Source organism: Streptomyces sp. NPDC055099, assembly GCF_053607685.1.
This window is the reverse complement of record NZ_JBSGUA010000002.1, coordinates 1-113007: the sequence shown is the minus strand read 5'-3', so window position 1 is coordinate 113007 and position 113007 is coordinate 1. Positions and strand designations below refer to the sequence as shown.

The following is a 113007-nucleotide window of genomic DNA, read 5'->3' as shown; positions in this document are numbered from 1 at the left end:
GCGTTCGCCGCTGGGCAGCGGAACGTCGCCGTCGAGCAGGCGTAGCTGGTCGGTCTTCTGGAGTGGGGCGATCACGTGGGACCGCAGTTGCGGGTTGATCTCGTCGAGCGCGTCGAGTTCGGCCTGCTGCAAGAGGTACTGGGCGTTGGGGAAGAACGGCTGCTGGCCGCCGAGGACGGCCCAGCCGACGTGGTCGGTGTGCAGGTGGGTGAGCACCACGGTGTCGACGTCGGACGGTTCGATGCCCGCGGCGGCCAGCGAAGCCGGGAGCGCCCCGGGCACGGGCGCCCAGGAAGCCGCCGGGCTGTCGGCCGGGCCGATCCCCGCATCGACCACTGTCACACCCTGGTCGCCGCGGATCGCGAACGCGCGGAACTGCAGCCGCCAGCGCCCCTCGGCATCCACTGCGCCGGGATCGAACTGGTCGGCCGCCGCCCACTGCTGGGCGGTGGCGGCGGGGAACGCCTGCGACCTGGGAGAGAAGAAGGGGCCCGCGCCGTCGGCAAGCTCGATGACGGTGTAGGGGCCGACCTGCAGGGAAGGGGGCATTTCACAGATGGTGCCACTGGCGGGGACATCAAGGCCAGGCGTATTTCCCGGGGTGAGCCGGGCAAGGGCCGAGGGATAGGGAAGAGGGCCGGGCAGGCCCCGGGGAGGGGGCCTGCCCGGCCCGGTGTGCGCGGAGTTGCCGCCGGCGGGGCGTTACTCGAGCAGCTCCGCGTACGAACCCATGGCGAGCGCGATGTCCGCCTGGGCCCAGAACCGGTGGTACGTGAACGTCGGCGCCGCCCCGCCCGCCAAGTAGGCCTCGACCTTGGACCAGTTGGGGTCGTCCTTGTAGAAGGAGCGCAGCGAGGTGAAGGTCGACGAGGAGTCGATCTTGTCGCCGTTGGGCATCGTGCCCGTCCAGCCGTTCGGCACGTAGACCGGGTCGTCGAAGCGGCTGTAGTCGGCCCGGGTCTCGGGCACGGCGATGCCGAGCGCGTCCTGGTTGTGCTCCCACATGCCGTCGAGCAGCGCCTTCGCCGTCGTCTTCGCCCGGGTGTCGCCGGACTTGGCGGCGTAGTACGTCAGGGTCTTCGCGTACGCCGCCGCGACACCGACGTCGTTGGTGTAGTCGGTGACGGTGACGTGAAGTCCCGCGTTGGCGCCAGGACTTGACGCGTTCCAGGTGTCGGGCTTGCCCGACCACTGGAGGGTGGAGGGGATGCGGAACGTGCCGTCGGGGTTGATGGTCGTCTTGGACAGGGCCCAGTCGACCCACTTGTCCAGGACCGCCTTGGCATCGGCGTCGCCCGACTCCTTGTAGTACTCGGCGACGCGCTCCATCGACCACGCCTGGAAGCCGAACCACTGGTTCGACGGCGGGTCGTGGTAGACCGGCGCCTCGTCGTAGTACATGCCGTAGAACGTCGGCGTGCCCGACGGTGGGGTGCTGTAGCTGCCGCCCCAGCTGTTCGTCGCGCCGCCGGCGATGGCACCCTCGTCTGACTGGAGCCAGCGGTAGAACTCGAGCTGCCGGTCCAGCGACTTGGCCCAGTCCGCCTGTCCCGTGGCCGACTTGGGCTTCAGGTCGGCGGACGAGGAGAGCGCGTAGGCGGCGAGCGGGTTCTGGTAGCCGCCGTGCGTGTGGCTGGAGCCGATGCGCCAGGACCAGCCCGCCGAGGTGTCGGTCGCGCCGCCCCAGGCGTAGTACCAGGACATCAGGTAGTGCGAGGCGGCCTTGCCGGTACCGGCCGGGCAGGTCGTCGGCCCGGTGCAGTTCCCGACCTTCTTGAAGTACTTGTCGTACATCGAGTACCGCAGATAGTCGCCCATCTTGGCGGCCTTGCCGACGGTCGCCGAGACATCGGAACCCTTGCCCTGCTGCTTGGCCCACAGATTGGCCCAATAGGCGGCCTGCACCGCCCGGGCGTCGGCGTCAGGGGCGTTGGTGAACTTCCACTGCTTGGCGTAGGACGCGTCGCCGGTGAACAGGTCCAAGTACCCGTTCTTGCCGCCGTACTTGAAGGCATCGCAGGTGGGCTGCGGCACTGTCTCCCACACCGATTCCTGCGCGCCGCGCTGGAAGGTGTTGATGTAGGAGGGTCCGGTGGCGCTTGGGCCCGCCTCGCACTTGCCGGGCTCGTTGCCGTAGCCGTAGACGTTGTCGACGTCCTGCAGCCAGTGCATGCCGTAGATGTCGTCCGTGCCGTAGGCGCTCTTGAGCTCTCCCGCGATCGGGTCGCTGCCGACGGAGACCGACGGGTCGAGCTTCGCCGGGTACTGGGACGGCAGATCGTGTTCCGGTGCGTACGTCGCGGGCTTCGAGGCGTTGTAGGAGGAGTTCGTCGGCTGGTCCGCGTGGGTGGGGATCATGTACTTCTCCATGAGGCCCCACGCCCCGTTGAACTTCGACCAGTCGCCGCTGACCTTGCCGTACATCGCCTGGAGCCACAGCAGGTAGCTGTAGGCCTCCGATGTCGTCTCGTGGCCGTGGTCCGGCGCCTCGACGATCAGCGTCTCGACCGAGTGGTAGGGGACGCCCTCCGGCGAGAAGTAGCCGTTCGCCGGGTTGGTGATCTTCCCGTAGAGATCGAGGAAGCGGGCATCGTACGTCTTGGACGCGGCGAGCTGCGTGACGGTGACCGTGGCCTTGGTGTGGCCCGGGGCCGTCACGCCGAAGGTGGCCGCGCCCGTGCCGGAGGCGTCGGCCGCGATGGTCACCTTCTGCGCCGTGTTCCAGTTCGACGGCGTGAAGGTCAGGCTCGTGCCCGAGGAGACGGACAGGCCGGAGTTGCCTCCCGTGCGGGCCGTCGTGACCGTGACGTCCGATGTCGGCTGCGTCGACAGCTTCACGTCGAAGGTGCCCGACTTGCCCTGCTGGACGCCGAGTTGGGACGGGGTGGCGACCAGGGCGGGGCCCGTCGCGACGGTGATGCCGACCGGTGTCGATTCGCCGGAGGCGCCCTGACTGTCGTACGCCTTCGCGTACAGGGAGTGCGTGCCGGCCGTCAGGGTGTCCGTGCTGAGCTCGTACGGCGCGGTGGTGTCCGTGCCGAGCAGGGTCGTGTCGTCGTAGAACTCGACTTTGTCTACGCTCGCCCCGTCGGCTGCCGCGGCGGTGGCGGCGAGCGGGACGTCGTCGCCGGCCGAGTAGACGGCGCCGGCCTTCGGGCTGGTGAGTACCGTGATCGGCGGTTGATGGGCGCCCGCGCACGTGGTGCCGTTGACCGCGAAATCGGTGGGCGCTGCATTCGCGCCGCTGTAGGTGAATTGCGCGCCCGCCGTGGCGGCGGCGCCGGGCGCGATCTTCGCGTTGTACGAAAGGCTTTTCGCGGTGATCGCTTTACCGGACTGCGACCAGGTCGCATTCCAGCCGTTGGCGAGTTTCTGGTTGCCGCTGTGGGTGTAGGTGAGGGTCCAGCCGTCGATCGCCGTGGTGCCGCGATTGGTGATCGTCAGATCGGCGGTGAAGCCGGAGCCCCAGTCGTTCGTCTTGTAGTCGACGCTGCATGCGACCGCGGCCGCGTCGGCGGTGGTGGGAAGTGCGGTGAGTGTGGCGAGCGGTAGTGCCAGGGTGGCCGCGACAGCGGTCCACAGCCGCCGGGCCCGTCTTTGTGGCATGCCCTGGTGCCTCCTTGCGGTTCGCGGAGCGAGGGGTGGCGTTGTGATGTGGGTGTCACAACCTGTGAACCAGTGGGAGCGCTCCCAAGGATGGGGAAGGAGGAAATTGGGGTCAAGGGGCTTGAAGAGTCGAATAAATTCGACAGCAGAGAATTCCCAACTCCTCTGTTGCTTGACGGGAGTTCATTCTCTACAGTCCACCAGCAACCAGTGGGAGCGGTTCCATCAGTCGACGCACCGGCCATGTGCCGGTCGCGCCCGAGCTGCAAGGAGTCGCTCATGCGCCACCCCCCGCGTCATGCGTTACGCGCCATCCTGCTCGCGTGCGCCGTCTCGGCGGCCACGCTCGTCCCCATGACCGACGTCGCGTCCGCGGCTGCCCCCGCATGCTCGGTGGAGTACTCCGTCACCGGCCAGTGGGACGGCGGCTTCCAGGCCGCCGTGAAGGTCACCAACCATGGCGCGGCCAAGGACGGGTGGAATCTGTCCTTCGCCTTCGCCGACGGACAGAAGGTCACCCAGGGCTGGGCCGCGAAGTGGTCCCAGACCGGGACGGCCGTGACCGCCACCAACGAGTCCTGGAACGGCGCGCTTCCCGCCGGCGGCAGCGTCTCGGCCGGGTTCATCGGATCGCGGTCGGGCGCCAACACCGCACCGACGGCCTTCAAGCTGAACGGCACGACCTGCAACACCGACGTCACCGACCCGACCGACCCGACTGATCCCACCGACCCGACCGATCCGGGCGGCGAGGGCGAGGCTCCGGCCCTCAAGGTGTCCGGGAACAAACTCGTCGACGCCTCCGGTGCGACCCGCCGGATCCTCGGCGTGAACCGCTCCGGCGCCGAGTTCATGTGCGTACAGGGCCACGGAATCTTCGACGGTCCGGTCGACGACGCATCCGTCGCGGCCATCGCCGACTGGAAGGCCAACGCTGTCCGGATTCCGCTCAACGAGGAGTGCTGGCTCGGCCTGGACAACATCAAACCCGAATACGCGGGCGCCAACTACCAGTCCGCCATCAAGGAGTTGGTCACCAAGATCAAGGCCCACGGCATGACGCCGATCCTGGAGATGCACTGGTCCTATGGCCAGTACACCGGGAACTCGGCCGGCTGCACCGACGTCCACGCCACCTGCCAGAAGCCGATGCCGGACGCCCGCTACGCCCCCGGCTTCTGGTCGTCGGTGGCGAACACCTTCAAGGATGATCCGACGGTCGTCTTCGACCTCTTCAACGAGCCCTATCCGGACCGCGCCACCTCCAACACCGCTGATGCGTGGGCCTGTTGGAAGGACGGCGGCACCTGCCCCGGCATCGGCTACGAAGTCGCCGGCATGCAGGACCTCGTCGACTCCGTCCGCGCCACGGGCGCCAAGAACGTGATCCTCGCGGGCGGCCTCGCCTACTCCAACGACCTCAGCCAGTGGCTCGCCCACCGGCCGTCCGACCCGGCCGGCAATCTCGCCGCGGCCTGGCACGTGTACAACTTCAACACCTGCTCCACCGAGAGCTGCTGGGACACCACGCTGGGGCCCGTCGCCGACCAAGTGCCCCTGGTGGCAGGGGAGATCGGCGAGAACACCTGCTCCCACGGGTTCATCGACCGCGTCATGAAGTGGTTCGACGAGCGCAAACAGTCCTACCTCGGCTGGACCTGGAACACCTGGGACTGCTCCTCCGGCCCCTCCCTGATCAGCTCCTACGACGGCACACCGACCGCGTTCGGGACCGGCCTGCGCGATCACCTGCGCACCGTGAACGGATGACGGCCCCGCACCGACGACGACCATCCCGCACAACGCGACCATCCCGCACAGCGCTACCACCCTGCGCAGCGCGACCATTCCGCACCGCACGACCCTCCTCGTCTCAGAAGGGACACCGCACACCATGAGCCGTATCAGATCGAGAGCCGGCACCGCCGTGCTCACCACCCTCGCCCTCACCGGCGCCGCCTGCGCGGGCACCGCCGTCGCGCAGCCCGACGTCGGGGCAGCGGCCCCGGCCTGCACCGTCGACTACAAGGTGCAGAACCAGTGGGACAGCGGGTTCACCACCGCCGTCACCGTCACCAACAACGGCGCCGCGGTCAACGGCTGGAACCTCACCTGGTCCTACGCGGGCAACCAGAAGGTCACCAACAGCTGGAACGCCGACATCGCCCAGGCCGGCGCCGCCGTCACCGCCAAGAACGCCTCCTACAACGGCAACCTGTCCACCGGCGCCTCCGCCTCCTTCGGCTTCAACGCCACCTACAGCGGCAGCAACACCCTGCCCACCACCTTCAAGCTGAACGGCGTCACCTGCAACGCGGACACCGATCCCACGGACCCGACCGACCCCACCGACCCGACCGAGCCCGGGGACCGCGTCGACAACCCGTACGCCGGAGCCAAGGTGTACGTGAACCCGGAGTGGTCCGCGAAGGCCAAGGCCGAACCGGGCGGCGAGCGCATCGCGAACCAGCCCACCGGTGTCTGGCTCGACCGCATCGCCGCCGTCAACGGCGTAGGCGACGGCATGGGCCTGCGCGACCACCTCGACGCGGCGCTCGCCCAGAAGGGCAGCGGCGAACAAGTCGTCCAGCTCGTCGTGTACGACCTGCCGGGCCGCGACTGCGCCGCTCTGGCCTCCAACGGCGAACTCGGCCCGACAGAGATCGACAAGTACAAGACCGACTTCATCGACCCCATCGCCGCGATCCTCGCCGACCCCAAGTACAAGGATCTGCGCATCGTCACCACGATCGAGATCGACTCCCTGCCCAACCTCGTCACCAACGTCTCCGGCCGGCCCACGGCCACGCCCAACTGCGACGTGATGAAGGCCAACGGCAACTACCAGAAGGGCGTCGGCTACGCCCTCGACAAGCTCGGTGACATCAAGAACGTCTACAACTACATCGACGCGGGCCACCACGGCTGGCTCGGCTGGGACGACAACTTCGGCCCCTCCGCCGAGCTGTTCAAGTCGACCGCCTCCAGCAACGGCGCGAAGCTGTCCGACGTCCACGGCTTCATCGTGAACACGGCCAACTACAGCGCCCTCAAGGAGGACAACTTCGCCATCGGCGACTCCGTCGCGGGCAAGTCGGTGCGCGAGTCCAAGTGGGTCGACTGGAACCGCTACACCGACGAGCTGTCGTACGCCCAGGCCATGCGCACCAAGCTGGTCTCGCTCGGCTTCGACCAGAACCTCGGCATGCTGATCGACACGTCCCGCAACGGCTGGGGCGGCACCGCCCGGCCCACCGGACCCGGGGCCACCACCGACGTCGACACGTACGTGAACGGCGGACGCTACGACCGCCGCATCCACCTCGGCAACTGGTGCAACCAGTCCGGAGCGGGCCTCGGCGAGCGGCCGCAGGCCAACCCGGCCACCGGGATCGACGCCTACGTGTGGATGAAGCCGCCGGGGGAGTCCGACGGTTCGAGCAAGGCCATCGACAACGACGAGGGCAAGGGCTTCGACCGCATGTGCGACCCCACGTACACCGGTAACCCGCGCAACAACAACAACATGTCCGGGGCGCTGCCCAACGCACCGGTCTCCGGCCACTGGTTCTCCGCCCAGTTCCAGGAGCTCATGAAGAACGCCTACCCGGCCCTGTAGGCACACCGCACTCCGCCGGGGTCCGGGAGCGTACGGCCCCGGGCCCCGGCGGACACGGTTGACCGTTAGTGCCTGCTTGCTCTGCCGACCGGATCAGTCCGGGATCAGTCCACGGACGTAAGCCCGTGGGCTGATGCGGTCGGCGTGCAGGTGATCGACGGGCCGATGCCGCGGGGGAGGGGCACGTGACAGCGTCGTCCTGTGTCCGCGGGTCGGCCGCGGGTCGCCGTTGACGCTTCGTCACCAGGGGAGGGCCCATGACCACCACGCCGTTCATCAGCCGGAAGGGTTTTACGCGCCGGCACGCTATGGGTGCTGCTCTGGCCGCCGGGGCGGCCGTGCCGCTCGCCGGCGTCGCCGGCTCCGCGTGGGCCGCCCCGGTCGCGCGGCGGCTGGTGCTGCCGGGGCCGACGGGGCCGTACCCGGTGGGCACGATCCAACTGCACCTCGTCGACCGGTCGCGTCCGGACGTCATCGCGGGTCCCGGCCACTTCCGTGAGCTGATGGCCACGGTCTGGTATCCGGCGCGGGACGCCATGCGCCATCCGGTGGCGCCCTGGATGCCTGCCGGTGCGTTTCGGGCGTTCCTCACCGACGCCGGGTTCGGCGATCTGGCTTCGCTGGGGCCGCTGACGGTTGGGCGGGTGTGTGCTCCGGTGCGCCGCACAGGCGGTCGGCTGCCCGTCGTCGTGTTCTCACACGGCGCGCACAGCCACCAGGGCGACCACACCGTCATGGTCCAGGAGCTCGCCAGCCACGGGTACGCGGTGGTGACGGTGGCCCATCAGTACGACACCTACACCCAGTTCCCCGACGGCCGCGTCGCCGTCCCGCTCGACGACAGGCAGGCGCCGACGCTGCCCGGGGATTTCGCCGCTGACCTGCGCTTCGTCCTGGACTGCGTCGAGCAACTCGCCGCCGGGGGCAACCCTGACGCCGACCGACGAAAGCTGCCGGCCGGGCTGCGAGGCTCCCTCGACGTGCGGCGCATGGGCGCGCTCGGCTGGTCCAAGGGCGGGACGGCCACCGCCTGCGCCATGCTCGCGGACGAGCGGATCCGGGCCGGGCTGAGCCTGGACGGCCCGATGCAGATGAAGCCGCCGCTGGCCGGCGATCTGCACCGGCCGTTCATGATGATGTCGGCCGAGTTCACCCGGGCCACGGTCCCCGAAGCCGCGGCGTTCTGGTCGCACCTGCGGGGCTGGCGCCTGGACATTCAGGCGCGGGGCGCCGCCCATATCTCGTACGGCGACAACGAGGCGCTCTTCCCGCAGGTGGCGAAGCTGTACGGATGGAGCAGGCAGCAGCTCGAGGACGTGATCGGCACCCTCGATCCCGGGCAGGCGATCAAGATCCAGCAGGCGTATCCGCTCGCCTTCTTCGACGAGCACCTGCGTCAGCGCCGGGGGCACCTGCTCGACGGGCCGTCTCCGGCCTTCCCGGCAGTGGCGTTCCTCCCGTGAGGCGAGATCGGTTCTTGCGAGGTTCGTCGTATCCGGGTGCGGTCGTGGCCGGAGTCAGGCGTCCAAGCGTTCCTCCAGGCGGATGATCACGGTGTCGCCTTCTTCCTTGCCGATGGCCTTGCGCACGTCCGCCTTCACGGGCAGTTTGTGCGTGCCGTTGCCCAGAGCCATGAAAGAGCTCTGGAACGGGTGACCGTCGATCGTGCCCCGGACCTTCACCAGGCCGCCGGTGCCGAAGTACTCGACCGACTGGGGCCACACGACGTAGGTCCAGCCGCCCTTGTTCGGGCTCTTCTGCAGGGTCGCGGTGAATTGCTTGTCCATCTCGATACCACCTGTCCAGGAGTTTTCGATCAGAGAGCGGCTGGTGCCCCGAGACGGACGCCAAGCCGATGCTGCCCGTAGCGTGCCTCTGTTTCCTTGGCGCTCACCAGGTAGGACGGAGGCAGGCGGGGAAACTCATCGCTGGCCCGCGAGAACGTCGGAGAACATCGCCCGGAGGGCCCTGGGCGTACTCACTTCACTGGACGCGCCGGGTGGAGCAAGAGCAGCGGCCGGCCCGTCACCCGCCGGGCCGGTGGGTGGAGCGGGCGCGCTGCTTCTCCTTCCGGCCCCCGTCCCCGGTCATGTCGCCGATCAGCTCGGGCAGTCCCGGACGCTGGGAGGGGCCACCTTCCAGGTCGAGCCGGTTGCAGGCTTCGGCGAACCGCAGGTAGGTGTCGACGCTGGCGATGACGATCCGCACGTCGATCTTGATGAGCTCGATGCCGATGACCGAGATGCGGATCTCCGCGTCGATGACGAGGCCTCGCTCGAGGATGAGCTCCAGGACGTCGTACAGTCCGCTGGTTCCCCGTGAGGAGCCACCCTGCTGTGCCGGGAACATCGCAGCTACCTCCGTATGCCGTCCGAACCGGGTGGTTCGGGTCCTCGCGCGTGGTTCCGGGCCTTCCCTCCCAGCGTCTGTGACCGAGCCTCGCCAGGCCGGGGCCGGAGGGTGCCTCTGCCGGTTGCCCTGCGGGTGGAGCGGGAAACACATCCGGCCCACCCCATCCGTGCAGGTCGACGGCGTACCGGCCACTGCCGGTGTACCGCTTGTACCGCCTGGCCCTCAAGGACGGCGCCGTCGACGTCGATCCCCGATCCCCCACGGGCTGCCCCGGCTGGCATCCGGAGGATCGTGAGGTCGGCAGGGGCTCGCGGTGGGTCGTCCGCGGTCAGAGGCTCTTCTTGAAGACCAGTACTTCAGTGGAGGCGACGCCCATGGGGGCCAGGAATCCGGCCTCCAGGCTGCAGCCGAGGGTCGCGAAGAGGTCCACGCACGTCTGGCGGGGCATGGCGGCGGGGTACGAGCCGTGCCCCGCACCGCCCTTGGCCGCCCAGGTGCGCATCGTGGCCGGGTCCAGGCAGTTCTCCGTCATCACATCGAAGATGATCCGGCCGCCGGGGCGCGTGACGCGTGCCATCTCGAAGTAGTAGCGGGAGGCGCAGAGGAAGGTCACGGTGTTGAAGACCTTGTGGGCCTGTACGAGATCGATGCTGCCGTCGGGTGTCGGGGCGAGACTGCTTCCTTCGGTGGGCCGGGCGACCACTTTGTATGTGTCCACGAGGTAGTCGGCCCAGGGGGCGGCGGTCTCGTAGATCTCGTACCGGTCGGGTGAGCACTCCTTCAGCGTCTTCTCCAGGTATCGCCCGGAGCCGGGGCCGATCTCCAGCACCGTGGCGGGGTCGGCAGCGAAGACGCCGAGGGCGCGTAGTTCATCGATGGTGGACTGGGTGGCACCGGGCGTTCCGTTCATGACCTCGTCGACGTAGTCGCCGACCGACAGCCCGGCCGCTCGTGCGGCCCGCATCGTGGCCTCGAACGGAATGAAGTCGTCCACCCCGCCGCGGCTGTTGGTGCTCCGAACGATGTCGAAGCCGGCACGTCCCAGGAGTCGCTTGACCCCTGTCTTTAACACGGACTTTGCAGACCCTGCTGTGCTCATCGAGCATGACCCCCCAGGTCGTAAGAGCGCGAACGCAGACGCGCGGTTGTGACGCCGACATTCACCACGCGCTGCTGTGACGCCGACATCCACCACGCGCGGCTGTGACGCCGAAACACACCACGCGCGGCTACCTACCCGCGCAATCCACGCCCGTACACCTGCGGGCACCTCCGCCGCATCCCGCCTGGTGCTCCCGTGCGGGGGGTCTCGTGCTACGCCACAGTTGCACCGGGGTACGGAGGGGGCGAGACGCGGTCTGCCGGGCAGTCGTACGGGGTAATTCCGGTGACGTCGACGAGCATCTCGGGATACTGGGCGCCATGGATGAGGTCAACGTCGTCGTCGCCCATCACGAACGCGCGACGCTGCGAGTCGGCGACGTGTTCTTGAAGGTCGACGCCGATCAGGGGCGCACCGACGTCGAGGTCGAGGCGATGGCGCTGGTGCCGGTCCCGACCCCGGAGGTGCTGTGGCGGAAACCGCCCGTGCTCGCGATCGCCGCGCTCCCGGGGGTGCCGCTCGGCCGCCTGGGCGAGCCGTCGACCGCGTCCCCGGCGGCGTGGGCGGCTTCGGGCGCCGCCATCCGGAAGCTGCACGATGCGCCGCTGCCTCCCCGGCCCGGCCGCGCCGGCCGTAACCTCGACGAGCTGGCGGCGGAACTCGACTCCGAGTGTGAGTGGCTCATGGCAAACGATGTCCTGCCCACCGATCTGATCGTGCGCAACCGCCAGGTTGCCGAGGCCGCGCTCCGTCCGTGGACTGCGGCGTTCACGCACGGCGACCTGCAGATCGCTCACGTCTTCGTCGACGGCGACGAGGTCACGGGCATCATCGACTGGTCCGAGGCAGGTCAGGGTGATGCCCTGTACGACATCGCCACCTTGACGCTGGGACACGAAGAGCACCTCGACGACCTCATGGCCGGCTACGGCACCGACGTCGACCTCGATGTGGTCCGCGCATGGGGTTCGTTGCGCAGTCTGCTGGGGGTCCGCTGGCTGGTAGAGCACGGCTTCGACCCGTCCGCGCCCGGCTGTGAGGTCGACGTAATGAAGTCCCGTATGTAAGCAGGGGGGAGCGGCGGTGACGTGCACGTGGTCACCGCCTCCCCTCGTGCAGGTGAGTGGCCGGTCAGGCGGCGCTTCCGTCGCCCACCACGCGGGTGAAGCCGAGTTTGTCGACGGCCTGGTAGTACGTCCAGGCCGTCCCGTCGCAGGTGCTCTTCGTTGCGCCGCTGTACCTGGCGCACACTCTCTTCAGGTCCTCGTAGAAGGCGCTGTCGACGCGGGCCTTGTTGGCGTTGAAGGTGCCCGCTTCCTTGTAGTTGCGGTATCCGAAGTCGTGGCGCGCGCAGGCCGTTTTGAAGGGGAAGCCGAGGGGGTTGTCGGGGGAGCTGGAGCAGTAGTCGGTGGACCAGTTGAACTGGTACGCGCTCCAGGCTCCTTGGTTGGCGTTGGCCGACGCCCAGGCGTTGTAACTGCCCGCGTCGGTCTGGGTCCACTGGCTGAGGACCTGCGCCTTGTCGGCGGGCACGGCCGACGCGGGGGAGGCGGCTACGCCGATGGCCAGGGTGAGGGAAGCGGTGCTTACGGCGAGCGCGGTGAGTCGACGGCGCATGGGGCCTCCTGTGGGGGGTGACACTTCCGTCTCAACAAGCCTTTTCATTCCCACAGTTGGTACTTCAACAAACAAGGCGCTCGCGTGAACTCCGGTGGACGGGCAGGCAGTTGGAGCGTCTCCCGTAACTGCGCATGCACCGGGGCATCGGCGGAGAGAGTCCGCCCCCGCTCACCCCCGGGGGCCGCAATGGGCGGCATACGAGGGCACTTGGGCAAGAAAAGCGCAACTTCGACAAGGCCCGCTCAGGTAGTTACCTTCACCTGGTCTTCGGCGATCGCCCCCGGTCGCAGGGTGCTGTTTCGGGCTGAGTCATGCGCGAGCAGATGAGTCGGTCACGGTCACGCCCTGCGCATCCGTGCCTCCTCGCGTAAGCCGGCGAAACATGTCCCCACCAGGTCCTCATCCAGAAAGAGACGCATGCCTCATCTTGCGCTGTACACATTCGGCGTCCTGAAGTCACCACTCGCCGACCCCGCTGCTCTCATGCGTGATTTCCTCGACAGAGCTGGGGCCATCTACCAGGAGATCAGCCGGAGCCCCGGATACCTCGCTCATGCCGAGGCGGCCGACGGCGCCCGGGGCGCACACTTCGACCTGGACTGGGGTGCATGGGGAGAATTCGCCGTGCCGGCCTGGTACGGCAAGGGGCGTACGGCCGACACCATCGCCCTGGCCGCGTCCCTCTCGCTCTGGACCGGCCTGCGCCCCGCCTTCGACGCCGTCTACACCGGTCTGCATCGTGCGGCGCTGAACAGGCGTCACGACTGGTTCGAGAGGTCGGAACACCCCAATCACGTGTTCTGGTGGGTCGGTGACGGTGAGACGCCCACCGGGGAGGGCGAGACACCCACCGGGGAGGGCGAGACACCCACCGGGCACGGTGAGACGCCCACCTGGCAGGACGGGGTCTCCAGGCTGGAGCACCTCCGCGACCACGGCCCCACGCCGCATGCCTTCACCTTCCACCACGCGTTCTCCCCTCAGGGGTCCGTGACCAGGATCAAAGGCGGCGGGCTGAGGGGGCAGTGAGGTAGCTGTGGAGCAGTTGTTCGGCCGGAACACGACCCGCCGTACCCCGGAGGGGGAGGCCGTGGAAGGGGGCTGGCAGTGGTGGCGGCGACAATCCCCGCATGACTTCACCCGAACATCTTGATGAGCTCCTCGACGGCTTGGGTCTTCAGGAGGCAGCCACGTTCACGGTCGTGCGCGGCGGTGACGAGGACGCCGTGATCCAGGCGTTCGGCGGGGACCCCGCGCACGCTCGCCCGATGTGTCTGGAGGATCTGCGCGAGCACGACGACGGAGACTTCATCCTCGTCTCCCGCTCGGGACCGGCCGTCGTCGTCGTGGAGAACAACAACTATCAGGGGTCCCGCGAGGAGGTCCTGCGTCCCCTCTCCCGTCTGGGACGCACGGCCAGCGCCTTCTGGAACGTCAACGCGGTGTCCCGGCTGAGCCTTGCCGAAGACGGACTCGTCTCCTGCGCCCTCGACATGGTCGTCCCCGACGACCCGTACGGGGCCGCCCCCGACGCCTGGGAACCCCTGCTGGAGGGCCTGCCCGCAAGGACAAGCGGCAGCTGGGGCTGGGGACTGGCGGCTGTCGAGCGCGCGACGGGCTCCCGGTTCGACGACGCTTGGGTACGAGGCCCACACCACGCCGTTCAGATCACGCCCGTACCGCAGTACGTACTGGGGCAGGGGCTCATCGACTCACCGCTGCTGCAACGGGAACCGTTCGTGAGTTACCTGACGGACCTGGGCCCGGCACTGCTCGGGCGGTTGCGCCGCCACGCCATGGAACTGGCCGTTGAACACGCTGACTTGAGCGCGCACCCCTTGGTCGTGGCTGCTCTCGCGGCGGAGGAGGCCCCTCGTGCCGTACGGGACCGGCTCCAGGGGGAACTCGGCGCCGCGGGTGATCTCGCTCGCCTGCGGGCCCAATCGCTGCGCTCCGGCGAAGCCGATGAGTTCGTCCCCGAGTGGGAACGCCCCTCCGAGGCCTTCTTCCGGCAGGCCATCGTCTTCGATGTCCTTGCTCGGTGTGTCGCGGCACATCGGCCCGACACGAGCGCAGGCCTGCCGGGCATGTTGAGTTCCCTGGTCACGGCCATGACGGGTGATGGCGAACGAGTTCAGGAGTTCTGGATGGTCCACCATCTGCACGGCGCGGCACAACGAGCCTCCTGACCGGCGCGTCCCTCTCACCCCTCTCCTCGGTCGTGGGACGCGACCTCACAGGTCGGCCGAGAGCACCGTGCGTGGAGTGGCGTGTCCCTCCGGTGGCGTCACGGTCACCGCCATGCCCGTGGCCTCGCGCGTCACCTGGTAGGCGGCGGCAGGGCGGCCGGTGTGGTCGGGGACGGTGACCGTCACCTGGTGGGCGTCGGGGGTGACGAGCAAGCAAAGGGCGTCGAGCCAGTCCCCGTCGGGTCGCTGGGTGTCGGAGCCGAGCGGGAGGACCGCTCCTGGGCGGACGTACAGGGGCAGGCTGTCGAAGCCGTGCCTTTCGCGGCGCCAGGCCGGGCCCTGGACGTGTTCGCCGGTCAGGAGGTGGGTCCAGGTGCCTTCGGGCAGGTAGTACTCGACGACGCCGTCGGCCGAGAAGACGGGCGCGACCAGGAGGTCGGGGCCGAGCATGTACTGCCGGTCCAGGCCTCGGGCGGTGGGGTCGTCCGGGAACTCCAGGAGCATGGGCCGCATCAGCGGCACGCCGGTGTGGTGTGCCTCGGCGGCGGCGCCGTACAGATAGGGCATCAGGCGGTGCTTGAGCCGCGTGAACTGCCGGGTCACGTCGACGGCTTCGTCACCGAACTCCCACGGCACCCGGTAGGAGCTGGAACCGTGGAGGCGGCTGTGGGAGGAGAGCAGGCCGAAGGCGAGCCAGCGCTTGAAGACCGCGGGGTCCGGGGTGCCCTCGAAGCCGCCGATGTCGTGGGACCAGAAGCCGAAGCCCGACAACGACAGTGACAGCCCGCCGCGCAGCGACTCCGCCATCGCGCCGAACGACGACCAGCAGTCGCCGCCCCAGTGCACCGGGTACTGCTGGCCGCCCGCCGTCGCCGAGCGCGCGAACAGGATGGCCTCACCCGTGCCGCGCTCCTTTTCCAGGAGTTCGAAGACGGCGCGGTTGTACAGGTGCGTGTAGTAGTTGTGCATGCGCTCCGGGTCGGAGCCGTCGTGCCAGACCACGTCGGTGGGGATGCGCTCGCCGAAGTCGGTCTTGAAGCAGTCGACGCCCTGGTCGAGCAGCACCTTCAGCTTCGCCTGGTACCACGCGCAGGCCTCGGGGTTCGTGAAGTCGACGAGCGCCATGCCCGCCTGCCACAGGTCCCACTGCCAGATGTCGCCGTTCGCCCGCTTCACCAGATACCCCGCGGCGGCGGCCTCGTCGAACAGGGCGGACTTCTGCGCGATGTACGGGTTGATCCACACGGAGATCTTCAGTCCCCGCCCCTTGAGCCGGGCCAGCATGCCCTCGGGGTCGGGGAAGACATCCGGGTCCCACTCGAAGTCCGACCACTGGTACTCGCGCATCCAGAAGCAGTCGAAGTGGAAGACGCTCAGCGGGATGTCCCGCTCGGCCATGCCGTCGACGAACGACGTCACCGTCTGCTCGTCGTACTGCGTGGTGAAAGACGTGGTGAGCCACAGTCCGAACGACCACGCCGGCGGCAGCGCGGGGCGGCCGGTGAGCGCGGTGTAGCGGCGCAGCACGTCCTTCGGTGTCGGGCCCGCGACGACGTAGTACTCCAGCGTCTGGTCCTCGACGCTGAACTGCATCTGGCCGACCGACTCCGAGCCGATCTCGTAGCTCACCTTGCCGGGATGGTTGACGAAGACGCCGTAGGCACCGGTGGGGGAGACGTGCAGGCTGAACGGGACGTTCTTGTACGCCTGTTCGCTGCTCGTGCCGCCGTCGGCCTGCCACATGTCCACGACCTGGCCGTTCTTGATGAACGGGGTGAAGCGTTCGCCGAGGCCGTAGACCTGTTCGCCGACGCCGAGCGCAAGCCGCCCGGCCATGTGGTGCGCGCCGTCGCCGGTGGTGAAGAAGGCCGTGCCCTTGCGGCCCGCCGATGTCACCTCCCGGCCGTCCGCGTCACGAAACGACAGCGCCCAGGGTTCGGCCTGGTCCAGTCGTGCGGTGAGAGGGCCGCTGGTGAGCTCGATGGTGTCGCCGTCATGGCGCACCTGGCCGACCCCGGTGTCGGCGCCCGGCAGGCCGAAGTCCGGGCCGGGGTGGCGCTTGCCCGCCAGGTGGGTGGTGCGGACGCCGATGACGCCTTCGGCGGGGGAGAAGCAATCGACGGTCAGCAAAGGGGAGTTGAGGGTGTCGCCGCGGCGCTCGACGCGCTTGGTCGCGGCGTGGGCGGTGAAGCGGTCGGCGTCGGCGCGGACACTGCGGACCTCGGTCGCGTACGAGGCCTCGACCCCGTGGCGCATGAGCCAGAAGCCGTCGGTGAACTTCATGATCTTCCTCAGGGTGGTGCGGGGGTGGTGCGTGGGCGGCGGTTCGGGTCGCGGGAGCCGTCGGACGTAACCCTGCCGATGGCGACGCCGGGCCGGTGGCGCGGAGTCCCTCAACTGGCTTGCGATCTTGAAGAGGAGCGAGCTGCGCCTGCCATTTGACCGTACAGAAAACAAAACGGCAAGGGCCGTTTTCCGGGGTGCTCGCGGAAGCGCTTCGATTCTTGATCGCGCCAGGTAGCAGAGCTTTCGCAGCGCGTGAAGTTGGCGTCAGGGTCTGGCGTCGAAGCGCTTGGTGGCGTATTAGTCATGTCAGAAAACAAACTCGCAGCAAAGGGCCGCCCCATGTCCGACCGCTTCACCCCCACCCCCGAAGACACCTTCACGTTCGGTCTGTGGACCGTCGGTTGGCGGGGCAACGACCCCTTCGGCGACGCCACCCGCCCGGCACTGGACCCCGTCGACTCCGTACACCGGCTCGCCGAAATCGGCGCGTACGGCGTGACGTTCCACGACGACGACCTGATCCCCTTCGGCTCCTCCGACGCCGAGCGCGAGGCCATCGTCAAACGGTTCCGCGCCGCCCTGGAGGAGACCGGGCTCGCGGTGCCGATGGCCACCACGAACCTGTTCACGCACCCCGTCTTCAAGGACGGCGGCTTCACCGCCAACGACCGCGACGTACGCCGCTTCGCGCTGCGCAAGACCATCCGCAACATCGACCTCGCGGTGGAGCTGGGCGCCACGACGTACGTCGCCTGGGGAGGCCGTGAGGGGGCGGAGTCCGGCGGCGCCAAGGATGTGCGTGCCGCGCTCGACCGGATGAAGGAAGCCTTCGATCTGCTCGGCGCATACGTCGTCGAGCAGGGCTACGACCTCAGGTTCGCCATCGAGCCCAAGCCGAACGAGCCGCGCGGCGACATCCTCCTGCCGACCATCGGTCACGCCCTGGCGTTCATCGAGCGCCTGGAGCGCCCCGAACTCGCGGGCGTCAATCCGGAGGTCGGCCACGAGCAGATGGCGGGCCTGAACTTCCCGCACGGCATCGCCCAGGCCCTGTGGGCGGGCAAGCTCTTCCACATCGACCTCAACGGCCAGACCGGCATCAAGTACGACCAGGACCTGCGCTTCGGCGCCGGTGACGTGCGCCAGGCATTCTGGCTCGTCGACCTCCTGGAGAGCGCCGGCTACCAAGGCCCGCGCCACTTCGACTTCAAGCCGGCGCGCACCGACGGTGTCGACGGCGTGTGGGAGTCCGCGAAGAACTGCATGCGCAACTACCTGATCCTCAAGGAGCGTGCGGCCGCGTTCCGATCCGACCCTCAGGTGCGCCAAGCGCTGCGTGACTCCCGCCTCGACCAGCTCGCCCGGCCCACCGCCGCCGAGGGCCTGGCCGAGCTCCTGGCCGACAAGAGCGCGTACGAGGACTACGACGCGAACGCCGCCGCCGAGCGCTCCATGGCCTTCGAGCACCTCGACCAGCTCGCCATGGAGCACCTGCTCGGCGTGCGCTGAACCCCGCACCCCGCGATCGAGCCCGTACGGCCGCGGCCGGAGCCGTACCGGGATCTGTGCACACCCCCGGCGGGACACGGGCGTCCCGCCGGGCCGGCCACCCCTCCCAGGCAAGGGCAACCACCGTGACAGCAGCACACATACCGGAGCGCGCGCGTGTCAGGCACCGCCGCGCCGGTCGGCGGGCGAAGGTCCCGCTCACCGTTGTCTCCGCACTCGTGGCCACCACGGCACTCGTCGGCTGCGGCCAGCAACGCGACGACGACGTCTACACCGTCCTCAACTCGTCGACCGACGACTCGTATCACGGCTGGGACGCGGCCACGCTGTCCCGCTGCAGCAAGCGGCTCGGCATCACCATCGAGCAGCAGAGCGTGCCGGCCGCCCAGGTCATGACGAAGTCCCTGCGCATGGCGTCGTCGAAGTCCCTGCCGGACGTCATCCAGTTCGACGCCTCCGAGATGCCGACGTTCGCCGAGGCGGGCGGCCTGATCGACCTGCGCTCCCTTGGCCTGTCCACCCAGGACATACCGCGGGGCATCGTCGACTTCGGCTCCTACAAGGGCACGTACTACGGGGCCGCGCGCACGGTGAACACCCTCGCCCTGTTCTACAACAAGGACACCTTGCAGAAGGCCGGTCTCCAAGTGCCCACCACCTGGGACGAGATGCGGCAGACCGCCAAGAAGCTCACCAAGGGAAAGCAGTACGGCATCGCCCTGAGCGCGGGCGGCGCGGAGGACGGCGTCTTCCAGTTCACGCCCTTCATGTGGTCCAACGGCGGTGACGAGTCGCACCTCGCGAGCAAGCAGGTCGCCCAGGCACTCGACTACTGGAAGGGCCTCATCAAGGACGGCTCGCTGTCCAAGTCGACCGTCAACTGGACCCAGGCAGACGTCAACGACCAGTTCATGGCAGGCAACGCCGCCATGATGATCAACGGTCCGTGGCAGGTCGAGACCCTCAACACGAAGAAGAACCTGGACTGGGGCATCGCCCAGATCCCCGTGCCGAAGGCGGGGGCGGACTCCTCCGTGGGCCCGCTCGGCGGCGCCGTGCTGACCGTGCCCAAGACCGGTGACACCGCGCGCGAGAAGACCGCCGCGAAGATCATCGACTGCATGGCGGGCGAGAAGGAACAGATCACCTACGCGCGCAACAGCTGGATGGTCCCGGCCAACGTGAAGGCCGCCGCCGTCTGGCGCAAGGAAGTGCCCGAACTCGACGCACTCGCCGACCAGGTGGCCACCGCGCGCTCGCGCACGGCCAAGGTCGGCGCGCGCTGGTCATCGGTGTCGCTCGCCCTGCAGAGCGCCTTCCAGTCCGCCCTCACCGGGCAGTCCAGCGAGGCCGCGCTCCAGCGCGCCCAGCAGCGCGCCACGAGCGGGAAGTGACGTGACGAACATGGCCACCACCACAACCACCGCGGCCACGCCCGCCCACGACCAGCCGACGACGACCGTCAAGAAGCCCGACCCGGCACGCGCCCGGCGCCGCCGCAGGCTCTCCCAGTGGGGCTTCATCGCACCGGCGGTCATCTTCATGGTGCTCTTCTTCGGCTACCCGCTCGTACGCAACGTCCTGATGAGCTTCCAGGACTACTCGCCCTCCACCTTCTTCGACGGCAAGGCCCCGTTCAACGGCACCGACAACTGGAGCAACGTCTTCCAGGACGATCTGTTCGGCAAGGCGCTGTGGCACACCGTCGTCTTCACCATCGGGTCCCTGATCGGCCAGTTCGGCATCGGCCTCGCGCTCGCCGTCTTCTTCACCAAGAGATTCCCGCTGAACGGCGTGCTGCGCTCGCTGATCCTGCTGCCCTGGCTCGTCCCGATGGTCGTCTCCGGCATCGTGTGGCGCCGCATCCTGGACCAGGACACCGGCGTGCTCAACTCCTTCCTCGACACCCTCGGCCTGGGCGGCGCCACACCCTGGCTGACCAGCCCCGGCATGGCCTTGTTCTCCGTCATCCTGGTGAACATCTGGATCGGCATCCCCTTCAACATGGTGATCCTGTACGGAGGCCTTCAAGAGGTCCCCAAGGAGCTGTACGAGGCCGCGTCCCTGGACGGAGCGTCCGCCTGGCGCACGTTCCGCTCGATCACACTGCCGCTGCTCAAGCCGGTCATCACCGTGGTGCTGGTCCTCGGCTTCATGTCGACGGTCAAGATCCTCGACCTGATCCTCGCCCTGACCGACGGCGGCCCCGCCGACTCCACCCAGACCCTGGGCACCCTCACGTACCAGAACTCCTTCGTGCAGCTGGACTTCGGCGCGGGCGCCGTCGTCGGCAACGTCCTGATCCTGATCTCCGCCGTCTTCGCGGTGTTCTACCTGCGGGCCAACCGCTCCGAGGGGAAGTGACCACCATGGCCACCACCACCGTCACCGCGACACCCGCCACCCAGGGGCCCGCCACCAGGGCGAAGCGCCGGTGGGGCGCCACCGTCGTCGGCGTACTCATCCTGGGCGTGATGCTCTTCCCGCTCTACTGGATGCTCAACACAGCCCTGCAGCCCACATCCGGACTCCTGGAGGTCTCGCCCTTCCCGCACGGGGTGGACCTGTCCGGGTTCACCTCCGCGATCCGCGAGCAGGGCGGCCACCTGCTGACCTCGCTCGTCGTCGCCTTCGGCGCCGTCACGATCTGCCTCGCGATCGCCGCTCCCGCCGCCTACGGGCTCGCCCAGTTCCGCCTCCGCGGCACCCGCACCATCGTCTTCGGCACGCTCATCACCCAGATGGTGCCGGGCATCGTCATCGCCAACGCGCTCTACAGCGCGTACGTCGATCTCGGCCTGGTCAACTCCTACTTCGGACTCATGCTCGCCGACGCCTCGCTCGGCATCCCCTTCGCCATCGTCCTGATGCGCTCCTTCATGGTGGCCATCCCCAAGGAGGTCATCGAGGCCGCCGAGGTCGACGGCGCGGGCCGGCTGCGCACCTTCGTACAGGTCGTGCTCCCGATGAGCCGCAACTCCCTGATCACCGCAGGACTGTTCTCCTTCCTGTACGCGTGGAGCGACTTCATGTTCGCGCTCACGCTCAACACCACCGACGACGTCAAGCCGGTCACCCTCGGCATCTACCAGTACATCGGCGCGCACGTCGGCGACTGGGGCTCCGTCATGGCCGCGTCCGTCCTGTCCGCGATCCCGGCCGCGGTGCTGCTCGTCCTCGCCCAGAAGTACATCGCCGCCGGCATCACCGGCGGATCCGTCAAGTGAGCCACGTACGCCAAGTAAGGCCATCCATGAGTGACTTGCCCGTCTTCCCCTCCGGCTTCGTCTTCGGCGCCGCCACCGCCTCGTACCAGATCGAGGGCGCCGCGGACGAAGACGGCCGCGGCCCCTCCATCTGGGACACCTACTGCCACACCCCCGGCCGCGTCGACGGCGGCGACACCGGCGACGTGGCCTGCGACCACTACCACCGCTACACCGAGGACGTGGCCCTGCTGCGCGACCTGGGGGTCGACTCCTACCGCTTCTCCATCGCCTGGCCCCGCATTCAGCCCACCGGCTCCGGCCCTGCCAACGCCAAGGGCCTGGACTTCTACTCGCGGCTCGTCGACGAACTCCTCGAAGCCGGCATCCAACCGGCCGCCACCCTCTACCACTGGGACTTGCCGCAGGCCTTGGAGGACCGGGGCGGCTGGCGCGTGCGCGAGACCGCCGAACGCTTCGGCGAGTACGCGCGCATCGTCGCCGAGCACCTCGCCGACCGCGTCCCCCGCTGGATCACCCTCAACGAACCCTGGTGCAGCGCGTTCCTCGGCTACTCCGTCGGCCGCCACGCCCCCGGCGCCCAGGAGGGCACCGGAGCCCTGGCCGCCGCCCACCATCTGCTCGTCGGGCACGGCCTGGCGATGAGGTCGCTGCGCGCGGCCGGCGTCCGGGAGGCCGGCATCACCCTCAACCTCGACCGCAACGTGCCCGCCGCCGACACGCCCGCCGACCGCGCGGCCGTCCTACGTGCCGACACCCAGCACAACCTGGTGTGGACGGAGCCCCTCCTGGCGGGCCGCTACCCGGCGACCGAGCAGGACACCTGGGGCGAGCTGATCGCCCGCCAGGACTTCCGCCGCGCCGGGGACCTCGATCTGATCGCCCAGCCACTGGACTTCCTCGGCATCAACTACTACCGGCCGATCGTGGTCGCCGACGCCCCCCAGCGCGAGCCCGACCCCGCCCATCGTGTCGCCACCGACAACCGATACCAGGAGGTGGCCTACCCGGACGTGCGGCGCACGGCCATGAACTGGCCCGTGGTGCCCGAGTCCTTCACCGACCTGCTGACCGCGCTGAAGGACACCTACGGCGAGGCCCTGCCGCCGATCCACATCACCGAGAACGGCTCGGCCGAGCACGACGTGGTGGATCAGGACGGCGGCGTCCACGACACCGACCGCGTCGCCTATCTGCACAGCCACCTGACGGCCCTGCGCGCCGCCATGGACGCGGGCGTGGACGTACGCGGCTACTACGTCTGGTCGCTGCTCGACAACTTCGAGTGGGCGCTGGGCTATGCCAAGCGGTTCGGGATCGTACGCGTCGACTACGACACGCAGCGGCGCACCCCGAAGGACAGCTACCACTGGTACCGGCAGCTGATCGCGGCACACCGGAGCTGACACCGTGCCGGAGCGCGTGGCGGTCAGTCCGCCACGCGCTCCACGTACGCCGCCGGGTCCGCCAGGACCTCGCGCACCACGCGCGCGGCCGCTCCGCGTGCCGCGTCACCGGACGAGGAGGAGGCCCGCAGCCGCTTGCTGCCCGGCGTCCACAGGCCCGACACCACACGAGCGGTCAGTTCCTCGTCGGCAGCGGGGGCGAGCCACGGCATGAGGTCGCGGAACACACCGCCCAGAATCACCGCGTCCGGGTCGATCAGATTCACCGCACCCGAGAGCACCCGGCCCAGACGGCGCCCGGCCTCCTCGATCGCGTGCCGGGCCCGCGGCTCGCCCTCGCGCGCCCGGCGCTCCAGCTCCGCGAGTCCGGTCAGGCCCGCGCTCTCCTCCAGGCCCGCCGCCCTCAGCAACGCAGCCTGTCCCGCGTACTGCTCCAGACAGCCCCGTGCCCCGCAGCGGCACTCGGGGCCGTCCGGCTCCACCACCACATGCCCGATCTCACCGGCGAACCCGTGGGCGCCCCGCAAAAGCCGGCCGTTCAGCACCAGGGCGCCGCCGATACCGATCTCGCCGGTCAGGTAGATGAAACTGGTCACGCGGTCGTCGCTGTCGCCGAACCACAGCTCGGCCATGGCCGCCAGGTTGGCCTCGTTGTCGGCACTGACCGGCAGCGCGCGGTGCGTCGGATGCAGCGTCGTCAACGCCTGCGCGAACAGACCCTCCACGGCCACCCGGTTCCAGCCCAGGTTCGGCGCCTGCCGCACCGACCCACCGGAGACCAGCGCGGGCAGGGCAAGTTCGGCACCGACGGGGCGAAGCTTCTGCTCCGCGGCGGACCCGATGGCCCGCGACGCGAGCCGCGCCGCCTGGGCCAGGACCGTGGCGGGCGGGGCTCCCCGGTTGTCGGTGCGCTCCACCAGACGTACGCGGTCGGTGCCGGCGAGGTCGATGACGCACACCGTCACGTAGTCGATGTTGATCTCGACCCCGAGCCCGGCGGGCCCGGTCCGCGCCACCTGCAGCGCCGTGCCCGGCCGACCGGCCTGTCCGCTGAACGTCTTGCCCCACTCGGTGAGGAACCCCTCGGTGAGAAGCTGATCCACGAGCGAGGACACCGCGGCCCGGGTCAGCCCCACCCGCGCGGCGACCCCGGCACGCGTCGTCTCACCGGCGTCATGAACCGTGCGCAGCACCAGGCTCAGGTTGTGCCGCCGTACGGTCGCCTTGTCGGCCTTGGACGGCGCGGCGGACGGATCATTGCTGTTCATCGTGGGTCCGACCCTATGCGAAGGGCCGCGATGACCTGCACTGCTGTGGCTGTGGCTGTGGCTCGGGTCGGGGCGCCGTCCCACGGCGACCGGGATCCGTACGTGGCTCGGCCACGAAAGAGGCCGGGCCCCGGGGAGTGTCCCCGTGACCCGGCCTCATCATGTGGCCGCTGGGCCCGTGACGGGCGTAGGGCGTCTCGTCAGGGGGCGAGCCGGTACGCGTTCGTGATCGTCTCGGTCATGGTGTTGCCGCTCGTGTCCTTCAGGTACACGCGGTACGACACGGCCTTGGCCGTCGCCGGGTGCTTGACGCTCGCCGTGCGTGCACCGTTGGCGTCGGTCGTGACGGGGGCCGCCTTCCATGTGCTGCCGCCGTCGTAGGAGACCTTGACGGTCAGCGTGGCGATCTTGCCGGTGCCGGCCGCCGCGCCGGCCACCTTCAGCGGCACCGTGAGCGTGCTGCCTGCCGGGGCCGTGCCGTTCAGCGCCAGCTTCGGCGCGAGGCGGACGGTGGACAGGGGCAGTGCGGTGGGCGGGTCGTCGGGCGTCTTCGCCGACTTGAACGTCCAGGCCGCCGTGACCTTGGTGCTGGTCGTGGCGACCTTGGCCGCGCGGGTGGCCTCCATGATCAGGCGATAGGAGGCGGAGGCGGCCGGGAGTTCGGCGTTCACCGCGCCGGGTCCGCCCTCGGCGAGGGTACGGCCGCCCGACTCCAGCCGGGTGAAGCCGCCGGTCGTCGTCGAGCTGCCCGCGTGCCCCGCGCCGTCGCTGAAGAGCTGGACGTACGCGTCCATGGCGTTGCCCGCGCGGCGCGCGCCCTGCCCGTCATCGGCGTTGAGGTCGGGGCCGACGACACCGGTGTTGAAGTTCAGCGTGTAGCGCTTGCCCGCCTTGTAGGCGACCGTGTCGGTGCCGTAGTCGATGGTAGAAATCCCCGCGTCGTCGAGCTGCGCCATCGACCAGGTCCAGCGCAGGCCCTTGGTGTTGACGTAACTCGTCCCGGAGGCCGGGAGCTTCAGTTCCGTCAGCGGCTGCAGAGGCGGGCTGTAGTCGTTCGTGCCGATCGGCGTGGCGGACAGTGTGCCCTTGCGCCGGGCGGCGGAGGAGCCGACGCCGTACTTCACCTCGGCGAGTTCGGCCTTGGTGGCGGCGTGCTTCAGGCCCGAGAACCAACTGCCGCTGCGGCTGAAGCCCAGCCGGTAGTCGACCTTCGCCGCCGCCGTGCCCGAGGCCTTCCAGACGCCGTTGTACTGGGCGTTCAGGGTGGGCGATTCGGCGCCGAGGCCGAGGGTGCGGATGACGGTGCCCGCGCCGAGGCTCCAGCTGCTCGCGATGCCGACGGCCGTGTCGTCGTAGCTGATGTGCGAGGCCGTGAGGCGCGCGCCTGCGTCGGGGGTGGTGACGGCGACCGGCTTGGCCTTGCGGGAGTCCAGCGTGAGCGTCGCCTTCGCGCCGACCTTCAGCTTCGGCTGGACGAAGACCGCGAAGCTCTTGGTCGGGCCGTAGACGGAGCTCTCCAGCGCGTACGTGCCCTTCGGCACCCGCAGGGTGACCGGCCCCTCCTGGTAGGGGACCTCGATCTTCCGCTGCGCGCTGTCGGTCAGCGTGGTGGTGTAGCTGGACGCTTCCTTGCCGTTGACGTCGAGGTGCTTCAGCGTCAGGTCGTACGACTCGACCTCACGGTCGACGACGAGACCGGTGCGGACCTGCTGGCCGTCCCCGGCGGCCAGCAGCGTCCCGCCGTAGACACCGTCGGCGGTGCCGATCCTGGTGTCGGCGGTGACGGAGGTCTTCGCGGTGCCGCCCGCCGGGACGGTGAGCTTGGCGTCCTTGACGGTGAACATGCCCGCGGGGCCCGGGCGGCCCTTGGGGTCCAGGGCGTCGGCGGAGAGGTTGAGGGTGACCGGCTTGGTGCCGAGGTTGCGGTAGGTGACGGTCTTGACGACCGGCTTGTCGTCGGTGTGCGGCCAGGCCTGCGTGCCGAAGGCGACCGTGCCGGGCTCGGGGACGACGGACGCGGTGACGGCGCGCGTCAGGTCGACGCGGCCCGATCCCTGCTGATGGGCGTTGAGCGTGGGGTGGGGCTTGGCCGAGCCGGTGAGTGCGGCTTTCAGTTGCGGGCCGGTCCACTTCGGGTGCTGCTGGAGGAGCAGGGCGGCGGAACCGGCCACGTGCGGGGTCGCCATCGAGGTGCCCGACAGGGCGACATAGGGGTCGCTGTCGGAGTTGTCGGGGATCTGCGTGGAGCGTGCGGCCGTGATGTCGTCGCCGGGCGCGGTCAGGTCGGGCTTGGTGACGCCGTCGGCCTGCGGGCCCCGGCTGGAGGTCTCCGCGATGTTGTCCTGCTTGTCGACGGAGCCGACGGTCAGGGCGTCGGGGGCGCTGCCGGGCGAGTTCAACGTGCCGGGCTCAGGGCCGTCGTTGCCCGCCGCGATGACGAAGAGGGCCTTGCCGGAGAGCCGGGCGACGGCTTCCTCCAGCGGGTCGGTCCCCGGCGAGTCGAGGCTGCCGAGGCTCAGGTTGACGATCTTCGCGTCGCCGTCGACCGCCCACTGCATGCCGGCGGCGATGGCGGACTCGGTGCCCGTGCCCTCCACTTCGGAGATGACCTTGCCGTCCATGAGCTGTACGTCGGGCGCCACGCCCTTGTACTTGCCGCCCGACTTGGCCCCGGAGCCCGCGAGGGTCGAGGCGACGTGCGTGCCGTGGCCCATGCGGTCCTTGGCGTCGGGGGCGGACTCGGTGAAGTTCTTCTCGGTGACCTCGACGTTCTTGAGGTCCGGGTGTGTCTGGTCGACTCCGGTGTCCAGGACGGCGACCTTGACGCCCTTGCCGGTGTATCCGGCCTGCCACATGGTGGGGGCGCCGATCTGCGGCACGCTCTTGTCGAGGGCGGGGCGGACCTTGGCGTCCAGCCAGACGTGCGCGATGGACGGGGCCACGGCGGTACGCGCGTTCGTACGGCCGCCCGTCCCGCCGGTGAGCTTCGCCCAGACGTCCTCCGCGCCGGACTTCGGAGCGTCGAACGCCTCGCCGCCGATCGAGGGCAGCGTACGGCGGTCGCGGGCCAGGCCCCTGAAGGTGTCGTCCGAGCGGCTGTTGTCGCGTCCCGGCCGGTACTTGACGATCAGCGGAAGCGATGTGCGGTGGGCGTCGTCGTACTTGTCCCTGACGAGCCGTGTGACGTCCAAGAGCCGCCGGTCCAGCTTGCCCGCGCTGATCAGTGACTGGGCGTCCTGCGGCACGACGTACGTGTGCCCGGCCTCGCGCCGAACCGCGATCGCGACCTCCTCGCGCCCCTGGCCGCGGATCAGCCGGACGACCTGCTTGCCCCCCGCCCGGACGACCACCCGGTCGCCGGTCACCAACGTGACGGTCTGCGTCTTCCCGCCCTGAACTCCCCGGCCGGTCTTGGTCTTCTCACCGGTACCTGCGCTCACGCTACGGTCCGTCCCTGGCCCGGAGTCGGCCACGGCCACCCCCGCGACCAGTGCGCCGGACACCACGGCGGCCAAGGCCGCCGTCCCCACCCTCGATATGACTGCCACCCGATTTGCCTGTCTTTTGTATGTGCTTGATGTGGTCGCCCGTACCACGTGATCTTTGGGGCGTTTGGTTCTGGGGAGCCGGAAGTTGGCCCTGAGAAATTCTTCGGTATGGCGGTCCACGTCACGCCAGAGTCGCCAAAGTCCGCTCAAATGCGGGCATTTGGCGTCGCTCCACCAGGGGTGAGGGGCGCATCGCCCACGGCGCCGAATTCCCCACCTCGGGCGGGCCGCCGGAGTGAGCGCGGCCGTGATTGCTCCCGCGGACTCGGAGCGATCTCTACTTGGATTTTCCAAGTGGCGTGGTTAGCCTGACTCTTCATGATCACTAGCAGAGGGACTGACGGATACGAGCTCTCCACAGATCCGCATCGCCTGGACGTGGGGCTGGTGCACCGATGGCTGTCGACAGACGCGTTCTGGGCCCTTGGGCGCACGCGGGAAACGGTGGAGGAGTCGGTGCGCGGCTCGCTGAACTTCACCATCTACGACGCCATCGATGGCCAGGTGGCTTATGCGCGCGTGGTCACCGACCGTGCCACCTTCGCCTGGCTGTGCGATGTCTACGTCGCCCCTGCCCATCGTGGCAAGGGACTCGGGACCTGGCTTGCGACAGCGGTTCGCGACCACCTTGCCCCCTACCGCATCAAGCGTGTCCTCCTCTCGACCCTCGATGCGCACCAGGTGTATGCGAAGGCAGGATTCATCCCGGTCCCGAACCCCGAGAACTTCATGATTCTGAACTCTGCGAGTTGAGGGGACCCGGCAGTCAGTGCCGGGCATCGCGGTCGTGCGCCGCAGCGGTCGCTCAGACGTGGGCGTCCAGGAACTTCCGTACCTCGGCGGTGGTCATGGATCCCGTGCTGTGCGCCACCGCCTCACCCGCCTTCAGCAGGACGTAGGACGGGGCTCCGGTGACCCCGTATCGCTTGGTTGCGGCCGGACAACGCGTGATGTCGGTGCGGACGGCTGTCAGGCGGCCCGTGTATTCGTCGGCGATGCCACCCACGACGAGGTCCATCACCCGGCAGGGCTCGATTGCCTTGGGCCATGTCCCGGTGAAGTACGCGAGGACGGGAACTTCACTCATCCCGAGGATGAAATCGAACTCCGCGTCCTCACGGGGTTGGTGAATCCGCTTCGCCATCGAAGCTCCTGACCTCGCGTTCCGTCATTCCATCCCCATCATCCCTCGCGCCGTCCGCCAGGCCAGACCCGCCCGGCCGGCCGGTCGGCTGACCTGTCGCAGGGGAGGTGGAAGTACGCGTCAGCTGTCCCGGAGTCCGACCGCCAGCGTCAGTTCAAGGACTCGGTTCGGCGATGCGAGATCCGGGAACAGCTCCCGCAGTTGCGCCATCCGGTACCGGACGGTCTGGGGATGGACGAACAACGCCGTCGCCACCTCCTCCCGCCTGCCCTGGTGCAGCAGCCACGCCCGCAACGTCTCCTCCAGCCGCCGCGCGGTCGCGGCAGGCAAGTCCCGCAGCGGTGCGAGGGCTCGGGCGCGCAGGTCTGCGAACGCCTCCGCGTCGGCGCTCAGCACCAACTCGGGCAGGTGGTCCTCGGTGTCGCGAATGTCGGAGGAGAGGGAGCGCGCGCGTAGGGCTCGCGTGTAGGAGGCGGACGCACGGGTCCATGGCCGGGCCGGGCCGACCACGGCGGTGCGGTCGGTCAGCTGCCGCAAGAGATGTGACCGGTCGGCATCGGGGACGAGCAGCACACCGGTGGCATCCGGCAGATCGTCCAGGACGAGGGTGCTCGGGTCGAGCACGCGGAAGGCAGGCCGGGCCTGGGCGGCGGGCAGCAGGACCGCGGTCAGCGAATCCGGAGGCTGCCACCCGGCCCGTTGCGCGGAGGCCAGCAGCACGTCCGGGCTTGCGCCGGCGAGGAGGTCGCGGGCCAGGTGCTCGAGGTGAAGCTCGTGGGCCCGGCCCCGGGCGGCCAGCTCGTCGGCATGGCCCGCGGCGCTCGCGGCGGAGAGCTCGTCGATGTAGGCGAAGGTCAGCTCGGCGAACTTGGCGACCTCGGCGGCGGGCAGACCCGCGGGTACGGCACCCGCTGCCAGGCATCGCCAGGCCACGCGGGCGCCGACGCGGTAGGCGCTGAGCAGAGCGTCCATCGAACGGCCGTCGCGCACCTCGCCGCGGCCCAACTCGTAGGCGGCGTCACCGGCGTCGCCTCCCGTGGCCTTCCCGCTCGCGAGGTCCAGGTAGTGCCCCAGGGCGGTGCGGACGGCTCGGCGGATGGTGGCGCCCATGCTGCCCGACAGGGCGTTGGCGTAGGGAGGGACCTCGTCGATGATCGCCTGGACGACCTCGTCGGCCGTGGTCTTCAGCGCGGCCCGAAGTGCGGTGACCGTCGTCTCATTCAGGGCCAGTTCGCTGGCCCTCCTGATTGCATGGCTCACTTTTTGTTCCCTGCGAACAATTCGACCGACCAGATTTACGTCCTGCGGTCAGGACTTTACGCCTTGAGGCGCAGCAAGCTGGAGCCATGACGAGTACAGCCCTCCGCAGCAGGGCGTGGAAACTACTGGAGATGGTCACGACGCCGCTGCTGCCGTCGGACTACCTCGACCTGGTCAGCCCGCTGCGTGCGGGCGCTGACCTGCGTGGGCGCATCGAGGCCGTGCAGCCCGAGACGGGTGACGCCGCGACGATCGTGATCAGGCCGGGACGGGGCTGGCGCGGCCACACCGCCGGTCAGTACGTGCGGATCGGGGTCGACGTCGACGGGGTGCGCCTGTGGCGTGCCTACTCCATCACCTCGCCGACGAACCGCCAAGACGGCCGCGTCACGATCACCGTGAAGGCGATCCCGGACGGCAAGGTCAGCAACCACCTGGTCCGCAGGGTGCAACCGGGCACGCTGATCCACCTTGACCAGTCGACCGGTGACTTCGTGCTGCCGCAGGCCAAGCCCGCCAAAGTGCTCTACCTGACGGCCGGCAGTGGCATCACGCCCGTGATGGGCATGCTGCGCGACACCGAGTTCGACGACGCCGTCATGATCCACTGCGCGCCGCGGCCGCAGGACGTGATCTTCCGCGACGAGCTGCACGACCTGGCCGCGGACAAGAAGCTGCGGCTCACCGAGGTGCACACCGACACGGACGGCATGCTCGACATCACGCGGCTCGACGAGCTCGTGCCCGACTGGGCTGAGCGCGAGACCTGGGCCTGCGGGCCCGCGGGCCTGCTCGACGCCGCCGAGAAGCACTGGTCCGAGCACGGCGTACCGGACCGCCTGCACACCGAACGCTTCCGCCCGAGCGTCGTCGTCACCGGCGACGGCGGCGAGGTCACGTTCAGCGCCACCGGCAAGACCGTCGACGCGGACGGCGCCACGCCGTTGCTGGACGTCGGCGAGGAGGCCGGCGTGCTCATGCCCTCCGGGTGCCGCATGGGCATCTGCTTCGGCTGCGTCACGCCGCTGAAGACCGGCGCCGTCCGCGACCTGCGCACCGGCGAGATCACGGAGGCCGAGCCGGGCGTCCTCATCCAGACCTGCGTGTCCGCCGCCGCGGGCCCCTGTGACATCGAACGGTAGGAGCACCTTGACCGCCATCGACCCCACCGCCCACCTGACCGCGGAGCAGATCGAGGAGCTGGGCCGCGAGCTGGACGCGATCCGCGACGAGGTGATCGCCGACCGCGGCGAGAAAGACGCCGCCTACATCCGTAAGGTCATCTCGGCGCAGCGCAAGCTCGAGCTGGCCAGCAGGGGCGTACTGCTGTTCTCGATCTTCCCGCCCGCGTGGCTGCTCGGCACCGCCGGGCTGTCCGTGGCGAAGATCATGGACAACATGGAGATCGGCCACAACATCCTGCACGGCCAGTGGGACTGGATGCGGGACCCGAAGATCCACTCCACCACCTGGGAGTGGGACCACGTCTCGCCGGCCGAGCAGTGGAAGCACTCGCACAACGAGCTGCACCACACGTACACCAATGTCATCGGCAAGGACAACGACCTCGGCTACGGCATCATGCGCGTCGACGAGGACCAGAAGTGGCACCCGTTCCACCTCGGCCAGCCCCTGTGGAACTTCATCAACGCCTGCTTCTTCGAGTACGGCATCGCGGCGTACGACCTGGAGCTCGGCAAGAACCTGCCCAAGCACCGCCGCAAGGCCCCGGAGTTCCGCGCGCGGGCCAAGGCCGTGGGCCGCAAGATCCGCAAGCAGGTGCTCAAGGACTACGTGATCCACCCGCTGCTTTCGGGCCCGTCGTTCCTCCCCACGCTCGGCGCCACGTTCACCGCGAACCTGGTCCGCAACCTCTGGACCCACTCGGTGATCATGTGCGGGCACTTCCCCGAGGGCGTGCGGGTCTTCGAGCGCCGGTCGATCAAGGGTGAGACGCGCGGCCAGTGGTACCTGCGCCAGATGATGGGCTCGGCGAACATCAGCGGCAGCAAGGCCATGCACTTCATGACCGGCAACCTGTCGCACCAGATCGAGCACCACCTGTTCCCGGACCTGCCGAGCAACCGGTACGCCGAGGTCGCGGTGAAGGTGCGCGCGCTGTTCGAGAAGTACGAGCTGGAGTACGTCACCGGCCCGCTGCCCAAGCAGGTGTACTCCGCGTGGCGCAAGGTCTTCCGCCTCTCGCTGCCGAACAAGACGCCCAAGGTCAAGACGCCGGAGCGTGAGCGGGAGCTCGTCGCGGCCTGATTCCCGGTACTGGTGTCAGGCGTCGATGTCCCTGGCGCCTGGCCCCAGGCCAGCGGTGTGCCTTCGGTGCGCTGGGCGGCCACTACGTGCCCGCGCCGGCGATCCCACACCCGTACGGTGGCGTCCTCGCCCGCCGTCGCGACCCGGTGGCCGTCCGGGGAAGCAGCCACCGCCAGCAAGGCTTGGCCACTGCCGGTGCTCAGGCCCCGGTAGTCGCCGGTCTGCGGGTTCCCTATGCGCAAGGTGCCGTCGGCGCCCGCAGGCTCACCCCGCCGCGGTTCAAGTGCCCGATACCACCCGAAGCCGTCGGACGCCGGCGAGGTGGCACCGTCCTGCGTCCCGTAGAGCCGCACGCCGGTCCCGAACAGCCGCAGCTACGTGCACCCGTCCGGCGTGTACCTCCGTCAGCGGGGCACAGTCGACGATACGGTCATCCGCCGACTGCCCAGACTCTGGTGGCCCTCCTCGTTCCAGCGGCAGGCCGCGTCACGCAGATCTGCGGGAGCGGCGGGCCCTGCGCTCGGGCGCCCTCCGGTGCCTGTCCTCAGCCGTCGGTGCCTGCGTCCGTGCCTACGACGCGCCGCGCGAGTTCGTCGATCAACTCGTCGACGGAGTGCGGGGCGAGCAGGTCCGGCACGGTCAGGTCGTCCACGATCAGGCCGACCATGGCGAGATACATCAGGATGACGCCGGTCCGGTCGCCCGGCAGGCCGCCGTCCAGGTGGAAGCTGATGTTGGCGTCGAGCTGGGCGGTGAAGAACCGGGTGAGCTCGGTGTGCAGTTCGGGGCGGCGCGTGGCTTCCAGGCGCAGTTCCATCAGGGCGAGCCAACTGCTGCGGTCCGCGCGCATGCGCCCGAGGAGCTGCTTGAGGAGGGTGGCGACCAGCTCGACGGAGGGCTTGTCGTTCATGGTGTCGGCGAGTTGGGACTCCTCGGGCGTCAGACGCTCCTGAATGCGCGTCATGACCTGGGCCAGCAACTCGGCGCGGTTGGCGAAGTAGTTGGTGGTGGTGCCCTTGGGGACCTCGGCCTGGGTGTCGACCGCGCGCAGGGTGAGACCACGCGAGCCCTCGCGGGCCAGGACCTCGATCGCGCCATCGAGGAGGGCGGCCCGTCGTGCGGGGTTCTGACGCATGGCAATTTCCTTCCGGAAGTCTGTTGACACCACTGCACGTGCAGTACTAAGTTCTAACCACTTCACTCAGAGTACAGCACTTGACGTGCCGACCACGCTTCCAGAGGAGCAAGATGCGAAACCCGCAGAAGCCCCGGCAGAGCGCCTGGTTCCCGGTGCCGGCCAAGCCTCGCTCGCTGCCCCGCCCCCGCCCGCTGCCCAAGCCGGGCTCCCGCCGCTGAAAGGCCAAATGACAGACTCCACCGCGCACTTCACCGAAGAGCACCACGTCGCAGCCGACCGCGGCACCGGATCCGACCACGAGGAGACCCCCATGCGAAAGCTCATCTACTTCATCGCTGTCAGCCTCGACGGATACATCTCGGGCCCCGACGGCTCCGACCCCACCTCGGGACCGGACGCCTTCTGGCCGATCGGGCAGGACTACGTCGAGCACCTCGTCGCCGAGTACCCCGAGACGCTGCCGGGCCCGGCGCGCGACGCCATGGGGATCAGCGGCGACGGCACGCACTTCGACACCGTCATCGAGGGTCGCAGGACGTATCAGAACGGCGTGGACGCCGGAATCACCAACGCCTGGCCCCACTTGAGGCATTTCGTGTTCTCCCGCTCCCTCACCGAGTCCCCTGACCCGGGCGTCGAGCTCGTCGCCGGCGACCCGGTGGCCAAGGTGCGTGAACTCAAGCAGGAGGAGGGCAAGGGCATCTGGCTGTGCGGGGGCGGCGAGCTGGCCGGGGTGCTCTTCTCGGAGATCGACCAGTTGGTCGTCAAGCTGGCGCCGATGGCGATCGGCTCGGGTACGCCACTGTTCGGGCAGAAGCAGCCGTTCGACCCGACGTTCTTCACCCTGGCCGACAGCAAGGTCATGGACAGCGGCACCATCTTCCTCACGTACGAGAAGAAGTGAGGGCTCGCGACGTGGGAAGGAAGTAAGGCGCCCGGGGGAGGGCGTAATCCGGTTCGCTGACCAACGGTGACCCGGGGTCCGGTGCATTGGCCACGGGGGCCGGCGGCGGGAGACTGGGGCGGGCAGTTCCGGCCGCACATGCTCCCCTGCGGCCGGTCCCGCCTCGACCGTAGCGGCCAGGTGGCGGGACACACGGGCGCGCTACGGGAGTTGAGGGCCGCTGGCATCGTCGTAGCGCTCGGCGGGACTTCGATGCCTTCGGCTACCGAAATGCTTTCCCCGGGCGCATGCGCCGATGCACGGCGCCGGCATCTTGCAAAGGCCCCTCCGGTTCGGTCATATGACCGGGGAGCGTGAGCCCAGAAGCCTGCGGTCCCCAGCGGCGGACCCTGACTCAGCGCAGGAGGAGAAGGACGGCCAGGGCGAGGAGCAGTGAGTCGATTCGGTCGAGCAGGCCACCGGAGCCGGCCAGCCAGTGAGCGGAGTCCTTCGCCTGCGCTCCTCGCTTGACCATGGATTCGATGAGGTCACCCGCCGGGGCGCCGACCGCCACCGCGACTGCCGTCGGCAGGCTCAGCGCGGACAGCACGGCGAGTACACCGAGTGCGGCCACCGCACCCGAGAGGGTGCCGCTCCATCGCTTGGCGGGGGAGAGCGGTGACAGCCGTGGCCCTCCCAGCCGTTGACCGGCGAAGTACGCGACGATGTCGCCCACCGAGACAGCGACGAACAGGGCGAGCGCGGTCGCGCCGAGCGGCGCGAGGGCGGCGAGCACGCTCAGCCAGACCAGCCCGAGCAGACCGGCCCCGAGCCGGCGCAGGCCGTGGGCGGCGTCACCGGCCAGCAGCGGGACCGCGGCGATGGCCAGTGCGCCGAACGCCGCCGCCCGCACTTCGTGTCCCGGGGCAAGCCAAGAGGTCAGCACCACCCCGGAGACCGCCGCGGCCAGTACCGCCCTGTCCAACCGGGGCAGATCCAGCAACCCGCCGAACTCCATGGCCGCGACCACCCCGACCGCGAGCGCGAGGGCCGTCACCCCCGGGCTGCCCCACCAGAACGCTCCGGCGATCAGGGGCACTCCGACCGCCCAGCAGCACCAACGGATCAGCAGTTCGCGGCGCCCGGAGAGTGCCGCGGCGACCCCGCCAAGTGCCAGGGCCCCGCCGAGGAAAGGTGCGATGGAGGCGACGCTGGTCATCGGGCGTGACCGGCGGTGACCTCGGCCGGAGTCCTGGTGGACTGCCGCGCGAGCGCGCCGGGGCGCAGCGTCTCCAGGGCGGCTGCGTACGCCGCCAGGATGCGTGCGTTCTCCGCCGCGTCCCTGACCGCGACACGTACGGTGCGCCCTTCGTACTGGGGCGAGAGGGGTGACAGGTCGCGCAGGTAGACATCGTGCCGGCGGCACTCCCGCACCAGACGGGCAGCGCTCGGTCCGTCGTAGGGCAGGGTGATGTTGAGGAAGTTCGCTACGCCCTCCTCGATCACGGCGGTGTCGTCCAACCGGGCCAGGTCGGCGGCCAGTTGACGGCGCAGGGTGTGGGTGCGCAGCCAGCAGGAGCGGTAGTGCTCGGGGTCGCGCAGGGCGGCCACGGCGGCGAGCTGTGCGGGAAGACTCACCGCCCAGGGCGGCGTCCACCGGCGCAGCATTGCTGCGGTGGCGGGTTCGGCCACCAGGAAGGCGGCACGCACGCCGGACAGCGCGTACATCTTGGACAGCGAACTGCAGACCACGACCCGCGGGTCCACCGCGGCCAGCGGGGCGAGCGACTCCGCCAGGTCCACGTATCCGAGGTAGGCCTCGTCGATCCACCAGCGGGTCCCGGCCGGTGCGCCCGCGATCAGGGCGCGCAGGTCGGCGGCGGGTGCGTGGCGTCCGGTCGGGTTGTTCGGGTTGACCACGACCACCAAGTCGTAACGCCCCGTCCCGACGACAGAGGCAAGCTCGGCGAAGTCGATCCGCCACCCGTCCCTCCGGTGCAACCGGAAGCGGTCCACCCGGCACCCGATCACGCGCTCGGTGACATGGGCGTATTCGCCGTACCCCGGGTCCAGCAGCAGCACCCTGCTCTTTGGGGTCAGCCACCGGCCGAACGCCCGGAAGATCAGGTCCGACGACCCGGCCCCGGCCACGAGCGTCTCCACCGGGAGCGCCCGGGACTTCGCGAGTTCTGACAGCAGGCCCTCGGCGCCGGTGGGAGGCGAGGTGCGGGCGGACCAGGCCGGGTCTTCCGTGAGCGCCGCGCCTGCCCCGGGAGCGGGCGGGAACCAGGCGTCCAGCACGTCGGCGGCGACGACCTCGTGGCGCCGGTGCAAGGTGCGAAAGTCCGTGCCGATCGCGGTGAAGGAGGCGCCGCCGTGTTCACAGCCGTCCGGTCCGGGCGCCCAGTCCATGTCCAACTGCCAGTCCACCATGGAGCCGAGCCGCTCCAGGACGGAGCGATACCGGGTGGCCGCCACCTGCGTCAGACCGGCCACCTCGCCCGTCAGTACTTCGAAGGTCGCCGCACCGCTGCGGACGGTGTGCCCGACAGGCCGCAGGCCGACCGCCAGGTACATGTCGAGCAGTTCGGTACGGCCCATCGCCACCACCGTGCGGCCACCCCGGGAGGAGATCCAGCGCAGGGCCGCGTACATCAGAAGGGGGGCCACCAAGGTGCTGCGCCAGCGCGGCTCCACGGTGAGGATGCGTATCTCGAACAGTCCCCCATCGGACAACAACGGCAGTGCGTCGCGGGTGAGGTATTTGTCCAGGCCGTAGCGGCCCAGCCACGGTGGGGTCAGGCTGACGAAGCCGATGCGGACCGGCCCCCGGGCCGCGACGAGGTAGACGTTGTCGCCGTCCAGCGCGTCGTACAACCGTCGCTCCGGTCGTGGCGTGTGCTGACCGAGTTCCTGAGCGTACACGCGGTGCCGCAGCTCATGGATCCAGTCCAGGTCCTCAGGAGTGGCAGCTCGTATCTGCAGGTCGCGACTCATGCATGTCTCTTTCGGCAAAGGGGACTCCCCTTGGGGGTACGAAGGCCAACTGACCCGGGCGCTCTGCCCCGTAGGGCGGCTTGGGTGTTCGCCGACTCCGCACCGCGGGTTCGCGCCATAAGCACATCATTGGGGGCGCCCTGCGGCCGCACATGAGTACGCGTACCTGAGTACGGGAGTAGGTGCCGCGGTGATGTGGCAACGGACGGGGACTTGGCTTCCGTCGCTCTACGGCGCCTCGCTCCCCGACGACCTCGTGCGCCGTCGCGCCGACCACAGCCATCACTGCCGCCGCGCAGACCAGTGCCGCCCGCCCGCACCCCGCCCGACGCCCACCCATCCTTACGGCATCCGGTCTGCGCGCCGCCCACACGCACCGGAGCCGGAGCGTCCCCGTGCCCCACGGCATAGAGGTCGCCCTGGCCGCCGGGGCCGGCCTCGGCATGGTGGGCGCCTCGGACTCCGGCGAGACGACCCTGCTGCGCACCGTGGACGGCCTGCATCGTCTCACCGCCGGCACGGTCACCCTGGAAGGGGAACGCCTCGCTTCGGCCGCGTACCGCCGGTCCCGCGAACAACGCCGTCGCCACCCGCTCGTCCCGCAGAAGCAGCCCGGCACCCTCAACCCCAGTCGCACGGTCCACGCAACCCTGCGGCGACCTCCCCTGCTGCACCGCCGGACCGGCCGAGCCGAGGCACCCGCCTGCGTCGTGGAACTCGCGACGAGGTGACCTCTTCGCTCGACGCGGACACCGCCGTGGCCGTCATGGACCTGCTGGCAGAGCTCCGCGACCGACGGGGACTGTCCTTGGTCCTCGTCAGTCACGACCTGCGCCTCGTCGCCGACCGGACGGACTCGCTGATCGTGATGTGCGAGGGGCACGTGGTCGAGTCAGGCCCCACCGCCCGGCTGTTCAGCTCGCCGGCGCATCCGGTGACAGCGGCGCTGACGACAGGGGTTCACTGGGCGGCTGACGAACCCCACTGAACCCCACGGCGCAGAGGAAGGGCCGTCTCGGCTGTGCCGACGGGCGCCGACGGTGTCCGCGGGCGCGGTGGATAGCGTGCGGCCATGATGATGACGAAGAAGCGGCGGGTCCTGTACCGGCAGGGCAGCGGGTTCTGGCGGATGACAGCGAAGTGGGTTCTGGTCTTCGGGGCCCTGTACCTGCTGGATGGCGGGCTGCTCCGGTCATGGGGCGACGCACTGGTCTGGCCGATGATCGGCATCTTGCTGTGGGTGCCGTTCGGGATCGGTGTCGTCTGGTACCCGAAGAAGGACCAGCGGGTCGAGTTGACGGCGCGTGAACTACGGGTGCGGCGCGAGCGGTTGCCGATGGAGGAGGTGAACCTGCTGCACGTGGCGCGGTGGTGGCTGCAGGGGCGGTCGACCGCGGACGAGCAGCCGGTGCGGGAGTGGACACGGTTCGACCGGGTGGTCTGGGTGCCGCTGCGGGACGGCCGGGCATTCGGCGTCGAGTTCCGCGACCCGGCCGCATTCGCCAGGACGTTCGGCGACTTCGCGGTCGCGGCGTGCGGCGGGCCGGACATCGTCCGCGCGAGGGCCGCGGCGGAGACGTACCCGGACCCAGTGCCGATGCGGCGCCGCCCGGCCGCCGATGGCTCCTGGCCGGACGTCTTGGACGTATTTGACTGAGGGCATGCCAGCCCGCGCCTGTGCCGGGCGGCTCGCGCTGCTCGCCTCGCCCAGATTCCGTCGCCCCGCCCCCGGTTGCGACGTCGCGCGCTCGCCCCTACCGCTGTTCACCCTCGTCGGCGAAGTGCTCGCGGAGCTCGTCGCTGCAGTCCTCGGCGCCGACCTGGATGCGCGAGAAGGTCAGCACCCCGTCTTCCTCGCCCTCCTGCTTGGCCTTGGCCAGCTGCCTCTCGATGTTCGCGATGTACTGGCCGCACTCGGCGCTGACGGGCTTCGTGGGCTCCGGATCCCGTGGCGAGGAGGGGTTCAGCGCGGCCGTGGCAGCGAGGCCGCCCGCGCACAGCACAGCCCACACGGCAATCCACCTGCGGCGGCTCATCGGCTTCGGCTGGGGCATCCCGGAATTCTATGAGCGTCGGGTCGGGCTGTCGCTCGAAGCACGGATCCGGCCGTCACGGCAGGAGTCCGTTGGCCTGGAGCAAGACCAGTGCGGCTGCTTTGAGCTCGTCTCCGGACATGGGCAGCAAGAGGGTCTCGATGGGCACGGTGGCACGGGCGACGGCCTCCTGCGGGGGAAGCGACGTGCCGACGAAGATCCGGACGGTCCTGAACTCGGCTGGCACGGCGCTCAGTTGATGGGGGATCCCATCCAGTTCGATGAGCCCTCCGCCCTCGCGGCGAATGTCCGTGACGATTTGGTCCACCACACCCGCGGCGGACCAGTCACCGGACTTGACCTGCGTGGCCAGGACGACCATCGCGTCACCATGTGGCCTGCCGGGCACGACTCGGCGCACGATGATCGTGTCGTCGTAGAACGGTGCCAGCCTGGCCGAGTCAGCCGACGCGGGTGCGCGCACGTGGGTGCGACAACGCATCACCTTCCATCCGCTTTCCGGGGGGATGGGCCCGGCATCGGCCAGGACGGCGTTCAACCGTGCCGCGAGTGCCTCCGCGTCCGTCAACGCGGCCGCGTACCGGTCACGGTAGGCAGGAGTGGACAGGGCCACCATCTCACCGGTCATGCCTTTGATCCGCCACAGCAGGGCGTCGGCTTCTTCGGGGGTGGTCGCCCGTTTCATGCCGGCCACCGTGTCGGCGATCGCGCGCCAGCGATCGCCGTTGTCGCGGATGGAGGGGGCGAGCTTGAGCAAGGCTGCTCGCGCGGGGTCGCTCGGATCGAGCTGGTCGACGAAGTCCTCCAGGGCGGCGAGAGCCTTGGCGCCGTCGCCGGGTCGGCTTCCGGCCGACAGGCGTCGCACGACACCGTTGATGCGGTCGGCGAACGCCTTGGCCTTGCTCATCGACACCCTCTTCGAGACCGCCGTGAGGAGGTGCTGCGCGGCGGCCGTGATGGTGTCGGTGTCTCCGGTGACACAGGCGTCCTGGAAGGCCTCCAGCGCGGTACGGACGGCCGGATCACTGCGCGACAGCTCGAAGAGGCGATCCCACCAGTTCGGATTGATCTGGGCGCTGGCCAGCCGTCCGCTACGGGAACGGACTCCGCGCGTGATGTGGTCGACCTCCCGCAGTGCGCGCTGAGCGTCCTGGGCGAGGTCCGGCGCCTCTGCCGGGGCCGCACGCAACTCGGCGCGCAGCTCCTTGGCGGCCTTGCGGAACGCGATCCGCGCCGCGTCGTCGCCGCTGGCGACCAGCGACCAGTGGGCCTCCGTGAACACCGTATGCGCGGCTGCCACCCGGCCGACACGTGCGGCGATGGCATTCGTCGCGTCGCTCGCCGCGCCGAAGAGCAGACGCACGAGGGGCACCTGGCCCAGTGCCATCCGCGCGATGGCATTCTTGATGGCCGCCAAGGCGGCGCCGGCCGGCTTGGCGGACTTGCCCACCTTGATGGTCACAGCCGGGTCTCCGCAGCCGGGGGCGTCCATGAGGTGACGGCGATGGGCAGGGCGTTCATGAGCAGACCGGCCGTGCCTTCCAACGGCGCGATCAGCAGCCCGAGTACAGCGGCGGCCACCTCTTGGCCCGACGGTCGCGGGACGAGTGATTGGCCCTGGTCGAGGACGGCCCGGTGCTCCAGAGTGAGTTCCCCGTGCCGGCCGATCTCGGCGTAGAGGTCCGCGGCGGCGATCACACAGTCCACGGCGACCGCGGCCGGCGGGACGAACGCGTGCGCGGCCGTGCTCAGTGCGGCGCTGCCGGCGGCGAAGGCCAGGGACCGGTTCCATGGGCCCTCTGCGGCGGCCATCGTCCGTGACACCGCGACCGCCTGCGCGGTGGGCCCGGCCAGGCCCAGTTCGTCCAGGGCCCGGTGTATCGCCGAGGGAAAACGCCAGGGGCCGGCCTCATCGACGTCTTCGATGGTGTCGCCGATCCGCTCCTCCGGCGTGGCGCCCTGGACGTGCGCGGTGGTGCGCGCGGGCATGGCGGCGACACGGTCCTGCACGACCCAGGAACTGTTCCAGCAGCGTCGCAACACCTCCGCGATCCGCTGACAGAACACCGGCTCCGATCCGCCGCGCCAGGTCAGGTCGATGACCGGCTCGGCGTCCCAGTCCACGATCCAGTACAGCAACGGAGAGGTGCGGGCGGCCTCGGCGACGTACCGGTGGACGACGGCGATCTTCTGTACGACGTCCTCGCGGGCGGACAGCACCTCCTCGGCCGGCGTCATGGCTCGCTGCCCGAGCCGATTGAACTCGGTCAGGGCCGTCCGCGCCTCGGTCCGCAGCCGTGCCGTCTCGTGGAGGAAGGCCCGTAGTTGTTCGGCCGCCGGTCCGGGTTGCCCTTCGCGTAGTCGCAGGTCCCGCGCGTTCGGGTCGGCGGGCGGCAGGCCGGTCAGGTAGCGGTCCCGCTCCCGCACGACGGCGGCCCGGCTGTCCCGCAGTCGGCGCAGCACGATCGACGTGGCCCGGTCCTCCACCTCGATCAGCCACTGCGAGATACGCCCGTCGAGGCGTGACACCTCCTCTTCCCACAGATCGGCGACGGCCCGGTCGCCCTCGCGCACCGCGGCCACGGTGCCCATGCCGCTCACGCGCGCCCCGGTCAGGGGCAGATGACGGCTGCCGCGCGGCACCGCCGAGGCCGTGCCGGCGTCGCTCAGCTGGGCACTGATCGCCGCCAGGCCCGGCCGGTCGAGCAGTTGATAGATGGTGGTGACCAGGCTTTGAGTGCGCCGCCGGTCGAGGGTCAGTTCCAGATACTCGCCTTCGAAGCGCACGGCAAGGCGGGCGGTGCCGACAGGGCGGGGCGCGGCGACGGTCTGTGTGTCGTCCGGTCCCGAGCCAGGTGCCTGCGCCAGCACCAGCTCAACCCGCGGCGCGTCTTGAGGTGGGTCCATGGCCGCGCCTACTCGGGCTGCTGCTCGACGGTGACATGCAGACGCGGGGTGACCACCGGGTCGGGATCGGAGTGGTCGTTGTCCGCCAGCATGGCTGCGCGCCGGTCGGCCTCCAGTTCCCTGATCCGCGCCTCGGCGACGGAGGCCCGGGCCTGGGCCGTCCGCAGCTGCTCGGTGTGGTCCTCGCAGCCCGAGCAGTCGCCCAGCCAGGACTCGACGCTCACTCCCGGCGTGGTGAGGATGACCCGGTCAGTCGCGATCTTGCCCCCGGCGGTCAGCGCCTCGTCACTGGCCTGCTGCATCCGCGCGGCCAAGTTGGTGACGACCTTGGCGATGGTGGTCTCCGCGACGGGGGTCAGCGGTATGGCGAGATTGGGGCCGTCGGACGCGACGACGTGCGGTTCGAACATGCCGACGCGCAGCTGCGGCGCCAGGTCCATGATGCGCTGCAGTTGCTCGCTGGGCGGCATCCCCTGGAAGAGGACGAAGCGGTAGTAGTCGCGGTGTTCGTTGAGGTGGGCCAGCAGGGCTTCACGCCGCTCATAGGCGGAACCGACCGTCTCCGCGCCGAACTTCATCTCCAGCCGGTCGGCGACGGTCGCCTTCTGCTGTTCGTTCTTGGCCCGGTTGGCGGCAGCGTCCGCCTGCTCGAGGCCCTTGCCCTCGTTCTCCTTGGTCTCCCAGTCCTGGAACTTGGTGCGCAGCTGGGCCAAGAGCCCCGGGACGCCGCCGTCCGAGACCTCGTAGAAACGAGAGTCCTTCAGGCGGGGGTACCACCACCACCAGGGGCCGCCGAGCGCGCCGGACGACGCGGCGAAAAGCCCGGCGTCCTCCTTCTCCTTCTCGGTGAGCCCACCCAGTCCGTCCAGCGCCGGAGTGCTGCCCAGCCCAGGGGTGGCCGCGATCAGCCGACGGGCATCGTTGGGGCCAGGCTGGGCCACGCCTCGCAGCTCGTTGAGCGCGGTGAGCAGGCCGTCGCCGAACTTGGCCGCGACCAGGCGCCGCCACAGCCAGCGGTTGGCCTGCTCGATCTGGTCCGCAGGCGGTGGGATCTTCCAGTCGGCGATGGACTTCAGTCCGTGCAAGGCGTCGGAGACGGCGAGAGGCTCATACCGGCGCTTGAGGTCCTTGAGAATCTCGACCAAGCCCTCGAGATGCGGGTTGGGCGGCTTGTCCGGGCCGTCGCCGTCACCGTCCTCGTTCTCCACGCGCTGGCGCTCCTGGTCCAGCTCGCGCTTGGCGAGGTCGGCCAGCCGTCGGATCTCATGCTCGGCGAACTCGTACGCGGACAAGAGACGGCACGCCTCGAAGCCGTCGGCGAGTGCCGCGTCGAGGAGACCTGCACGCAGCGTCGCCTCATGGGTCCGCACGATCAGTTCGGTGAACGTCTTCGTCGGCTCCGGGTTCGGGACCAGCACCACGAGCCGTACAGCGGTCGGATTGAACACCACGTTGATGTCGTAATGAGCCAGTACCTCATGGAAGTTGAGGGTGAGAGTGTGGCAGGCGTTGGGGTTGCGGATGGTGCGGACGACTTCGTTGATGGACGTGCGCTCGACCGACTCGGTGATCCGGGTGACCCGCCGGGAGCGCACCCTGGTGGCGGCGCGCGTCGTGGACTCGCGCATGCGCTGAGAGGAGGTGCGGGCCGTGACCGCCAGACTCTGGTCGTTGCTGACGCCGCCATCGGCATGCACGCGGATCGAAGCCGCTCCGGGTGAATAGGAGGCGTCCAGGGAGGCGTTGGCCTGCGCGTGAAAGTCGTTGGACTGGGTGATCTCCTTGAAGACGTCCTCGGTGTCGCGAGTGGTGCTGGTGTAGTCGAAGGTCTGCTCGACATCGGTCTCGGACGTCTGGTCGAGCGCCTTGGAGCGCCGCTCCCAGTTGGCCACGGTGATCCGGGTCTCTTCCCCCGGCGCCAGGGCCAGCGACGAGAGCAGCGTGCCGCGGGTGAAACCTGTCAGCGTCCAGGTCTGCTTCCACGGCAGGAGCACGGCGATCGGCAGACCCACCTTGGAGAACTGCGGCGTGCTCGGCGGCTTGGCCGTGGTGGCGCCGGCACTGCCGTTGAACCCCGTGATCTTGCCGTCGTACCCCGGCAGCTTCAGCATGGTGTCGCGTCGTACGTCGTCCAGGGTGTAGCCGCCCAGCTTGCCGGGCCGTACGTACGCCGGACCCAGCAACAACGGCTGGGGTCCTTCGAGTACGGGGGCAGCCTTTGTCAGCGACACCGTCACTGTCCGGTCGTTGACCGTGAACGCCGCCTTCCCGGATTCGCGAAGACTGGCCACCGTGCCACGGTCCAGGGGTACGTGGATCATGCTGTCGTCCTGGGCGGGGATCACGGGGGCCGCGAGGAACTCGGCGAGGTCCTGCACCGCGAAGGAATCGGCCACCGGCGGCGCCATGGTGGGCCGATCCGCCACCTTGACGCTCACCAGAGCGGTGGTGGTGTCACCGCGCAGGGCAGCGGTTGCCTCGCCGGTCTGCATCAGCGAGCGGATCGCGGACTCGGTCAGCTTGACCGTCCCGTGCGACGACACGATCTCGCGGGCCGCCAGAACCTCGTCCAGTTGGTGGGCGGGGAGCGTGACCTCGTGCCGCGTGGCCACCAGCCGCACCACTTCCGGGGCGTTCTTGGCATTGCGGGTGATGGCGAGGACGGCGTCCCCGCTGCGCAGCGCCGCCACACCATCGGGACCGAGGCTCACCGTCGTCGGGCGTCCGTCGAGCTCGAAGAGTCCGTCAGAGATGACCTTTTCAGGGTCGGGCAGCTCGACGGTCCTGACCTTGCCGTCGAGGACGGTCTCGAAGTTCTCGGCCTCCCACAGGCCGATGGGGGTCGCTTGGGTGCGACTTGGCCCGCGGATCGCGGCGGCACCGTTGGAGGCGCTGTCCGCGTCAAGGGTCTGCCCGGTCGTGGAGCGGAGCTGGGGTTCGACGACATCGCCGTCGGCGTTCAGGACGATCGGAGTGACCGCCGTCTGGCCGTTGGCGCCCTTGCGCTCGTCGTAGAGCCGGATGAACTGCCCGAAGCGAAACTCGCGGGTGACGCCCCACGCCGGCAGCGACTGCTTGCAGTTGGCCGCCGCCAAGACAGGCCGCGCCTCACCGCCTACAGGCGCCTGCGCCCTCGCCCTCTGCGGGCCCGGTTTCGCCGATGCGTCCTTCTGGCCCATGGCTCCCCCCTCCGACCGCAAGGCACGTCATCGACCGCCCACGGGCCAGCCATTTTGACAGGTGCGGAGAAACCGGGACATACGACGATTCGAGTATCCCGCGGAGGCGGGAAGGGCGAGGGTATGCACTGGAGTGGTGTCAGGAGGAGTGGATCGGTGAACGCAGTGCGTAGTCCTCGGCGACCAGCGCCGTGAGATCGAAGTACGCGAGCCGTGTCTTGGGCTGCATCATGTCCGGGTCGATGATGGTGCCTTCAGCCAGATGTTCGTCGTAGGGCACGACGACGACGCCCCGGCAGCGTGCGTCGAAGTGCCGGACGATCTCCTCGACCCTGACTCTCTTGCCCGTGTCGCGCACCTGGCAAATGGCGGCGACTGAGCGGCTGACGAGGTGCCCGTATCCGTGCGCGTTCAGCCAGTCCAGGGTCGTGCTGGCATTGGTGGCCCCGTCCACGGAGGGTGTGGCCATGATGACGAGCTGGTCGGCGAGGTCCAGGACACCGCGCATGGAGCGATGGAGCAGGCCGGTTCCGGTGTCGGTGAGGATGATCCGGTACTGGGTGCTCAGAAGGTCGATCGCGCGCCGGTAGTCCTCGTCGTCGAAGACGGTGGAGACGGCCGGGTCCGCGTCGTTGGCGATGATCTCCAGGCCGGTGGGGGTCCGGGAAGTGAAGCGCCGCAGGTCTTCGTACGAGCGGCGGTTGGGACTCATCGTGACGAGGTCCCGGATCGTGGCCCCGGTCTCACGCCGCACCCGCAACCCGAGGGTGCCGACGTTCGGGGCCGCGTCAAGGGCGACGACCCGGTCCCGCCGTTCGGCCGCCAGCGTATCGCCCAGGGCCAGCGTGGTGGTGGTCCGGCCGATGCCACCTTTGAGTCCAAGGACGGCGATGCGGTAGCAGGAGGGGAGGGGGGAGCGGATCAGTTCAAGCTTCCGTTCCCGTTCAGCGGCGTTCCTGGAGGTGATGCGGAAGCGGCCGGCCTTCTTTGCCGGGGTGCCGACCTGAAGTTCGATGCCTTCCTGCTCGAGGAAGTCATTGAGGAGGCGCAAAGTGGTCTTCCACTGTGTGGGTGGGATGGCGTCCGCCTCGAACGCGCGACGCAGGTCGTCGGATTTGATGCTGCCCTGGGACTTGCCCCGCTGGACCAGCATCACCACCTGCTGGAAGTGGGCCAGTTGGGATGGCAAGGTAAGTCTGATGTCCCTTGAGATTTCCGAGAACTCTTCACTGCTCGGGCTCTCGGGTGCCGTGGGGACATCTGGGGCGGATGTAATGTATCCGTCGGCGCGGAGCTGTTCGAAGGCTCGTTGTACCGTGCTGCGGGAGTACCCCAGGCGCTCGGCCAGAGTGGTCTGGGACGGCAGGTGGTCACCATCGGCGTAGGTGCCGTTTCGCATGTCGTCGACCAGGGCATCGGCCACACGCTGGTAGGCGGGCTTTGCGGGAGAGCGTCGCCCGGTTTTGGGGGACGCGCTGACGACCAATTCGACACCGGCGTCGTCCAGGACCAGCTTGACCGTTCGCAGCGCGTCCTTCCACTCTGTCGGCGGGATCGCGTCCGCCTCGAATGCCCGTCGCAGGTCGTCTCCGGCGATCCGGCCCTCGGCTTTCCCGCGTTCGAGAAGAGCCGCCAAGCCCGCGCGCTGAAAGAGGTCGGACGGGGTCCGGAAGCCGCGTGCGCTTGGCGTGGTCACATACCTGCGGGCCTCGTCCCCGGACCGGACGAACGCCATGTTTTCCAAGTACCCCAGCGCGGTGGACACCACATCGCGGGATGCGGCAAAGCGCGTCGCGAGCTCGAGGGGCGACGGAAGCGGGGCGTCGAAGGGGAGCACACCGGCATCGATGTCGGCGATCAGTCTCTCGACGATCTGAAGGCTGGAATGAGGCTCGGGCGCCGATTGGGCGTCCGTCAGGCCGGCATAGGCGAACGGCTCCTGGTAGGCGGCGAAGCTCTGCGGGGCGGAGGGGTCGTGCAGGACGGCGGCGATCCCATCCGGCGCGTAGGGGTGGGTGTCCAGGTGACGGCTGAGCGCCCGCCGTGCCTGCCGGGCGTCGTAGGTGGTGGCCTCCGCGCTCAGCCGTTCCCGGGCGCCGGGGTGAAGGACCATCACCGGATCATGTCCCGCCGTGTGGCTGATGGTCAGCAGACCGCTGGTGAGGACCTCGGCGAGGTCGGCCAACTCGGCTTCGGGCACAGCTTGTTCACGCAGGGCGTGCAGAAGCGGCACGGTCAGTGCGGGCAGGTGAGAACAAAGGACGCCCAGGCGCGCGGCGTGAGTCGACGCGGTGCGCAAGAAGGCGTCGGCGAGGACGGCGGGCTCGCCTCGCCGGGTTGCCCCTGCTCGGGTGACGGGATCGCCGCTTCGTGCGGGGAGAGTGTCGGAGAGCCTGCCGGCCGCCGGGAGAAGGACGGCCTCGCAGCCCTGCGGGTCGGGGCGCATCACGGCTCGCGACCAAGTGCCCAGTGACCGCGGGGTGCAGGAAACCACGGGCAGCGGGAGCCAGTCGTTGCGGCGTTCGACAGGAAGTCTTTGGACCGCTTGCAGACGCGGCGGGAGACGGTAGCGCAGTGCGCTGTTGGGTTCGCCTGCCTGGGCGGCTGTCACCCGGACGGCGGGCAGGTTGAGTGCGGATCGCCGCCACAGGCGCCGGGGCAGGGGATTGACGAGGACCACGGACACCTGCTGCCCCCAGGCGTACAGGAGTTGCCAGATGGCGGGGCGCTGCCAGCCGTTCGCTGCGCAGTCGGAGATGAGAAAAATGACGCGCCGTCCAGGCGAGCCTCCGCCGTGGTGGGGAACGCGGTTTCCCCGGACGCTGTCACCTCGCTGGTCGTGGACGTGCGGCTGCCCGTTCTGCCAGGCCAGCTGCCATGTGTGTACGGCGCGGAACGCTCCGAGGCCGCCCATAAGCTGGGTCAGCGCGCGGGCCGTCTCGTTCCATACCTGCATGGACAATGAGGTGTCCAGGACGACCACCGCCTCGAACCACACCTCCGGAGCCACGCTGAACACGGGCACCAAAGGCCCGCCTCGGGCGTAGTGATCGACGGTCGCGTCGACGTTCAGCCGGGTGCGGCTGCCCTTGAGCCAGGGGCGCTGGAACGGCTGAAGCGCCCGGCCGATCGGCAGGGCCTGGGAAAGCGGCGCTGACCGGCCAAGGGACAAAGGCTCTCCGCGTACCAGCGCGTCACCGTCCGGGTGGCGTGCCGAAACCCCGGTGCCAGCGGCATCGTGGGCGGCGGGCGCAGGGGGAGCCGGGAGCCCGACGGAGCTGCCGGGCGTATCCGGTCGTGCCTCGCCTGCTCCCGCGATGGCGTGTGGGGCGACTGGGTCGGGCGGCAGGGGCGGACCGTCCTCTGCGGCGGCCCGGGACGCCGCCAGCCAGATGGCGTCGGCCAGGAAACCCGCATCCGTACCGGGATCCGCGGTTGCGGCCAGGACGTCCAGGATCCTGCCCAGCGAACTGAGGGGAGCCGGCACAGCGGGGGAACTGGGGGAGTCGTGGGCATTATGCACGGGAGAGCTCACGCGTGAGCATCTCCCGGATACGTTCACGCTGTTCGCCCTGAGGGCCTTGACCGCCACCCAGCAGGGCCACAGCGTTCAGCAGCTGATCGACAGCGAGATGGCTCCCGCCGACCAGACGGTCCGCGAACTCCTGGATCAGCTCCTGTTGTTCGTTGCTGAGATCGCCGTCGAAATGCGCCCAGACGATGTTTCGCAGCAACGGTGCCGTCAGACGGGGCATGGTGTAACGGATGCAGCGGCGCAGAAACGGCGGTGGGAAGTCCCGCTCCCCATTGCTGGTGAGGACGATGAAGGGAAACTGGACGCACTGCACTCTCCCCTTCTCGACGGTGTGGGTGCTTCTGCTGTTCCAGAGCCTGATGTCCACACGTTCGCGCCGATAGCGCACCAGTTCCGGAATCTCGTACTCGCCGCGTTCCAGCACCTCGAGCAGATCGCTGGGCAAGTCCAGGTCGCTCTTGTCGATCTCGTCGATGAGCAGGGCCCGCGGACGCTCCGCAGGCAGCAGCGCGGTGCCCAGGGGGCCGAGCTGCAAGAACGGCGCGATGTCGTCACGGCTGCGACCGTGCGCACCGCCACCCTTGCGCTCCGGGTCGCGGACGATGGCGTTGCGCAGGTTCTGGGCGTGGATCCGTCCCAGCGCGTCGTAACGGTACAGCGCCTCGGTGAGGGAGCTGCGCGAGGTGATGTGCCAGCGCAGCACGTCACCAAGCCCCAGTTCGTGGGCGACCTGTTCGATCACCGTGGACTTCCCCGACCCCGCGGGCCCGGTCACCAGCAGCGGGCGACGCAGATGGATCGCCGCGTTGACGGCGTCGATGAGACCCTCTGGCGGCTGATACTGGCGATGCTGCGAGGCGCGCGGGAAGGTACGCCAGGGGGGCGGGTCGGCGAGAGACACCTCCCGCTGCCTGCCGTCGCCCTGGTAGTAAGGCTTCCAAGTCATGCTTCCTCCTCGGGCGAGGTCACCACGCGATGTTCGAAGGGGCGGCAGAAGTCCAGCCACACCTCGTCATGCCAGACCACACGAACGTCTCCGAGACAGCCCCCACAGTCCCGGTGTGCGCCCCACCGGCTGCGGTACGCGGCAGGCAGGCCCTCGGGAAGCTCGTGCCAGCGCTCCTGGACCAGCTCCGCCAGCCGTCCCTCGGCGGCCTCGGCGTCACCGCGAGGCCACAGCACGATAGGGGTGAAGGGCAAGAACAGCTCCAGGGCCCCTTCGAGATCTTCGGGACAGTGATCTACTCCCACGGCCATGTCGAACTGGCCGGTGGCCAGCCCGTACTCAAGCTCCGAACGGTCGCGCAGCGCGGCCGTGCTGACCCACTTCACCGTCTCGGTGGCGCAGGACGATGTCTTCAGCTTCGTCAGCGTCCTGCGGGCCGCGTCATTGATCTCGGCGTTGCCCTCGGCCTCGTCCAGGCTGCCGCTCCAGCGTGGCATCACACGGTACTTGGCCCCCAGCAGGTAGCGGCCGACCTTCTCTTCCTCGGGACGCCAATGGGCGAGAAGGTGAGCCGGTGCGGCAATGTCGATCGTCTCCAGCAACTCGGGGCGCGGCAGCTCTCGGCGGGCCCAGTCCAGTGCGTCGCCGATCGCCTTCGCCACGCCGTGCGATCCCCCCGGCCCGCACCGGAATTGCTGATGCAGTGGGAGCACCGCACCGCCACGGAGCAGCCAGGCGTCCACCTCCTCGGGCCAACCGGTCCACGCCCCGGCCAAGCTGACCACCAGACGCAGATCCTGCCGCTGACGGCCATCGGTGTATTCGGCGAAGGCATCGTTGACCTCGGTGACGACATCCAGTTCCCGCGCCCATTCCTGCAAGCGACGATGAGTCTGGGGCAAGCCAGCCTGGTGGAAGAGCCCGGCGACGAGCCGGGCCAAGCCCTTCCAACGCGCCTCACGCCGACGCCGGGTGCGCAGTACCGCATACTCCAGCAGGTCCCGCAGGGGGACAGCGGTTTCCTGTGTGGCGGAGGGAAACCCTGCCAACCGCCCTGCTGCGCGCAGCAGTTCACTGCTCAGGGAGTCGGCGAGGACGTCATTGAGGAACTTCTTCGTGCGCAACGCCTCCAGCAGGGAGGTCACCACGTCCTCCACCCACTCGCGCGCATCGGGGTCCCGTTCGTCCTCGACCGGGCGACCGGAGGAGACGAAGTCCCGAAGGGAGGCCACTTCGGAAGGCGTCAACCGTGCGGGCACATGGCGCGCCCCACGCCACGTCTCCACACTTTCCCGCAAGTCCTGCACCCCCAGCGGGCCCACGACCTCGCTACCCCACGTGCACGCGCCCTTCGAAGCGTTACGCGCCAACCACAGGCCTTCCAGCGGAAAAGGATCCTGGTCGTACTCAAACCGCCCGATGACCTGCCCGCGCACCAGCCTGCGCAGCACATCGGCCAACGCGCGATCGACATACACCGCAGGGCCGGCGTCCGGGATCCCCCTCTTCAGGGCCCCGGCCAAGGCCAGGCTCAAGTTCATGTCACGGGCAGGCTGGTCGGCCGTGGCAGCGGTGAGGAGGGCAAGCCGGGACCGCCCCTCACGGACACTGCCCACGAGCTGCCCCGTCTCCGGAACAGACCCGCCCGCATGGCAGGTGTCGACCACGCCGATCAGCCCGTCGATCTTCGGCTCGCCGGCCACCGAGGCGACCAGCCGCCCTACATCCACAGCGGACCGGGGACTTTGCGTCGTCGAATCACGAACCATGAAATAGAGCTTGGTGCTCTGGGGCGCGGTGAACCCATGACCCAGCAGGGCCAGCACGAGTACCGCGCCGTCCTCCTTGGCCCGCTGGAGCGCCTGATCCACGGCCTCCTCGACGTCTGTGGGCGAGAGATCCTTCCCGCAGAGGAGCGACGGGTGGGTCCCCGTGCGTGCCTGGCACGCACCGAGCAGAGGGTCGGTCAGGGTGTCGTGCAACTTTTCGGCGGCCTCTTCGAGCCGGGTGAGCGGACGCATCGCCGCGCACTGTGCGGCAATCACGAGCACATGTCGAACCGGAGCGGCCGTCACTGCTTCAACGCCTCGACGATTTTGCCTGCGACGGCTGGCTGCCGCAGGTACTTCGTCGCCGTATGCACCCAAACCCCATCGGAGTCCACCCGGTGTGACACGGGCACCACGCCCGCGGAACTGGCCTGCATCCAGGCCTTGATGCGCGGGCGGCATACGACGATGTCGTCGCGGTCCCAGAAGTTCAGCCACTGTTCCACGCCCTCTGGCGTGCGTGGGGGATGCGGTCTGACCCGGTGCAAGACCACTCCAGCAGTGGCCAGAGGTGAGCCCAGCGTCACGAAAAGTCGTGTGGCGCCCGGGAGTTGGTGCAAGGCCTCATAGGCGACCACGGATCCCAGCGAGTGGGCCACCACGACGAGCGGCTGTCGGGGATCCACGACGCTCTCGACGCGCGCCCGGATCTTCACGTCCAGCGCTTCACGCCCGTCTTCCCGGCCACCGCGGTCGAGGTAAGCCCCCACTTGCGAAAGGTCCCCCAGCAAGGGTGATCCGCTGACCCATTGACCGGCTTTTCGGAGACCGGGCATCTGAAGGACAGTGGTCAGGATGCGTGCAAGGATGCGCACCGGCTCCAAGGTTCCTTGCAGCTCACGGGCGTCCTCGGGGAACTGCGACTGCGCATCCTCCATCACCCGGATCGCCGCGTGATCGCCCTGCTCCCGGGCCTGTAAAAGCAGCTCGTCAGTGATCTCGCGAACCAGGCCGTGCGCTAGTTCCACATCGCTGACGGGCTCCGCCGGCGCGACACCCTGCGCCTCTTCCTCCGTGAACAGGTCGCTGAAGTTGACGAAATGAGCGTCCATCAGCCAGCTCTGGGTGATCCCCGAGACCGCATCAGAATGGCCGGCAGCCCGGGCGCCGTCGGCCAGAGCCTTCAGCCAGTCCCGCCGTTCCTGCTCGCTTTTCCGTAACCCGCCGATGCCGTGTACGAACACCAGTTGCGCTCTGCCAGGAGCATCCATCACGCGTCCCCCGTCCGGCGTGCGGCCCCTCAAGGCCTCGTCGCCCCGCACCCGGTCTCCTGCCGAGTCTCATCTCTGTACAGGAAAACCATAGCCAAGCCACGGCACGTCAGCTGGGGAACTTGCGAGACCGTCGCTCCACTTCCGCCGCGTCGCCTGCGACCACTTCCGCACTGACGGCTCGTGCAGCACGAGCAAGATGCCGCACAGGGCCTGCCGCCGGACCCCTGGGGTCTAGAGGCGGCAGCTGATCTCCATCCCCTCCTCCACGGGGAACGTGACGCTCTGGTAGGCGTTCCGGGGGTTGCGGATGTAGTCGAGGTAGGGCGCGAGGTCCTCCAGGTCGACGTCGTCGGCGACGACGAGGGTGCCGGGCGCGAGGCGTGGTTCGAGGAGTCGCAGGACGGGCAGGCACAGGTCCTTCCAGCCGTCGAGGAGGACGAAGTCCACGGAGCCGTCGACGTCGGCGAGGGTGTTGCGGGCATCTCCCTCGAGGACGGTGATCAGGTCGTCCAGCCCCGTCTCGGCGAAGGTTCGGCGGGCGGCTGCGGCCTTGGCGGCACTCAGTTCCGTACTGATCACGCGCCCCCTCCCGTTGTCGCGCACCGCGGCGGCGAGATGGAGCGTGGAGATGCCGAAGGACGTGCCGAACTCGACGACGGTGGCGGGGCGGGCGGCCCGGATCAGGTTGTAGAGGAGGCGGCCGCCCTGGGCGGAGATCGGCATGTATATCTCCGCGTTGGCGTCGGCCTGTTCCTGCGGGTCGAGGGACGCGGTGTCCTGGGGCCACGTCGCCCGGTTACGCCTGCTGGTCTCCTCGTCCTGCTCGGCATCGCGGAACATCCGGGCGAGGGCGGAGGCGACGCGGGGGTCTTCGAGGGTGTTGGTGAAAGTCATACGCCTAGACTAGACGCACCGTTGCGTAGCGTCTAGAGGTCTTGGCCTATTCTGGCCCCGGGAGGCACACATGGAACGAGGACGTACGGCCGCAGCGGCGACCGGGCCGCAACAGGCGCCGCGCCACCACGGCAACCGGCACGGCCGCAGCGAACAGGCCCGGCAGGCAGTGCTGGAGGCGGCCGACGGCCTCTTGGTCGAGAAGGGCTTCACCGGCGTCACCATCGAGGGCATCGCCTCCCGGGCGGGCGTCGCCAAACAGACCGTCTACCGCTGGTGGAAGACCAAGACCGACATCCTCCTGGACGCCTTCCTCCAGGACGCGGCCGAAGCCCTGACCCCGCCGGACCATGGCGACCTGGCCCGAGACCTGCGCGCCCACCTGCGGCAACTGGCCCTGTTCCTCACCCGGTCCGACGCGGGCGCCGTCTTCACCGCCCTCATCGGGCACGCCCAGCACGATCCGGCGTTCGCCGCCGCCCTGCGGTCCGGCTACCTCGACGCACAGCGCCGACGCGACCGGCTCCCGCTGGAACGCGCGGTCGAACGCGGCCAGCTCGCCGCCGGACTCGACCTGGCGGCGGAGATCGACCAACTCGTGGGGCCGGTCTACCACCGCGTCCTGGTGACGGCGGAGCCCGTCGACCAGGCTTTCACCGACCGCCTCGTCGAGGCGTTCCTGCACCGCGTGGATGTGGCCGACGCGGGGGAGATGGAGAGCAGATGACTCTGAAGGCAGGCCAGCGGGTGGTGTTGGCCGCGGACACCCGGCTGACCGATTCGGCCGAGGTGTCGGGGGTCGTCGTCGGGTTCCTGTCTTTGGCGGCGGGCACGGGCGGGACCGTGGAGCAGGTGATCGGCCACCAGGACGAGAGCGACGACGTGCGCGAGTACGAGCGGCTCAAGTCGCTGCTCGACGCCTTCGGGGCCGAGATGCCCACGGAGAGCAGGAGGCAGCTCGAAGAGAACATCAGCGCTCTGGAACCCGCGTGGACCGCCTTCCAGGAACGAGGGCCTCGCGTGAGCGTGCGGGTCCGCTTCGACAACGGGTTCATCCTCGACGGGGCCCATGAGGACGTCTTTGTCCCTGCCTGAGGGGGCGCCCCCGGGTCGAACTGGTGGCCGGTGGCCGGTGGCCGGTGGCCGGTGACGGTGCTCGCGCGCGTGCGGCCCCAGAGCGGAGTCGCCTGGCGACGAGGCGACCTCTGTTACACACCTGTGTCGGTTTGTCCTACAACGAACGGCGGGGCCGTGTCGTCTAGGTGGGCAGGTGGGTTCGACCTGCGGACCAGTGACGACCGAGGAGTGGGCAGCAGTGGGGGACATACGCAGACGAGGAGCCGTGGCTCTGGGGATCACCGTGCTGGTGGCTCCGCTCACGGTGGCGCTCGGCACAGGCAGTGCTCAGGCGGCGTCGTGCTCGACGCAAACGGGCCCGTACCAGAAGCAGGTCGAGAAGTTCCTCGGCCGCCCGGTGGACGGCAAACAGTCGGCAGCCGACTGCAAGGCCATCAAGGCCTTCCAGACCAAACACAAGATCTCCCCGAACGCCGGGTACGCGGGCAGCGTCACATGGGGCGTCATGAACCTCATGAACAAGCAGAAAGCGGTGGGCAACACCCCCAACAAGGCGGGCAAGTGCCCGACCGACAAGGGGCGCATCGCCTGTGTCGACCTGACCCTCCAGCTCAGCTGGATCCAGGACGGCAAGACTCTCAAATACGGCCCGGTCCCGGTGCGCACCGGCCGCAACGGCCATGAGACCCGCACGGGCCTGAAGAAGGTCTACTGGCGCAACATCGACCACGTGTCGAGCATCTACCACGTGCCGATGCCGTACAGCCAGTTCTTCGACGGCGGCCAGGCGTTCCATTCGGTCGGCATCAGCGTCTGGGCCCCGCCGGGCTCCCACGGCTGCGTCAACATGACGAAGAAGGACGCCGTGAAGTACTGGAACATGCTGCGCAAGGGCGACGACGTCTTCGTCTACGGCCGCAAGCCGGGCACCTGATCCCTCATCCCCGCCGAACCGACGGCCCCTGCGAGGGCGCGGCAGCCCACGCCCTCGCAGGTCGCTGCCATCGGCGCACGCGCGGGCACGCGCATGCGCCAGGCCGGTGCCGGCGCGGGACCCGCACCGGGATCGCGGGTGGGCCTTCGGTCTGCGCGTCGACGGCCGGGAATAGGCCTAGTCGAGTGTCTGACGCGCTCTTACCGTGCGCGTATGGATGAGCTGCGTGTACGCAAGTACGAGCGGTGGTTCAGCGCCGCAGACGTCGACGGCGACAGCGCGATAACGCGGCAGGACGTCGTCATGATGAGCGAACGCTACGTCCAGGCCAGGGGCCTTGCCCCCGACTCACCTCAGGCACAGCAGATGTACGACACCATGCACGAGTTCTGGGAGTCGGTGATAGCCCCCGCCGACACCGACAAGGACGACAGGGTGACCTCGGCGGAGCTCACGCAGGCGTTCGCCGCCGCCTTCACCGATCGCGCTCACTACCCCGAGGAGCTCGCACCGGTCGCCGACCGCTTCTTCGACCTGGCCGACGGTGACGGCGACGGTGCGGTCAGCCGCAGCGAGTTCACGCACATCTTCGGAAGCACGGGACGCGCCACCGACGCGGAGTGCGCCGAGGTGTTCAACGCACTCGACCTCGACTCCTCCGGGGCCCTGTCGCGGAGCGAGTACCACAAGGCCGTCTCCGAGTTCTTCTACGGGAACGATCCCAACTCGCCGGCCAACCACATATTCGGCCGTCTCACGTGAGGGATGAACAGGCCCGGGCCGGGCCCCGATCAACCACCCCATACGAGGAGACCACCATGGCGCAGGACAGCACCGAACGGAAATTCACCTCCCTGTTCACCTGGTTCGACCGCACCGGCGACGGTTACCTCACCCGCAGCGACTTCCAGCAGATCGGCGAGGTGTTCGCCGCGGTGGCCCCGGACGAGAGCAACAAGAGCGCGTTGCGCGACGCATTCATGCTCTGGTGGGATGCCATGGGCGAAGCCGGCGCCCTGGACACCCAAGGCCGCGTCGGACGCCAACAGTTCATCACCACCATGCGCTCCCACATCGCCGCCGATGCCAAGACCGTCGAACGCCTGGTGATGCCCATCATCGACGCCCTCATGCGCGCCCTGGACACCGACAAGAGCGGCATGCTCACCGCTGATGAGTACGTGCGCATGTACGACGCCCTCGGCATCGACCCGGCCACCTCCGGCGCGGCCTTCAAGCGCCTTGACCGCAACGGCAGCGGCACCATCAGCCACGACGAGTTCCGTACCGCCATCGAGGAGTTCTACCTCAGCACCGATACCGAGGCACCCGGCAACTGGCTGCTCGGCTCGCCACTGCCACGCGGCTGATTCGGTCCCGGTGAGCACCGCGTCTTCACGCCGCTGCGGTGGCCGTTGGAGATCGTCCCGGAATCTGCTTCGAGTGCTCCGGGACGGGGCCTGATGCGTGATCGTGATCCACGGGTGCACAACCCCATCAAGATCTCGGCTGTCTGAAAGGCGCCGGAGGAGGGCTCTCCGGCGCCTTTCGGAACAGAGATACAGAGATCGGGGATCAGGTGGGCAAGAAGGTCTGGAGAGCTGTCGTGGCCGGTGGAGCGGCGGCGGTGTTCACGGGCATGGCCGCGGTGCCGGCCGGGGCGGCCGAGGGCGGGGTCTCCTTCACCCGCGTCCAGGTGAACGGCGGCAAGGCGATCGTGATCGGGGTGTCCAAGGAGGTCGCGGCACCCACGTCCTTCCGGATGACGACCACCCGCGAATGGAAGTGGCCGGCGGTGTTCCTCTACCGCGGCAACAGCAATACCGGTGAGCGGCTGTGGCACGCCATCGAGACGGGCGACTGCCACGAGGCGGGCGCGGGCGTCTGCGACATCAACGAGACGATGTTCTTCGACCCCTCTGTGTGGGACATGCGCAACAGCGAGGCCGGAGCCTGGAAGGTCGCGGCCGAGGTGTCCTTCAAGGGTGGCGGCGGCGACACGGACGACAAGGGCATGACCGCCTACGTCAAGCGCAACTCTCGCTTGAGTGTGAACGCTGCGCCCGAGCCGGTGTCCCAGGGCAAGACCATCACCGTGACCGGCAAGGTGACGCGGGCCAACTGGGAGACGAAGAAGTACGTTTCCTACGGAAGCCGCCTGGTGAGTCTGCAGTTCAAGCCCAGCGGAGCCTCCTCCTACACCACGGTGAAGAAGGTCAACGCCAACGGCTCGGGCGCTCTCAAGACGACCGTGAAGGCGTCCAAGACGGGCGCGTGGCGCTGGGTGTACTACGGCAACACCACCACGGGGCCGTCGACTTCGGCCGCGGACAACGTCGTGGTGCGATAGGAGCCCGTTTCGCAACCCGTCTTGAAACCCGTCCCGGAACCCGCTTCGAGGGTTCCGGGACGGGTCTTTTCACCCCGTGTGTTGCCGCAACCAGCGGTCGAGAACGGCAAAGTCCTTGCTCGTGAGGCCTTGTCGGGCGTCAACGCGATAGGGAAGGGCTGGGCCTGGGTGCTGTACCTCCACCCATGCCCGGTCGGCGTCTGTGATCTCGTCATCGACCCAGGCGAAGGGCCGTCCGGCTGCCCATTGGACGAGGTAACGGGTCTTCCAGTGCAGGCCGTCCTTCCCCTCCTCGTCGGATGGCTCGGGCCAGATCACCACGGGCAGTTGCGGCAGGCCGAGCCACGGTCCGACGCATTCGTTCGCGTCGGACATCCACGTCGTGGCCCACACCAGCTCACACGGCAGCGCCAGCAGTTGGGGACCATGCGCTGGATTGATCCTGGCAATCAGCGGATTCGAATCTGCTCCCCACGCCTGGGGCTCGGTTCGACAGGCGGGTCGATAGGTCGGGTATCCGTTCGGAAGCTGTTGCCGCGTTGCCCCGAAGGGAATGAGGGGCCCATCGACATCGAGAAAGAGGAGGGGCAGCGGAGATTCGATCACGAGCGCACGCTAACGGCGTTCGGGTTCACGTGACAGCGGTTTCAGCCGGTCGCCGGTCGACCGGACTGCTCTACCTGGTCGCAACGTGCCGACGCCTGCGGCGCACCGCGAGGGTGGCGAGGGCAGCTACCGCGAAGGAGAGCAGGGAGGCACTCATCCATGGCTGGACGGTGAGGCCCACGGCGTCCTGCAGTGACGCCCAGAAGTCGGACCAGCCGGCGATGTTCGTGGGTGCGATCAGTTGGTAGGTGGCGAAGCCGAGTGTCCAGGGCAGCAGCATGACCCAGCGGGTGGGGGCCTGCTCGGAGACGTCCCAGGTGCGGTGGCCGCCGAGTACGAAGAAGTCCACGACGAGCACGGCGAACATCGGGATGAAGACCGCGCCGATCAGGTAGAGGAAGCTGGCGTAGCTGTCCATGTTCACCAGGAGCGCCAGCGCGGTGGCCAGCGTGCCGCTGATCAGGCACAGGATGCGGCGGTCCGCCCGGGGGAGCAGGTTCTGGGCGGACACGGCGGTGGAGTAGACATTGGCGAAGGACTGGTCGACCTCGCGCAGCACCAGGACACCGAAGCAGATCACGCCGACGCTGGTGGCGGTGAACGGGTCGAAGACCTTGTACGGGTCGGTGCTGTCGAACGCGATCACCGCGAGGGCGGCCACGCCAAGGACCGAGCCCGCGACGCCCGCGAGGGTCTGGCCGACGACCAGGCCGCCGAATGCCGCCTTCTCGCTGCGGGAGTGCCGCGAGTAGTCGGCGACCAACGGCAGCCAGGAGATCGACACGGCGATCACGCTGTCGGCGGCGAACCAGAAGTCCTTCCAGGAGCCGCCCTCCATCGGGATGCCGCGGCCGGCCAGGTCCCAGCCCAGGTAGAAGATGGCCAGGACGACGGCGATGGTGACGTAGCGGCGGATGATGCGCAGGGCGCCGAGCGGACGCAGCGTGAGAGCAGTCGTCACCGCGCCCGCGACGAGCACGTACAGCCAGCCGGGGCCCGGTTCGCCGAAGGCCTGGCGGGCCAGGATCTTCAAGCCGGTGGAGATGACCACGAGCTCGAAGACGGCCCAGCCGACCATCTGCAGCACGTTGAGGACAGTGGGCAGGTAGGACGCCTTCGCGCCGAACAGGCCGCGCAGCAGCACCATCGAGGGCGCGCCGGTACGGGCCCCGGTGATGGCGGCGAGGCCGAGGGCGAGGGTGCCGATCAGGGTGCCGACGACGGACGCGGTGACGGCGGCGGCGAACGACAAGGTCGGACTGCCGGTGCCCAGCGGGTCGAGGACGACCAGCATGCCGCTGAAGCCGAGCAGGCTGACGCCCAGGTTGGCCCAGAAGGTGCCTTGGTCCAAGCCGCTCAGGACCTTGGGGGTGGGCTGGTCGAGGGTGAGCGGCGCCTCGTTCGCCGGGACCGGCTCCGGTGCCGGGGTGGTGGGCTCGATGGTCGTCGTCACTTCGTGGGCTCCGAAACCTGGGCAGGAGCGTCACCGAACGGCCAGGACTCCACGCGCCAGGCGGCGTCCCAGAACATCCACTCCCAGGTGGACGCGGTGCCGAAGACCGTGCGCATCCGATCGCGGGTGGCGGGGTCGGCCTGCTCCGCGAGCCGGTTGACGATTTGTCGGGCGTGTTCGGTGGCGGCCTCGAACTCCTCGTCGGCGTACGTGCCGATCCAGTCGCCGTACGGGTGGGCGGCGAGGTCACCGGCCTGCTCCAAGAGCACGCGGCCCACCTCGGCGTAGATCCAGAAGCAGGGCAGGACCGAGGCGGCCAGCTCCGGGTAGCCCTGGGTGTGGGCCACGGAGAGCAGGTAGGAGGTGTATCCGGTGCAGGTGGGGGAGGGGGTCCAGGCGTCGACGTCGACGACGTTGCTCTCGTGCAGGGAGCTTTCGACGACGACGGCGTCGTGGGCGGACTTCGCGAAGAACGCGATGTCCTGCGGCCGGTCCGCCTTCGCGGCGGCGCTGGCCAGCGCGCGGGCGTAGCCGCGCAGGTAGTGGGCGTCCTGGGCCAGGTAGTAGACGAACTTCTCCCGGTCCAGGGTGCCGTCGCCGAGGCCGGTGACGAACGGCAGCTTGTCGATGGCCGAACGTATGTCGGCCGTGGCGGTCCACAGCTCGTCGCAGAACGTCGTGGTCATGGTGCTCAGCTCCAGTACTGGTGGAAGTGGTGGACGGGGCCGTGACCGTGGCCGACGCGCAGGGTGTCGGCCGCACGCAGGGCCCCGGTCAGGTACTCCTTGGCGGCGCGGACGGTGGTCTGCCAGTCGTCGCGCTGCGGGCGGAGGGCGGCGATCGCGGCGGAGAGGGTGCAGCCGGTGCCATGGGTGTTGCGCGTGTTCACACGTGGCGCGGACAGCTCGGTGACGCCCGCGCCACTGGCGCCCGTGGCGTGCGCGGCGTCGACGAGGATGTCGACGGATTCGGCGTCATGTGTGTGGTGGCCGCCCTTGAGCAGGACGCGCTTGGCGCCGGCTCGGAGGAGCGCGCGGGCCTGCTCGACGGCCTCGGTGCGGTTCTGTGCGGCGGCGATGCCGAGGAGGTCGCTGGCCTCGGGGAGGTTGGGGGTGATGAGATCGGCGAGCGGCAGGAGACGGTCGCGCAGCACGCGCACCGCATCGGCCTCGAGGAGGCGGTGACCGCTGGTCGAGACCATGACGGGGTCGAGGACGACGTACGGGGGGCGGTGCCGCTCCAGAGCGTCCGCGACGGCCGCGGCGATGGCGGCGTCGGCCAGCATCCCGATCTTGACGGCGTCCACCCGGACGTCGGCGAACAGAGTGTCGAGCTGCTCGGTGACGAACGCCGGAGGGACGGCGTGGATGCCGGTGACGCCCTGGGTGTTCTGCGCGGTCAGGGCGGTCAGAACCGCGGTTCCGTAGGCGCCGTTGGCGGAGAACGCCTTCAGGTCGGCTTGGATCCCGGCGCCGCCGGAGGGGTCGCTGGCGGCGATGGTGAGGGCGATGGGCGGGCTGGTCATGCGGGGACCTCCGGTCGCAGGGCGTGGATGAAGGAACGTGCTGCGGTTTCGGGGTCGGGCTGTCCGCAGATCGCGCTGACGACGGCGATCCCGGCTGCACCACTTGCCTTGACTGCGGCGGCCTCGGACACGCCGATTCCGCCGATGGCGACGCAGGGCAGCGTGCTCTGGTGGACGATCTGGGCCAGGCCGTCCAGACCCAGCGGGGCATCGGCGTCCGGCTTGGTGGACTGATTGAACACCGGACCGACACCGAGGTGATCGACGGAGTCCGGTACGTGCGTCAGTTGCTCGGGACGGCTGACGGACAGGCCGACGAAGGCGTGGGGACCGAGCCGGCGCCTGGCGGTCGCGGGGGAGACGTCCCGCTGCCCCAGGTGGACGCCGTCCGCGTCCAACCAGACCGCCACGTCCAAGCGATCGTTGACGATCAAGGGGACGCCGGTGCCCGCGAGTTCGGCCTGGATCGCCCGGCCGAGCGCGAACAGTGTGCGGGCGTCCGCGTCCGGATCGCGCAGCTGGACAGCAGTGACACCGCCCCGGACGGCGGCTGCCACGGTGGCGGCAACACCGCGGTCGCCGCAGAGCCGGGTGTCCGTGACGAGGTACAGGGACAGGTCAAGTGGTGGTCGCATGGGTTGCTCCTTGGGGTCTCCCGGCCGGGGAAGGGCGGGGGAAACGCATCGGGAGGTGCAGGGAAAGGGAGGAGCCTGACGTGAACCTGAGTCAGTCACAGGGGTGAGGTGTTGAGGTGTGTGTCTGCGAGGACTGGCAGATGTGGAGCCGGGGGCGTGGCGCCCTCAGGCCGGGCGGACGCTGTTCGGCGGCTGGCGGACAGGCCGACCGCTCACCGCGCAAGCCCGCAACACCTGCAAGCCCGCTACACCGGGAGCCCGCAACACCCGCAAGTTCAGCGCAGGTTGAGAGCCTCGGCGAGCTGATCCGGGCTGAGCTCGTGCAGCGCGTCGATCAGCGCGACCGCGAACGTGCCGGGTCCCGCCGAGCGGGTGGCGGCGGTCTCCGCGGCCACGGTGAGCAGACCCGTCGCGGCGGTGGCGGCCAGCAGCGCGTCGCCGGTTACGGCTGTGCAGGCGGCCACCAGTGCGCCGAGTGAGCAGCCGGTCCCCGTCACCAGAGGCAGCAGCGGGTGCCCATTGGAAACCCGCACCACTCGCGTCCCGTCGGTGAGGACGTCCTCCGGACCGCTCACGGCGACCGCGCAGCCGTAGCGCCGGGCCAGCGCGCCGGCCGCGGCCAGTGCCGCCTCGGGGGTGTCCGTGCTGTCCACGCCGCGCCCGCCCGTGCCGCCGCCGTCCAGTGCCAGGATCTCGGAAGGATTGCCGCGAACGACCGCTGGGGGTGCGCTCTCCAGGAGTTCGTGGGCGAGCTCGGTGCGCCAGGGCAGCGGACCGACCGCCACCGGGTCGAGCACCCACGGGCGCCCGGCCACGGCCGCTTCCTTGACCGCGACGCGCATCGCCTCCGCCGTCACGGATGTCACCGTCCCCAGGTTGACCAGGACACTCCCGGCCACTCGGGCCAGCGCTCCGGCTTCCTCCGCGCTGTGCACCATCGCGGGGGCGGCCCCCGCCGCGAGCAGCACGTTCGCGGTGAACTGCGACACCACGACGTTGGTCAGGCAGTGCACAAGGGGTGAGGAGGCCCGCAGAGACGCGATCACGTCCGCCACGGCATCACGGGAAACGGTGGGTCCGCTCTCGGCAGATATGGAGGCAGGTACGGAGGCAGCGTCCATCGTCAACACCCTTCCTACGCCGGCATTACCCGGTCCAGGTTCATGCGGTCGGCGGAAAGGGGAGCAAGTCCCGTCCGCCCTCTCAGCCCGGCTACTCCCGAGCTCCCGCGGTGGTCACCACGCAATGTACCTCCCTTGGGAACGGAAGTTCGCCCTCGGGGTACCTCGCGGCGGGACGCGGTTCTGGTGGGGGAATCTGTTGGGGGAACGAAACCGGAGGTGGAGGGGGGGAACAGAACTGGAGGTCTTTTGGGTCACCAGGGCCGGTTTGTGCTCATTGGCTGGCCCGGTCGGGCCAGGATCTGCAGCCCGCACGACGCCCACCAGCCAATGAGCACAACTCTCACCGTTCAGTTGTCGCTGGGTACGTCGACCAAGGTGGCGCCGATCTCCGCCATCCGCTTCGCTGCGTAGGCCGGATCGAGGAGGGTTTCGGGGGTGTAGATGCCCGGCGAGGCGGCTTCGCCTCGCAGACCGAGCAGCCGCTCGACACCGAGGGCGATGCCGAGTGCGGTCAAGGGACGCTGCCCCGCCGGGTGGACGAGGCGTCGGCCGGTGCTGAGCGGTGCACCCGTTGGGCCTGCTCCTTCGAGGTCGATCCGGATCTCAGCGGAAGGCGGATCGCCGCGGTGCCGACCCGCGGATTCACCGACGGCCATGTCGAAGCGGACGTTCGGTGCGCCTGTCGCAAGGGCGATGCTTGGTACGTCGAGGATGGCGAGGCTCTGGCCGGGCAGGACGACGCCGTCGCTACGGGGCACATCCACCTGAGCGTCGGGGCCGTCGACCCAGGTGAAGACGCCGTCACGGCGCACCGTCCCCGCCGTGGTGACCTTGGCCCACCGCTCCAGGTCCGCTGCTCCCGCGGGTCCGCCAATGTCCAGCTCATCCAGGACGGCGCCGATCCGGATGGTGTCGATCCGGTGGAACTCCCGGGCTATCGCCAGCGCCGCGAGGGCGACGGTGCCGGCGCAGAAGTGGCTGGCCACCAGGATCGGTGAGGTGCCTGGCCGCTGTGCGCCCGCGATGACTTCCGGTGCGATCTCCACCAGACCGCTGGAGATGCTGAGGTAGGGCAATGCGTGGTCCTGCGCGTAGTGCAGGCCGTTCAGGTGGTCGTCCCACAGTGCGGCGACCACCGCCGAGTAGCTGTGCTCGACCGGGAGGCCGAGATCGTTGCGTCGCAGGTCAATGGTGACGGCTGTGGCGGCGCCGAGTTCGTCGGCCACCCGTTGTGCGCGGCCGATGTCGCGGCCCGCGATGGTCAATGGCAGTTCCGGGTACCACTTGCGCAGGAGAGCGGCGGTGCTCGAGCCCGCCTGGCCCGAACCACCCAAGATCAGTACTGGCTTTGGCTGTTCCACTGTGGGTCCTCGCATCCAAGAGGCCGAAGCTACATTTTGTAGCCTACGTTTTGTAACATAGCCTGGAGTGCGACACAACGGAGGACCATGGCCACCACCTCGACCCGTCTGTCCAAGCAGGCCAGGCGGGAGCAGCTGCTCAACACCGCCGTGGCGATCGTGCGCGCCCAGGGCGCCGATGGCCTCACCCTGGTCACCCTCGCGGAGGCGGCCGGGGTGAGCAGGCCGATCGTGTACGACCACTTCGGCACACGCCCCGGCCTGCTGCTCGCGCTCTACCGACGCCTCGACGAACGTCACCGAGCCGCAGTCGCACAGGCGTTGCAGGAGGCCGCGCCCACCGCTGAGGAGGTCGCCCGCGTGATCAGCACCGCATACTTCGCCTGCGCCACGGACATGCCGGAAGTCGGCGCCATTTCCGCCGCGCTGAAAGGCAATCCAGAGATGGAGGCGGTCCAGCGCGAGATGCTCGACAGCTACACGGAGCTGATGGCCACCGCGCTGCTGCCGCACTCCGACCTCGCACCCGAAGCCCTCCAGCTACGGTGCGTCGGAGTGCTGGGCGCGGCCGAGGCATTGGCCGCCGAGCTGAACCAGGGACGGGTATCCGCCGACGAGGCGGTCACCGCACTGACCGACCTCATCAGGGGCGGTCTCAACACCCGGACCGCCCGGCACTGACGGCGGTCCCTGCATGGCCCAAAGGCCAGGGAAGCGACCTCGTCTGGCGTGAGCCACGGAGCCACCTGGGCGCCACCGCACAACTGCCAAACGGCGGCCGACTCTGCGGGCAACCCGAATCCGAGGGGTATCGCACCGTCGGCCCTATCGGGGTGTCCCATCCCAACGCTTGAGGTGCAGTCGGCGGTGGAGCGCGTCGGGGTCGGTGTCAGTGACCGAGGCGTAGGCGTTCTCGAAGAACGGGTAGACGGTCGCTCCCCGGCGTACTCGTTCGGCCTCGATGTAGGGCCTGAGCACTTCCCAGGTCCGCTGCAGCCGGTAGCGCGCGATGCTCCTGAGGATGTCGGAGTTGACGATGCCGAAGTGGAGCATGATGCCCACACACTCATAGACATGCGCCACGTTCCATATCCGGTAGTTCGCCGGCTCGGGTAGGAGGTCGATCCCGTCCTCCGGACTGTGCTCCCGGGCGAGGTCGAACAGCACCCAGCGCTGGTCGCTCTGAAATTCTGGTTCGCGGATCGTGGTCAGCAGCAGACCTGTGGTCATCGCCAGATCACTGGCGGCGCGAGCCCGGTTGATCTGCGAGCGGATGCCCCAGGTGGACGCCAGCAGCGCAGCGGCCGAGACGATGAGCGAGACGACATTGAGGTTCATGGCCACCCCCGACCAGGATGGCGTCCCGGCAGGGATGTGTCACATGCCGGTGTCGTCGGTGTCGGTGTGCTCGACGGCTACATAGGGCTCCAGGCCAGGCCCCGGGTGACCCAGTGACCGTCGGCTTTTTTCTGCCGACGGTCAGCTGAGGCGGTGGTGGATTACGGCGTGGCGGCGGAGCCGTAGGCGTGCTCGGACACGAGGTTGCCGTCCGTATCGCGCAGCTTGGCGGCGTCGCCCCGGTCGTTCCAGATGGGCCGCCCGCTTCCGTAGGTGTAGCCGCCCCACTGGGCGTGTATCTCGTTGGTGTAGATGCGGATGCGTTGACCGGGCAGGAGGGTGGCGCCGGGCGGGAAGGTGAAGTTCTGTCCCGCGTCGTCGGCGCCGAGGACCCAGCCGGAGATGTCTGCGGGCGCGGTGCCCCGGTTGACGACCTCCACGAACTCATCGGCCTGGGTGCGCTTGACCTGTCCCTTGAAGGACACGGTGGTGATGTGGACATCCGGCCGTCCGGTGCGAGCGAGCACGGCGACGAGGTCGGCGCTGTTGGAACCGTTCTCCGGGCTGATGAACCGGTTGACGATCTGGCCGCCCTGCTTGAACCCCGTGATCACCACGGCGTATTCGGTGTTGTCGATGATCACCGTCTCCGGGGACACCCTGGTGGGCAGGTCGACGATGTCTTCCGGGCTGGGACCGACGTTGGGCGTCTCGTTGTGCTGGAAACGGAAGCTGAAGTCGTGCGGCACCTGGTCTTCGAACAGGACGCGTGCGGAGAGGTCGACCTCGAACTGGTTCTGCGGCATACCTTGGATCGGGAAGTTCTGGTGGGTGAACGTCCCCAGCGTGAACTCCGTGCCGTCGAGCAGCACCTCGACGCTGCCGCCCGCGAAGAGATATCCGCTCTTGCCTCCGCCTGCCGGGACGCCCCACTTGACGTTGTCGGAGTTCAACCCCTCAAGGTTGGGCGGGTTGATGGTGATGGCGGTCCAGGTGCCTAACGTGTCGACTTTGGACATGCGCCGGTCTCCTCTTCTGCCGATCGAGAGTCGGCCCGGCCGGGCGGCCGAGCGAGGTGAACGTAGCTGTGCGCACTGTCCACTCGGAAGGCAAATAACGCCACTATGCGGGTAGTTACCATGATTGGCCGGTTTCTCGCGGATGCGTACCGACTGCTCCAGCGTCCGTGTGCTGTGTCATCCGCTGGCCACGACGCCGGGGAGAGTGACTGAGGTCGGCCGGGCATGTGCTGAAGGTTCATCCGCAGGCTCACGCCTGTGGGGTGACGGTGCCCGTACCGTACGTGCTGAACGGGTTAATTGTTTTCGGGGCGTTATTGTCTGCCGACGGGTCTCCGCGTCCGTGCGGGGAGGGGTCGGGTGGCATGTGCGTAGCCCCTCGCGAAGCTCCAGCGAGGGGCTGATCCGTCTGAAGCACTCCCGAACCACCGGTAACTTAACCGGTTCTGTTCAAACCGTTGTGCCGCGCTTCAGCGGCCCCTAATGTCGTGGCCGTCGCCGGGCGCGGAGGCTCGGACCGGCTTGACGGGACTGCGTTCGCTCGTCTCGCCGCTGCTGCCCGGCGTGCGCGATCCGAGCCGCGGCACAGCCCCGAACTCGGCGGTGCTCCCCGCGCACGGTGCCCCCCGCGCAACGATGCTCCCCACGCACGGTGCGCGCCGCACCTGCACGCCCCGGTTGGCAGCCCCTCATGACAGCCCTTCATGACAGCCCCTCATTACGGCCCCCCTCGAAAGCCCCCGACGACAACCCACGCCGCGCCCACCGGCCCCTGCACGCCCTCGACCCGGCACCTACCGAGACCGAACCAGGAGCAATGGATGAGACGAATTCGAGCCGCCGCCGCGACGGGCATCCTGCTCGCCGCCTGCGCGTCCCTCCTCACCGCCGTCCCGGCCGCCCAAGCCGCCGAATCCCCCGGCTTCCACATCCGGGACGGACGGCTGCTCGACGCCAACGACAAGGACTTCGTGCTCAGGGGCGTCAACCACGCCCACGCCTGGTACCCCGACCGGACCGACCAGGCACTGAAGGACATCAAGGCCAAGGGCGCCAACTCCGTACGCGTGGTGCTGAGTACGGGCGATCAGTGGACCAAGAATGACGCCGCCGATGTCGCCCGCGTGGTGGACGAGTGCAAGGAGAACCGGCTCGTCTGCGTGCTGGAGGCCCACGACACCACGGGCTACGGCGAGGCGGGCGCCGCGGCTCCGCTGTCCAAGGCCGTGGACTACTGGCTGGACGTCAAGGACGCCTTGGTCGGCCAGGAGAAGTACGTCCTGGTCAACATCGGCAACGAGCCCTACGGCAACACCAACTACGCGGCCTGGACCGGCGACACCAAGACCGCCATCAGCCGTCTGCGTGCCGGCGGCATCGAGCACACCCTGATGGTCGACGCCCCCAACTGGGGCCAGGACTGGTCCTTCACCATGCGGGACAACGCCGCCGGCGTCTTCGCCGCCGACCCGGACAAGAACACCGTCTTCGACATCCACATGTACGGCGTCTACGACACCCCGGCCGAGGTCAGCGACTACCTCAACCGCTTCGTCGCGTCCAAACTGCCCGTCGTGGTCGGGGAGTTCGGTGACATGCACTCCGACGGCAACCCCGACGAGGACGCGATCATGGCCACCGCCCAGTCCCTCGGCATCGGCTACATGGGTTGGTCCTGGAGCGGCAACGGCGGTGGTGTCGAGTACCTGGACCTGGTCCGGAACTTCGACGCGGCCCAGCTCTCCGGCTGGGGCCAGCGTCTGTTCGACGGCGCCAACGGCATCAAGGCCACTGCCAAGGAGGCGAGCGTCTTCGCCGGTTCCGACGGCGGCGGGAGCGGTGCGTGTGCCGTTACCTACCGTCTGAGCGACTGGGGCTCCTCCTTCAACGCGGAGATCACCGTCCGCAACACGTCAGGGCAGAAGGTCGACGACTGGGGCCTGGACTTCGCCTTCCCCGCCCAGCAGAAGATCAACTCGGTGTGGAACGCCAGGGCGAGCCAGGACGGGGCCCGCGTGCACATCACGCCCGAGTCCTGGACGAGGTCCATACCCGCCGGCGGGTCGGTGAGCTTCGGCCTCAACGGTTCGTCCACCGGGAACAACGCCGCACCGGATGCCTTCACTCTCAACGGCAAGACCTGCACCAAGGCCTGAACCCTGGTTCAGTGTCCGGATGCGCGCACTTCAGTGGTCGGCCGGTAAGGTCGGCCGCTGGAGTGCGGAACCGGTACAGCAGGAGGGCGCATGAAACGGCCGACTATCGCGGACATCGCCCGCAGCGCGGGAGTCTCGAAGGTCGCGGTGTCCTACGCCCTCAACGACCAGCCGGGCGTCTCCGAGCAGACCCGGGCGAAGATCAAGGCCATCGCGCGGGACGTCGGCTGGCGGCCGAGCAACGCCGCGCGTGCCCTCAACGGCGCGAAGGCCCGCGCGGTGGGCCTGGCGGTCTGCCGCCCCGCCCGCACCCTGAGTGTCGAGCGGTTCTTCATGGAACTGATCAGCGGTATCGAGTCCGAGCTGGCGCCGCGGTCCATCGCGCTCATGCTGCAGACCGTCACCAGCCACGATGACGAGATCGAGCTGTATCGCCGCTGGTGGGGCGAGGGCCGGGTGGACGGCGCCCTGCTCGTGGACCTGCACGACAACGATGTGCGCATCCCGGCCTTCGCGGCGATGGACCTGCCCGTGGTGGCTCTTGGACCGCCCGAGGCGGCCGGCGCCGTACCCGCGGTGTGGTCGGACGACGGCGCGAGCATCCACGAGACGGTCGCCTACCTGGCGGCACTCGGGCACCGGCGCATCGCACGGGTCGCGGGCCTGCCCAAGCTCGCCCACACGGGTGTGCGTGACGCCGCGTTCGAGGCTGCCTGCCGAACCGCCGCTCTGCCCGAGCCGGTGATGGTGCACACCGACTACTCGGGCGACGAGGGAGCGCGGGCCACCCGGGGGCTCCTGATCGCCGCCGAACGCCCGTCGGCAATCGTCTACGACAACGACATCATGGCGATCGCCGGTCTGTCGGTGGCGCAGGAGCTGAACCTCGAGGTGCCGCGCGACCTGTCCCTGGTCGCCTGGGACGATTCGCCCTTCTCCCAGGTCGTACGACCTCAACTCACCGCGCTGACACGGGACATCGCGGAGTACGGGGCCACCGCGGCGCGGATCCTGCTGGCCGCCGTCGAGGAGGAACCCGTCGGGAACAGCCAGGTGCCGGCCGCCCGCCTTGTTCCGCGGGCGAGCACCAGCGCTCCGCGGCGCGGATAACAGAGCGGGGGCGTTGCACCATCAGGTGTGCGACGCCCCCGCTCCGTCCGCCCGCTGCCTGCTCGGTGCGTCAGGGCAGCGGTGTCCGTGGCGCCGCCGTGGAGGCGCGGGGTGTCAGCGACGGTGTGGCGACCTGCCGGGGCGTCACCGCGCGGCCGGCTATGACGTCGAACAGTTCGCGGGTGACCTCCGCCCCGAAGCCGTGCACGTCATGGCTCATCGCCGACAGCGTGGGATGAGTGAGCCGGCACAGCTGGGAGTCGTCCCAGGCCAGGAGCGACAAGTCGTCCGGCACGGCCACGCCCATCTCGGCGGCGACGCCCAGACCGGCCACGGCCATGAGGTCGTTGTCGTAGACGATGGCGGTGGGCCGGTCGGGGCGCAGGAGCAGCGAGCGCGTGGCGCGGGCCCCGTCCTCGCCGGCGAATCCGGTCGCCACCTGCGGGCTCGGATCCAGGTGCAGATCGCGAAGGGTCGTCAGGAACGCCTGCTCCCGGATGGCGCTGTGCCCCAGGCCCGAGGGCCCGCCCACGCGTGCGATGCGTCGGTGGCCCAGCGCGGCGAGGTAGCGTACGGCCTCGGTCATGGCGCTGGCGTCGTCGGTCCAGACCGAGGGGAATCCGCCCGTCAGGTCGGGGTGGCCCACTGCCACCGCCGGGATGTTGAGCTGTCTGAGCGGTTCGATCCGCGGGTCGTCCTGGTGGAAGTCGACCAGGATGGACCCGCCGATCTGCCTTCTGCGCCACCACGTTTCCTGCAGGTCGATCTCCTCCTCCAGGCTGCTGACCAGACGCAGCAGCAAGGAGCAGGACTGCTGCGCGAGGACGCTTTCGATGCCGGAGATGAACTCCATGTAGAACGGCTCCAGACCCAGCAGCCGGGCCGGGCGGCACAGGGCGAGGCCGATGGTCTCGGTCCGCTGTGTGGACAGGCTGCGGGCCGAGGAGTTGGGTGCCCAGCCCAGGTCCCGGGCGACGGCGAAGATGCGTTCGCGGGTCGGCTCCGAGAGCCCGGGTTTGTGGTTGAAGGCGATCGAGACCGCCCCCTTGGACACCCCCGCGGCTGCCGCGACATCTTTGATGGTGACGCGCTGGGCGGGAGCGCTCACGCCGGTTCCACGCAGAACAGGGCTGCCCGGATGGTGTTGGCTCCCGCGCCCTGCGCCCCGTGTACGCGGATGCGGGTCCGCTCTCCCGGCAGGAGCGTGATCAGGCCGCGGTCGGCGGACGCGTCGGGGGCGATGCGGTCGGGCTGGAGCAGCAGGTCGCGTACGAGGGTCTGTGCGCTGATGACGACGTCGACGGTGTTCCGGTCGCTGCCCACGGTCTCGACGGCGACGTCATAGCGCGGCCCGGGGTAGCCGAACTCCCGGTCGCGTACGGGCAGATGGAGGGTGCGCAGGTTCTCGGCGTCGGCGACCAGGTACTCCTTGGCGGAGCCTGCGGCGGGCAGGACCTCTCGTGGGACCGCGAGGCGCAGCACCTCACGCGGCGGGGCGGTCAGCTCGAGCGACTGACGGGCGGCGAGCGTGCCGTCGGTGTGCATCAGGCGCAGCGTGACGGTGGTCTGCCACGGCTGGGCACTCTGGTTGGCGAGCACGAGATCGGCGCCGTCGGCCCCGGGCTGGAGGGTCAGGAGGCGGTCGGCGTATACGCGGCGCAGCTCGTGGTGGAGCGGCTTGAGCCGGCCGTCGCCGTCGACGGCGGACCAGGAGCTGACGGGCCAGCAGTCGTTGAGCTGCCACACGATGGTTCCGGCGCAGCGCGGCCAGTTGGCCCGCCAGTGTTCGATGCCGGTGGCGACGGCGCGGGCCTGGACGACCTGGGTGAGGTAGTGCCAGCGGTCGAAGTCGCCCTGGGGCAGGGCGAAGTGGCGCTCGACGCCGCGGTTGAGCTTGCCGTTGCCGTCTTCGGCCTTCTGGTGGTGCAGCATGCCGGGGGAGTCCGGGGCGAGGTCCTCGTCGGGCAGGGCGCGGCGCAGTGTCGCCATGGCGGGGGGAGCCTGCCAGCCGAACTCGGAGACGAACCGCGGCACGTCCGCGCGGTAGTCGGTGTAGTCCTGCCGGTTCCACACCTCCCATGAGTGGTAGGTGCCGTGGTCGGGGTCGTTGGGGTGGTGGTCCCAGGAGCCCGACCACGGGCTTCCGGCCGTGTAGGGGCGGGTGGGGTCCAGCTCGGCGACGACGCGCGGCAGCAGCCCGAGGTAGTAGCCCTCGCCCCAGGAGTCGCCCGCCAGTTTCTCCTCCCACTCCCAGTCGCGAAATCCCCACAGGTTCTCGTTGTTGCCGTTCCACACCACCAGGCTGGGGTGGGGCATGAGCCGTACGACGTTGTCGCGGGCCTCGGCCTCGACCTCGCCGCGCAGCGGCTGTTCTTCGGGGTAGGCGGAGCAGGCGAAGAGGAAGTCCTGCCAGACCATCAGGCCGAGCTCGTCGCAGGCGTCGTAGAAGGCGTCGTCCTCGTAGATGCCGCCGCCCCAGATGCGGACGAGGTCGACGTTGGCGTCGACGGCCTGGGACAGGCGGGCCCGGTAGCGCTCGGGGGTGATCCTGGACGGCAGGACGTCGTCGGGGATCCAGTTCACGCCGCGTACGAAGATGCGCTCTCCGTTGACGACGAGGGTGAACCCGGTGCCGTGCTCGTCGGCCTTCTGGTCCAGTTCCAGGGAGCGAAAGCCCACCCTGCGCCGCCACGTGTCGAGTGTGGAGCCGGGGGTGGGGGAGCTGGTGTGATCGGTGGTGTGGTCGTAGGTGTGCAGGCTCAACTCGACGTCGTACAAAGCCTGTTCGCCGTATCCGCGCGGCCACCACAAGTCCACGTCCGGCACGTCGAGCACGAGAGTGACGGCATCGGTGTCGGGTTCGACCCGGGCCAGGGTCTCGTTTCCCGCCACGGTGGCGTGGGCGACGAGTGGCCGGTCCGCGCCTTGCGCGGTGCGCTCCAGATCGACGCGCAGTTCCACGCGCCCCGCCCCGTCGTGGACCGTCACCAGCGGCCGGACCCGGGCGATGCGCGCCGTGGACCAGTGCTCGAGCCGTACCGGGCGCCACATGCCGGCCGTCACCACGGTCGGCCCCCAGTCCCAGCCGAAGCTGCACGCCATCTTGCGGATGTACTGGAAGGGCTCGGGATAGACGTTGGGCCGCTCGCCGGTCAACTTCCTTACGGCTGCGGCCTCGTCGTAGGCGGAGGTGAAATCGACCCGCAGCTCACCGCTGTGGCCGGTGACGTCGAAGCGGTAGGAGCGGTGCATGTTGCGCGTGCGGCCCAACTCCCGTCCGTCCAGGCTGATGCGGGCGGCGGTGTCGAGGCCGTCGAAGATGATGTCCGTGCGCTCGTGCGCGTCCGTGTCCTCACCGCCGGCGGCGAGGGCGTGCGTGTACGTCCATGACCGTCGCCCGACCCAGGCGACGTCGTTCTCGTTGGTACCCAGGAACGGGTCGGGGATGAGGCCTGCGGCGAGCAGATCGGTGTGGACGCAGCCGGGAACCCGGGCATCGAGCAGCGCTCCCTCGTGGCTGAGACTCCAGCCTTCCGTCAGCTGGGTGACGTCCTTCATTTGCGGCTCCAATCGGACAGACACAGGCCTTGCTCGTAAGCGATGTCGGTCAACCTAACCCCGAGCTGATTAACCGGTCCAGTCCCCAGAGGCCATCGAGGGATGGTCGGATGGTGCAGGTGGGCGGCGCATCAGCCCAACTAGGCATGGGACGACCGGTAACGATTGGGTATCGCGCCGGAAATCAGAGCTTTACCGGTTCACGCATCGCTGACATAGTGCCGTCAGCCGCTGGGGCCTGAGCCGTAACCCTTGAAAGGAGTTGGGCACATGAGGAGGAAGCCGCTGAGCGCCGTGCTGCTTGCCACCGCGCTGCTGACCGTCGCGGGGTGCAGCGGGGGAGGGGCCGCGTCCACCGAGACGGCCACCGCCCCCTCGGACGCGGACAAGGTGTCGGGCAGCATCAAGGTCCTCACCAACCGCACCGACCTCGTGCAGGACGGCACGATGAAGAAGTACGCCGCAGCGTTCACCAAGATCTACCCCAAGGCGAAGGTCAGCTTCGAGGGCATCACCGACTACGAAGGGGAGGTCAAGATCCGGATGAACACGGAGAACTACGGCGACGTCCTCCTCATCCCCGGCGTGATCGCCAAGGGTGACTACCCCAAGTTCTTCGCCCCGCTGGGCAACACCGCGACGATGGAGAAGAAGTACCGCTTCACCGGCAAGACCGATGTCGCGGGCAAGACCTACGGCATCGCCAACTTCGGCACCGCCAACGGCTTCGTCTACAACAAGTCGCTGTGGAAGAAGGCCGGCATCACCGACTGGCCCACCACCCCGGCCCAGTTCGTCGACGACCTGAAGACGGTCAAGGCCAAGACGGGGGCCACGCCCTACTACACCAACTTCAAGGACGGCTGGCCGCTGGCCGGACCGTGGAGCAACAGCGTCGGCTCGGCAAGCTGTGACCCCAGGGCCTGGGACGACCTGGCCACGTTCGACAAGCCCTGGGCCAAGGGCGGCGACCTCAATGAGATCGACACCCTGCTGCACGACATCGTCGAGGCGAAGCTCTCCGAGAAGGACCCCACGACCACCAACTGGGAGAGCTCCAAGACCCAGCTGGCCAAGGGGGACATCGGCAGCATGCTGCTCGGCTCCTGGGCCATCAACCAGATGCGCGACGCCGCGAAGAAGGCGGGCGAGAAGCCGGACGACATCGGCTTCATGCCGTTCCCCGTCCAGAAGAGCGGCCAGTTCTGCGCCACGATGGTCTCGGACTACCAGCTGGCGGTGAACGCCCACTCCGACCACAAGGCCACGGCACGTGCCTGGATCGACTGGTTCACCGAGAAGTCCGGGTTCGCGGCGAAGGAGGGCGGCATCTCCGCCCTGAAGGCCGAGCAGTTGCCCGATGTCCTCAAGCCTTACGAGGACAACGATGTCAAGCTCATCGAGCGTTCCGAGGCGAATACGGAGGACGTCAACGCCATCGACGACGCCGCCGAGATCGGCTTGAGCAAGCAGGACTACCGGCAGAAGCTGATCGACATCGCCCGCGGTGCGCAGGACGGCGACCTCCAGGGGTACTTCGACGATCTGAACAAGCGCTGGTCCGACGCGGCCGCGGCCTCCGGTTCCTGATCCGGCACGTACGGGACGCACGGGACGCGGCAGGGCACGGCACACACGGGGCCCCGCACCGCCTGCGGGGCCGGGGCCCCACGCCTGCCGACTCGTCGCGGATCACGCCCGCCATCTGGTCGCGGAACACGGACCGCGCCAGCCCACTTGTCGCGGAACACGAAAGGCCCGCCCGCCATGACGCACACGACATCCACCGCGCCGCCGGCGTCGCAGAAGCCCCCGGCAGCAGGGGCCCACCACCGGACCACACGCCGCACCGGGCCCACCCGATCCTGGCGGGATCATCCGCTGCGCCGGATCACCCCGTGGCTGTTCCTCCTCGCGCCGCTGGCCCTGCTTGTCACGTTCACCTACGTGCCCGTGGGCAACATGATCTATTACAGCTTCACGGACTGGGACGGTGTCAGCCCGGACCGGAACTTCACCGGCTTGGAGAACTACACCCAACTGTTCACGCGGCCCGAGCTGTTCCGCGTCTTCTTCGTCAGCTTCTACTACCTGGCGGCCTCCGCCGTGCAGATCGTGATCGCGCTGTACTTCGCGACGGTGCTCAGCTTCGACCTGCGCTTTCGCAACCTCTTCAAGGGGATCCTGTTCTTCCCCTACCTCATCAACGGCGTCGCCATCGGCTTCGTCTTCCTCTACTTCTTCCAGGACGGCGGCACCCTCGACTCGATCCTGTCCTGGTTCGGCGTCGGCGCCGACCACGCCTGGCTCGGCGACCCCGAGTCCGCCAACACCTCGCTCGCCGGGGTGTCCGTGTGGCGCTTCACCGGCCTCAACTTCGTGCTCTTCCTGGGGGCCATCCAGTCGATCCCCGGCGAGTTGTACGAGGCTGCCCAGCTCGACGGTGCCAGTCGCTGGCAGCAGTTCCGGCACATCATCGCGCCGGGCATCAAGCCCGTCCTGAGCCTGAGCGTCATCCTGGCGATCTCCGGCTCACTGGCCGTCTTCGAGATTCCGTACATCATGACCGGCGGCGCCACCGACACCTCGACCTTCGTCATCCAGACGGTCAAGCTCGCCTTCCAGTTCAACAAGACCGGCCTGGCCTCGGCCTGTGCCGTCGTGCTGCTCCTGATCATCCTGCTGGTCACCTGGGTCCAGCGCCGCATCGTGCCCGAGGACAAGGTGGACCTCGTATGACCACGCTCACCACGCCCACCCGCCCGACGGCTCCCGGCGGGCGGCTCACCGCCCCGGGCAAGCGACCCCGGCTCGGCACAGCACTGACCTACCTCTCGCTGATCGTCGCCTCGCTCGTAGTGCTCGTCCCCCTTCTCGTCGTCTTCCTCACCTCGCTCAAGACCTCACGTGAGGTGACGGACGGCGGCGCGTTGAGCCTGCCGCAGGACTGGCTGAACTTCTCCAACTACGCGACCGCCTTCAACGACGGCAAGATGCTCGCGGCGTTCGGGAACACGGCGTTCATCCTGCTGTTCTCGATCACCGGTACCGTGCTCATCGGGTCGATGACGGCGTATGCGATCGACCGCTTCGACTTCCGTCTCAAGAAGACGGTCATGGCCCTGTTCCTGATCGCCACGCTGGTCCCCGGCGTGACGACCCAGGTGGCGACCTTCCAAGTGGTCAACAGCTTCGGCCTGTTCGACACCCACTGGGCGCCCATCCTGCTCTACATGGGCACCGACATCGTGTCGATCTACATCTTCCTGCAGTTCATCCGAGGCATACCCACCTCGCTCGACGAGGCCGCCCGCCTTGACGGGGCGAACACCTTCACCATCTACCGCAAGATCATCCTGCCGCTCCTGAAGCCCGCCATCGCCACCGTCGTCATCGTCAAGGGCATCACGACGTACAACGACTTCTACATCCCGTTCCTCTACATGCCCTCCGAGGACAAGGGCACGATCTCCACCGCCCTGTTCCGCTTCAAGGGCCCCTTCGGCGCCCACTGGGAGAACATCTCCGCAGGAGCCATCCTGGTGATCCTGCCGACGCTGCTCCTCTTCCTGTTCCTCCAGCGCTACATCTACAACGGGTTTGCTCAGGGGGCCACGAAATAGACGGGGGAGGGCCCGATGAACGGCGGATCCCGGGCGGGTGCGGCGGGCGGGTGCGCTGCTCGGAGCGAGAGCGCGCGACGGTTCACTGCGGGCAGTGAACCGTCGCGGACCCCGTCGCGGCACGGTCAGTTGCAGGCGTGGCCCCAGCCCATCTCGGGGCGCCAGGTCTTGGTGCTGGCGGTGCCGCCCTTCTTCTTCCAGGTGAACTTCGCCTGTACCTGGAAGCTGTTCTTCGGCCACCTGCACGGGTTGACCGACGAGGTGCCTGCCAGGTCCTGGGTGCCGTGCCAGCCGTCGGCGTCCTTGGCGGACTTCACCGTCAGCGTCGTGGTCCCGTTGAAGCGCAGGAGCTTCACGTCGTTGACCGCGACCGTGTAGTTGCCACCGCCGGCGACGTCAGTGATCTTCGCCCGCGCCCGGTAGGTGTCGGCCTCCCTGTCCCACCACACCGTCGCGCAGCGCTTGACCTGCTTGCCGTAGCACTCCCAGGCGCTGTCCGCGGACGCCATGGACGGGGAGAAGACGATCGATGCTCCCACCGCCGCGACGGTGAGCCCACCAGCCGTACCGATCCTGCCGAGTTGCTTGAGCCTCATGTAGTTCCCTTCCGATGTCCCGCGGCCGTCGGGCGGCCGTCAGGTCTCCAGTGGCGGCGACGGGAACGCTAGCCGGGAATCCGGGGTGAACCGTGAGGCGTGCGGTGCTGTTGCGCGGCCGTGACAACGTCCGGATTCTGCTGCCACCGCCCTGACATGCGGCCGGGTGGCGCACCGGACAGTGCGGGTGTCGTCCGAACTGTCCCATCACCATGTCCCGTGGAAAGTCTGGTGTGTTGGAACGACCCCTGTTACCTTCCCCCTCCCACTAATCATACATTCACGCATTGCGTGTATGAATGGAGTGATCATGCGGGGACACAGGGCCGTGGTGCTCGGCGGAAGCGTGGCGGGGCTGTGCGCCGCGGGAGTACTCGCCAGGCATTTCGACGAGGTGATCGTCCTGGAGCGCGACCGGCTCCCACCCGGCGCGCAGCATCGGCGCGGTGTGCCGCAGAGCAAACACCCGCACTTCTTGCTCAACTCCGGGCGTCGCGCGATCGGTGAAATCTTCCCGGGGTTCGAGGAGCGGCTGATCGCCGCGGGCGGGATGCACCTGATGCCGTCGATGGACGCGGCGTACTGCGAGAGCGACGGCTGGGCCCCGCGCAAGACCGGGTCGATGACGATGGTCTACAGCTCCCGCGTCCTCATCGAGCGAGTCCTGCGCGACCACGTGCGCGCACTGTCAGCCATCGAGATCCGCGAAGGCGTGACGGTGACGGGGCTGCGTTCCAGCGGGGGCGGCACCGCGCGCGGGCGCGTCGACGGCGTGGAGTACCGCAGGGGAGACGAGGCGGTCCACCTCGGTGCCGACCTGGTCGTCGACGCCCTGGGGCGTGGCTCCTCGGTCACCGACTGGCTGCACACGGCGGGGTGGGCCATGCCGCCGGAGAAGACCCTGGATGCCAAGGTCACCTACACCTCGCGGTGGTACGACCTGCCTCCCGCCGTCCGGCGTCCGGCCTCGTGGTGGTGGAAGCACCTGGTCGTCACCCCGGTACCGGAGACACGCGACGCCCGCGACCAACCCGAGGAGCATGCCTTCCTCAGCAACTTCTTCCCGATCGAGGGGGAGCGGGCCATCGTGTGCATGGGGTCGTGGGGCATCCGGATGCCGCGCGAGGCCGACACCTTCGAAGCGGCGGTGGACCGCGTGCGGGCCACGGCCTTCGGGAAGGCGGCGCGTGCCTGCACGGCGACCTCCGAGGTGCACCTCACCCGCTCGACCGGCAACAAGTGGCGCCGCTTCGACCTGCTCGAGCAGCCCCCGCTGGGGCTGGTCTGCGTCGGTGATTCGATCTGCGCGTTCAACCCCTTCTACGCGCAGGGGATGAGTTCGGCGGCCCGATCCGCCCTCATCCTCGCCGAGCTGCTGCGGGAGCGCGACGTCCTCGACGCCGCCTTCTTCCGTGCGTTCCTCGCCCGGCAGAAGAAGTCCCTCGACGTGCCGTGGATGCTCGCGATGGCCCGTGACCAGGCCTATGACTTCGCGACCGGAAGTGAGGTCGTCGTAGCCTGGCGCCGCAAGCTGGCCGCGCGGTTCAGCTGGCCGGTCTTCAACGCCATCACCGCCGCGAGCCGCGAAGACGCCTATGTCGAGCGGACGTTCGCCCAGGTCTTCAACCTCGACACCTCGCTCAGGCAGATGGCCACCGACCCGCGGTTCTGGTTCGGCATCGTGCGCTACAAGGTGCGTCAGCGCCTCGGACGCACGGTCGTACCCGGCGGGTTCGACGATCAACAGGACCCGCCCGGAACCGACTTCAGCAGCCACACCCGGACCGGCACCAAGCCGCCGGCCGCGACCGGCCTCGTCGACCACTGACCCGAGGAGCAAGCAATGGGCCACTCATGCGACGCGGCGGCCGAGCGCCTGGCGGAAAGGCTGGGCCACTCCTGTCACCACGCCGATCCCGTGATGGACGTGCGCAACCCGTTCGGCCTCGAGAACGCCACCATGCCGTTCCTGGAACTGCTCGTCATCGGCGGCGCGGTCTTCGCCCTGATCCACGCGTGGCGGCGGTGGCGCCGCGACGGAGACCCGGTCAACATCTCACTGTGGTTCGCCTCGATCGTCTACCTGGCGGTCATCGAGCCGCCGCTCTACTTCCCGGGCTGGTTCGGCCTGCAGGAGCACGTCGGGCTCATCTTCTCCCACAATGTGTTCACCGTGCAGTTCATGTACGACCGGCTGCCGCTCTACATCGTGGCCTTCTATCCGGCGCTGTCCCAGCTCGCCTACGAGATGATCCGCGCCCTCGGTGTCTTCGCGCGGCGCGGACCCCTGGCCGGGTCCCTGGCGGTGGCGTTCACCTGCCAGGCGTTCTACGAGGTCTTCGATCAGCTCGGGCCCCAGCTGAAATGGTGGGCCTGGAACCCCGACAACGAGATGATCAACGCTCCCGCGCTCGCCTCGGTCCCGATGAACAGCATGTACCTGTTCGCCTCGGTCTCCTTCGGCGCCCTGACCTACCTCGTCACCCTGCTGACCGGCGCGAAGACAGGACGGGGACCGCTGACCGGCGGGCAGATCAGCCTGCGCACCCTGGCGGCCGGCGCCCTGACCCCCGTGGCGATGGCGGTCGCGGGCGTGCCGAGCAACCTCTTTCGCGGCGGGGACCAACTCGGCATCCAGCAGACCATCCTCACCATCGAACTGGTACTGGTCTGGATCGTGGGCCTGGTGCTCCTCGCGGACGCCTGGCGCGCACCCCGGGCAGACCAACTACCGGTGCAATCACCGCAGTTCGCACGCACCTACCCCATGCTGTATCTCGGCGTCCATCTCGTCCTGTGGCTGATCGCCCTGCCTGCCCATCTCGCGGCGGACAACGGCATCACCGAGCAGGGCACGCCTGTCGGCAGCCTCTGGTACACCGGACTGTGCATGATCGCCGCAGTCGGGCTCATCGCGGCCGTACTGCGCGCGACCACAGCTCAACGGACCGGGCAGCCTGTGCGATCCTAGGGCCATGGGGCACCACGGCTGGGGAGGCAGACCTCCCGCATCGGACGCGGAGGCCCGTCAGCGCATCGTCGACGCGACCGCCCGTTGCATCGACCGGCACGGCGCCGCGAAAACCACCCTGTCCGACGTCGCCGCCGAGCTCGGCGTCACCCGCCAGACCGTCTACCGCCACTTCGGCCGCATCAGCGACATCATCGGTGAAGTGGCGGCCCAGGGCGCCGAATCGTTCGTCGACCTGATGATCGCGCACCTGCAGGGCATCACCGACCCGGCCGAGGCCGTGGTCGAAGGCATGGTGTTCTGTGTCCGGACCATCCCCGCCGAGCCCCGCCTGAGCCTGCTGCTGCAACTCGACGACACCAATGCCTTCGGCCGCGGCACCACCACGCAGCAGACCATCACCTACGGCGCCGAGATGCTGCGGCGTTTTCCCGTCGACTGGACCACCGCCGGCATCGAGGACGACGACCTCAAGGGCCTCGCCGAGATCATCATGCGCCTTCTGGCGTCCCTGCTGCAGCACCCCGGCCGGCCGCCGCACGACGAAGAGGGGCTGCGCGCCTTCCTCACCCGCTGGCTGGCCCCGGCCCTGTCCCCGGCCCGGACGGCCGACAAGCGGATCACGCCTGCTTGAGGTTCAGTGTTGTGGCCCGCCTGAGAAGCGGCATCGGCCGAGCGTCAGCGGCAGGGTGTCGGTGCGGACAGCTCGAACGGCAAGAGCTGCAACCCTCCTGACCACGCCGGGAGTTGGAGCCGCACCCCCTGGACGGTTACATCCGTGGGGCGGGCCCACTCCGGGCTACTCACGAAGACGCGTAGGGCCCATGATGGCGGCATGGCTACCGGTGGAGACCTGCTCTGGGACGCGGACGACCAGAGCACGCAGACGGTTCCGCGGCTTCGGCGCATGGGCGTGACGGCTTGCTGTCTCGGTTTCCTCGGCCTGGTCCTGTGGACGGGTTCGGACGCCATATGGGCCCTCTACGCAGGTGCCTTCTACCTGTTCGGGGAGTTCGTGTACTGGGCGTGGGACCGGCGGCGTCTGGTCGAGGCGCGCGTCGTCCCGGGCGCGGCCGGGGGCGCTGCCAAGCTCTGCCTGCGCCGCGTCGGCGGACAGATCACCGAACACGACCCCCACCAGGTAGCCCGGGTTCTGCTCATCCACGACAACGTCCACGACCTGGCAAGACTCCGTCTGAGCTTGCACGGCAGGCAGCTCCTCTTCGGGCGTCCGGGCCGCCCTCCGTCTCTCACGCCGTGGCGCCATCTGTGCCCGCAAGCTGAAGTCGGCGACAGGGCCGCCCTATGGGGTATGCCAGGAGTCCCTGACTAGCGCCGCCTGACGCAGACGCGGTCTCAGATCCTCCGATCAGTTGCTGACGGCCGCCCCGGGCCGGGTGCCCGGCTGCGAGTCTTCGACGTCTACGGCAGCGCGGCGGGACGGCTTTTCATCCTCACCGCGGTGATGTTCGTCTTCGCGCTGCTCACCCAAGGCGGTGCCTGGATGATCGTCAGCGACCGTATGCAGGCGATGGCGGCTGCCGACGGCGGCTTCTTCAGCCGCGCGCTGGGCGCCTTCCATCCTGTGGCTTCCTTACGTGCGCGATCCTCGTCTACGTGTGCTGCTGTTCGTGGAGGTGGCAGGTCTGACGGGCGGCCCGGCGGGCGGGGACGAAGGCGGGCTGAACGGCTCTGCCGAAAGCGGACGGCGGTGGGCCGTACGCGGACCGGGCAGCTGCATCCAGCCATCAAGGAAAGGCGAGCATGGGGAGGGAGCACGGCCTGGAGAGCGGAGTGAGCCCCGGCGGCTCCGTTCAATTCCCGCCGACGTGCCCCTCGAAAATCCCGCTGCGGACTTTGGGATACGCAGATCGAAACGTTTCTCTGTATCGCAGTAGGCGCCCGCTCGCCCATGGCTCCTTTTCACTGGAAGCCGCTACCGGCAGTGCAGCCATCCGACTGCATCTGCCCTTTGCGTATAATCCCAATTTCTTCAGCGGTCTTGCCCCGGCGCCTACTGATGCAGGTAGCTATGGAATGCACCCGCTTCCTCGCTGGGGGCTTCCGATGAGCCCTGGGCAGGGCTGCTGTATACCGGCCTCCGGTTCACAGCCGCCCAGGGAGGCGTCGTGACATCTGCACGTAAGGGAGACGTCATGAAGAAAGCGTATGAAGCGCCGACCCTCGCCAGGCTGGGGACGTTCCGGAAGAAGACCGGGCTCCTGCAGCATTCCGGCAACGACCGGCTCATCCTGAGCAAGAACTGACGACCGACGGTTCTGACGCGACGTCATGAATGAACTGCACGAGAGTGCGGGGACGGGCCCCGGCGACGCGCATTTCACGGTCTTCAGCGACCGTGAGGACGCGGCCGCCGCGGCTCGCTCCTTCTCCCGCCCCGGAATGCGCATGCTGCCGCACGCCTCGGGCCGTCCCTGGCTCGTGGGCCAGTGGCACGACGACGAGATCGTCACCGCACACGCCGGCCGTACCGGTCTGGCTGTCATCGGCTGCTGTCCGGTCGATGCCGGTGAACTCGCCCGTCGTGCCGGGCAGCTGCGTGACCTTGGCGAGCTCGACGGACTGGCGCGCTCCCTGCCCGGCAGCTTCCACCTCGTCGCCGCTCTGGACGGTCGGCTCAGGGTGCAGGGCACCGCGTCCGGGCTCCGGCTGGTCTTCCACGCCCTCGTTGACGGCGTGCGGGTGGCTGCCAGCCGCGCAGACGTACTCGCTGGAATCCTCGGTGCCGCACCGGACGAGGAGCAACTGGCGGTCCGGTTGCTGTGGCCGGTTCCCCATCCGCTCGCAGAGGCACCCATGTGGCGCGCCGTCACCGCCGTGTCTCCCGAGGACGCGCTGATCGTCGCGGCGGACGGCCGGACCGTGCGCCACTCGCGCTGGTGGACACTGCCGGAGCCGTCGCGCACGCTCGCCGATGGCGCACCCCTTGTCCGGGACGCTCTGGCCACGGCGGTCGATGCCCGCACCCGGCAGGGCGGCGTGGTCAGCAGTGATTTGTCCGGCGGCCTGGACTCCACCTCGATCTGCTTCCTGGCGTACCGTTCACCGGCCCAGGTGGTGGCCAGCACCTGGCCGGGGCGCGACCCCGCCGACACCGACCTCTACTGGGCCCAGCAGGCCGCCCGGTCAATGCCCGACATCGACCATGTGGTCTGGGACGCCGAGGCCTCACCACTGGTCTACAACGACCTGCTCGGCATCGACGACCTGCTGGACGAACCGACCATCGGCGTCATGGACCGCTCCCGGGTCCTGCACCACCTGCCCGCCATGGCCGAGTGCGGCAGCCGACTGCACCTGACCGGCATCGGCGGCGACCACGTGGCCTGGTGCTCCGAGGCCTACTACCATCGGCTGCTGCGCACCCGCCCGCTGTTCGCCCTTGCTCAGCTTCGCGGCTTTCGGGCCCTGTGGCAGTGGCCACTGGGAGGCACGGCACGGGCGCTGGCCGACTCGCGGCCGTACGAGAAGTGGCTGGCCGACTCCAGTGGTCGCCTGCGTGACCCGATGCCCGCCACGGTCAGCACCAGCCTCGGCTGGGGTATGCCCCCACGTCTCTTCGACTGGGTCACCTCCGACGCCGAACGGGCAGCGCAGCGGGCGCTGCGCGAGGCAGCGGCGAGCGCTCTGCCGCTGCACCCGGATCGCGGACTGCACGCCGACCTCGACCAGATCCGTTCCTGCACTCGCATCATCCGCCAGTGGGACCGGATGGCCGCCCGGGCAGGCGTGCCGATGGCATCGCCGTTCCTCGACGACCGCGTCATCGAGGCATGCCTGGCGGTGCGCCCGAGTGAGCGTGTCACGCCCTGGCAGTACAAGCCCCTCCTGACCACCGCGATGAACGGGATCGTGCCCGACGCATGCCTGCGGCGCACCAACAAGGCCGCCGCTTCCATGGACGCCTCCGACGGGCTGCGCGAACACCGCGCCGATCTGGGGGCCCTTTGGGACGACTCCCAGTTGGAACAGTTGGGCCTGGTCGACGGGAACGTGTTGCGCCGGCTCGCCCAGCGGCCCGCCACCCCCGAACTGCGCGACGCGATCCTCTACTCGACCATCGCCGCCGAAGTGTGGCTGCGCGGCCTCGCCCCCACCACCACCGAGTCCCCTGCGCGGGCCAGTCACTAGAAGCGCTTTCTGAACTCGACCCGGGAAAGGTACCCACACCATGGCATTGCGGTTCGGCGCCAACGTCTCCGCTGCAGATACCGACTACGGCACGGTTCTTCTGGACGAACGTGCAGGGGAGTACTGGGAGTTGAATCCCACCGCCACCCTGGTGGTCAAGACGCTGATGGCGGGCGGTGACGAAGCGGACGCGGTCGCCGCGGTCGTCGGCGAGTTCGACATCGACGTCGTCCGGGCGAGGGAGGACGTCGACACCCTCGTGCAGGAGCTTCGGACCTCGGGTCTTGCGGAATGACGACACCCAGCGCACTGGAGCGGCCCACCGGAGTTCCCTTCGCGTGGCGCCTGGCCGCCCGACTGGTCCTGTTGCCCGCCCTCGTGCTTTCCCTGTTGCCACCTCGTCACATCCGTACCGTGCTCGGCCTCGCGTGCCGCGGCGCCGGGCCGGCCACCGGCGCACGAGCCAAGAACGCGCGGGATGCCATGTGTTCGGTGAGCCTGCGCTGCGCCGGCCCGAAGGGCTGCCTGCCCCGTTCCCTGGGAGCCGCCCTGCTGTGCCGCCTGACAGGGGACTGGCCGACTTGGTGCACGGGGGTGCGCGTGGTGCCGCCGTTCACGGCGCACGCCTGGATCGAGGCGGAGGGCCGTCCGGTGGGTGAGGGCGTACCCGACGACTACTTCACCCGGCTAATCACGGTCGCTGCCGCGAGTCGATCGGACCGATGATCGGCGCCGTCATGGACAAGCCACAGACTGCCGCTGAGGACGACCGTTCCACGCGGGCCGCGGTCGCCACCATGTACCGGCTGACGGACGGGCACCGGGCGTCCGCCCTCGTCGCCACCGTGCTCACGCTGGTCGGCTCCGTTCTGGGCCTGGCTCAGCCGTTCGTCGCCAAGCAGGCCGTGGACGCGAGCGGACGCGGACAGGTGTTGGGGCCCCTTCTGCTGCTCCTGGCCGCGCTGTTCGTCGCCGAAGCGGCGACGGGCGCGGTGGGTCGCTTCGTTCTGGAGCGCATGGGCGAACGCGTCGTACGAGGGCTGCGTCACAGCCTGGTGGGGAGGCTGCTCCGGCTGGAGATGCGGGAATACGACAAGCATCGCAGCGGCGATCTGATCTCCCGGGTCACCACCGACACCACCCTGCTGCGGGAAGTGGTGTCCCAGGCACTGGTCGACCTGGTGACCGGAAGCCTCGTCGCTGTCGGGGCGATCGTCCTCATGCTGTGGATCGACCCTTTGCTGCTCCTTCTGGTCGCGGCGACCGTGATCATCGCCGCCATGATCGTCGCCTCGCTGCTCAAGGGCATCCGGGCTGCTTCCGAGCGGATACAGACCTCCATCGGCGCGATCGCCGCCGACCTGGAACGCGCGCTCGGTGCCCTGCCGATGGTCCGGGTGCACCGGGCGGAGGACCGCGAAGCCGCCCGCATCGGCGAATGCGTCGAATCGGCGTACACCGCTGGCGTACGGACCGCGAAACTCGCCTCCGTGATGAGCCCGGCCGTCGAACTCGCGGTCCAGGGCTCCTTCTTGATCGTCCTGGTCATCGGCGGCCTGCGGGTGAGCACGGACGCCAACTCCCTCGGCGACCTGGTCGCCTTCCTGCTCTACGCCTCGTACCTGGTCCTGCCACTGTCCTCGGTCTTCCGCGCGGTCGGCCTGATCCAGCGCGGCATGGGTGCCTACCAACGCATCGAACAAGCGCTGTCCCTACCGGCGGAGCCGTCACAAGTCCAGACGCCGCCCCCGGCACGTATCGAGGAACCGGCCTGGCAGATCGTCTCGCACGAGAAGCCGGCCCTCGCCCTGCAGGCGCTCAGTTTCGGCTACGACCCGACCCGGCCTGTGCTGCGCGGCATCTCCTTCACCGTCCCTCCCCGGAGCCAGACAGCTCTGGTCGGCCGCTCGGGTGCGGGCAAAAGCACGATCTTCGCTCTGGTGGCCAGATTCTACGAACCGGACTCCGGCGCCCTGCTTTTCGACGGCCGGCCTGCCATTGAGCTGAGCCGCGAGGAGTGCCGGTCGCGCATCGCGATCGTCGACCAGAACACCCACGTCGTCCACGGCTCACTGCGGGACAACATCACCTACGCCCACCCCGACGCCTCCGAGGCCGACGTCCGGCGCGTGGTCGAACTCGCCCAGCTCACAGGCGTTGTCGAACGTCTGCCCGGCGGCCTGTCCGGGATGCTCGGCGAACGCGGCGGCACCCTCTCCGGAGGCGAGTGCCAGCGAGTCGCCCTGGCCCGCGCCCTTCTCGCCCGGCCCGCCCTCCTGCTCCTTGACGAGCCGACCTCCCATTTGGACGCCGTCAACGAAAATGAGCTCACCACCGTGATGCGCGACGTGGCCCGAGAGTGTGCGGTCCTGGTCATCGCGCACCGCCTGTCCACGGTCCAGCACGCCGACCGGATCATCGTCCTCGACAAGGGAACCGCTGTCGCCTGCGGAGGTCACGAGGAACTGCTCACCACCAGCGCCACCTACCGCGAGCTCGCCGCCGGACAGATGCTCCGGCCGGCCACCACGCCGTCCCACGTGACGACCACACGGGTTCAACCGCACAGCCCTCTGTGAATTTGACCGGGGAAAGCACTCCACCCATCCCCTCCGTTCCGTTTTCCGGTGTGTGTGCGTTGGTGGGGTGGACGCGGCCTCGCCAGTGGCGGGTGATGGCTTGGCGGTGGCTTTTCTTTCATCCGTTCAGCGCCCTGAGTGGGGTGCCGGTTGGATGGCGTCGGCGTAGAGCCTGAAGAGGCGGAGATGGTGGTGTTTGTCCGCGGCTGTGGCTGACTGGTGCTCGAGGAGCCGGGCCCAGCACAGGGCGGCAAGGTGGCGTGCGCGGGCTCCTGCCCAGGGCTGGGGGAGTAGTTGGGGCGGGAGGAGGGGGTCTGGAGCCATGGCGCGGGTGAACTGGGCTGCGAGTTCGACGGCCATGGTCAGCAAGTCGATCTCAGTCGTCTCGGTTGAGGCGTCGAGTTGGCCGAGGCGAGCCTGGGCGAGGGCGGTCAGTACGTCATAGCGGTTGGCGATCTCCTCCAGCGGCCAGAGGTGGGTGGCCAGATCCGTGGCATCACGACGGTTTCCGATGCGCAGGTCGTTGCTGGTGAACGTCGTGAGGGCATCCAGGACGCCGAGGTGTCGTGCCTGCGCCTCGACCCGCTCCTCGATGGGGTTGGCGCTGACGTACAGACCGCCCTGGACGGCGGCAGCGCCGAGTCTGAGGAGGGTGTCGCGCAGCGTGTCACGAGCTGCTCTGGCCGATTCCGGGACGGCGAACGCGAAGAGATGCCAGCGGCCGTCCCACGGTGCCTGTCCGAGATCTTGCGCGTAGGCGTAGCGGACGTACTCCACTTCGGGGACCAGGGACCCGGTGACGTCGGCGGTGGCATGCAGCAGCGCTTTGCGGCCACGGCCCTCGTGGGTGAAGCGGCCTTCGGCCACGAGCCGTTTGATGCACAGGCGTACTTGCTGGTCGCTCATACCAAGAGCGCCCGCGATGGTGTAGAGCTCGCCGGCGTCGACGGTGCCGTCTTCGCGGACCAAAGCGTGGACGAGCAGGCGGGTGGGGATCTCGGGGACGATCTCGGGCATGGACCGAGCATAGGCGCGCGGTGGGGGAGCCGTGCTGTCCCTCATGGCCGGTCACCGGCCTGCGGAGTGATGGAACGGTGCATGGTGGTGACGGCGCCGAAACCCATCAGGCGGCGCAGGTAAGGCGTCTGTTGGGTGCGGACCGCGGCGAAGCCGTGGCGTTCGTAGAGGGAGCGTGCGCGGGGATTGGCGTCGATGACGTCCAGCCGCACCTGCCCACAGTGATGCTCGGCGGCGACCCGGAAGACCTCGGCGAGCAGCAGACTGCCGATGCCGCGTCCCCGGAAGCCCGCAGCGACGGCGATGCCGTCCATGACGAGCTGGTCCGGGCCCGGCCGGCGTTCGAACAGCGTCAGCAGTGCAAGACGGGGCAACCCCTTGAACAGGCCGTACGTGTCCAGGACATCGGCCATGCCGCCGCCGGTCAGCCCGCGGCCGTCGAGCTGGTAGCCGGCCACTGCCACCACTTGATCACCGGCGAGCGCCACCACACCCCGGTCCCGGCGCAGGTGCGCCGCGATGAAGCGCTGTCCGGTGGCCGGCGGGTTGAGCGCCGCGCCCAACTTCCGGCCGAACGCCTCCCAGTACAGCTTGGCCACCACGTCCTCCGCCCCCTCCGGCACACCGCGGCGAACGGTCACCGAAATCGCTTCGGCCTGGCTCGCGTCGTTCTTCTCCGCATGCGTCATGTCCGCTCTCCTCGGGCTCGGCCTGCCAGTACGCCCATACTATCGTCTCTGATACGTTCGTAAAAAGAACGACCGTTGAGATCACGATAGATTCGAGGCGAGGCAGGGTATGCGAGTCAGGCACCGCGAGGGCGACCCCAGAACCGGGCGTCGCAGGAGTCACAGGAAACGAGCAGCGATCTGGTCCCTGGTCGCTCTGCTCCTGGTCGCCACCGGTCTGACAGGGGCGGCGTTCTGGCAGAACGCCTACGACATCCGGGAAGAGCGCGTCACGCTGCGCCACGGCAAACAGAGCCTTGACGGCGTACTGGCTTCGCCAACAGAGGGCAGAGGCCCGTACGGGCTGGTTGTCTTCGTCCACGGGGACGGGCCGATCGACGCCACCCACGACAGCTTCTACCGTCCCCTGTGGGAGTCCTTCGCCCAGGCCGGGTACGCCTCACTGTCCTTGAGCAAGCCGGGGGTGAGCGGCTCGTCGGGCAACTGGCTGGACCAGAGCATGGACGATCGTGCCGACGAAACCGTGGCGGCCGTCGCCTGGGCACGTCAGCGGCCCGACATCGACAGACGACGCATCGGGCTCTGGGGAGCGAGCCAGGCAGGATGGGTGCTGCCGAAGGTCGCGGCCCGTGTTCCCGACCTGCGGTTCGTCGTCGCCGTATCCCCGGCCGTCAACTGGCAGCAGCAGGGCCGCTACAACCTCCTGGCCCAGCTGCGCGAGGACGGCGCCTCCGCCGAACAGTCGGCAGCGGCGTTGCGACGAAGGGAAACCACCTTGCGACTGCTGCGCCGCGACGCGTCGTTCTCCGAATACCGCGACACCGTCGACGATCCACAAGGGATGACGGCCGACCGATGGCGGTTCATCAAGAAGAACTACACCGCCGACGCCACCGCAGACCTGCGGGCCATCCAAGGAACGCCAGTCCTGCTCGTCCTGGCCGGCCATGACATCAACGTCGATGCGACCGACACCGAAACCACCTACCGCAAGCTGATCCCAGCTTCGCTCTTGCAGGTAGCACGGTATCCGGACGCCACCCACTCCCTGGTGAAGCACGACATCGAACAGTCGCAGTTCAAGCTCACGCTGACGGCGGTCTTCGCGCCCCGGGCCCTGTTCGCGAGAGGGTTCCTCGCCGACCAGCGCCAGTTCCTCGAGCAGACCGACGCCAACGCCGAAGCCGACGCCGACGTGAGTAAAGGCGGGCGGACATGACCGACACGACGCCGCGACTGACGCCCTCAAGCCCACAAGAACAGCGGATCACGGACGTCGACGCGCTGCGAGGATTCGCACTCCTCGGCATCCTGATGGTCAACATCACCTACTTCGCCTCCGCCCACCACGGCACCGGACTGGAAGACCCGAACTTCGATTCCCCGGCCGACCACACGATCCGCTTCCTGGTGGCGACCTTCTTCGAGGCCAAGTTCTTCCTGCTGTTCTCCTTCCTGTTCGGCTACAGCTTCACCCTCCAGGCGAAGTCCGCCGCCGCACGCGGTGGCGCCCGCTTCTCCCGCCGGTTCTTACGCCGCCTGGCAGCGTTGTTCACCATCGGGGCCTTCCACGCCGTGGTCCTCTTCCCCGGGGACATTCTCACGACCTATGCCCTGCTGGGCTTGATACTCTTCGCCGCCCGAAACACCCGGCCCCGCAACGCGGTCAAGAGCGCGGTCGTCCTGTTCGCGGTCACCGCCACCGGCTACTTCCTGCTCGGCGTCGTTCAGTACGCGGCCGGCGGTGGCGGCATGGACGCGGCCTCCGCAGCGGTCGATGCCCGGCAGGCCACGGACGCCCTGCGCGGCGACCCGGGATCGGTGATCGGCGCGCACCTCGCACAGCTCCCGGACGTCGCGTTCCTGCTCATCTTCTTCCAGGCTCCGGCCGCGCTGGCCGCCTTCCTGCTCGGCTTCGCCGCGGGCCGCCACGAGGTGCTGGCCGATGCCGCCAGGTCCCGGCCGGTACTGCGACGGCTCCAACAGATCGGCTACTCCGCCGGGTTGGCCGGTGCAGTGGTCTACGCCCACGCGAGCCTGGAACACCCCGGAACTCCCTACCAGTTGGCCGCCCTCGGCGTGGACGTGGTGACCGCACCGCTGCTGGCCGCCGCGTACGCGGCCACCGTCCTGCGGCTGACAGCCACCGGCCGAGGCCGCCGGTTCACGGGCCTCTTGGCTCCAGCAGGACGGATGGCCCTCACCAACTACCTCACCCAATCCCTGCTGTGTGTACTGCTGTTCACCGGCTTCGGCGCCGCTCTGGTGGGAAGCGTGTCCCCGCCCCTCGTGACCGTCATCGCACTGACCCTGTTCATGTGCCAGTTGGTGGTCAGCCGATGGTGGCTGCGCCGCCACCGTCACGGTCCGGTCGAATGGCTGCTGCGCGCAGCGACCAACGCGGCGTGGCCGCACCGGCGGCGCGCAGAGAGCTTGGAGTGAGCGGCGGGGCAACGGCAGAGGGGTGCGGCGTTCCGTGTGAGCACGATCAAGATCGGGCGAGTAAGCGCAAGCCGAAGCCCCGGGGCCCTCGCCCCGGGGCTTCGGACGCTGACATTGAAGCCTCGGAGCCGACGGTAAGGCTGATGTCTCCTGCTGGCCTCTTACCGTCGCTTTGTAGTGCGACGCCAGCCGAACGGGCCCGGCAGGTCCATCGACGTGGTGCGGCGGCCGGTGCTGCTGTGGGTGTGGCGGGGGCCGTTACGGCCGCCGGTGGTGAGGGACCATGAGCGCTTGTTGATGTTCAGCCGTACGCCGGGAAGTATCCGGAAGCTCTTGCGGAACGTAAGGGGCATGCGTCCTCCTGGGGTCCAACTCCAGGTACCCGGAGAGGGCCGCCCCTCACCTATGTGGCGGCCCTCTTGTCCATGCCCCAGGGGTCGGTCAGGGTGAACCCGCACGTGACTGTGGGTCGGCGTGCCCTCAGGGCAGGCACTGACAAGGGGTCCGGTCCTGTCCTCGGACCGGACCCCTCATCGCGTGCTTCTCCTCGCTAGGCCGCTACGCCGCTTGGCCCGCCGGGTGGAAGTTGATGCGTTCCTTGACGACGGGGTAGCCGGCCTTGGCGAAGTTCGCGGCCATGGGGAAGTTTCCCTGGTCCGTCGCTCCGGTGACGAACTCCGCGCCCTGCTCGACGAGGAAGTGGGTGCACTCCGCCAGGAGGTCGTAGGCATAGCCCCGACCACGCTGTTCCGGGACGACCCCGATGAAGCCGATGGTCGGGCCGGAGGAGTTGTGCGCCGGGATGTGGATGCCGGCCAGGTCGCCCTCCGGCGTGTACGCGATCTGCCACCACTCCCGCGGCGAGGGGCACCAGTGGAAGAAGTCGAGTTCCTCCTGGGCGGCCTTGTCGAGGCCGCCTTCCTCGATGGCCCTGAGCGCGTGGGCGTCCAGGGTGACGGAGTGGATGCGGCGCAACGCGTCGAAGAACACGGTGTCGTCGGGTTCGGCGCTGAAGCGCAGGCGTCCGGGCCGCTCGGGCAGGCCTCGCGCAGGGGTCCAGCGGTACAGGAAGCGTTCCACCAAAAGTTCGTACCCGGCGGCTCGTGCGGCGGCGAAACGCGACTCGGCGCCGGCACGCAGGTCAGGCTTGTCCCGCCAGCCACCTGGCAGGTTGATCTCGAGTTCGACCTGCCAGGGAGCGGAACGCAGGAGCTCGGCCCCCGCCTCCTCCTCGCCCTCGGCCACGTCGAACCAGTTGATGTTCAGGGGCTCCGAGTCGTTGGGGCCGCCCCACCACGCGCCGCGCGCGACGACCTCTCCGTCGCGCAGGGCGACGCGCTTCCAATCGGGGCGGAACTGGGTACGCCGATGGCCTTCACGGGCGCCCAGGGGGTCGGGGAGTGCGTCAAAGAGATGGGCGTCGCTCGCGGAGAGCGCGCGGATGACCGCATCGGTCATGGATTCCTCCGGGATCAAGGCTGCTGGGAGCGCTCCCGGTCAGAACTCACGAAGCACGCCGGGACAGCGGAAAGAGGGAGCGCTGGAAAGGTGTGAATCGCACGGCACTCGCCTCCTTCCATCCATCTCAGGGCGTGGAGCCACACACTAAATGGTGCGCTGAGGGTCCGTCCACGGATTTTCTTACGTCCTGACCCACGATTGATGTGATCCAGCGTTCCGGTGGCGGTTAGTCGGAGCGACAAGGGCGGACTTGCTGACCCAAGTCCAGTCCGCTCCGACGACGGTCAGACGTACGCGAAGACGACCAAGCGTCGAGCGCCGCCACGGTCATCAGGGCTTTCCCTTCAGCACCTCTGTCAGGGACGCGATGCTCTCCTCACCCCGGCCGGACTCCATGGCTTGATTCAGCAAGTCGTGGAAAGGCTTGTGCCACGTCACGTCCAGGTTCGCCTCCCTGCCCAGCTCCGCATCATGGGCCACGCCCGCCGCGAAGACGTTCACCGTTGACAGAGGCTTGCTGTAGTCGCCCGTGTCGATCTCCTGGGCCATGACGGGAAGCACCGAGCTGATCATCTCGAACCACTTCACCGCGAAGCGGACCATCGACGCCGCCTCCAGGCCGCGTGACTGCAGCGCCGCCGCTCCCTGGAAGAAGCCGACGAGAGCCGGCAGCAGCGTGCCGCCCACCGCCATCTCGTACAGTGCGGCCAGATCCGGGTCTGCGCCCAGGTACACCGTGTCGCCGCCCAGGACGCGGAGGGTCTGCTCGTACTCCGTGAAGACCGATTCCTCGCCGCCGTAGTACAGCAGAGTGTCCGCCGCGCCCACCGCGGGCGGGACGTTCTTGATCGCCCCGCCGAGGTAGCGGGCCCCGTGCCTCTCCGCCCATGCGGACATGCGGCGAGCGCCTGCCGGGGAGCCGCTGTTCAAGGTGACCAGGGCACGACCCTTGAGCGCGTCCGCGGCCGGAGCCAACGCCTCCTCCGTGGCCTCATGTGTCGTCAGCACCGTGACGACCAGCGGGCTCGCCGCTATCGCCGCCGTCAACGAGTCCGCCCGTCTCGCGCCCTTCTCGACCAGGGGTGCCGCACGAGAGACGGTCCTGTTCCACACCGTTGTCGGGTGCCCGGCTTCGATGAAGGCCGTCGCGAGGGCGCTGCCCATGGCGCCGAGGCCGATGACCGTTACGGGAGTCTGTGCAGGCATCTTGCCCACCTCCTTGGGGAGTTGGTGATGACCATGCTCGGCTTGCACGATACGTTCTACAAGTACCGACATTTTTGTTAGTGCTCGCAGCCAGGGGAGCAGGCGTGGCGAAGTACACCTGTGGGTTCGATGCCGCCATTGCCGTCATGGGCGGGAAGTGGAAGGGACTGATTCTCTTCTGGCTCGGAGAGGAGGAGTCGCTGCGCTTCGGGCAGTTGCGGCGGGCCGTGGTGGGGATCAGCGAGCGCATGCTCACCCTGCAGTTGCGCGAACTGGAGGCGGCCGGTCTGGTGCACCGCGAGGTGTACGAGCAGGTGCCGCCCAAGGTCGAGTACTCGCTGACCGACTTCGGCCGATCCCTTGTCACCGCTCTCACGCCCCTCGGGGAATGGGGCGAGGAGCACCAAGAGCGGATCGAAGCGCTGCCATGAACCGGCGATGCCGGCTCGCCCCTGCGAGTCCCTGCGCTGATCTTGTTCTCGTCGACCGTTGGCAGCCGCTCGACGGACGGGTGGACGAAGCGGACCGGGGCGCAGGACAGCGAAGATCCTCGTGTGGACGTCGTCGGCAGAAACTTCCGCCGTCTTGCGAAAGGCTTCGGCCGCGGACTGGGCGATACTGATCGTGACAGTCGCCCCGCTACCGGGCCGGCCTTGGACGCGGGCCCGTTGGTGGAGTGGCGCCTTTGCCGATGTCTTCGAGGGGAGCCGTTGATGACCACGGCGAAAGACCTGTTCATCATCGTCATGGATCTGAAGCATTCCGTGGGGCAGGGCGACCTGTCCCTCGCACTCGCGGGAGCCGAGCTGATCGATCTCGTCGGTGCGGGGGCGGTCGCCGTGGACGGCGAGTGCATCGTGCCGGGTGGGCAGCCGGCGTCGGACGATCGGTTCATGAACGAGGCTGCGGCAGGGCTCACTCGGCAGGCGCCCTACGAGCGGATCGAGGACTGGCTCTGGCGTCGGGGTCGCGACCTTGCGGCCGCGTATCAGGCCGACTTGGAGGAGAGCGGTGAGCTGAAGCCGCAGCACAGAGGCCGGCTGCCCTTCGGCTCGAAACGCGTGGAGCCGGTCGATACGCCCGCGCGCCGCCGTGCGGGCGAGCGCTGGAAGGAGAGGGAGCCCGTCCTGGCCGCCCTCGCCTCGGTCGTGGGCCTGGACGCCGTACCAGCCGACGATGAGGCGGGTCTCGATGACGAGGCGGTGACAACCGTGCTGGCCGCCGTTCACGACGCGGTGATGGAGCTGGAGGCCGTACGTCAGAGGCGGACCATCGAGAACGCGGCCTACGCCAATCTCTGGCGCGGACCGTGAACCGGACCCGCCTTCGGGGCGGTCGCATCGGACGGCGACGCAACGTCAATTCGGATACCGGATAGCGCGAGACCCACGGCCCCGAAAAGCGCGCGGCCACCGGGCGATTTCGAACCTGTGCCAAGATCGTGGAATGTTGCGACTCACCGATTTCATCATCGACTGCCCGGACCCGATGAAGCTGGCGGCCTTCTACTCCGAGGTGACGGGCCGCGCCATCAAGGAGGACAGCGACGAGAACTGGGCCGGCATCAAGTTCGGGGAGATCGAGCTCGCCTTCCAGCGGGTGGACGACTACCGTCCCCCGCGGTGGGACGAGCGCGCGCACCCCAAGCAGTTCCACCTGGACTTCGAAGTGGATGACATCGAGTCCGAGGAGCGCCGCATCCTCGGACTCGGCGCGACCCTGGTGCAGGACTTCATCGGTCCCGAAGGCTACGGCTGGCGGGTCTACACCGATCCGGTGGGTCATCCCTTCTGCCTGTGCCACAACAAGGGCGTCACCTGGACCGACGAAGGCCCGATCTGGCCCGAGCGCGCCTGACTGCTTCTGGCCAACGCGGTTGATCGTGTGCCTGTTGGCGCGGCGGCTCGGCCCGGGCAGTACCTGCTGGAGGCGGTTGGCCGCCTGGAGCGAGGCGGGCGTAGGGGACCAGCTGCACGTTGGCCTGCTGGAGAAGCCGCGCTCGGACGACGCGACCGCACAGTCGCCACCTGCCCTGCTGGGCTCCCCGGAGTTCTGAGGCTCTCGGGCAGATGGGAAGCATGAATCGGCGCGTGGTGCGCAGGTGGCTAGGCATGGAATGTGTGATCTATGGAAGCGACGGCGCCCGGCGGACACCGCAAACGGTGAAAAACGGAACAAGCGCGTTGAAGCGGCTACGGGATGCGCCCAAGGAAGCGTTCGCGTGGATACGCCTGGCTGATCCTTCCGCCCAAGAGGTGGAGGCGCTGGCCGAGGAGCTGGGCCTGCACCCCTTGGCGGTCGAAGACGCCGTCCAGGCGCACCAGCGGCCCAAGCGTGAGCGCTATGGGGAGGTGCTGTCCGTCGCGCTGAAGACGTTGCGGTACGTCAAGGAGACCTCGCAGGTCGAATCCGGCGAAGCCATGATCTTCCTCGGCCCGAACTTTGTCCTCACGGTCTGCCACGGGACGGCGGACCCCACGGCGGAGGCCGCTCGCCGACTCGATCGTGCCCCTGCCATGCTGGCACTGGGGCCGGTGGCGGTGCTGCACGCCGTCCTGGACGTGACGGTGGACACCTACACCGCCATCGCTGAGGAAGTGCGCCGTGATCTGAGCGACTTGGAGCGCCGGGTGTTCTCCCCGGAACGCGAGGACGTGATCGAAGAGGTGTACTCCCTCAAGCGCGAGGTGCTGGAATTCCGGGACGCCGTGCAGCCTCTGGTGCCGGTTGTGCAGGACTTCGTGAGCCCGCTCTCCGGCTGGTCTCAGGAGGCGTTGCCGTACTTCAGGGACGTCGCTGATCACGTACACCGCACGGATACCGAAGTCCGGTCCCTGGACGACCTGTTGAACTCCGTCCTCGACGCCCATCTGGCCCAGGTGGGTGCCCGGCAGAACGACGACATGCGGACCATCTCCGCTTGGGCGGCCATCTTCGCCCTGCCCACCCTCGTCGCCGGCGTCTACGGCATGAACTTCGAGCACATGCCCGAACTGCAATGGGTCTATGGTTACCCCCTTGCCCTCGCCGTGATGGCCGGCGCGTGCACTCTGCTCCACCGGACCTTCCGCCGCAACGGATGGCTGTGACGGCGAGCCCGGACTGCCCACAAACGGCTGATCAGCTGCGCTTTGGACGGCACCTTTTCGACGTCGAGGTGGCGTGGCCTGGCCATGCGGACGGACAAACCTGCCAACGCCCACCAGGCCGCCCTCCACCTCGCCGCGATCCGCATCTGGGCCCGGCGACAAACCGCGGTCAGCGGTCGACCACCCACCGCGCGTCCGCGGGCCAAGAGCCCGTGGCAACGATCTGCTTCACGAGCCGGAAGGCCTCACCGATGGGGACGGTGTCCTCATCCGGGTACGCGTCGTCCTGCCCGTTCGAGAGGACGAACCCGCCGCTCGATCCCTGAGCCCCGGGGTCCACGGCGTGCTCGCCGGGATCGCCCTGGTCTTCGAGCAGTATCACCATCGCGCGCTCGGTGTTCGTCACAAAGGCCAGTGACCGTCCCGACGAACTGGTCAGCCACGTCTCAAGCTGCCCGCTGTCGATCCTCGACCGGAGGGACTCCAACACCGTCTCGGATGCCACTGGGGCAGGGCTGCCGTCATTGATCACCCAGGACTCGATCACGAACACGAACACGACGATCTCACGAACGGGTCCATGAGACAGGCCCTGGTGGCCCTGGGGGCTCTGCTTGCCGAGTTATTGCGGAACCTCGAGCATTGCCATCGCGGGCTGATGAACACCAGGTTTGCGCCATCGACATCTGAGTAGCGCGGGGTGCTGGTCGTCAGGAGTGGCGGTGGGGGAGCTCGCGGGTGCGTACGTGACACCGGATCTTGGCTCTGCTGTGGCACGTGGCACGTGGCACGTCAGGTTCCTCCGGCACCACCCCTGCGTCAGGAGCCCACGTGTTCGCACCCCGATTCCCCCTCGCCCTGCTGGGCTGCGCAGTCCTCCTGCTCACGGGGTGCACAGGCAACGACGGGAGTCGGGACGGGGCAGCCATCGGTTCAGGGGAGAGGGAGAGCCGTCCGGCCCCCCGGGATCGCGACGGTCGCAGCGAGTCCGGCACCGGAGACTTCGACAAGGACGGCTACGACGACTTCGTCACCGTTGAAGCGAACCGTGCCTCCGGCGGGTCATGGGCTTGGCACGTAGTCGTCGTACCGGGTTCGAAGAGCGGACTGGACGCGGCCCGCGCCACGCGCTACAGCGACGTCTACAGCGGCCCGTTGCTCCGCGGCGACCTGGGCGGCGACGGTTTCACGGACCTGGGCGCCACCCGTGAACCCACGCGACCGGGCCGGAAGGCCGAGCCGGACGCCACCTACCAGGCGGTGGTCATGTTCGGCGGGATGAAGGGCCTCGGCCAGCCGGTGACGGTGGCCGCCCCGCGCCAATTCCTCGCGATGGCCGTTGCCGATGTCAACGGTGACGGGGCCCTCGACCTGATCGACCGCGGCAAGGGGGCGCAGGAGAAGGACCCGAAGCGGATTCCAGGGCGGATCGCTTACGGCCCGTTCGACCGGGACGGCGCCCCGACGCGGCTGGTGGGACAGGACTGGCAGGCCGCCGGAGGCGGAGCCACCTCCGGTGACTTCGACGGCGACGGCTTCGAGGATCTGCTCTTCACCGGCAGTCCGCCCTATGCGGACGACGAGGAGCCGAGCTCAGACCCGGTCCCGGCCGCTGCCTACTTCCGCGGCAGCTCTGACGGGCCTGTCCCGGCCGACCCGCCCCAGGGCCTGGACAACAGCATCGAGGACGGCGTCCTGACGCCGCTGGCCGGTGACGTGAACGGCGATGGCATCTCCGACCTCCTCATCGGGGGAGGCGGCAAAGCGTCGCCGGCCGAAGGTCTTGACCCGGGGCAGCTTTCCATTGTCTACGGTGCGCCGGGCGGCCCCGGTACGGGCCGCCGCACCACGGTGTACAGCCAGGAGACCCCGGGCATCCCCGGCGATTCGCAGGGCAAGGACAGGTTCGGCGCGGTCTCCGGTACCGGCGACGTGAACGACGACGGGCATCCGGACCTGGTGGTCAACACGCCGGGCGAGGACAAGGCGGGCCGCTTCACCCTGCTGCCCGGCGCGACCGACGGTGCCGGCCCCGACCCGTCCCGGGCCACCGCCTTCGATGCGACGGCTTACGGCGAGGAATCGATCAGCGCCACCATGCCGCTGCTGGATATCAACGGCGACAGGTATACGGACGTGGTGGCCGAGACGCCGGGCGGCCTTCTGCTCTTTTCCGGAGGCGCAGCAGAGTTCCCCGCCAGGGAACCGAAACTCACCGGAGCCGCGAAGGTGGGGATGGGGGTGCGGAACTGACGCTGCGGGCTCCCTCACCTCCGCGCCGATTTCGTTGCGTGGACGTCGGTTGTCCTCTCAGCGCGAGTGGGCCGGGCGCGTGAACCGGCCGTGGCGCGTGAACCGGCCGAACTCGCGGCGGTGCCTTCGTCGGGTGAGGCGACGCAGCTCCCAGGACTTGCAGCGGTGGAAAGCACGGCGGTCTCAGCGTGGTCGGCTGCGCGCGGCGGATGGCGGCATCTCGCCCCGTGGCGGGGGTGTCACGTCGCGCGGAGCAGCCGGGGGTGGGGGTCAAGGCCGAGGTAGAGGCCCGCTGTCGCGTGGGCGGGGTCGCTGGGCAGGTGCAGCATGTGGCTGGTTCCGTGGCCGCCGAGCCCTTGGGCGCGGTGCCCGTTACGAGGCTCGGTGAGTCGGCGCTGTACGAAGCCCACGGCGTCCTGCTGGGCGTCGTGGAGGTCATCGACGCCGGTGATGATGTTGAGGAAGGACTCGTGCAGGCGCAGGTCGTTCTGGTCGCGGTGGCTCAGGGTCTGGGCCTTGTGGAAGTAGGCATCCCGCCCGTCGTGGATCCGGTAGAACGCGCTGACCAGCAGGAGCAGCCGCTCGTACGCGTGACGGTAGGCGGTGTCGTAGAAGCGGCGGGCGGCCGGCTCGTCCACGTCCCCCTGCATGATGCTGGTGAGGGAAGCCGAGGCGAGCAGGCCGCTGTACATGGCCAGGTGGACTCCGGTGGACAGCAGCGGGTCGAGGAAGCAGGCGGCGTCCCCGGCGAGGAAGTATCCGGGCCCGCTGAAGTGTTGGGATACGTACGAGTAGTCGCTTTCGACCTTCAACTCCGAGGTGAGTCGGGCGTTTTCGAGCAAGCGCACCAGCGCGGGGCAGCGGCTGAGGGCCTGCCGGTAGAGGGCGTCGACGGAACCCGTGCGCCGGCGTGCTTCGTTGAAGGAACGCTTGTCGGTGACCAGGCCGAGGCTGAGAGTGCCGTCGTGCAGGGGGATGGCCCAGAACCAGCCGCTGTCGGGCAGCGAGAACACGCCGATGGCCCCGGCGGGAGCCTGGGGCAGGGGCGGGGCATCGCGCCAGTAGCCCCATGCCGCGACGTTGCGGAACACGTCGTGGAACCTGCGGTGGCGCAACTGGCGGGCGCTGAGCACGCCGGCCCTGCCGCTCGCGTCGATGACGTGCCGGAAGGCCGTGGTGCCGTACTGCCCTTCACCGGTCGACCATGTGGCGGTGGCGGCCCGGTCGCCGTCCCACTGGACGCGGCGTACGGAGACTCCTTCGCGCACGTCGGCGCCCCGGCGCCGGGCGTGCTGGAGGAGCAGGTGGTCGAACTCGGACCGGACGACCTGGAAGCTGTAGGCGGACGGTCTGCCCGGCTCGTCGAAGCCGAGTGACCACTCCTCGCCGCCCCAGCCGTAGAAGGCGCCCGTCTTGCGGACGAAGCCGTGGCTTTCGACCAGCTGCCTGGCCCCCATCACGTCGAGGAGCGGCAGCAGGGACGGCAGGAGTGACTCGCCCACGTGGTAGCGGGGGAAGTGTTCCCTCTCCAGGAGCGTGACCCCAAGCCCTTGGCGGGCCAGGAGCGCGGCGGCCGTCGAGCCTGCGGGCCCGCCGCCGATGACCAGGACGTCTGTCGCTTCCGGCACAGAGTGCTCCCTCGACCTGGTCGCGTGGCTGCGGCTGACCACTCCGGCCTGCCTGGTCACCATAAGTGACAGACTCTTCACTATGAAGAGTCAAAAGTGGTCACGCCCGTCAACGCAGGGTCCGACAACCGGCGTTGGGGAGTGTCGCGAGGGCGCGGACGAGATCGCGTCCCTGACGATCGGGGTCGAGGAGGAGTACCTGCTCGTGGATCCCGCGTCCCGGCAGGTGAGCCCGGAGGCCGACAAGGTCGTCGCCGAGGCGGCGACCGAACTGGGCGCTCGCGTCACCACGGAGATCACCCGCTACCAGGTCGAGATCCGCACCGATCCCCACACCAGCCTGGCGGACCTGGGCGACCAACTGCGCGCCGCACGCCACGTGGTGGCGCGGGCTGCGGCCCGGTTCGGACTGCGCATCATCTCCAGCGGCACCCCTGTCCTGGGCCAGGACACCCCCGTGCCCTTGACGCCAGGCCCCCGCTACGCGAAAAGCGCCGCCATGTTCCGCGCCCTGGACGACGAACAGAGCGCCTGCGCCTGCCACGTCCACCTCGGCGTACCCGACCTGACCACCGCCCTGGGGTTGAGCAACCACCTGCGTCCTTGGCTTCCCGCCCTCATCGCGCTCACCGCCAACTCGCCGTACTGGGCCGGGCAGGACACCGGATACGCGAGCTGGCGGACCATGACCTGGGGGCGCTGGCCGGTGGCGGGACCACCTCCGCACTTCGAGTCCCGTACCCACTTCGACGACCTGGTCGAGGGCCTCATCGCATCGGGCACCGTCATGGACCGGGGCGGCCTCTACTGGGACATCCGCCCGTCCCATCATGTGCCCACCTTGGAGGTCCGCGTCGCCGACGCCTGCCCGACCGTGGAGGACACACTGCTGCTCGCCGCGGTCCTGAAGGGCCTGGCCATCCGCGCCCTTGAGGCCGTACGCCATGCGCGCCCCGCTCCGCGGCCGCAGCCGGAGATGCTGCGCGCCGCGTGCTGGCGAGCGGCGCGCGACGGCCTGTCCGGACAAGCGGTCAACCCGCACACCGGCCGCCTCGCCCCCGCCTCGGCACAGCTCGACCGGCTTCTCGACGCGGTACGCCCGGCCTTGACGGCCTCGGGCGACCTCCCGACTCTTGAGTACGCGGAAGCACTGCTGCGTGCACAAGGCAACGGCGCCGACCGCCAGCGGGCCGCTCACCAGCACGGCCGGGACCTCAACGACGTGGTCGACCACCTGATCCGCGCCGCAGCAACGATCCGCGTCTGAGGTGGTGCGTCCCGCGCAAAACGGCGGAGCAGAGGCAGCAAGAACAACTCTCCCCGGAGACGGATACCTGGGGTGCCTTGTTCGAGGCGTCCTACCTGACGGTGCGTGGAGGGCCGCTGGTCGCACGTTTCTCGAGGCGGTGCGGGATCACTATGTCCAGTGGTGGGACGGTGGTTGCGGGACTGTAGATGCGATCTGCCAGGCACTGCAGGGCTCGTTCCGCGATTTGACGCTTGTCAGGGACCACGGTGGTCAGAGGCGGGTTGGCATACTGACCGTCCTCGATGCCGTCGAACCCCACCACGGCGATGTCCTGGGGGATACGGATGCCCTGCTGGTGGGCGACGTGGAGGGCGCCAAGGGCGAGTTCGTCACTGAACGCGAAGATGGCGTCGGGACGTGTGTGCTCCTTCAGGAGAGCCGTCATGGCCGTGGCGCCGTCTGCGCGGTGCAGGGTGGTCACCGCTTTCTCCAGGCGGGAATCCGGTGCCAGGCCGGCACGCCGCAATGCCTGGTGATAGCCGGCCAGACGCTGCCTTGCCGTCTCGTTGTGCAGGTGGGGCTGCAGACCGATCGCGGCGATGCGTCTGCGTCCGGACTCGATCAGGTGACTCGTGGCTTCGTCTGCGGCGAGGACGTTGTCGACGGCGACGCGGTCGGCCGCCCCGTGGGGCGGCTGCTCGCCCAGGAGGACGACCGGTACGTCGCGGGACCGGGCCTTCAGCTCGCCCGGACCCAGCGACCACGGACTGATGATGAGTCCGTCGACCAGGCGGTCACCGGCGCCTTCCAGGAGGCGTTTTTCTGCCTCGGGGTCGCCGAAGGTCTGGTCGATGGCAACGGTCCACGAGCGCTGTTGGGCGGCATCGACGATCAGGCTGGCGAGTTCGCCGAAGTAGGGCGAGTGGAGTTCGGGAATGGCCAGGCCGATGAGCCCGGTTCGACCGGCTCGCAGATTGCGCGCGGCGATGTTGGGACGGTAGCCCAACTGGTCCAGAGCGGCCTGGACCCGGGTCCGCGTCTCCTCGGCAACGGGCACAGACCCGCTGACCACGTTGGAAACGGTGCGGGGTGACACACCGGCGAGGGCGGCGACGTCCTTCAAACGACTGCTCACAGCCCACATCCTCGCATGCGGCGACGACCGAAACCAAGATCCGAATCTGGCTATTGCCACGTTGCAATCAACGTTGCAGGATGAGCGGCGTCATCCAGCGCAAGGAGGCGCAGCATGAGCGTGCACACTTTCCCCGACGTCCCCGTCGCCGACCTGGACATCGATGTGTCGGCGGACGTGGAGAGCCTGTACACGGAGGGCATCACGGCACGGAAGGGGGCGTTCACGAAGGAGTGGGCGGACCAGCTCGGAGAGGATGTGAACAGGGCATTCGCGCAGGCGCTTCAGCGCCCGGACGGTGCCGTGGGCCGCGGCCCGAACCGCTTCTACGTGGAGATCCACCCCGAGCAGATCAGGGGCTTCGTGGAACTGGTGGACCACCCGTGGGTGCGTTCGCTGTGCAGCGCGACGCTGGGCCCCGACTACCGCATCGTGGAGCTGGGCTTCGACGTGCCCCTGGAAGGCGCCGTGAACCAGCCCTGGCACCGCGACTTCCCCATCCCGCAGGAGACGCGGCGCGAGCGGCGCCTGACCTCCCTGGCCATCAACGTGACCACGGTCGACACGGCCGAGGACATGGGCCCCTTCGAGATCGCACCAGGCACTCAGTGGGACGACGGCCCGGACTTCGAGCACGGCATGTTCCCGCCCAAGTCCCTCTACAGCCGCTACGAGGAACGGGCCGTGCGCAAGTATCCGCAGCGCGGTGACATCTCGGCCCGGACCGCGCTGACGATCCACCGGGGTACCACCAACCATTCCGCGAAGCCCCGCCCCGTGCTCATCCTGGGCGTGGACGGCCCCGAGGCGAACAACGGCGACCGTCACGACACCGCCGTGACCTCCGCCTTCTGGAAGACGCTGCCCGAGCGGGTACGCAGGCACCTGGACTGCCCCATCGTCGACGAGCTGACGCCGATCACGCAGAAGCACACCATCGAGGGCTTGGTCATGGGCGATGCCTGAGGTCATCACGCCGGCGCCGAAAACCCCGCCCGCCACCACCCGTCAGCCGGCCCTGGTCTATGCGGTGGCTGCCGTGTCGGCCGTCGGCGGCCTGCTCTTCGGCTACGACACGGGCATCATCTCCGGCGCCCTGCTGTACCTGCGCCAGGACCTCGATCTGTCCTCACGCGAGCAGGAGATCGTGGTCAGCGTCATTCTGGTCGGCGCCATGGTCGGCGCCCTGGGCTCGGGACGTCTCGCGGGTCGTTTCGGACGGCGCAGGGTGGTCATGTGGGTGGCCGCCGTGTTCGCGGTGGGCGCTGTGGGGGCCGCCCTGGCCCCTGGGACGGAAACGCTCGTCGCGGCGCGCTTCGTCCTGGGCCTGGCCGTTGGCGGAGCATCGAACATGGTTCCCGTCTACATCGCGGAGGTGGCGCCCGCCGCCATCCGGGGCCGGCTCATGGTCCTGTTTCAACTCATGGTCGCCATCGGCCAGTTGCTCGCCTACCTGTGTGGCTGGCTGTTCGCCGGCAGCGGGGGATGGCGCATCATGTTCGCGCTGGCCGTCCTCCCCGCGGTCGTGTTGGCCGTTGGCATGGTCAAGCTGCCGGAGAGCCCGCGCTGGCTCGTGGACAACAACCGCGCAGGCGACGCGCAGGCGGTCCTGCAACGGCTGCGTCCGCAGGGCGCAGACGTCGCGGCAGAGATCGCCGGCATCCGGGACATCGCCACCGCGGCACCGCCGGGCAACCGGCGCGCCATGGCGCAGCCCTGGGTGCGCCCCGCCCTGGTCGTCGCTCTGGGCGTTGCTGCCTTCTCCCAGCTCACCGGCATCAACGCGATCGTCTACTACGCACCGACCATGCTGTCGGATGCCGGGTTCGGCGACTCCATCGCTCTGCTGACCGGGATCGGAATCGGAGTGATGCTCGTCGTGGCGGGCATCAGCGGCGCGATCGCCGTGGACGCGATCGGGCGGCGCCGGACGATGCTGGTGTTCATCCCGCTGTCCGGGCTCTCCATGGCCGTCCTGGGCGTGGCCTTCCTTGTGGGCGACTCCACGGGCCAGCACTGGGTGGTCATCGTCTCGCTGTTCGCCTACATCCTCTTCAACGGGATCGGCATGCAGTCGGTCGTGTGGCTGATCGCCCCGGAAATCCTTCCGCTGAGCGTGCGAGGACCGGCGACGAGCCTGGCCACGCTGACGGTCTGGGGGTTCGATCTGCTGATCGCGGTCACCGCACTCACCGCGATCAACGCCATCGGCCGCTCGGGCACCTTCTTCGTCTATGCGGCCATGAACGTCCTGTGCGTGGTCTTCGTCCTGCTCAAGGTCCCAGAGACACGCAACAAGTCGCTGGAAGACATCGAAAAGGCCCTCCGGGCCCCGGGACCCTTGCGCCAGAACCTGCGCTGACGAAGTCGTACGCTGAGGCCCGACTCCGCAGAGGTGTACACGCGATGCTGGTGACACGCCTGAAAGCGTGTAGCACCGGGGGTTGATCCGCGATTGACGAGCGTTGCATGGTCCCGATGCGGTTTTGGCGTGGAGTGACGGTTCCAGCTCCCATTCGGGCCTCGGGTCCGGCAACGACACCCCACCTGCGGTGCAGCGCTGTGCCGAGCCCGGTCGTATGCCGCCCGCTTCGCGGCGGATTTCTTCCCACCCGCCCGTTCACCACGCGCTGAGTCCGCCCACGGCCGGGGCGGTACCGGTGTCGGTGAGGGATGCCGCCAGGGCCGTCAGTACCGAGCGGAATTCGTGCTGCGTCAGGGCGGCCTTGTGCACCGCCGTCGGGTGGCGGTCGACAGTGCTGTACACGTCCGTGTGCGGGCGGCGTTCGGTGCCCGTTTCCAAGAACAGCGTCAGGGCCTCGCTGCCCGGATCGCACCAGGCGCGGTGCAGCGCGAGCGGGCCCAACGCATACGACGCGCCCGCGACGTAGCGAACCGTGTGAACGAGCCGGAGGCGGGCCGATCCCCGGTGCAGGAGCAGCCAGTCGGCGCCGTCCGCGGACAACTGCTCCCGATACGCGGTAACCGTGACGCCGCCGTCGGCGGAGCCGCCCCCCGGCCCCTCGGACACGTACAGATCGGACCGCAGCTCACCGCGCACCACCGCGGAAGCCAGCGCGGAACGGTGGTTGTGGATGTCCAGCCTCTCGTCCGGCCCGGATGCCCGCCACGCGTGCAGCCGAAGGGTATAGGGGTACCCGCCGTCGATGAGGAGCAGTCGCCATTGGCAGCCCAAAGTGTCACGGTACGAGCGCCGCGCGCAGGCGGCAGTGGTCTCCGCGCCGGTCGCGAGTTCGGTGAGCATTCCCAGCAGGGTTGGTTCATCCGCCAGTTCGGCCACCGTGGCTCGCGCCACGTCGAGCCGCCGCGCTTCTGGGACATCGCCGCCCAGCGTGGCCTCCAAGCGTTCGCGCACCCGCATCAGATGTTCTCCCACCCTCTCCACCCACCTCCGTTCAGGGACCACCACCGCAGCCCGAACGCGCGTCCTCGTAGGGGAGTTGGAAGACGGCCACACAGGCCAGGTGATCCGAGAAGTTGGGGACGGTCACCGACTCGGTGAGGACCAAGTCGGGAGAGTGCAGGACATCGTCCACGCTGCGATCCCGCTGAGTGGGCCGTCCGTCAAAGGCGCTGGCCAGGGGGACGCCCAGCGTGTCGAGCAGCAGACCCGAAGCGTTCGCGTTGAAGTCGCCGCACACCAGGAGCCGCCCCGGCCGGCCGGGCCGGTCCAGCTCGTCGGCGAGCGCGCGCCAGATGTCCTTGAACTCCGGCTCTGCCGCGTCCCGTCGGAACAGGTAGAAGGGGAACGAGTGCAGCGACACGACATCGACCTCGACCTCGCCCAGGTCGACAGTCACGCGCACGTAGCCCTTGTCGTGGCTGTGGATCTCCTGACCGTCCAGGACGACGCGAAGCCCCGGGTTGGGCAGCACGTACCGTCCCATGTTCCGCAGCGGGAAGCGACTGGCCACGGCTACGCCGCTGCGGCGGCCCGGCGTGAACGAGGAGGCGTGCAGCGGATGCGCCGCCAGGTGTCGTAGCGGGGTCCGCCGCCGCACTTCGGCGAGCAGTTCCGCGTGTCCGTGCCGGTCGAAGCCCACCTCCTGGAACGCGGCCACGTCCACGTTCCGTTCGGTGATCATGGCGAGCACCTCCTCGGTCGTACGCGGGTCCGCGGGGCCCACCCCGTTCGCGAAGGCGCCGCTCGCACCGTCGACCCCCTCGTGCAGGTTCCAGCTGACGACCGTGAGGGTGCGGCGCTGCGTGTTCACAGGGCCCCTGGCCCCTGGGGAAGTGGAGTGGCCCGCAGTGCGTACTCCCGCATCGTCACCGCCCCTTGGTAAGCCAGCCAGATCGGTTGTCTGCCGTCGTGCCATCGCCAGGTGCCATCCTTGAAGCAGTCGAGGGTGGATTGTGCGGTCGTGGCCAGCAATTCGGGCGCCTCAGGTGCGCCGGGCAGCAGCAGGGCCCTCGTCACCCATGCCGGGGTGAAGTGGCCTACCAGTAAGGCGTCCACGGTTCCGTCCGCCATGGGTCGGCGCACCTGTTCGTCCATGAGGCGCAGTTCGAGGTCTGTCCCGCACAGCCATCTGAGTCCGGCCCCGGCCACGCGGGCGAAGGGCCCACCGTCCGGCAGCGCTCCGGCCGCGCGGTGCAGGGCCAGGGTGGCACGCGCAGTGTGCGCGGCGGACGGCTCCGTCGCGTGCAGGCTCTCTCCCCAGGAGGCCGTACCGCCGCCCGTCGCAGCCGCGCCGGGTCGGGCTGCGTCGGCCAGCCGGTGGAGGAGACGGAGCAGCCCGGGGGACTGCGGCGCAATCTCGGCCAGCGCAGCTACGACGATCGTGAGCACTGTGGTGGACTCCATGCCGAGCGGGTCTTCGCCGGGATCGAGCATGTCCTCCAGCACGCCGGTCAGTTGCTCGCGCGTCGCGTCGTCGAGACCGCTGCGCACCATCGCGGCCAACACCCACGCGGTGACCTCGGGCCGACCGCGGTCCCGCTGCGTACTGGCCGCCCAGCCGCCGCCGGTCTTCTGGAGCGCGAGCAGCGAGTCGAGCACCCGGCGCCTGCACACGCGCGGCTCGCGCAGGTCGCACGCCGCGAGCATGCGCAGCCCGTACGAGGTGCCGATCGCGGTAGGTGGTACGTGGTGGTCGTCCAGGTACTGCGACCACCCGGCCAGATCCTCGCCACGGTGTGACAGCACGCGGAACTCGGCCAGCACGCTGTGCGCCGAGTCGTCGACCAGTCGTCTAACGGAGACCTCCGCCGGGGGCAGGAGCGATGTGGGCGGTTCCTGTTCGACGGACCGGCTCGTCCGCCACTGCACCGCCATCCGCAGGACCAACCCCAGGCACAGGGCGCAGAGTCCGGCGAACAGGTACCGGAGCACGGAGAGAGTGAACCAGTCCTCCGGCAGCGCGTAGTCGAGCAGCGCCTTGTAGGCGACGAGCGCCGCGGCGAATGGCCCCAGGGCGACGAGTGCGTCGGTGAGCCGCCGGACAGCCCCGGGCGGGGCGTGGGGCGACGGGGTGGGGGTGGCGGCGCCCGTACGGGTGTGGTGCGTCATCACATCGCCTCCCCGACCGGCCGCGCGCGAGCCGGTAGGCGGCAGGATAGCCGCGATGCCCCGAAACGTTGACCGCTGCTGTCTGGTCCGCGTCAGGATCCCGGCCCCCCACCACCACGAACCGCCTGCTCTGCTCCGCCGACTCGCTTCCCCCTGAGGAGATCGCGGCGAGCCGGCCAAGGCGGCGCACTGCCCGGCGCGCTTGGATTCCTGACAGGCTTCGATCGAACAGCGGCTGGCATGTCGGCCCGGTCCCGGGTCTCGCCGCGCGGCTCGGCAGACGCGGTGACCGACCAAGCCCAGCTGCCCGCCGGCGAATTGACCGCACAGGCTCGCCACTTGTCCGTGGGCTGCCCAGCGTCCCTCTTGAGTCGGTCGGCACGCGGCTTGAGCCGCTCGGCGCAAGGGGATTGTCAGCGGCTGGCGGAGGCGGGGTTTGCTGGTCAGGGCTGGCAGAGCCGTGGCACGGGTCCGCGAAGCCCGGCAAAGGGCCCAGTCGGCGCGCCAGTAGCTGCAGACGGGCGTCCAGGAGCGAGGAGCACTCACGCCTCATCCAACGACCGCAAACGGCGGCAGTCACAAAGACAGCCCAGGACACCCATCCGTGGTGGCGCCCCCGCACGTGCGGAGATGGCCCCTGGCGGTCTGCCCATCTTTGCGGGGAGGGCAACAGGGTGAGGTCGGATAGGCCGCGTACTCGGTGTGGGCGTCGACCCAGTTCTGGTGCTGTGCCACCGCGAGAGCGGAGGGGAGGCCCTGGTCCAGGACGGTGACGCCCGGCAGCACCGCAAGGAGTAGGGAGCCGACCCGTTTCACACCCCCAGGATGCGGGAGAGCCCGTAGTCGAAGCGCTCGTCGAAGGAGGTGTCCTCGAAGTACGCGGCGGCTCGGGACAGCGAGGGGTATTCGCCCGTGTCCAGCCCTCGTGCGAACGCCGGGCCCCTCGCGTCAGGAAGCGCCTGTTCCTCCTGGGCCAGCCCCAAGGTGAAGTAGACAAGGCTCCAGCCGGTCCAGACCGCCTCGCGTTCCTTCAGCCCGCCGGCCAGCAGCGCCTCGGTCATCAGGTCGGCGAAGCGGAGGGTGGCGGGTTCTGCGGCGTAGGTACCGGCCACGATCCTGGCCCCGTCCCGGTGGGCCAGCAAGGCGCGGCGGTAGCGGTGCAGCAGTTCGCGAACCCGTGGTTCCCAGGGCTCGGGCAGTCCGTCCACCGACGCCCCGGACACGATCGCGTCCGCCATCAGCTCCGACAGCCGCGCCTTGGTCTTGGCATGCCAGAGCACCGTGTTCATCCGGACGCCGAGCCGATCCGCGATGCCCCGGATCGAGAGCCCATCAGCGCCCTTCTCCTCCAGCAGTTCCAGGGCCGCCCGCACCACCGCTCCGGGGTCGAGCCGAGCACGGGCGAGATCATCCGCTTGCTTCTTGGTCACCGACCTAGTCTACTGGGCACACGCCGTCTTGGTCACTGACCAAGAGAGTTCTTGAGGAGCTGCCATGGAGCACGAACACGTAGTCATCGCAGGAGGCGGCCCCACCGGGCTGTGGCTGGCCGCCGAACTGCGGCTGGGCGGGATACCCGTCACCGTCCTGGAAGCCCGCCGCCAGCGGGACCCCCACTCCAAGGCACTCACCATCCATCCGCGCACACTGGAGGTCCTGGCCACCCGGGGTGTGCAGGAGTCCTTCCTCGCGGAGGGGCGGCGCATCCCCAGCGGCCACTTCGGCGGGCTCGACGACCGGTTGGACTTCGGGGTCCTCGACACCCCCTACCCCTTCACACTCGCCCTGCCGCAGGCCCGCACCGAGGAGCTACTGGAGGAGCACGCGCATGCGGCCGGAGCCAAAATCCGGCGCGGGCACCAAGTGACCGGACTTACCCAGGACGAAGAGGGGGTGAGCGTGAAGGTAACCGGCCCCGACGGACCGTACACACTGCGCGCCGACTACATCGTCGGCTGCGACGGCACCCGAAGCACCGTGCGCGAAACGGCGGGCATCGACTTCCCCGGTAACGACGCCACCACCTGGGGCTTCCTGGGCGACGTCGTCCTGGACAACCCGCCACAGGAAGCGGTGCTGTCCGTGTCAGGCCCGACCGGCGGCGTCATGATCGTCCCGATGCCGGGCGGCATCCACCGCATCGTCGGCGGTGACCCCGACAGCAACGGCACCGGCCACCCCGGCGAACTCACCCTCGACGGGCTGCGCGCCAAGGTGACCCGGATCGCCGGCACCGACTTCGGCATGCGTGACCCGAGCTGGCTCTCCCGATTCGGCAACGCCACCCGCCAGGCCGCCGAGTACCGCAGGGGCCGCGTCCTCCTCGCGGGCGACGCGGCGCACATGCACTACCCGGCCGGAGGCGTGGGCCTCAACGTCGGCATCCAGGACGCCACGAACCTCGGCTGGAAACTGGCCGCCACCGTGGCAGGCACTGCCCCCGCCGGACTCCTGGACAGCTACCACACCGAACGCCACCCGGTCGGCGCCGACCTACTGCTCAACACCCGCGCCCAGACGGCACTGATGAACGGCTACTCGGCGGAGGGCCAAGACCTGCGCACACTCCTGAGCCAACTCATCGCCACCGTACCCGAGTTCTCCCGACGCCTGGCCGAACGGCTCTCCGCGCTGGCCGTCACCTACCAGGCCCCCGCACACCACCACCCCCTGACCGGTCACCGCGCACCCAACCTCGAACTCGGCAACAACGCAGACCTCTTCACACTGCTCCGGGCCGGCCGCCACGTCCTGCTGCACTTCACCGGCACCCCGGCACGGCCCTCCACCGCCCAACTGATCACGCACACTGCCCACCGGCCCGACCCGCGCCCCGCCTGGTCCACCGTGCGTGCCGCACTCATCCGCCCCGACGGCCATGTCGCCTGGGCAAGCGAACAGCCCGACGCCGAAGTTCTGCGGGCGGAGGCACACGCGGCGGTATCCGCGACTCACCGCTGACCAGGACGCTGTCGAACGGCCGCGGAGTCCACTGGTAATGCTGCCGCAATCCCCTCAAGGCTCGAGCCTCGAGAGGATTGCGGGTCAGCGCCGACGGCACTCTTAGGCACTGTTTCTCGGATCTCCTGACGTGGGTGGGTAGTTGGCGTCAGGCTGGTCGTATGGGTCGTGGTGATTTAACGAATGCGGAGTGGGAC

97 protein-coding genes, 3 pseudogenes and 1 riboswitch (1 of these 101 only partly in view) are annotated in these 113007 nt (G+C 69.0%); of the genes and pseudogenes, 51 read left to right on the top strand and 49 right to left on the bottom strand.

Translation table 11 applies throughout. From position 1 onward, the window contains the following. A protein-coding gene (locus tag ACWFRU_RS04855) for an MBL fold metallo-hydrolase (RefSeq protein WP_453684678.1) crosses the window boundary here: on the bottom strand, nucleotides 1–549 show its 5' portion. It extends 246 nt beyond the left edge of the window; 549 of the gene's 795 nt are visible here — the first part of the coding sequence; it begins with the start codon at nucleotides 547–549; its stop codon lies off the left edge, out of view. Nucleotides 550–702: 153 nt separating this feature from the next. Further along, nucleotides 703–3606 carry a glycoside hydrolase family 48 protein gene (locus ACWFRU_RS04850; protein ID WP_453684677.1) on the bottom strand — a complete coding sequence of 968 codons (2904 nt, stop codon included), beginning with the start codon at nucleotides 3604–3606 and terminating at the stop codon, nucleotides 703–705. A 279-nt stretch (nucleotides 3607–3885) separates the two neighbouring features. On the opposite strand from ACWFRU_RS04850, the gene ACWFRU_RS04845 reads away from it, so the two are divergent. From ACWFRU_RS04845 to ACWFRU_RS04835, 3 genes are all read left to right on the top strand, one after another. Further along, the gene (locus tag ACWFRU_RS04845; protein WP_453684676.1) at nucleotides 3886–5376 is read left to right on the top strand and encodes a cellulose binding domain-containing protein; all 1491 of its coding nucleotides are present in this window, start codon (nucleotides 3886–3888) and stop codon (nucleotides 5374–5376) included. Nucleotides 5377–5500: 124 nt separating this feature from the next. Beyond that, a complete protein-coding gene (locus ACWFRU_RS04840; protein WP_453684675.1) occupies nucleotides 5501–7225 on the top strand; it encodes a glycoside hydrolase family 6 protein in 1725 nt (574 codons plus the stop codon). A gap of 257 nt (nucleotides 7226–7482) precedes the next feature. After that, nucleotides 7483–8688 carry an alpha/beta hydrolase family protein gene (locus tag ACWFRU_RS04835; RefSeq protein WP_453684674.1) on the top strand — a complete coding sequence of 402 codons (1206 nt, stop codon included), beginning with the start codon at nucleotides 7483–7485 and terminating at the stop codon, nucleotides 8686–8688. A gap of 54 nt (nucleotides 8689–8742) precedes the next feature. Here ACWFRU_RS04835 and ACWFRU_RS04830 read toward each other — a convergent pair whose 3' ends face one another. From ACWFRU_RS04830 to ACWFRU_RS04820, 3 genes and pseudogenes are all read right to left on the bottom strand, one after another. After that, the gene (locus ACWFRU_RS04830; RefSeq protein ID WP_453684673.1) at nucleotides 8743–9012 is read right to left on the bottom strand and encodes a DUF1905 domain-containing protein; all 270 of its coding nucleotides are present in this window, start codon (nucleotides 9010–9012) and stop codon (nucleotides 8743–8745) included. A gap of 259 nt (nucleotides 9013–9271) precedes the next feature. Then, nucleotides 9272–9574 (bottom strand): annotated as a pseudogene (gene gvpJ / locus ACWFRU_RS04825) (gas vesicle protein GvpJ); the annotation flags it as partial. 331 nt (nucleotides 9575–9905) lie between these two features. Then, complete coding sequence (locus ACWFRU_RS04820) at nucleotides 9906–10676, bottom strand: methyltransferase domain-containing protein (protein WP_453684672.1); 771 nt, start codon at nucleotides 10674–10676, stop codon at nucleotides 9906–9908. A gap of 323 nt (nucleotides 10677–10999) precedes the next feature. Between ACWFRU_RS04820 and ACWFRU_RS04815 the strand changes: the two genes are divergently transcribed. Beyond that, entirely contained in the window at nucleotides 11000–11746 is a 747-nt protein-coding gene (locus tag ACWFRU_RS04815; protein WP_453684671.1) for a phosphotransferase family protein, read from the top strand. Nucleotides 11747–11810: 64 nt separating this feature from the next. Here ACWFRU_RS04815 and ACWFRU_RS04810 read toward each other — a convergent pair whose 3' ends face one another. Further along, on the bottom strand, nucleotides 11811–12296 hold the full coding sequence (locus ACWFRU_RS04810) for a phospholipase (RefSeq protein ID WP_453684670.1): 486 nt from the start codon (nucleotides 12294–12296) through the stop codon (nucleotides 11811–11813). A 420-nt stretch (nucleotides 12297–12716) separates the two neighbouring features. Between ACWFRU_RS04810 and ACWFRU_RS04805 the strand changes: the two genes are divergently transcribed. Both ACWFRU_RS04805 and ACWFRU_RS04800 read left to right on the top strand, forming a co-directional pair. After that, nucleotides 12717–13328 (top strand): DUF3291 domain-containing protein, encoded by a 612-nt coding sequence (locus ACWFRU_RS04805; RefSeq protein ID WP_453684669.1) that lies wholly within the window; start codon nucleotides 12717–12719, stop codon nucleotides 13326–13328. 101 nt (nucleotides 13329–13429) lie between these two features. Then, nucleotides 13430–14488 carry a DUF6461 domain-containing protein gene (locus tag ACWFRU_RS04800; protein ID WP_453684668.1) on the top strand — a complete coding sequence of 353 codons (1059 nt, stop codon included), beginning with the start codon at nucleotides 13430–13432 and terminating at the stop codon, nucleotides 14486–14488. A gap of 45 nt (nucleotides 14489–14533) precedes the next feature. Here the strand turns inward: ACWFRU_RS04800 and yicI are convergent, their stop codons facing one another. Then, nucleotides 14534–16771, bottom strand: coding sequence for an alpha-xylosidase (yicI, locus tag ACWFRU_RS04795; protein ID WP_453684667.1), 2238 nt, complete (start codon nucleotides 16769–16771; stop codon nucleotides 14534–14536). 342 nt (nucleotides 16772–17113) lie between these two features. Here yicI and xylA point away from each other — a divergent pair, with 342 nt between their 5' ends. The 5 genes from xylA to ACWFRU_RS04770 all read left to right on the top strand — a co-directional run bounded on the left by xylA (nucleotide 17114) and on the right by ACWFRU_RS04770 (nucleotide 22916). Next, entirely contained in the window at nucleotides 17114–18283 is a 1170-nt protein-coding gene (xylA, locus tag ACWFRU_RS04790) for a xylose isomerase (RefSeq protein WP_453685259.1), read from the top strand. Between the two features lie 125 nt (nucleotides 18284–18408). Then, nucleotides 18409–19677 (top strand): ABC transporter substrate-binding protein, encoded by a 1269-nt coding sequence (locus tag ACWFRU_RS04785; RefSeq protein WP_453684666.1) that lies wholly within the window; start codon nucleotides 18409–18411, stop codon nucleotides 19675–19677. 10 nt (nucleotides 19678–19687) lie between these two features. Then, nucleotides 19688–20647: a carbohydrate ABC transporter permease gene (locus ACWFRU_RS04780; RefSeq protein WP_453684665.1), complete on the top strand. Its 960-nt coding sequence runs from the start codon at nucleotides 19688–19690 to the stop codon at nucleotides 20645–20647. A gap of 5 nt (nucleotides 20648–20652) precedes the next feature. Continuing rightward, nucleotides 20653–21510 carry a carbohydrate ABC transporter permease gene (locus tag ACWFRU_RS04775; protein ID WP_453684664.1) on the top strand — a complete coding sequence of 286 codons (858 nt, stop codon included), beginning with the start codon at nucleotides 20653–20655 and terminating at the stop codon, nucleotides 21508–21510. A 26-nt stretch (nucleotides 21511–21536) separates the two neighbouring features. Further along, complete coding sequence (locus ACWFRU_RS04770; protein ID WP_453684663.1) at nucleotides 21537–22916, top strand: GH1 family beta-glucosidase; 1380 nt, start codon at nucleotides 21537–21539, stop codon at nucleotides 22914–22916. A 23-nt stretch (nucleotides 22917–22939) separates the two neighbouring features. Here ACWFRU_RS04770 and ACWFRU_RS04765 read toward each other — a convergent pair whose 3' ends face one another. Together ACWFRU_RS04765 and ACWFRU_RS04760 are read right to left on the bottom strand one after the other, a co-directional pair. Beyond that, the gene (locus ACWFRU_RS04765; RefSeq protein WP_453684662.1) at nucleotides 22940–24184 is read right to left on the bottom strand and encodes an ROK family transcriptional regulator; all 1245 of its coding nucleotides are present in this window, start codon (nucleotides 24182–24184) and stop codon (nucleotides 22940–22942) included. Nucleotides 24185–24384: 200 nt separating this feature from the next. Then, nucleotides 24385–27624, bottom strand: coding sequence for a S8 family serine peptidase (locus ACWFRU_RS04760; protein ID WP_453684661.1), 3240 nt, complete (start codon nucleotides 27622–27624; stop codon nucleotides 24385–24387). A 426-nt stretch (nucleotides 27625–28050) separates the two neighbouring features. Here ACWFRU_RS04760 and ACWFRU_RS04755 point away from each other — a divergent pair, with 426 nt between their 5' ends. Next, nucleotides 28051–28485 (top strand): GNAT family N-acetyltransferase, encoded by a 435-nt coding sequence (locus ACWFRU_RS04755; RefSeq protein ID WP_453684660.1) that lies wholly within the window; start codon nucleotides 28051–28053, stop codon nucleotides 28483–28485. 52 nt (nucleotides 28486–28537) lie between these two features. Here ACWFRU_RS04755 and ACWFRU_RS04750 read toward each other — a convergent pair whose 3' ends face one another. Both ACWFRU_RS04750 and ACWFRU_RS04745 read right to left on the bottom strand, forming a co-directional pair. Then, complete coding sequence (locus ACWFRU_RS04750) at nucleotides 28538–28876, bottom strand: thioredoxin family protein (RefSeq protein WP_453684659.1); 339 nt, start codon at nucleotides 28874–28876, stop codon at nucleotides 28538–28540. Nucleotides 28877–28996: 120 nt separating this feature from the next. After that, complete coding sequence (locus ACWFRU_RS04745) at nucleotides 28997–30136, bottom strand: PucR family transcriptional regulator (RefSeq protein ID WP_453684658.1); 1140 nt, start codon at nucleotides 30134–30136, stop codon at nucleotides 28997–28999. Between the two features lie 86 nt (nucleotides 30137–30222). Here ACWFRU_RS04745 and ACWFRU_RS04740 point away from each other — a divergent pair, with 86 nt between their 5' ends. Further along, nucleotides 30223–31278 carry a ferredoxin reductase gene (locus ACWFRU_RS04740; protein WP_453684657.1) on the top strand — a complete coding sequence of 352 codons (1056 nt, stop codon included), beginning with the start codon at nucleotides 30223–30225 and terminating at the stop codon, nucleotides 31276–31278. Nucleotides 31279–31285: 7 nt separating this feature from the next. After that, complete coding sequence (locus ACWFRU_RS04735; RefSeq protein WP_453684656.1) at nucleotides 31286–32404, top strand: fatty acid desaturase family protein; 1119 nt, start codon at nucleotides 31286–31288, stop codon at nucleotides 32402–32404. 113 nt (nucleotides 32405–32517) lie between these two features. Here ACWFRU_RS04735 and ACWFRU_RS04730 read toward each other — a convergent pair. Together ACWFRU_RS04730 and ACWFRU_RS04725 are read right to left on the bottom strand one after the other, a co-directional pair. Next, a pseudogene (locus ACWFRU_RS04730) lies at nucleotides 32518–32757 on the bottom strand (hypothetical protein); the annotation flags it as partial. Nucleotides 32758–32948: 191 nt separating this feature from the next. After that, entirely contained in the window at nucleotides 32949–33539 is a 591-nt protein-coding gene (locus ACWFRU_RS04725; RefSeq protein ID WP_453684655.1) for a TetR/AcrR family transcriptional regulator, read from the bottom strand. 313 nt (nucleotides 33540–33852) lie between these two features. On the opposite strand from ACWFRU_RS04725, the gene ACWFRU_RS04720 reads away from it, so the two are divergent. Further along, nucleotides 33853–34446, top strand: a complete 594-nt coding sequence (locus ACWFRU_RS04720; protein ID WP_453685258.1) for a dihydrofolate reductase family protein — start codon at nucleotides 33853–33855, stop codon at nucleotides 34444–34446. A 394-nt stretch (nucleotides 34447–34840) separates the two neighbouring features. Here ACWFRU_RS04720 and ACWFRU_RS04715 read toward each other — a convergent pair whose 3' ends face one another. After that, on the bottom strand, nucleotides 34841–35644 hold the full coding sequence (locus ACWFRU_RS04715; protein ID WP_453684654.1) for a phosphatidate cytidylyltransferase: 804 nt from the start codon (nucleotides 35642–35644) through the stop codon (nucleotides 34841–34843). Beyond that, nucleotides 35641–37422 carry an aminotransferase class I/II-fold pyridoxal phosphate-dependent enzyme gene (locus ACWFRU_RS04710; protein ID WP_453684653.1) on the bottom strand — a complete coding sequence of 594 codons (1782 nt, stop codon included), beginning with the start codon at nucleotides 37420–37422 and terminating at the stop codon, nucleotides 35641–35643. The genes ACWFRU_RS04715 and ACWFRU_RS04710 overlap by 4 nt, the downstream gene beginning before the upstream one ends. 395 nt (nucleotides 37423–37817) lie before the next feature. Between ACWFRU_RS04710 and ACWFRU_RS04705 the strand changes: the two genes are divergently transcribed. The 3 genes from ACWFRU_RS04705 (at nucleotide 37818) to ACWFRU_RS04695 (ending at nucleotide 39079) form a co-directional block, all read left to right on the top strand. Then, a complete protein-coding gene (locus ACWFRU_RS04705; protein WP_453684652.1) occupies nucleotides 37818–38153 on the top strand; it encodes an ATP-binding cassette domain-containing protein in 336 nt (111 codons plus the stop codon). Further along, on the top strand, nucleotides 38150–38410 hold the full coding sequence (locus tag ACWFRU_RS04700) for a hypothetical protein (RefSeq protein ID WP_453684651.1): 261 nt from the start codon (nucleotides 38150–38152) through the stop codon (nucleotides 38408–38410). Before ACWFRU_RS04705 ends, ACWFRU_RS04700 begins: the two co-directional genes overlap by 4 nt. 84 nt (nucleotides 38411–38494) lie before the next feature. Continuing rightward, nucleotides 38495–39079, top strand: coding sequence for a hypothetical protein (locus ACWFRU_RS04695; RefSeq protein WP_453684650.1), 585 nt, complete (start codon nucleotides 38495–38497; stop codon nucleotides 39077–39079). Nucleotides 39080–39176: 97 nt separating this feature from the next. Here the strand turns inward: ACWFRU_RS04695 and ACWFRU_RS04690 are convergent, their stop codons facing one another. The 9 genes from ACWFRU_RS04690 to ACWFRU_RS04650 form a co-directional block, all read right to left on the bottom strand. Beyond that, nucleotides 39177–39476, bottom strand: coding sequence for a hypothetical protein (locus tag ACWFRU_RS04690; protein ID WP_453684649.1), 300 nt, complete (start codon nucleotides 39474–39476; stop codon nucleotides 39177–39179). Between the two features lie 55 nt (nucleotides 39477–39531). After that, nucleotides 39532–40938, bottom strand: a complete 1407-nt coding sequence (locus tag ACWFRU_RS04685) for a hypothetical protein (protein WP_453684648.1) — start codon at nucleotides 40936–40938, stop codon at nucleotides 39532–39534. Beyond that, the gene (locus tag ACWFRU_RS04680; RefSeq protein ID WP_453684647.1) at nucleotides 40935–42383 is read right to left on the bottom strand and encodes a hypothetical protein; all 1449 of its coding nucleotides are present in this window, start codon (nucleotides 42381–42383) and stop codon (nucleotides 40935–40937) included. The genes ACWFRU_RS04685 and ACWFRU_RS04680 overlap by 4 nt, the downstream gene beginning before the upstream one ends. Before the next feature lie 8 nt (nucleotides 42384–42391). Further along, nucleotides 42392–45562, bottom strand: coding sequence for a hypothetical protein (locus ACWFRU_RS04675; protein ID WP_453684646.1), 3171 nt, complete (start codon nucleotides 45560–45562; stop codon nucleotides 42392–42394). 139 nt (nucleotides 45563–45701) lie between these two features. Further along, complete coding sequence (locus tag ACWFRU_RS04670; RefSeq protein ID WP_453685257.1) at nucleotides 45702–49049, bottom strand: SAV_2336 N-terminal domain-related protein; 3348 nt, start codon at nucleotides 49047–49049, stop codon at nucleotides 45702–45704. 28 nt (nucleotides 49050–49077) lie between these two features. Further along, entirely contained in the window at nucleotides 49078–50043 is a 966-nt protein-coding gene (locus tag ACWFRU_RS04665; protein ID WP_453684645.1) for an AAA family ATPase, read from the bottom strand. Next, a complete protein-coding gene (locus tag ACWFRU_RS04660) occupies nucleotides 50040–52118 on the bottom strand; it encodes a vWA-MoxR associated conflict system protein (RefSeq protein ID WP_453684644.1) in 2079 nt (692 codons plus the stop codon). The genes ACWFRU_RS04665 and ACWFRU_RS04660 overlap by 4 nt, the downstream gene beginning before the upstream one ends. Next, nucleotides 52115–53134: a hypothetical protein gene (locus ACWFRU_RS04655; RefSeq protein ID WP_453684643.1), complete on the bottom strand. Its 1020-nt coding sequence runs from the start codon at nucleotides 53132–53134 to the stop codon at nucleotides 52115–52117. The genes ACWFRU_RS04660 and ACWFRU_RS04655 overlap by 4 nt, the downstream gene beginning before the upstream one ends. A gap of 183 nt (nucleotides 53135–53317) precedes the next feature. Continuing rightward, a complete protein-coding gene (locus tag ACWFRU_RS04650; protein WP_453684642.1) occupies nucleotides 53318–53980 on the bottom strand; it encodes an O-methyltransferase in 663 nt (220 codons plus the stop codon). A 70-nt stretch (nucleotides 53981–54050) separates the two neighbouring features. Between ACWFRU_RS04650 and ACWFRU_RS04645 the strand changes: the two genes are divergently transcribed. The 6 genes from ACWFRU_RS04645 to ACWFRU_RS04620 all read left to right on the top strand — a co-directional run bounded on the left by ACWFRU_RS04645 (nucleotide 54051) and on the right by ACWFRU_RS04620 (nucleotide 58341). Beyond that, on the top strand, nucleotides 54051–54707 hold the full coding sequence (locus tag ACWFRU_RS04645) for a TetR/AcrR family transcriptional regulator (protein ID WP_453684641.1): 657 nt from the start codon (nucleotides 54051–54053) through the stop codon (nucleotides 54705–54707). Then, the gene (locus tag ACWFRU_RS04640; protein ID WP_453684640.1) at nucleotides 54704–55075 is read left to right on the top strand and encodes a hypothetical protein; all 372 of its coding nucleotides are present in this window, start codon (nucleotides 54704–54706) and stop codon (nucleotides 55073–55075) included. Before ACWFRU_RS04645 ends, ACWFRU_RS04640 begins: the two co-directional genes overlap by 4 nt. Before the next feature lie 220 nt (nucleotides 55076–55295). Next, nucleotides 55296–55991, top strand: a complete 696-nt coding sequence (locus ACWFRU_RS04635; protein ID WP_453684639.1) for a L,D-transpeptidase family protein — start codon at nucleotides 55296–55298, stop codon at nucleotides 55989–55991. Nucleotides 55992–56204: 213 nt separating this feature from the next. Next, nucleotides 56205–56753: an EF-hand domain-containing protein gene (locus ACWFRU_RS04630; protein WP_453684638.1), complete on the top strand. Its 549-nt coding sequence runs from the start codon at nucleotides 56205–56207 to the stop codon at nucleotides 56751–56753. A gap of 56 nt (nucleotides 56754–56809) precedes the next feature. Then, the gene (locus ACWFRU_RS04625) at nucleotides 56810–57361 is read left to right on the top strand and encodes an EF-hand domain-containing protein (RefSeq protein ID WP_453684637.1); all 552 of its coding nucleotides are present in this window, start codon (nucleotides 56810–56812) and stop codon (nucleotides 57359–57361) included. Nucleotides 57362–57570: 209 nt separating this feature from the next. Next, on the top strand, nucleotides 57571–58341 hold the full coding sequence (locus tag ACWFRU_RS04620; protein ID WP_453684636.1) for a hypothetical protein: 771 nt from the start codon (nucleotides 57571–57573) through the stop codon (nucleotides 58339–58341). 69 nt (nucleotides 58342–58410) lie between these two features. On the opposite strand, the gene ACWFRU_RS04615 is transcribed toward ACWFRU_RS04620, so the two are convergent. From ACWFRU_RS04615 to ACWFRU_RS04585, 7 genes are all read right to left on the bottom strand, one after another. Further along, entirely contained in the window at nucleotides 58411–58947 is a 537-nt protein-coding gene (locus ACWFRU_RS04615) for a hypothetical protein (RefSeq protein WP_453684635.1), read from the bottom strand. A 70-nt stretch (nucleotides 58948–59017) separates the two neighbouring features. Beyond that, a complete protein-coding gene (locus ACWFRU_RS04610; RefSeq protein ID WP_453684634.1) occupies nucleotides 59018–60400 on the bottom strand; it encodes a purine-cytosine permease family protein in 1383 nt (460 codons plus the stop codon). Next, nucleotides 60397–61086: a thiaminase II gene (gene tenA / locus ACWFRU_RS04605; protein WP_453684633.1), complete on the bottom strand. Its 690-nt coding sequence runs from the start codon at nucleotides 61084–61086 to the stop codon at nucleotides 60397–60399. The genes ACWFRU_RS04610 and tenA overlap by 4 nt, the downstream gene beginning before the upstream one ends. A 5-nt stretch (nucleotides 61087–61091) precedes the next feature. Then, complete coding sequence (gene thiD / locus ACWFRU_RS04600; RefSeq protein ID WP_453684632.1) at nucleotides 61092–61925, bottom strand: bifunctional hydroxymethylpyrimidine kinase/phosphomethylpyrimidine kinase; 834 nt, start codon at nucleotides 61923–61925, stop codon at nucleotides 61092–61094. After that, nucleotides 61922–62560 (bottom strand): thiamine phosphate synthase, encoded by a 639-nt coding sequence (gene thiE, locus ACWFRU_RS04595; protein WP_453684631.1) that lies wholly within the window; start codon nucleotides 62558–62560, stop codon nucleotides 61922–61924. Before thiE ends, thiD begins: the two co-directional genes overlap by 4 nt. Nucleotides 62561–62835: 275 nt before the next feature. After that, entirely contained in the window at nucleotides 62836–63615 is a 780-nt protein-coding gene (gene thiM, locus ACWFRU_RS04590) for a hydroxyethylthiazole kinase (protein ID WP_453684630.1), read from the bottom strand. A gap of 59 nt (nucleotides 63616–63674) precedes the next feature. Next, nucleotides 63675–63800: riboswitch (TPP riboswitch) on the bottom strand. A 231-nt stretch (nucleotides 63801–64031) separates the two neighbouring features. Beyond that, entirely contained in the window at nucleotides 64032–65045 is a 1014-nt protein-coding gene (locus tag ACWFRU_RS04585) for a saccharopine dehydrogenase (RefSeq protein WP_453684629.1), read from the bottom strand. Nucleotides 65046–65132: 87 nt separating this feature from the next. Between ACWFRU_RS04585 and ACWFRU_RS04580 the strand changes: the two genes are divergently transcribed. Then, nucleotides 65133–65726: a TetR/AcrR family transcriptional regulator gene (locus ACWFRU_RS04580; RefSeq protein ID WP_453684628.1), complete on the top strand. Its 594-nt coding sequence runs from the start codon at nucleotides 65133–65135 to the stop codon at nucleotides 65724–65726. A gap of 144 nt (nucleotides 65727–65870) precedes the next feature. Here ACWFRU_RS04580 and ACWFRU_RS04575 read toward each other — a convergent pair whose 3' ends face one another. Further along, nucleotides 65871–66383 carry a DUF4760 domain-containing protein gene (locus ACWFRU_RS04575; RefSeq protein ID WP_453685256.1) on the bottom strand — a complete coding sequence of 171 codons (513 nt, stop codon included), beginning with the start codon at nucleotides 66381–66383 and terminating at the stop codon, nucleotides 65871–65873. A 161-nt stretch (nucleotides 66384–66544) separates the two neighbouring features. Beyond that, the gene (locus ACWFRU_RS04570) at nucleotides 66545–67402 is read right to left on the bottom strand and encodes a choice-of-anchor K domain-containing protein (RefSeq protein WP_453684627.1); all 858 of its coding nucleotides are present in this window, start codon (nucleotides 67400–67402) and stop codon (nucleotides 66545–66547) included. 821 nt (nucleotides 67403–68223) lie between these two features. Between ACWFRU_RS04570 and ACWFRU_RS04565 the strand changes: the two genes are divergently transcribed. Together ACWFRU_RS04565 and ACWFRU_RS04560 are read left to right on the top strand one after the other, a co-directional pair. Beyond that, entirely contained in the window at nucleotides 68224–69558 is a 1335-nt protein-coding gene (locus ACWFRU_RS04565; protein WP_453684626.1) for a cellulase family glycosylhydrolase, read from the top strand. 90 nt (nucleotides 69559–69648) lie between these two features. Next, complete coding sequence (locus tag ACWFRU_RS04560) at nucleotides 69649–70668, top strand: LacI family DNA-binding transcriptional regulator (RefSeq protein ID WP_453684624.1); 1020 nt, start codon at nucleotides 69649–69651, stop codon at nucleotides 70666–70668. A gap of 70 nt (nucleotides 70669–70738) precedes the next feature. Here ACWFRU_RS04560 and ACWFRU_RS04555 read toward each other — a convergent pair whose 3' ends face one another. Further along, complete coding sequence (locus ACWFRU_RS04555) at nucleotides 70739–71776, bottom strand: LacI family DNA-binding transcriptional regulator (RefSeq protein WP_453684622.1); 1038 nt, start codon at nucleotides 71774–71776, stop codon at nucleotides 70739–70741. After that, nucleotides 71773–74226: a glycoside hydrolase family 2 protein gene (locus ACWFRU_RS04550; RefSeq protein ID WP_453684620.1), complete on the bottom strand. Its 2454-nt coding sequence runs from the start codon at nucleotides 74224–74226 to the stop codon at nucleotides 71773–71775. The genes ACWFRU_RS04555 and ACWFRU_RS04550 overlap by 4 nt, the downstream gene beginning before the upstream one ends. A gap of 270 nt (nucleotides 74227–74496) precedes the next feature. On the opposite strand from ACWFRU_RS04550, the gene ACWFRU_RS04545 reads away from it, so the two are divergent. From ACWFRU_RS04545 to ACWFRU_RS04535, 3 genes are all read left to right on the top strand, one after another. Then, complete coding sequence (locus tag ACWFRU_RS04545; protein WP_453684618.1) at nucleotides 74497–75816, top strand: ABC transporter substrate-binding protein; 1320 nt, start codon at nucleotides 74497–74499, stop codon at nucleotides 75814–75816. A gap of 177 nt (nucleotides 75817–75993) precedes the next feature. Continuing rightward, the gene (locus ACWFRU_RS04540; RefSeq protein ID WP_453684616.1) at nucleotides 75994–76965 is read left to right on the top strand and encodes a carbohydrate ABC transporter permease; all 972 of its coding nucleotides are present in this window, start codon (nucleotides 75994–75996) and stop codon (nucleotides 76963–76965) included. Further along, nucleotides 76962–77849 (top strand): carbohydrate ABC transporter permease, encoded by an 888-nt coding sequence (locus tag ACWFRU_RS04535; RefSeq protein WP_453684614.1) that lies wholly within the window; start codon nucleotides 76962–76964, stop codon nucleotides 77847–77849. Before ACWFRU_RS04540 ends, ACWFRU_RS04535 begins: the two co-directional genes overlap by 4 nt. Before the next feature lie 125 nt (nucleotides 77850–77974). Here the strand turns inward: ACWFRU_RS04535 and ACWFRU_RS04530 are convergent, their stop codons facing one another. After that, nucleotides 77975–78445 (bottom strand): hypothetical protein, encoded by a 471-nt coding sequence (locus ACWFRU_RS04530; RefSeq protein ID WP_453684612.1) that lies wholly within the window; start codon nucleotides 78443–78445, stop codon nucleotides 77975–77977. Between the two features lie 310 nt (nucleotides 78446–78755). On the opposite strand from ACWFRU_RS04530, the gene ACWFRU_RS04525 reads away from it, so the two are divergent. The 4 genes from ACWFRU_RS04525 to ACWFRU_RS04510 all read left to right on the top strand — a co-directional run bounded on the left by ACWFRU_RS04525 (nucleotide 78756) and on the right by ACWFRU_RS04510 (nucleotide 82749). Further along, nucleotides 78756–80273, top strand: a complete 1518-nt coding sequence (locus tag ACWFRU_RS04525) for an FAD-dependent oxidoreductase (protein WP_453684610.1) — start codon at nucleotides 78756–78758, stop codon at nucleotides 80271–80273. Nucleotides 80274–80288: 15 nt separating this feature from the next. After that, nucleotides 80289–81416, top strand: a complete 1128-nt coding sequence (locus ACWFRU_RS04520) for a hypothetical protein (RefSeq protein ID WP_453684608.1) — start codon at nucleotides 80289–80291, stop codon at nucleotides 81414–81416. A 4-nt stretch (nucleotides 81417–81420) separates the two neighbouring features. Continuing rightward, nucleotides 81421–82050, top strand: a complete 630-nt coding sequence (locus tag ACWFRU_RS04515; protein WP_453684606.1) for a TetR/AcrR family transcriptional regulator — start codon at nucleotides 81421–81423, stop codon at nucleotides 82048–82050. Nucleotides 82051–82251: 201 nt separating this feature from the next. Continuing rightward, nucleotides 82252–82749: a hypothetical protein gene (locus ACWFRU_RS04510; RefSeq protein WP_453684604.1), complete on the top strand. Its 498-nt coding sequence runs from the start codon at nucleotides 82252–82254 to the stop codon at nucleotides 82747–82749. Between the two features lie 36 nt (nucleotides 82750–82785). Here ACWFRU_RS04510 and ACWFRU_RS04505 read toward each other — a convergent pair whose 3' ends face one another. Next, a complete protein-coding gene (locus ACWFRU_RS04505; RefSeq protein ID WP_453684603.1) occupies nucleotides 82786–82998 on the bottom strand; it encodes a hypothetical protein in 213 nt (70 codons plus the stop codon). Between the two features lie 574 nt (nucleotides 82999–83572). Between ACWFRU_RS04505 and ACWFRU_RS04500 the strand changes: the two genes are divergently transcribed. From ACWFRU_RS04500 to ACWFRU_RS04480, 5 genes are read left to right on the top strand one after another with little or no spacing between them, the layout of a single operon-like run. Then, the gene (locus ACWFRU_RS04500) at nucleotides 83573–83683 is read left to right on the top strand and encodes a keywimysin-related RiPP (RefSeq protein WP_453684601.1); all 111 of its coding nucleotides are present in this window, start codon (nucleotides 83573–83575) and stop codon (nucleotides 83681–83683) included. Nucleotides 83684–83708: 25 nt separating this feature from the next. Then, complete coding sequence (locus ACWFRU_RS04495; RefSeq protein ID WP_453684599.1) at nucleotides 83709–85568, top strand: lasso peptide isopeptide bond-forming cyclase; 1860 nt, start codon at nucleotides 83709–83711, stop codon at nucleotides 85566–85568. 40 nt (nucleotides 85569–85608) lie between these two features. After that, nucleotides 85609–85863, top strand: coding sequence for a lasso peptide biosynthesis PqqD family chaperone (locus ACWFRU_RS04490; protein WP_453684597.1), 255 nt, complete (start codon nucleotides 85609–85611; stop codon nucleotides 85861–85863). Continuing rightward, complete coding sequence (locus tag ACWFRU_RS04485; RefSeq protein WP_453684595.1) at nucleotides 85860–86294, top strand: lasso peptide biosynthesis B2 protein; 435 nt, start codon at nucleotides 85860–85862, stop codon at nucleotides 86292–86294. The genes ACWFRU_RS04490 and ACWFRU_RS04485 overlap by 4 nt, the downstream gene beginning before the upstream one ends. Nucleotides 86295–86305: 11 nt before the next feature. Continuing rightward, nucleotides 86306–88147 carry an ABC transporter ATP-binding protein gene (locus tag ACWFRU_RS04480; protein WP_453684593.1) on the top strand — a complete coding sequence of 614 codons (1842 nt, stop codon included), beginning with the start codon at nucleotides 86306–86308 and terminating at the stop codon, nucleotides 88145–88147. A 126-nt stretch (nucleotides 88148–88273) separates the two neighbouring features. Here ACWFRU_RS04480 and ACWFRU_RS04475 read toward each other — a convergent pair whose 3' ends face one another. Together ACWFRU_RS04475 and ACWFRU_RS04470 are read right to left on the bottom strand one after the other, a co-directional pair. After that, nucleotides 88274–89164, bottom strand: a complete 891-nt coding sequence (locus ACWFRU_RS04475; RefSeq protein ID WP_453684591.1) for a PaaX family transcriptional regulator C-terminal domain-containing protein — start codon at nucleotides 89162–89164, stop codon at nucleotides 88274–88276. Nucleotides 89165–89205: 41 nt separating this feature from the next. Continuing rightward, entirely contained in the window at nucleotides 89206–89853 is a 648-nt protein-coding gene (locus ACWFRU_RS04470; protein ID WP_453684589.1) for a GNAT family N-acetyltransferase, read from the bottom strand. Between the two features lie 109 nt (nucleotides 89854–89962). On the opposite strand from ACWFRU_RS04470, the gene ACWFRU_RS04465 reads away from it, so the two are divergent. Both ACWFRU_RS04465 and ACWFRU_RS04460 read left to right on the top strand, forming a co-directional pair. Next, on the top strand, nucleotides 89963–91072 hold the full coding sequence (locus tag ACWFRU_RS04465; RefSeq protein ID WP_453684587.1) for an alpha/beta hydrolase family protein: 1110 nt from the start codon (nucleotides 89963–89965) through the stop codon (nucleotides 91070–91072). Continuing rightward, nucleotides 91069–92295 carry a DUF418 domain-containing protein gene (locus tag ACWFRU_RS04460; protein ID WP_453684585.1) on the top strand — a complete coding sequence of 409 codons (1227 nt, stop codon included), beginning with the start codon at nucleotides 91069–91071 and terminating at the stop codon, nucleotides 92293–92295. Before ACWFRU_RS04465 ends, ACWFRU_RS04460 begins: the two co-directional genes overlap by 4 nt. A gap of 161 nt (nucleotides 92296–92456) precedes the next feature. Here the strand turns inward: ACWFRU_RS04460 and ACWFRU_RS04455 are convergent, their stop codons facing one another. The 3 genes from ACWFRU_RS04455 to ACWFRU_RS04445 all read right to left on the bottom strand — a co-directional run bounded on the left by ACWFRU_RS04455 (nucleotide 92457) and on the right by ACWFRU_RS04445 (nucleotide 95034). Next, a complete protein-coding gene (locus tag ACWFRU_RS04455) occupies nucleotides 92457–92648 on the bottom strand; it encodes a DUF4236 domain-containing protein (RefSeq protein WP_453684583.1) in 192 nt (63 codons plus the stop codon). A 205-nt stretch (nucleotides 92649–92853) separates the two neighbouring features. Then, entirely contained in the window at nucleotides 92854–93753 is a 900-nt protein-coding gene (locus tag ACWFRU_RS04450; protein WP_453684581.1) for a GNAT family N-acetyltransferase, read from the bottom strand. A 333-nt stretch (nucleotides 93754–94086) separates the two neighbouring features. Further along, nucleotides 94087–95034, bottom strand: a complete 948-nt coding sequence (locus ACWFRU_RS04445; protein WP_453684579.1) for an NAD(P)-dependent oxidoreductase — start codon at nucleotides 95032–95034, stop codon at nucleotides 94087–94089. 32 nt (nucleotides 95035–95066) lie between these two features. On the opposite strand from ACWFRU_RS04445, the gene ACWFRU_RS04440 reads away from it, so the two are divergent. From ACWFRU_RS04440 to ACWFRU_RS04420, 5 genes and pseudogenes are all read left to right on the top strand, one after another. Further along, the gene (locus ACWFRU_RS04440; RefSeq protein ID WP_453684577.1) at nucleotides 95067–95393 is read left to right on the top strand and encodes a winged helix-turn-helix transcriptional regulator; all 327 of its coding nucleotides are present in this window, start codon (nucleotides 95067–95069) and stop codon (nucleotides 95391–95393) included. Nucleotides 95394–95675: 282 nt separating this feature from the next. Then, on the top strand, nucleotides 95676–96275 hold the full coding sequence (locus tag ACWFRU_RS04435) for a GOLPH3/VPS74 family protein (protein WP_453684576.1): 600 nt from the start codon (nucleotides 95676–95678) through the stop codon (nucleotides 96273–96275). 133 nt (nucleotides 96276–96408) lie between these two features. Next, nucleotides 96409–96819, top strand: coding sequence for a VOC family protein (locus ACWFRU_RS04430; RefSeq protein ID WP_453684575.1), 411 nt, complete (start codon nucleotides 96409–96411; stop codon nucleotides 96817–96819). A gap of 221 nt (nucleotides 96820–97040) precedes the next feature. Then, complete coding sequence (locus ACWFRU_RS04425; protein WP_453684573.1) at nucleotides 97041–98051, top strand: magnesium and cobalt transport protein CorA; 1011 nt, start codon at nucleotides 97041–97043, stop codon at nucleotides 98049–98051. Between the two features lie 66 nt (nucleotides 98052–98117). Further along, nucleotides 98118–98219 (top strand): annotated as a pseudogene (locus ACWFRU_RS04420) (IS5/IS1182 family transposase); the annotation flags it as partial. A 1-nt stretch (nucleotide 98220) separates the two neighbouring features. On the opposite strand, the gene ACWFRU_RS04415 reads toward ACWFRU_RS04420, so the two are convergent. Further along, complete coding sequence (locus ACWFRU_RS04415; protein WP_453684571.1) at nucleotides 98221–98604, bottom strand: hypothetical protein; 384 nt, start codon at nucleotides 98602–98604, stop codon at nucleotides 98221–98223. A 278-nt stretch (nucleotides 98605–98882) separates the two neighbouring features. On the opposite strand from ACWFRU_RS04415, the gene ACWFRU_RS04410 reads away from it, so the two are divergent. Then, nucleotides 98883–100304, top strand: coding sequence for an FG-GAP repeat protein (locus ACWFRU_RS04410; RefSeq protein ID WP_453684569.1), 1422 nt, complete (start codon nucleotides 98883–98885; stop codon nucleotides 100302–100304). A gap of 239 nt (nucleotides 100305–100543) precedes the next feature. On the opposite strand, the gene ACWFRU_RS04405 is transcribed toward ACWFRU_RS04410, so the two are convergent. Then, nucleotides 100544–101932: an NAD(P)/FAD-dependent oxidoreductase gene (locus ACWFRU_RS04405; protein WP_453684567.1), complete on the bottom strand. Its 1389-nt coding sequence runs from the start codon at nucleotides 101930–101932 to the stop codon at nucleotides 100544–100546. An 82-nt stretch (nucleotides 101933–102014) separates the two neighbouring features. Here ACWFRU_RS04405 and ACWFRU_RS04400 point away from each other — a divergent pair, with 82 nt between their 5' ends. Continuing rightward, the gene (locus ACWFRU_RS04400; RefSeq protein WP_453684565.1) at nucleotides 102015–103199 is read left to right on the top strand and encodes a carboxylate-amine ligase; all 1185 of its coding nucleotides are present in this window, start codon (nucleotides 102015–102017) and stop codon (nucleotides 103197–103199) included. Between the two features lie 91 nt (nucleotides 103200–103290). On the opposite strand, the gene ACWFRU_RS04395 is transcribed toward ACWFRU_RS04400, so the two are convergent. Then, entirely contained in the window at nucleotides 103291–104316 is a 1026-nt protein-coding gene (locus ACWFRU_RS04395) for a LacI family DNA-binding transcriptional regulator (protein ID WP_453684563.1), read from the bottom strand. Between the two features lie 114 nt (nucleotides 104317–104430). Between ACWFRU_RS04395 and ACWFRU_RS04390 the strand changes: the two genes are divergently transcribed. Further along, nucleotides 104431–105282 carry a phytanoyl-CoA dioxygenase family protein gene (locus ACWFRU_RS04390; protein ID WP_453684561.1) on the top strand — a complete coding sequence of 284 codons (852 nt, stop codon included), beginning with the start codon at nucleotides 104431–104433 and terminating at the stop codon, nucleotides 105280–105282. Beyond that, nucleotides 105275–106678: a sugar porter family MFS transporter gene (locus tag ACWFRU_RS04385; RefSeq protein ID WP_453684559.1), complete on the top strand. Its 1404-nt coding sequence runs from the start codon at nucleotides 105275–105277 to the stop codon at nucleotides 106676–106678. Before ACWFRU_RS04390 ends, ACWFRU_RS04385 begins: the two co-directional genes overlap by 8 nt. A gap of 258 nt (nucleotides 106679–106936) precedes the next feature. On the opposite strand, the gene ACWFRU_RS04380 is transcribed toward ACWFRU_RS04385, so the two are convergent. The 4 genes from ACWFRU_RS04380 to ACWFRU_RS04365 all read right to left on the bottom strand — a co-directional run bounded on the left by ACWFRU_RS04380 (nucleotide 106937) and on the right by ACWFRU_RS04365 (nucleotide 111279). Further along, nucleotides 106937–107713: a hypothetical protein gene (locus ACWFRU_RS04380; RefSeq protein ID WP_453684557.1), complete on the bottom strand. Its 777-nt coding sequence runs from the start codon at nucleotides 107711–107713 to the stop codon at nucleotides 106937–106939. A 19-nt stretch (nucleotides 107714–107732) separates the two neighbouring features. Beyond that, entirely contained in the window at nucleotides 107733–108551 is an 819-nt protein-coding gene (locus tag ACWFRU_RS04375; protein ID WP_453684555.1) for an endonuclease/exonuclease/phosphatase family protein, read from the bottom strand. Further along, nucleotides 108548–109849: a hypothetical protein gene (locus ACWFRU_RS04370; RefSeq protein WP_453684553.1), complete on the bottom strand. Its 1302-nt coding sequence runs from the start codon at nucleotides 109847–109849 to the stop codon at nucleotides 108548–108550. The genes ACWFRU_RS04375 and ACWFRU_RS04370 overlap by 4 nt, the downstream gene beginning before the upstream one ends. Before the next feature lie 812 nt (nucleotides 109850–110661). Beyond that, nucleotides 110662–111279: a TetR/AcrR family transcriptional regulator C-terminal domain-containing protein gene (locus ACWFRU_RS04365; protein WP_453684551.1), complete on the bottom strand. Its 618-nt coding sequence runs from the start codon at nucleotides 111277–111279 to the stop codon at nucleotides 110662–110664. 64 nt (nucleotides 111280–111343) lie between these two features. Between ACWFRU_RS04365 and ACWFRU_RS04360 the strand changes: the two genes are divergently transcribed. Next, entirely contained in the window at nucleotides 111344–112810 is a 1467-nt protein-coding gene (locus ACWFRU_RS04360; protein ID WP_453684549.1) for an FAD-dependent monooxygenase, read from the top strand. Nucleotides 112811–113007: the final 197 nt, after the last annotated feature.

What these genes read in the sequence shown, in the direction of transcription:
- ACWFRU_RS04850 (WP_453684677.1), bottom strand. Translation starts at nt 3,606, where the DNA reads ATGCCACAAAGACGGGCCCGGCGGCTGTGGACCGCTGTCGCGGCCACC.
- ACWFRU_RS04845 (WP_453684676.1), top strand. Translation starts at nt 3,886, where the DNA reads ATGCGCCACCCCCCGCGTCATGCGTTACGCGCCATCCTGCTCGCGTGC.
- ACWFRU_RS04840 (WP_453684675.1), top strand. Translation starts at nt 5,501, where the DNA reads ATGAGCCGTATCAGATCGAGAGCCGGCACCGCCGTGCTCACCACCCTC.
- ACWFRU_RS04835 (WP_453684674.1), top strand. Translation starts at nt 7,483, where the DNA reads ATGACCACCACGCCGTTCATCAGCCGGAAGGGTTTTACGCGCCGGCAC.
- ACWFRU_RS04830 (WP_453684673.1), bottom strand. Translation starts at nt 9,012, where the DNA reads ATGGACAAGCAATTCACCGCGACCCTGCAGAAGAGCCCGAACAAGGGC.
- ACWFRU_RS04820 (WP_453684672.1), bottom strand. Translation starts at nt 10,676, where the DNA reads ATGAGCACAGCAGGGTCTGCAAAGTCCGTGTTAAAGACAGGGGTCAAG.
- ACWFRU_RS04815 (WP_453684671.1), top strand. Translation starts at nt 11,000, where the DNA reads ATGGATGAGGTCAACGTCGTCGTCGCCCATCACGAACGCGCGACGCTG.
- ACWFRU_RS04810 (WP_453684670.1), bottom strand. Translation starts at nt 12,296, where the DNA reads ATGCGCCGTCGACTCACCGCGCTCGCCGTAAGCACCGCTTCCCTCACC.
- ACWFRU_RS04805 (WP_453684669.1), top strand. Translation starts at nt 12,717, where the DNA reads ATGCCTCATCTTGCGCTGTACACATTCGGCGTCCTGAAGTCACCACTC.
- ACWFRU_RS04800 (WP_453684668.1), top strand. Translation starts at nt 13,430, where the DNA reads ATGACTTCACCCGAACATCTTGATGAGCTCCTCGACGGCTTGGGTCTT.
- yicI (WP_453684667.1), bottom strand. Translation starts at nt 16,771, where the DNA reads ATGAAGTTCACCGACGGCTTCTGGCTCATGCGCCACGGGGTCGAGGCC.
- xylA (WP_453685259.1), top strand. Translation starts at nt 17,114, where the DNA reads ATGTCCGACCGCTTCACCCCCACCCCCGAAGACACCTTCACGTTCGGT.
- ACWFRU_RS04780 (WP_453684665.1), top strand. Translation starts at nt 19,688, where the DNA reads ATGGCCACCACCACAACCACCGCGGCCACGCCCGCCCACGACCAGCCG.
- ACWFRU_RS04775 (WP_453684664.1), top strand. Translation starts at nt 20,653, where the DNA reads ATGGCCACCACCACCGTCACCGCGACACCCGCCACCCAGGGGCCCGCC.
- ACWFRU_RS04770 (WP_453684663.1), top strand. Translation starts at nt 21,537, where the DNA reads ATGAGTGACTTGCCCGTCTTCCCCTCCGGCTTCGTCTTCGGCGCCGCC.
- ACWFRU_RS04765 (WP_453684662.1), bottom strand. Translation starts at nt 24,184, where the DNA reads ATGAACAGCAATGATCCGTCCGCCGCGCCGTCCAAGGCCGACAAGGCG.
- ACWFRU_RS04755 (WP_453684660.1), top strand. Translation starts at nt 28,051, where the DNA reads ATGATCACTAGCAGAGGGACTGACGGATACGAGCTCTCCACAGATCCG.
- ACWFRU_RS04750 (WP_453684659.1), bottom strand. Translation starts at nt 28,876, where the DNA reads ATGGCGAAGCGGATTCACCAACCCCGTGAGGACGCGGAGTTCGATTTC.
- ACWFRU_RS04740 (WP_453684657.1), top strand. Translation starts at nt 30,223, where the DNA reads ATGACGAGTACAGCCCTCCGCAGCAGGGCGTGGAAACTACTGGAGATG.
- ACWFRU_RS04725 (WP_453684655.1), bottom strand. Translation starts at nt 33,539, where the DNA reads ATGCGTCAGAACCCCGCACGACGGGCCGCCCTCCTCGATGGCGCGATC.
- ACWFRU_RS04720 (WP_453685258.1), top strand. Translation starts at nt 33,853, where the DNA reads ATGCGAAAGCTCATCTACTTCATCGCTGTCAGCCTCGACGGATACATC.
- ACWFRU_RS04715 (WP_453684654.1), bottom strand. Translation starts at nt 35,644, where the DNA reads ATGACCAGCGTCGCCTCCATCGCACCTTTCCTCGGCGGGGCCCTGGCA.
- ACWFRU_RS04710 (WP_453684653.1), bottom strand. Translation starts at nt 37,422, where the DNA reads ATGAGTCGCGACCTGCAGATACGAGCTGCCACTCCTGAGGACCTGGAC.
- ACWFRU_RS04695 (WP_453684650.1), top strand. Translation starts at nt 38,495, where the DNA reads ATGATGATGACGAAGAAGCGGCGGGTCCTGTACCGGCAGGGCAGCGGG.
- ACWFRU_RS04690 (WP_453684649.1), bottom strand. Translation starts at nt 39,476, where the DNA reads ATGCCCCAGCCGAAGCCGATGAGCCGCCGCAGGTGGATTGCCGTGTGG.
- ACWFRU_RS04680 (WP_453684647.1), bottom strand. Translation starts at nt 42,383, where the DNA reads ATGGACCCACCTCAAGACGCGCCGCGGGTTGAGCTGGTGCTGGCGCAG.
- ACWFRU_RS04675 (WP_453684646.1), bottom strand. Translation starts at nt 45,562, where the DNA reads ATGGGCCAGAAGGACGCATCGGCGAAACCGGGCCCGCAGAGGGCGAGG.
- ACWFRU_RS04665 (WP_453684645.1), bottom strand. Translation starts at nt 50,043, where the DNA reads ATGACTTGGAAGCCTTACTACCAGGGCGACGGCAGGCAGCGGGAGGTG.
- ACWFRU_RS04650 (WP_453684642.1), bottom strand. Translation starts at nt 53,980, where the DNA reads ATGACTTTCACCAACACCCTCGAAGACCCCCGCGTCGCCTCCGCCCTC.
- ACWFRU_RS04645 (WP_453684641.1), top strand. Translation starts at nt 54,051, where the DNA reads ATGGAACGAGGACGTACGGCCGCAGCGGCGACCGGGCCGCAACAGGCG.
- ACWFRU_RS04640 (WP_453684640.1), top strand. Translation starts at nt 54,704, where the DNA reads ATGACTCTGAAGGCAGGCCAGCGGGTGGTGTTGGCCGCGGACACCCGG.
- ACWFRU_RS04630 (WP_453684638.1), top strand. Translation starts at nt 56,205, where the DNA reads ATGGATGAGCTGCGTGTACGCAAGTACGAGCGGTGGTTCAGCGCCGCA.
- ACWFRU_RS04625 (WP_453684637.1), top strand. Translation starts at nt 56,810, where the DNA reads ATGGCGCAGGACAGCACCGAACGGAAATTCACCTCCCTGTTCACCTGG.
- tenA (WP_453684633.1), bottom strand. Translation starts at nt 61,086, where the DNA reads ATGACCACGACGTTCTGCGACGAGCTGTGGACCGCCACGGCCGACATA.
- thiD (WP_453684632.1), bottom strand. Translation starts at nt 61,925, where the DNA reads ATGACCAGCCCGCCCATCGCCCTCACCATCGCCGCCAGCGACCCCTCC.
- thiE (WP_453684631.1), bottom strand. Translation starts at nt 62,560, where the DNA reads ATGCGACCACCACTTGACCTGTCCCTGTACCTCGTCACGGACACCCGG.
- ACWFRU_RS04580 (WP_453684628.1), top strand. Translation starts at nt 65,133, where the DNA reads ATGGCCACCACCTCGACCCGTCTGTCCAAGCAGGCCAGGCGGGAGCAG.
- ACWFRU_RS04575 (WP_453685256.1), bottom strand. Translation starts at nt 66,383, where the DNA reads ATGAACCTCAATGTCGTCTCGCTCATCGTCTCGGCCGCTGCGCTGCTG.
- ACWFRU_RS04570 (WP_453684627.1), bottom strand. Translation starts at nt 67,402, where the DNA reads ATGTCCAAAGTCGACACGTTAGGCACCTGGACCGCCATCACCATCAAC.
- ACWFRU_RS04565 (WP_453684626.1), top strand. Translation starts at nt 68,224, where the DNA reads ATGAGACGAATTCGAGCCGCCGCCGCGACGGGCATCCTGCTCGCCGCC.
- ACWFRU_RS04560 (WP_453684624.1), top strand. Translation starts at nt 69,649, where the DNA reads ATGAAACGGCCGACTATCGCGGACATCGCCCGCAGCGCGGGAGTCTCG.
- ACWFRU_RS04550 (WP_453684620.1), bottom strand. Translation starts at nt 74,226, where the DNA reads ATGAAGGACGTCACCCAGCTGACGGAAGGCTGGAGTCTCAGCCACGAG.
- ACWFRU_RS04545 (WP_453684618.1), top strand. Translation starts at nt 74,497, where the DNA reads ATGAGGAGGAAGCCGCTGAGCGCCGTGCTGCTTGCCACCGCGCTGCTG.
- ACWFRU_RS04540 (WP_453684616.1), top strand. Translation starts at nt 75,994, where the DNA reads ATGACGCACACGACATCCACCGCGCCGCCGGCGTCGCAGAAGCCCCCG.
- ACWFRU_RS04535 (WP_453684614.1), top strand. Translation starts at nt 76,962, where the DNA reads ATGACCACGCTCACCACGCCCACCCGCCCGACGGCTCCCGGCGGGCGG.
- ACWFRU_RS04530 (WP_453684612.1), bottom strand. Translation starts at nt 78,445, where the DNA reads ATGAGGCTCAAGCAACTCGGCAGGATCGGTACGGCTGGTGGGCTCACC.
- ACWFRU_RS04525 (WP_453684610.1), top strand. Translation starts at nt 78,756, where the DNA reads ATGCGGGGACACAGGGCCGTGGTGCTCGGCGGAAGCGTGGCGGGGCTG.
- ACWFRU_RS04520 (WP_453684608.1), top strand. Translation starts at nt 80,289, where the DNA reads ATGGGCCACTCATGCGACGCGGCGGCCGAGCGCCTGGCGGAAAGGCTG.
- ACWFRU_RS04515 (WP_453684606.1), top strand. Translation starts at nt 81,421, where the DNA reads ATGGGGCACCACGGCTGGGGAGGCAGACCTCCCGCATCGGACGCGGAG.
- ACWFRU_RS04510 (WP_453684604.1), top strand. Translation starts at nt 82,252, where the DNA reads ATGGCTACCGGTGGAGACCTGCTCTGGGACGCGGACGACCAGAGCACG.
- ACWFRU_RS04505 (WP_453684603.1), bottom strand. Translation starts at nt 82,998, where the DNA reads ATGGAAGGCGCCCAGCGCGCGGCTGAAGAAGCCGCCGTCGGCAGCCGC.
- ACWFRU_RS04500 (WP_453684601.1), top strand. Translation starts at nt 83,573, where the DNA reads ATGAAGAAAGCGTATGAAGCGCCGACCCTCGCCAGGCTGGGGACGTTC.
- ACWFRU_RS04495 (WP_453684599.1), top strand. Translation starts at nt 83,709, where the DNA reads ATGAATGAACTGCACGAGAGTGCGGGGACGGGCCCCGGCGACGCGCAT.
- ACWFRU_RS04490 (WP_453684597.1), top strand. Translation starts at nt 85,609, where the DNA reads ATGGCATTGCGGTTCGGCGCCAACGTCTCCGCTGCAGATACCGACTAC.
- ACWFRU_RS04485 (WP_453684595.1), top strand. Translation starts at nt 85,860, where the DNA reads ATGACGACACCCAGCGCACTGGAGCGGCCCACCGGAGTTCCCTTCGCG.
- ACWFRU_RS04480 (WP_453684593.1), top strand. Translation starts at nt 86,306, where the DNA reads ATGGACAAGCCACAGACTGCCGCTGAGGACGACCGTTCCACGCGGGCC.
- ACWFRU_RS04475 (WP_453684591.1), bottom strand. Translation starts at nt 89,164, where the DNA reads ATGCCCGAGATCGTCCCCGAGATCCCCACCCGCCTGCTCGTCCACGCT.
- ACWFRU_RS04470 (WP_453684589.1), bottom strand. Translation starts at nt 89,853, where the DNA reads ATGACGCATGCGGAGAAGAACGACGCGAGCCAGGCCGAAGCGATTTCG.
- ACWFRU_RS04465 (WP_453684587.1), top strand. Translation starts at nt 89,963, where the DNA reads ATGCGAGTCAGGCACCGCGAGGGCGACCCCAGAACCGGGCGTCGCAGG.
- ACWFRU_RS04460 (WP_453684585.1), top strand. Translation starts at nt 91,069, where the DNA reads ATGACCGACACGACGCCGCGACTGACGCCCTCAAGCCCACAAGAACAG.
- ACWFRU_RS04455 (WP_453684583.1), bottom strand. Translation starts at nt 92,648, where the DNA reads ATGCCCCTTACGTTCCGCAAGAGCTTCCGGATACTTCCCGGCGTACGG.
- ACWFRU_RS04450 (WP_453684581.1), bottom strand. Translation starts at nt 93,753, where the DNA reads ATGACCGATGCGGTCATCCGCGCGCTCTCCGCGAGCGACGCCCATCTC.
- ACWFRU_RS04445 (WP_453684579.1), bottom strand. Translation starts at nt 95,034, where the DNA reads ATGTCGGTACTTGTAGAACGTATCGTGCAAGCCGAGCATGGTCATCAC.
- ACWFRU_RS04435 (WP_453684576.1), top strand. Translation starts at nt 95,676, where the DNA reads ATGACCACGGCGAAAGACCTGTTCATCATCGTCATGGATCTGAAGCAT.
- ACWFRU_RS04430 (WP_453684575.1), top strand. Translation starts at nt 96,409, where the DNA reads ATGTTGCGACTCACCGATTTCATCATCGACTGCCCGGACCCGATGAAG.
- ACWFRU_RS04425 (WP_453684573.1), top strand. Translation starts at nt 97,041, where the DNA reads ATGAATCGGCGCGTGGTGCGCAGGTGGCTAGGCATGGAATGTGTGATC.
- ACWFRU_RS04400 (WP_453684565.1), top strand. Translation starts at nt 102,015, where the DNA reads ATGAAGAGTCAAAAGTGGTCACGCCCGTCAACGCAGGGTCCGACAACC.
- ACWFRU_RS04390 (WP_453684561.1), top strand. Translation starts at nt 104,431, where the DNA reads ATGAGCGTGCACACTTTCCCCGACGTCCCCGTCGCCGACCTGGACATC.
- ACWFRU_RS04385 (WP_453684559.1), top strand. Translation starts at nt 105,275, where the DNA reads ATGCCTGAGGTCATCACGCCGGCGCCGAAAACCCCGCCCGCCACCACC.
- ACWFRU_RS04370 (WP_453684553.1), bottom strand. Translation starts at nt 109,849, where the DNA reads ATGACGCACCACACCCGTACGGGCGCCGCCACCCCCACCCCGTCGCCC.
- ACWFRU_RS04360 (WP_453684549.1), top strand. Translation starts at nt 111,344, where the DNA reads ATGGAGCACGAACACGTAGTCATCGCAGGAGGCGGCCCCACCGGGCTG.